General features: G+C 69.0%; 98 protein-coding genes and 1 other annotated feature (2 of these 99 only partly in view). Of the genes, 25 read left to right on the top strand and 73 right to left on the bottom strand.

The window, feature by feature from the left end:
• The 11 genes from Q9K23_RS23635 to Q9K23_RS23585 all read right to left on the bottom strand — a co-directional run.
• Positions 1 to 263, bottom strand: the 5' portion of a protein-coding gene (locus Q9K23_RS23635) for a hypothetical protein (protein ID WP_020794280.1). Its footprint begins 1 nt before the window's first position; the window shows 263 of its 264 coding nt (coding positions 1-263); it begins with the start codon at positions 261 to 263; only part of the stop codon is in view: it crosses the left edge, with 2 bases visible at positions 1 to 2.
• Positions 260 to 901 carry an imidazole glycerol phosphate synthase subunit HisH gene (hisH, locus tag Q9K23_RS23630; RefSeq protein WP_053777798.1) on the bottom strand — a complete coding sequence of 214 codons (642 nt, stop codon included), beginning with the start codon at positions 899 to 901 and terminating at the stop codon, positions 260 to 262. Before hisH ends, Q9K23_RS23635 begins: the two co-directional genes overlap by 4 nt.
• Positions 898 to 1,530, bottom strand: coding sequence for an imidazoleglycerol-phosphate dehydratase HisB (gene hisB, locus Q9K23_RS23625; RefSeq protein WP_020792190.1), 633 nt, complete (start codon positions 1,528 to 1,530; stop codon positions 898 to 900). Before hisB ends, hisH begins: the two co-directional genes overlap by 4 nt.
• On the bottom strand, positions 1,531 to 2,685 hold the full coding sequence (locus Q9K23_RS23620) for a histidinol-phosphate transaminase (protein ID WP_053777797.1): 1,155 nt from the start codon (positions 2,683 to 2,685) through the stop codon (positions 1,531 to 1,533).
• Positions 2,682 to 4,028: a histidinol dehydrogenase gene (gene hisD / locus Q9K23_RS23615; protein ID WP_020792192.1), complete on the bottom strand. Its 1,347-nt coding sequence runs from the start codon at positions 4,026 to 4,028 to the stop codon at positions 2,682 to 2,684. The genes Q9K23_RS23620 and hisD overlap by 4 nt, the downstream gene beginning before the upstream one ends.
• A 434-nt stretch (positions 4,029 to 4,462) precedes the next feature.
• Positions 4,463 to 5,848 carry an NtaA/DmoA family FMN-dependent monooxygenase gene (locus tag Q9K23_RS23610; protein WP_020792193.1) on the bottom strand — a complete coding sequence of 462 codons (1,386 nt, stop codon included), beginning with the start codon at positions 5,846 to 5,848 and terminating at the stop codon, positions 4,463 to 4,465.
• On the bottom strand, positions 5,845 to 6,984 hold the full coding sequence (locus Q9K23_RS23605; RefSeq protein WP_053777796.1) for an acyl-CoA dehydrogenase family protein: 1,140 nt from the start codon (positions 6,982 to 6,984) through the stop codon (positions 5,845 to 5,847). The genes Q9K23_RS23610 and Q9K23_RS23605 overlap by 4 nt, the downstream gene beginning before the upstream one ends.
• The gene (locus Q9K23_RS23600; RefSeq protein WP_053777795.1) at positions 6,981 to 8,000 is read right to left on the bottom strand and encodes an ABC transporter permease; all 1,020 of its coding nucleotides are present in this window, start codon (positions 7,998 to 8,000) and stop codon (positions 6,981 to 6,983) included. Before Q9K23_RS23600 ends, Q9K23_RS23605 begins: the two co-directional genes overlap by 4 nt.
• Positions 7,997 to 9,112, bottom strand: a complete 1,116-nt coding sequence (locus Q9K23_RS23595; RefSeq protein ID WP_082365963.1) for an ABC transporter permease — start codon at positions 9,110 to 9,112, stop codon at positions 7,997 to 7,999. Before Q9K23_RS23595 ends, Q9K23_RS23600 begins: the two co-directional genes overlap by 4 nt.
• A complete protein-coding gene (locus Q9K23_RS23590; RefSeq protein WP_053777793.1) occupies positions 9,109 to 10,599 on the bottom strand; it encodes an ATP-binding cassette domain-containing protein in 1,491 nt (496 codons plus the stop codon). The genes Q9K23_RS23595 and Q9K23_RS23590 overlap by 4 nt, the downstream gene beginning before the upstream one ends.
• Positions 10,596 to 11,603 (bottom strand): BMP family ABC transporter substrate-binding protein, encoded by a 1,008-nt coding sequence (locus Q9K23_RS23585; protein ID WP_152972807.1) that lies wholly within the window; start codon positions 11,601 to 11,603, stop codon positions 10,596 to 10,598. The genes Q9K23_RS23590 and Q9K23_RS23585 overlap by 4 nt, the downstream gene beginning before the upstream one ends.
• A 263-nt stretch (positions 11,604 to 11,866) precedes the next feature.
• On the opposite strand from Q9K23_RS23585, the gene add reads away from it, so the two are divergent.
• The 6 genes from add to Q9K23_RS23555 all read left to right on the top strand — a co-directional run bounded on the left by add (position 11,867) and on the right by Q9K23_RS23555 (position 18,920).
• Positions 11,867 to 12,943 (top strand): adenosine deaminase, encoded by a 1,077-nt coding sequence (add, locus tag Q9K23_RS23580; RefSeq protein WP_053777791.1) that lies wholly within the window; start codon positions 11,867 to 11,869, stop codon positions 12,941 to 12,943.
• Positions 12,936 to 13,700, top strand: coding sequence for a GntR family transcriptional regulator (locus Q9K23_RS23575; RefSeq protein ID WP_020792300.1), 765 nt, complete (start codon positions 12,936 to 12,938; stop codon positions 13,698 to 13,700). Before add ends, Q9K23_RS23575 begins: the two co-directional genes overlap by 8 nt.
• 117 nt (positions 13,701 to 13,817) lie before the next feature.
• On the top strand, positions 13,818 to 15,788 hold the full coding sequence (locus Q9K23_RS23570) for an ABC transporter ATP-binding protein (protein ID WP_082365961.1): 1,971 nt from the start codon (positions 13,818 to 13,820) through the stop codon (positions 15,786 to 15,788).
• Positions 15,785 to 17,551 carry an ABC transporter ATP-binding protein gene (locus Q9K23_RS23565; protein WP_053777790.1) on the top strand — a complete coding sequence of 589 codons (1,767 nt, stop codon included), beginning with the start codon at positions 15,785 to 15,787 and terminating at the stop codon, positions 17,549 to 17,551. Before Q9K23_RS23570 ends, Q9K23_RS23565 begins: the two co-directional genes overlap by 4 nt.
• 129 nt (positions 17,552 to 17,680) lie before the next feature.
• Positions 17,681 to 18,607 carry an alpha/beta hydrolase family protein gene (locus Q9K23_RS23560; RefSeq protein WP_261977991.1) on the top strand — a complete coding sequence of 309 codons (927 nt, stop codon included), beginning with the start codon at positions 17,681 to 17,683 and terminating at the stop codon, positions 18,605 to 18,607.
• Positions 18,608 to 18,764: 157 nt separating this feature from the next.
• Positions 18,765 to 18,920, top strand: coding sequence for a hypothetical protein (locus Q9K23_RS23555; RefSeq protein ID WP_020791864.1), 156 nt, complete (start codon positions 18,765 to 18,767; stop codon positions 18,918 to 18,920).
• A 95-nt stretch (positions 18,921 to 19,015) separates the two neighbouring features.
• On the opposite strand, the gene nadC is transcribed toward Q9K23_RS23555, so the two are convergent.
• Complete coding sequence (gene nadC, locus Q9K23_RS23550; protein WP_053777861.1) at positions 19,016 to 19,915, bottom strand: carboxylating nicotinate-nucleotide diphosphorylase; 900 nt, start codon at positions 19,913 to 19,915, stop codon at positions 19,016 to 19,018.
• Between the two features lie 8 nt (positions 19,916 to 19,923).
• Positions 19,924 to 20,988 (bottom strand): quinolinate synthase NadA, encoded by a 1,065-nt coding sequence (gene nadA, locus Q9K23_RS23545; protein WP_053777788.1) that lies wholly within the window; start codon positions 20,986 to 20,988, stop codon positions 19,924 to 19,926.
• A 245-nt stretch (positions 20,989 to 21,233) separates the two neighbouring features.
• On the opposite strand from nadA, the gene Q9K23_RS23540 reads away from it, so the two are divergent.
• Together Q9K23_RS23540 and Q9K23_RS23535 are read left to right on the top strand one after the other, a co-directional pair.
• Positions 21,234 to 21,683, top strand: a complete 450-nt coding sequence (locus Q9K23_RS23540; protein ID WP_053777787.1) for a LuxR C-terminal-related transcriptional regulator — start codon at positions 21,234 to 21,236, stop codon at positions 21,681 to 21,683.
• A 150-nt stretch (positions 21,684 to 21,833) separates the two neighbouring features.
• A complete protein-coding gene (locus Q9K23_RS23535; RefSeq protein WP_053777860.1) occupies positions 21,834 to 22,511 on the top strand; it encodes an NUDIX domain-containing protein in 678 nt (225 codons plus the stop codon).
• Here Q9K23_RS23535 and Q9K23_RS23530 read toward each other — a convergent pair.
• The 6 genes from Q9K23_RS23530 to Q9K23_RS23505 all read right to left on the bottom strand — a co-directional run bounded on the left by Q9K23_RS23530 (position 22,495) and on the right by Q9K23_RS23505 (position 27,912).
• Positions 22,495 to 23,262: a DUF2567 domain-containing protein gene (locus Q9K23_RS23530; protein ID WP_261977990.1), complete on the bottom strand. Its 768-nt coding sequence runs from the start codon at positions 23,260 to 23,262 to the stop codon at positions 22,495 to 22,497. The two genes, Q9K23_RS23535 and Q9K23_RS23530, sit on opposite strands and share 17 nt — an antisense overlap.
• A complete protein-coding gene (locus Q9K23_RS23525; RefSeq protein ID WP_174519027.1) occupies positions 23,259 to 23,522 on the bottom strand; it encodes a hypothetical protein in 264 nt (87 codons plus the stop codon). Before Q9K23_RS23525 ends, Q9K23_RS23530 begins: the two co-directional genes overlap by 4 nt.
• 46 nt (positions 23,523 to 23,568) lie before the next feature.
• On the bottom strand, positions 23,569 to 24,642 hold the full coding sequence (bioB, locus tag Q9K23_RS23520) for a biotin synthase BioB (RefSeq protein WP_261977989.1): 1,074 nt from the start codon (positions 24,640 to 24,642) through the stop codon (positions 23,569 to 23,571).
• The gene (bioD, locus tag Q9K23_RS23515) at positions 24,639 to 25,373 is read right to left on the bottom strand and encodes a dethiobiotin synthase (protein WP_053777785.1); all 735 of its coding nucleotides are present in this window, start codon (positions 25,371 to 25,373) and stop codon (positions 24,639 to 24,641) included. Before bioD ends, bioB begins: the two co-directional genes overlap by 4 nt.
• Complete coding sequence (locus Q9K23_RS23510) at positions 25,370 to 26,542, bottom strand: 8-amino-7-oxononanoate synthase (protein WP_053777857.1); 1,173 nt, start codon at positions 26,540 to 26,542, stop codon at positions 25,370 to 25,372. The genes bioD and Q9K23_RS23510 overlap by 4 nt, the downstream gene beginning before the upstream one ends.
• Before the next feature lie 74 nt (positions 26,543 to 26,616).
• Entirely contained in the window at positions 26,617 to 27,912 is a 1,296-nt protein-coding gene (locus Q9K23_RS23505) for an adenosylmethionine--8-amino-7-oxononanoate transaminase (RefSeq protein WP_053777784.1), read from the bottom strand.
• A 245-nt stretch (positions 27,913 to 28,157) separates the two neighbouring features.
• On the opposite strand from Q9K23_RS23505, the gene Q9K23_RS23500 reads away from it, so the two are divergent.
• The 4 genes from Q9K23_RS23500 (at position 28,158) to treY (ending at position 36,240) form a co-directional block, all read left to right on the top strand.
• A complete protein-coding gene (locus tag Q9K23_RS23500; protein WP_053777783.1) occupies positions 28,158 to 28,724 on the top strand; it encodes a TetR family transcriptional regulator in 567 nt (188 codons plus the stop codon).
• A 108-nt stretch (positions 28,725 to 28,832) separates the two neighbouring features.
• Complete coding sequence (locus Q9K23_RS23495) at positions 28,833 to 31,037, top strand: acyltransferase family protein (RefSeq protein ID WP_053777782.1); 2,205 nt, start codon at positions 28,833 to 28,835, stop codon at positions 31,035 to 31,037.
• Positions 31,038 to 31,157: 120 nt separating this feature from the next.
• Complete coding sequence (gene glgX, locus Q9K23_RS23490) at positions 31,158 to 33,917, top strand: glycogen debranching protein GlgX (RefSeq protein WP_053777781.1); 2,760 nt, start codon at positions 31,158 to 31,160, stop codon at positions 33,915 to 33,917.
• Position 33,918: 1 nt separating this feature from the next.
• Positions 33,919 to 36,240 carry a malto-oligosyltrehalose synthase gene (treY, locus tag Q9K23_RS23485; protein ID WP_053777780.1) on the top strand — a complete coding sequence of 774 codons (2,322 nt, stop codon included), beginning with the start codon at positions 33,919 to 33,921 and terminating at the stop codon, positions 36,238 to 36,240.
• A gap of 913 nt (positions 36,241 to 37,153) precedes the next feature.
• On the opposite strand, the gene Q9K23_RS23480 is transcribed toward treY, so the two are convergent.
• The 10 genes from Q9K23_RS23480 to Q9K23_RS23435 form a co-directional block, all read right to left on the bottom strand.
• Positions 37,154 to 38,421 (bottom strand): IS3 family transposase gene (locus Q9K23_RS23480; RefSeq protein ID WP_152972908.1). Its coding sequence is split into 2 segments (ribosomal slippage): positions 37,154 to 38,148 and positions 38,148 to 38,421, totalling 1,269 coding nucleotides; the frame shifts between segments, so codons are not numbered across the junction.
• Positions 38,018 to 38,152, bottom strand: a sequence feature (AL1L pseudoknot). (Overlaps the previous gene by 135 nt.)
• Before the next feature lie 296 nt (positions 38,422 to 38,717).
• A complete protein-coding gene (locus Q9K23_RS23475) occupies positions 38,718 to 39,563 on the bottom strand; it encodes a hypothetical protein (protein WP_152972744.1) in 846 nt (281 codons plus the stop codon).
• A 19-nt stretch (positions 39,564 to 39,582) separates the two neighbouring features.
• Positions 39,583 to 40,755, bottom strand: a complete 1,173-nt coding sequence (locus Q9K23_RS23470; RefSeq protein ID WP_053777391.1) for an MlaD family protein — start codon at positions 40,753 to 40,755, stop codon at positions 39,583 to 39,585.
• Complete coding sequence (locus Q9K23_RS23465) at positions 40,752 to 41,837, bottom strand: MlaD family protein (RefSeq protein WP_053777392.1); 1,086 nt, start codon at positions 41,835 to 41,837, stop codon at positions 40,752 to 40,754. Before Q9K23_RS23465 ends, Q9K23_RS23470 begins: the two co-directional genes overlap by 4 nt.
• 26 nt (positions 41,838 to 41,863) lie before the next feature.
• Positions 41,864 to 43,012 (bottom strand): MCE family protein, encoded by a 1,149-nt coding sequence (locus Q9K23_RS23460; RefSeq protein ID WP_020791732.1) that lies wholly within the window; start codon positions 43,010 to 43,012, stop codon positions 41,864 to 41,866.
• Positions 43,006 to 43,998 (bottom strand): MCE family protein, encoded by a 993-nt coding sequence (locus Q9K23_RS23455; protein ID WP_020791739.1) that lies wholly within the window; start codon positions 43,996 to 43,998, stop codon positions 43,006 to 43,008. The genes Q9K23_RS23460 and Q9K23_RS23455 overlap by 7 nt, the downstream gene beginning before the upstream one ends.
• Positions 43,995 to 45,026: an MCE family protein gene (locus Q9K23_RS23450; RefSeq protein WP_020791733.1), complete on the bottom strand. Its 1,032-nt coding sequence runs from the start codon at positions 45,024 to 45,026 to the stop codon at positions 43,995 to 43,997. The genes Q9K23_RS23455 and Q9K23_RS23450 overlap by 4 nt, the downstream gene beginning before the upstream one ends.
• Positions 45,023 to 46,399 (bottom strand): MCE family protein, encoded by a 1,377-nt coding sequence (locus Q9K23_RS23445; protein WP_059036493.1) that lies wholly within the window; start codon positions 46,397 to 46,399, stop codon positions 45,023 to 45,025. The genes Q9K23_RS23450 and Q9K23_RS23445 overlap by 4 nt, the downstream gene beginning before the upstream one ends.
• Positions 46,400 to 46,407: 8 nt before the next feature.
• The gene (locus tag Q9K23_RS23440) at positions 46,408 to 47,274 is read right to left on the bottom strand and encodes an ABC transporter permease (RefSeq protein WP_020790605.1); all 867 of its coding nucleotides are present in this window, start codon (positions 47,272 to 47,274) and stop codon (positions 46,408 to 46,410) included.
• Between the two features lies 1 nt (position 47,275).
• Positions 47,276 to 48,049: an ABC transporter permease gene (locus tag Q9K23_RS23435; RefSeq protein ID WP_020790610.1), complete on the bottom strand. Its 774-nt coding sequence runs from the start codon at positions 48,047 to 48,049 to the stop codon at positions 47,276 to 47,278.
• A 397-nt stretch (positions 48,050 to 48,446) separates the two neighbouring features.
• Between Q9K23_RS23435 and treZ the strand changes: the two genes are divergently transcribed.
• Positions 48,447 to 50,216, top strand: a complete 1,770-nt coding sequence (treZ, locus tag Q9K23_RS23430; protein WP_244882568.1) for a malto-oligosyltrehalose trehalohydrolase — start codon at positions 48,447 to 48,449, stop codon at positions 50,214 to 50,216.
• A gap of 505 nt (positions 50,217 to 50,721) precedes the next feature.
• Here treZ and ilvA read toward each other — a convergent pair.
• The gene (gene ilvA / locus Q9K23_RS23425) at positions 50,722 to 52,107 is read right to left on the bottom strand and encodes a threonine ammonia-lyase IlvA (protein WP_053777395.1); all 1,386 of its coding nucleotides are present in this window, start codon (positions 52,105 to 52,107) and stop codon (positions 50,722 to 50,724) included.
• Positions 52,108 to 52,271: 164 nt separating this feature from the next.
• Between ilvA and Q9K23_RS23420 the strand changes: the two genes are divergently transcribed.
• Positions 52,272 to 53,243: a hypothetical protein gene (locus Q9K23_RS23420; RefSeq protein WP_053777351.1), complete on the top strand. Its 972-nt coding sequence runs from the start codon at positions 52,272 to 52,274 to the stop codon at positions 53,241 to 53,243.
• On the opposite strand, the gene Q9K23_RS23415 is transcribed toward Q9K23_RS23420, so the two are convergent.
• The 4 genes from Q9K23_RS23415 to lspA form a co-directional block, all read right to left on the bottom strand.
• A complete protein-coding gene (locus tag Q9K23_RS23415) occupies positions 53,186 to 53,452 on the bottom strand; it encodes a hypothetical protein (RefSeq protein WP_053777352.1) in 267 nt (88 codons plus the stop codon). The two genes, Q9K23_RS23420 and Q9K23_RS23415, sit on opposite strands and share 58 nt — an antisense overlap.
• Positions 53,453 to 53,597: 145 nt before the next feature.
• The gene (gene dnaE, locus Q9K23_RS23410; protein ID WP_053777353.1) at positions 53,598 to 57,137 is read right to left on the bottom strand and encodes a DNA polymerase III subunit alpha; all 3,540 of its coding nucleotides are present in this window, start codon (positions 57,135 to 57,137) and stop codon (positions 53,598 to 53,600) included.
• 207 nt (positions 57,138 to 57,344) lie between these two features.
• Positions 57,345 to 58,271 carry an RluA family pseudouridine synthase gene (locus Q9K23_RS23405; protein ID WP_053777396.1) on the bottom strand — a complete coding sequence of 309 codons (927 nt, stop codon included), beginning with the start codon at positions 58,269 to 58,271 and terminating at the stop codon, positions 57,345 to 57,347.
• Entirely contained in the window at positions 58,264 to 58,869 is a 606-nt protein-coding gene (gene lspA, locus Q9K23_RS23400; protein ID WP_053777354.1) for a signal peptidase II, read from the bottom strand. The genes Q9K23_RS23405 and lspA overlap by 8 nt, the downstream gene beginning before the upstream one ends.
• Before the next feature lie 61 nt (positions 58,870 to 58,930).
• Here lspA and Q9K23_RS23395 point away from each other — a divergent pair, with 61 nt between their 5' ends.
• Positions 58,931 to 59,911 (top strand): hypothetical protein, encoded by a 981-nt coding sequence (locus Q9K23_RS23395; RefSeq protein WP_348533953.1) that lies wholly within the window; start codon positions 58,931 to 58,933, stop codon positions 59,909 to 59,911.
• A gap of 120 nt (positions 59,912 to 60,031) precedes the next feature.
• Here Q9K23_RS23395 and Q9K23_RS23390 read toward each other — a convergent pair whose 3' ends face one another.
• The gene (locus Q9K23_RS23390; protein ID WP_020793243.1) at positions 60,032 to 60,595 is read right to left on the bottom strand and encodes a hypothetical protein; all 564 of its coding nucleotides are present in this window, start codon (positions 60,593 to 60,595) and stop codon (positions 60,032 to 60,034) included.
• Between the two features lie 200 nt (positions 60,596 to 60,795).
• Here Q9K23_RS23390 and Q9K23_RS23385 point away from each other — a divergent pair, with 200 nt between their 5' ends.
• Entirely contained in the window at positions 60,796 to 61,758 is a 963-nt protein-coding gene (locus Q9K23_RS23385) for an asparaginase (protein WP_053777355.1), read from the top strand.
• A gap of 22 nt (positions 61,759 to 61,780) precedes the next feature.
• On the opposite strand, the gene Q9K23_RS23380 is transcribed toward Q9K23_RS23385, so the two are convergent.
• The gene (locus tag Q9K23_RS23380) at positions 61,781 to 63,223 is read right to left on the bottom strand and encodes a DNA polymerase IV (protein WP_261977936.1); all 1,443 of its coding nucleotides are present in this window, start codon (positions 63,221 to 63,223) and stop codon (positions 61,781 to 61,783) included.
• A gap of 109 nt (positions 63,224 to 63,332) precedes the next feature.
• Positions 63,333 to 63,776 (bottom strand): nitroreductase/quinone reductase family protein, encoded by a 444-nt coding sequence (locus Q9K23_RS23375; RefSeq protein ID WP_020793427.1) that lies wholly within the window; start codon positions 63,774 to 63,776, stop codon positions 63,333 to 63,335.
• A 112-nt stretch (positions 63,777 to 63,888) separates the two neighbouring features.
• Between Q9K23_RS23375 and Q9K23_RS23370 the strand changes: the two genes are divergently transcribed.
• The gene (locus Q9K23_RS23370; protein WP_053777398.1) at positions 63,889 to 64,578 is read left to right on the top strand and encodes a TetR/AcrR family transcriptional regulator; all 690 of its coding nucleotides are present in this window, start codon (positions 63,889 to 63,891) and stop codon (positions 64,576 to 64,578) included.
• Positions 64,579 to 64,777: 199 nt separating this feature from the next.
• Here the strand turns inward: Q9K23_RS23370 and Q9K23_RS23365 are convergent, their stop codons facing one another.
• The 24 genes from Q9K23_RS23365 to Q9K23_RS23250 all read right to left on the bottom strand — a co-directional run bounded on the left by Q9K23_RS23365 (position 64,778) and on the right by Q9K23_RS23250 (position 93,364).
• Positions 64,778 to 66,187 (bottom strand): cytochrome P450, encoded by a 1,410-nt coding sequence (locus Q9K23_RS23365; RefSeq protein WP_053777357.1) that lies wholly within the window; start codon positions 66,185 to 66,187, stop codon positions 64,778 to 64,780.
• Positions 66,188 to 66,243: 56 nt separating this feature from the next.
• Positions 66,244 to 69,474, bottom strand: coding sequence for an isoleucine--tRNA ligase (gene ileS / locus Q9K23_RS23360; protein ID WP_053777358.1), 3,231 nt, complete (start codon positions 69,472 to 69,474; stop codon positions 66,244 to 66,246).
• Positions 69,475 to 69,864: 390 nt separating this feature from the next.
• A complete protein-coding gene (locus tag Q9K23_RS23355; protein WP_053777359.1) occupies positions 69,865 to 70,623 on the bottom strand; it encodes a hypothetical protein in 759 nt (252 codons plus the stop codon).
• A gap of 21 nt (positions 70,624 to 70,644) precedes the next feature.
• On the bottom strand, positions 70,645 to 71,472 hold the full coding sequence (locus Q9K23_RS23350) for a DivIVA domain-containing protein (RefSeq protein ID WP_053777360.1): 828 nt from the start codon (positions 71,470 to 71,472) through the stop codon (positions 70,645 to 70,647).
• A 354-nt stretch (positions 71,473 to 71,826) separates the two neighbouring features.
• Positions 71,827 to 72,147: a YggT family protein gene (locus Q9K23_RS23345; RefSeq protein WP_053777361.1), complete on the bottom strand. Its 321-nt coding sequence runs from the start codon at positions 72,145 to 72,147 to the stop codon at positions 71,827 to 71,829.
• 112 nt (positions 72,148 to 72,259) lie between these two features.
• Positions 72,260 to 73,042, bottom strand: a complete 783-nt coding sequence (sepF, locus tag Q9K23_RS23340; protein WP_020790872.1) for a cell division protein SepF — start codon at positions 73,040 to 73,042, stop codon at positions 72,260 to 72,262.
• Between the two features lie 95 nt (positions 73,043 to 73,137).
• Complete coding sequence (locus Q9K23_RS23335) at positions 73,138 to 73,869, bottom strand: YggS family pyridoxal phosphate-dependent enzyme (protein WP_053777362.1); 732 nt, start codon at positions 73,867 to 73,869, stop codon at positions 73,138 to 73,140.
• Positions 73,866 to 74,711 (bottom strand): peptidoglycan editing factor PgeF, encoded by an 846-nt coding sequence (gene pgeF / locus Q9K23_RS23330; RefSeq protein WP_082365893.1) that lies wholly within the window; start codon positions 74,709 to 74,711, stop codon positions 73,866 to 73,868. Before pgeF ends, Q9K23_RS23335 begins: the two co-directional genes overlap by 4 nt.
• Position 74,712: 1 nt before the next feature.
• Positions 74,713 to 75,888 (bottom strand): cell division protein FtsZ, encoded by a 1,176-nt coding sequence (gene ftsZ, locus Q9K23_RS23325; RefSeq protein ID WP_053777363.1) that lies wholly within the window; start codon positions 75,886 to 75,888, stop codon positions 74,713 to 74,715.
• Between the two features lie 251 nt (positions 75,889 to 76,139).
• On the bottom strand, positions 76,140 to 76,838 hold the full coding sequence (locus Q9K23_RS23320) for an FtsQ-type POTRA domain-containing protein (RefSeq protein WP_053777364.1): 699 nt from the start codon (positions 76,836 to 76,838) through the stop codon (positions 76,140 to 76,142).
• On the bottom strand, positions 76,838 to 78,364 hold the full coding sequence (murC, locus tag Q9K23_RS23315; RefSeq protein WP_305950301.1) for a UDP-N-acetylmuramate--L-alanine ligase: 1,527 nt from the start codon (positions 78,362 to 78,364) through the stop codon (positions 76,838 to 76,840). Before murC ends, Q9K23_RS23320 begins: the two co-directional genes overlap by 1 nt.
• Positions 78,361 to 79,599, bottom strand: coding sequence for an undecaprenyldiphospho-muramoylpentapeptide beta-N-acetylglucosaminyltransferase (gene murG, locus Q9K23_RS23310; protein WP_305950300.1), 1,239 nt, complete (start codon positions 79,597 to 79,599; stop codon positions 78,361 to 78,363). The genes murC and murG overlap by 4 nt, the downstream gene beginning before the upstream one ends.
• A 38-nt stretch (positions 79,600 to 79,637) precedes the next feature.
• Positions 79,638 to 81,914, bottom strand: coding sequence for a putative lipid II flippase FtsW (ftsW, locus tag Q9K23_RS23305; RefSeq protein WP_348533952.1), 2,277 nt, complete (start codon positions 81,912 to 81,914; stop codon positions 79,638 to 79,640).
• A complete protein-coding gene (murD, locus tag Q9K23_RS23300; protein ID WP_053777365.1) occupies positions 81,911 to 83,491 on the bottom strand; it encodes a UDP-N-acetylmuramoyl-L-alanine--D-glutamate ligase in 1,581 nt (526 codons plus the stop codon). The genes ftsW and murD overlap by 4 nt, the downstream gene beginning before the upstream one ends.
• Positions 83,484 to 84,581 (bottom strand): phospho-N-acetylmuramoyl-pentapeptide-transferase, encoded by a 1,098-nt coding sequence (gene mraY, locus Q9K23_RS23295; protein WP_020791153.1) that lies wholly within the window; start codon positions 84,579 to 84,581, stop codon positions 83,484 to 83,486. The genes murD and mraY overlap by 8 nt, the downstream gene beginning before the upstream one ends.
• Positions 84,582 to 84,738: 157 nt before the next feature.
• On the bottom strand, positions 84,739 to 85,176 hold the full coding sequence (locus Q9K23_RS23290; RefSeq protein WP_261977943.1) for a UDP-N-acetylmuramoyl-tripeptide--D-alanyl-D-alanine ligase: 438 nt from the start codon (positions 85,174 to 85,176) through the stop codon (positions 84,739 to 84,741).
• Positions 85,177 to 85,238: 62 nt separating this feature from the next.
• A complete protein-coding gene (locus Q9K23_RS23285; RefSeq protein ID WP_053777400.1) occupies positions 85,239 to 86,879 on the bottom strand; it encodes a UDP-N-acetylmuramoyl-L-alanyl-D-glutamate--2,6-diaminopimelate ligase in 1,641 nt (546 codons plus the stop codon).
• Positions 86,880 to 86,899: 20 nt separating this feature from the next.
• Positions 86,900 to 87,025 carry a hypothetical protein gene (locus Q9K23_RS23280; RefSeq protein WP_020791902.1) on the bottom strand — a complete coding sequence of 42 codons (126 nt, stop codon included), beginning with the start codon at positions 87,023 to 87,025 and terminating at the stop codon, positions 86,900 to 86,902.
• A 23-nt stretch (positions 87,026 to 87,048) separates the two neighbouring features.
• Positions 87,049 to 88,845 carry a penicillin-binding protein 2 gene (locus Q9K23_RS23275; RefSeq protein WP_053777367.1) on the bottom strand — a complete coding sequence of 599 codons (1,797 nt, stop codon included), beginning with the start codon at positions 88,843 to 88,845 and terminating at the stop codon, positions 87,049 to 87,051.
• A gap of 129 nt (positions 88,846 to 88,974) precedes the next feature.
• Positions 88,975 to 89,883 (bottom strand): hypothetical protein, encoded by a 909-nt coding sequence (locus Q9K23_RS23270; protein ID WP_082365894.1) that lies wholly within the window; start codon positions 89,881 to 89,883, stop codon positions 88,975 to 88,977.
• Positions 89,880 to 90,896 carry a 16S rRNA (cytosine(1402)-N(4))-methyltransferase RsmH gene (gene rsmH, locus Q9K23_RS23265; RefSeq protein ID WP_261977937.1) on the bottom strand — a complete coding sequence of 339 codons (1,017 nt, stop codon included), beginning with the start codon at positions 90,894 to 90,896 and terminating at the stop codon, positions 89,880 to 89,882. Before rsmH ends, Q9K23_RS23270 begins: the two co-directional genes overlap by 4 nt.
• Before the next feature lie 210 nt (positions 90,897 to 91,106).
• A complete protein-coding gene (gene mraZ / locus Q9K23_RS23260; RefSeq protein ID WP_053777368.1) occupies positions 91,107 to 91,547 on the bottom strand; it encodes a division/cell wall cluster transcriptional repressor MraZ in 441 nt (146 codons plus the stop codon).
• Between the two features lie 722 nt (positions 91,548 to 92,269).
• Complete coding sequence (locus Q9K23_RS23255) at positions 92,270 to 92,674, bottom strand: DUF3040 domain-containing protein (protein ID WP_053777369.1); 405 nt, start codon at positions 92,672 to 92,674, stop codon at positions 92,270 to 92,272.
• 192 nt (positions 92,675 to 92,866) lie between these two features.
• Positions 92,867 to 93,364: an SAV_6107 family HEPN domain-containing protein gene (locus tag Q9K23_RS23250; RefSeq protein ID WP_020790141.1), complete on the bottom strand. Its 498-nt coding sequence runs from the start codon at positions 93,362 to 93,364 to the stop codon at positions 92,867 to 92,869.
• 256 nt (positions 93,365 to 93,620) lie between these two features.
• Here Q9K23_RS23250 and Q9K23_RS23245 point away from each other — a divergent pair, with 256 nt between their 5' ends.
• The 3 genes from Q9K23_RS23245 to Q9K23_RS23235 all read left to right on the top strand — a co-directional run bounded on the left by Q9K23_RS23245 (position 93,621) and on the right by Q9K23_RS23235 (position 96,837).
• Positions 93,621 to 94,286 carry a GNAT family N-acetyltransferase gene (locus tag Q9K23_RS23245; RefSeq protein ID WP_020790140.1) on the top strand — a complete coding sequence of 222 codons (666 nt, stop codon included), beginning with the start codon at positions 93,621 to 93,623 and terminating at the stop codon, positions 94,284 to 94,286.
• Between the two features lie 5 nt (positions 94,287 to 94,291).
• The gene (locus Q9K23_RS23240; RefSeq protein WP_053777402.1) at positions 94,292 to 95,920 is read left to right on the top strand and encodes an NAD(P)/FAD-dependent oxidoreductase; all 1,629 of its coding nucleotides are present in this window, start codon (positions 94,292 to 94,294) and stop codon (positions 95,918 to 95,920) included.
• Between the two features lie 95 nt (positions 95,921 to 96,015).
• Positions 96,016 to 96,837 (top strand): DUF3153 domain-containing protein, encoded by an 822-nt coding sequence (locus Q9K23_RS23235; RefSeq protein WP_020794048.1) that lies wholly within the window; start codon positions 96,016 to 96,018, stop codon positions 96,835 to 96,837.
• 418 nt (positions 96,838 to 97,255) lie between these two features.
• Here Q9K23_RS23235 and Q9K23_RS23230 read toward each other — a convergent pair whose 3' ends face one another.
• Entirely contained in the window at positions 97,256 to 98,215 is a 960-nt protein-coding gene (locus tag Q9K23_RS23230) for a methylenetetrahydrofolate reductase (protein WP_053777371.1), read from the bottom strand.
• A 106-nt stretch (positions 98,216 to 98,321) separates the two neighbouring features.
• On the opposite strand from Q9K23_RS23230, the gene Q9K23_RS23225 reads away from it, so the two are divergent.
• The gene (locus Q9K23_RS23225; RefSeq protein WP_059039223.1) at positions 98,322 to 99,476 is read left to right on the top strand and encodes a polyprenyl synthetase family protein; all 1,155 of its coding nucleotides are present in this window, start codon (positions 98,322 to 98,324) and stop codon (positions 99,474 to 99,476) included.
• A gap of 2 nt (positions 99,477 to 99,478) precedes the next feature.
• Positions 99,479 to 101,014 (top strand): alpha-(1->6)-mannopyranosyltransferase A, encoded by a 1,536-nt coding sequence (locus tag Q9K23_RS23220; protein WP_082365895.1) that lies wholly within the window; start codon positions 99,479 to 99,481, stop codon positions 101,012 to 101,014.
• Here Q9K23_RS23220 and Q9K23_RS23215 read toward each other — a convergent pair.
• Positions 101,011 to 101,376 carry an Rv2175c family DNA-binding protein gene (locus Q9K23_RS23215; RefSeq protein ID WP_020792745.1) on the bottom strand — a complete coding sequence of 122 codons (366 nt, stop codon included), beginning with the start codon at positions 101,374 to 101,376 and terminating at the stop codon, positions 101,011 to 101,013. The two genes, Q9K23_RS23220 and Q9K23_RS23215, sit on opposite strands and share 4 nt — an antisense overlap.
• A gap of 65 nt (positions 101,377 to 101,441) precedes the next feature.
• Between Q9K23_RS23215 and Q9K23_RS23210 the strand changes: the two genes are divergently transcribed.
• Complete coding sequence (locus Q9K23_RS23210; RefSeq protein ID WP_305950299.1) at positions 101,442 to 102,668, top strand: protein kinase; 1,227 nt, start codon at positions 101,442 to 101,444, stop codon at positions 102,666 to 102,668.
• 45 nt (positions 102,669 to 102,713) lie between these two features.
• On the opposite strand, the gene Q9K23_RS23205 is transcribed toward Q9K23_RS23210, so the two are convergent.
• Both Q9K23_RS23205 and Q9K23_RS23200 read right to left on the bottom strand, forming a co-directional pair.
• Entirely contained in the window at positions 102,714 to 104,105 is a 1,392-nt protein-coding gene (locus tag Q9K23_RS23205; protein ID WP_053777372.1) for a 3-deoxy-7-phosphoheptulonate synthase class II, read from the bottom strand.
• Positions 104,106 to 104,127: 22 nt separating this feature from the next.
• Entirely contained in the window at positions 104,128 to 104,619 is a 492-nt protein-coding gene (locus Q9K23_RS23200) for a polyadenylate-specific 3'-exoribonuclease AS (RefSeq protein WP_053777403.1), read from the bottom strand.
• A 126-nt stretch (positions 104,620 to 104,745) separates the two neighbouring features.
• On the opposite strand from Q9K23_RS23200, the gene Q9K23_RS23195 reads away from it, so the two are divergent.
• Positions 104,746 to 106,080, top strand: a complete 1,335-nt coding sequence (locus Q9K23_RS23195) for a glycosyltransferase 87 family protein (RefSeq protein WP_020791767.1) — start codon at positions 104,746 to 104,748, stop codon at positions 106,078 to 106,080.
• A 395-nt stretch (positions 106,081 to 106,475) separates the two neighbouring features.
• Here the strand turns inward: Q9K23_RS23195 and Q9K23_RS23190 are convergent, their stop codons facing one another.
• The 6 genes from Q9K23_RS23190 to Q9K23_RS23165 all read right to left on the bottom strand — a co-directional run bounded on the left by Q9K23_RS23190 (position 106,476) and on the right by Q9K23_RS23165 (position 110,843).
• Complete coding sequence (locus tag Q9K23_RS23190; protein ID WP_020791768.1) at positions 106,476 to 107,183, bottom strand: lysophospholipid acyltransferase family protein; 708 nt, start codon at positions 107,181 to 107,183, stop codon at positions 106,476 to 106,478.
• Positions 107,184 to 107,260: 77 nt separating this feature from the next.
• Entirely contained in the window at positions 107,261 to 108,262 is a 1,002-nt protein-coding gene (locus Q9K23_RS23185; protein ID WP_053777373.1) for an ROK family protein, read from the bottom strand.
• Positions 108,262 to 108,660, bottom strand: coding sequence for a hypothetical protein (locus tag Q9K23_RS23180; RefSeq protein WP_053777374.1), 399 nt, complete (start codon positions 108,658 to 108,660; stop codon positions 108,262 to 108,264). The genes Q9K23_RS23185 and Q9K23_RS23180 overlap by 1 nt, the downstream gene beginning before the upstream one ends.
• Before the next feature lie 109 nt (positions 108,661 to 108,769).
• Entirely contained in the window at positions 108,770 to 109,951 is a 1,182-nt protein-coding gene (locus Q9K23_RS23175; RefSeq protein WP_053777375.1) for an ArsA-related P-loop ATPase, read from the bottom strand.
• Between the two features lie 20 nt (positions 109,952 to 109,971).
• Positions 109,972 to 110,409: an SRPBCC family protein gene (locus Q9K23_RS23170; RefSeq protein ID WP_020794652.1), complete on the bottom strand. Its 438-nt coding sequence runs from the start codon at positions 110,407 to 110,409 to the stop codon at positions 109,972 to 109,974.
• Positions 110,409 to 110,843 (bottom strand): hypothetical protein, encoded by a 435-nt coding sequence (locus Q9K23_RS23165; protein WP_174519083.1) that lies wholly within the window; start codon positions 110,841 to 110,843, stop codon positions 110,409 to 110,411. The genes Q9K23_RS23170 and Q9K23_RS23165 overlap by 1 nt, the downstream gene beginning before the upstream one ends.
• 171 nt (positions 110,844 to 111,014) lie before the next feature.
• Between Q9K23_RS23165 and Q9K23_RS23160 the strand changes: the two genes are divergently transcribed.
• Positions 111,015 to 112,820, top strand: coding sequence for a long-chain fatty acid--CoA ligase (locus tag Q9K23_RS23160; RefSeq protein WP_020794238.1), 1,806 nt, complete (start codon positions 111,015 to 111,017; stop codon positions 112,818 to 112,820).
• 36 nt (positions 112,821 to 112,856) lie between these two features.
• On the opposite strand, the gene Q9K23_RS23155 is transcribed toward Q9K23_RS23160, so the two are convergent.
• A complete protein-coding gene (locus Q9K23_RS23155) occupies positions 112,857 to 113,981 on the bottom strand; it encodes a glycosyltransferase family 4 protein (protein WP_053777377.1) in 1,125 nt (374 codons plus the stop codon).
• Positions 113,981 to 115,343 carry the 3' portion of a hypothetical protein gene (locus Q9K23_RS23150; RefSeq protein ID WP_152972745.1) on the bottom strand. The gene runs 59 nt beyond the window's last position, so only the last 1,363 of its 1,422 coding nucleotides appear in the window; its start codon lies off the right edge, out of view; it ends in the stop codon at positions 113,981 to 113,983. Before Q9K23_RS23150 ends, Q9K23_RS23155 begins: the two co-directional genes overlap by 1 nt.

Raw genomic sequence — 115,343 nt, 5'->3', positions numbered from 1 at the left:
CAGGTGGCCGGTAGCTGACCGCGGGCGCGCATGGCGGCCTCGGCCTTGCCGATCTGTCGTTTCGAGACCGTGCCGATCGTGGCGATCATCAAGATCACGGTGACCAGTGCGGCGATGAGTCCGGCGACGGAATTCCAGTGCGCGAGCACCAGGATGATGGGCACGCACACCACCAGCACCAGCACTCCCGAGCCCAGCACATACAGGACGAACTTGCCGTAGGAGAACCGGTAGGGCGTGTTTCCGTCACCGGCGCCGGTCATGCCAGGCTCCCGATCCAGTTCCGCAGGAGTTGCGCTCCGGCATCGCCCGACTTCTCCGGATGGAACTGGGTCGCGCTCAGCGGCCCGTTCTCGATGGCGGCCAAGAACTTTCCGCCGTAGTCGGCCCAGGTCAGGGCGGGTGCCCGCAGCGCGGTGCCGTCGTTGTCCATGGTCCATTCCTGCGCCGCGTAGGAGTGCACGAAATAGAACCGCGTGTCGGCGTCGAGTCCGGCGAACAACACCGAATCCTCCGGCGCGGCAACGGTGTTCCAGCCCATGTGCGGCAGCACCGGGGCGTGCAGCCGGGTGACCGCACCGGGCCACTCGCCGCATCCGTCGGCCTCCACACCGAATTCGACGCCTTGCTCGAAGAGGATCTGCATGCCCACACAGATGCCGAGCACCGGCCGTCCACCGGCCAGCCGGCGGCCGATGATCCGGTCGCCCTTGACCGCCCGCAGACCCTCCATGCAGGCGGCGAAGGCACCCACACCGGGGACCACGAGGCCGTCGGCGTCGAGCGCGGTGTCGAAGTCGCTGGTCACGGTGACGTCGCCGCCGACCCGTTCGAGGGCGCGGTGCGCCGAGCGCAGGTTGCCGCTGCCGTAGTCGAGCAGCGCGATACTCGGGGCGCTCACAGTGCCCCCTTGGTGGACGGGATTCCGCTGGTGCGCGGGTCGTACTCGGTGGCCTCACGCAGCGCCCGGGCGAGGGCCTTGAACTCGGCCTCGGTGATGTGGTGCTGGTCGCGCCCGTAGAGCACGCGCACGTGCAATGCGATGCGGGCGTTCAGGGCGATCGACTCGAACACGTGCCGGTTGATCACCGTCGAGTACGGCACCCCCGGGTAGCCGCCGATCACCGCGGCCAGCATGTGTTCGGGCTCGCCGGTGTGCACGCAGTACGGCCGGCCGGAGACGTCGACGACGGCATGGGCGAGGGTCTCGTCCATCGGGATGAAGCAGTCGCCGAAGCGGCGGATGCCCTTCTTGTCGCCGAGGGCCTGGCCGAGCGCCTGGCCGAGGACGATGGCGGTGTCCTCGATGGTGTGGTGGCCCTCGACCTCGATGTCACCCTCGGCCTTGACGGTGAGGTCGAAGCTGCCGTGTGCACCGAACGCGGTGAGCATGTGGTCGTAGAACGGGATACCGGTGGAGATGTCGGTCTTGCCGGTGCCGTCGAGGTTCAACTCGACGGTGATCGACGATTCCTTGGTGGTGCGCTCGATCCGCGCGATACGCGGTGCGGGCTGCTGTCCTGAGGTCACTTACCCCTTCTCTCCCAGGTCGGTGGCGGCGAGCTGACGGCTGACGTCGAGGAACGCATCGTTCTCGGCGCGCAGGCCGATGGTGACGCGCAGATGGCCGGGGATTCCGACATCGCGGATGAGCACCCCGTTGTCGAGGTAGCGGCGCCAGGAGGCCGGGGCGTCGGTGAACCGGCCGAACAGCACGAAGTTGGCGTCGGACTCCGCCACGTCGAAGCCGGCGGCGGCCAGTTCGGCCACCACCCGCTTGCGTTCGGCGACGATGGTCGCGACCCCGGCGAGGGTCTCGGTGGAATGCCGCAGTGCCGCGCGCGCGGCGGCCTGGGTCAGCACCGACAGGTGGTAGGGCAGGCGCACCAGTTGCAGCGCCTCGACGATCGCCGGTGAGGCGGCCAGATATCCCAGGCGACCGCCGGCGAAGGCGAAGGCCTTGCTCATGGTGCGGCTGACGACGACCTTGGCCGGGTACTCGTCGATCAGTTCGACGGCGCTCGGCTGTTCGGAGAACTCGCCGTACGCCTCGTCGACGATCACGATGCCGGGTGCGGCCTCGACGATCGCCCGAAGTCCGGCGTTCGGGATGGAGGCGCCGGTCGGGTTGTTCGGCGAGGTCACGAAGACGACGTCGGGACGGGTCGCGACGATCTCGGTGACGGCGTACTCGATGTCGAGGCCGAAGTGGGCGTCGCGCTTGGCCTCGAGCCACCGGGTGTCGGTGCCGTCGGAGATGATCGGATGCATCGAGTACGACGGGACGAAGCCCAGTGCCGAGCGTCCGGGACCGCCGAAGGCCTGCAGCAGCTGTTGCAGGATCTCGTTGGAACCGTTTGCCGCCCAGACGTTCTCGACCGAGAGCGACACACCGGTCGCGCGGGTGAGGTACGCGGCGAGCTCGGTACGCAGGGCCACCGCGTCGCGGTCGGGGTAACGGTGCAGTTCCTGTGCCGCCGCCCGCGCAGACTCGGCGACGTCGGCGATCAGCTGCTCCGACGGCGGGTGCGGGTTCTCGTTGGTGTTGAGAATGACCGGAACCCGCAATTGCGGTGCACCGTAGGCACTCTTGCCGCGCAGGTTGTCGCGCAACGGCAGATCGTCGACGGTGATCGATGCGCCCGGGACGGCCGGGGTGGTCACTGCGTCGCTGGATGCGGTCACCGGCTCGTCACCTCACCGGCGAAGCGTCGGGTGATGGCATCGCCGTGCGCGGGCAGGTCCTCGGCCTGGGCGAGGGTGACGACCTTGGCGGCGACGTCGCGCAGTGCGGCCTCGTCGTAGTCGATGACGTGAACACCCTTGAGGAAGGTCTGCACCGACAGGCCGGACGCGAAGCGCGCCGAACCCGAGGTCGGCAGGACGTGATTGGACCCGGCACAGTAGTCGCCGAGGCTGACCGGCGCGTAGTTGCCGACGAAGATGGCGCCGGCATTGTGTACGCGGTCGGCGACCGCGGCGGCGTCGGCGGTCTGGATCTCGAGGTGTTCGGCGGCGTAGGCGTCGACCACGGCGAGTCCGGCCTCGAGATCGTCGACGAGGACGATGCCCGACTGGGCACCGGCCAGTGCAGTGGCCACGCGGTCGCGGTGCTTGGTCTGGGCGACCTGGTCGACGAGTGCGGCGTCGACAGCGTCGGCGAGCTCGATGCTGTCGGTGACGAGCACCGACGCGGCGAGCACGTCGTGCTCGGCCTGGCTGATCAGGTCGGCGGCGACGAGTTCGGGGACGGCGGTGGAGTCGGCGAGGATCGCGATCTCGGTGGGGCCGGCCTCGGAGTCGATGCCCACCACGCCACGGCACAGTCGCTTGGCGGCGGTGACGTAGATGTTGCCCGGTCCGGTGATCAGGTCGACCGGGTCGAGCACACCGCCGGCGGTGTCGGCGGCTGCGGTGTCGACGCCACCGTAGGTGAGCAGCGCGATGCCCTGGGCACCGCCGCAGGCCCACACCTCGTCGACGCCGAGCAGCGCACAGGCGGCGAGGATGGTCGGGTGCGGCCAGCCGCCGAAGTCCTTCTGCGGCGGCGAGGCGACGACGAGCGAACCGACGCCCGCCTCCTGGGCCGGGACGACGTTCATGATCACCGACGACGGGTACACCGCGTTGCCGCCGGGAACGTACAGACCGACGCGACGGACCGGAATCCACTTCTCGCTGACCACGCCACCATCGACCACCTGGGTGCGGCTGGTCTCGCGGCGCTGGTCGGCGTGCACGGCGCGGGCACGGATGATGGATTCGCGCAGCGCATCGGCGACGGCCGGGTCGAGGCCGGCCAGGGCATCGGCGATGACCTGCGCCGGAACCCGCACCGAGGCGGGTTTGACGCCGTCGAACTTCTCGCCGTACTCCAGGGCGGCATCGGCACCACGCTCGGCGACCGAATGGACCACCGGCGCCACCGTGTCGAGTACGGCGTTGACGTCGGTGCCCCCGCGGGGCAGCGCACGACGCAGCTCAGCGAGCGTCGGGGTGCTACCGCGCAGGTCGGTTCGGGCGAGCATGAGTCTCTCCTGGTCTGGGTGGGGTTTTACCCTCCTAGTTTACGGGTCGGGCACCACCGGGTTTCCCACACGGTGGCGACGGCGGTTCGCGGTCTACGACGGGACGACTTCACCGGGTTCGTGAAGCCGTCCACAATGTGGCGTCGGACGGCGTGCGGAGGGGAGGATCCGCACCGGTTCGGGACGCTGTGCAGGTTCTGGCGCGCAGATCGATCCCCGCGTCGACGGCAGGCAGTCCGACGGTCCGGATGCCGGACGCACCGTATGGCACCCGCCGGACGCCCATCCGCGCACGGTGGTCGACCATTGATTCGGCCGCGGTCCGACATGGCGATTGTCGGGTCCCCGACACTCCACGAAGTGGTCGAGAACCCGACACCACGTGGACTATCCACACCGCGCACGGCACGACGCCAGGTTCTGGCAGGTCTCGATCAGACGGTCACACCGAATGCCGCCCGACGGTGTCCACGCGCCGGATGCGCTTCGGGGAGGTACGGCCCGTTGCCGGGAAAGATCTTTTCCCGCAACGTTCCCGGCCGGTAGCGATCCTGCATGATCCCGCGGCGTTCGAGTTCGGGGGCGACATGGTCGACGAAGTCCTCGAAGGTGCCCGGCGACACCACGTACTGGACGTTCATCCCACCGACGCCGGCATCCTGCCAGGCCTCGATGTGGTCGGCGATCTGTTCCGGGGTGCCCACCACCCGCAGGTTGCCGTACCAGCGGACCAGCTCACCGATGGTGAAGCGATCGTTCGGCGACATCGCGATGAGTTGCCCGACGACGCCTTCCTTTCCTTCGGGCCGTTTGGCGATCTCACCGATCGGCTCGTTCGGGTCGAGTTGGCCGAAGTCGTATCCGAGGAAGACGCTCTGCTTGGCGAGGTGGGCGTCGATGCTCTGGAAGTCGGTGATCTCCTCCTGCAATCGCTTGGCCTCGGCCTCCGTGCTGCCGACGACGAAACCGAGGATGCCGAACAGCACCACGCTCGCCGGATCACGCCCGTGACGTGCCGCGGCGGCCCGGACGTCGGCGACGACGGGTGCGGCCTCCTGCGGACTCAACGCATTGATGAACAATGCCTCCGCGTTGCGGCCGGCGAAGTCACGTCCGCGCGCGGACACCCCGGCCTGCACGAGAAACGGTGTGCGCTGCGGCGACGGTTCACACAGATGCGGGCCGACGACGTCGTAATAGGGCCCGGTGTGATCGATGCGATGGATCTTGGCCGGGTCGTTGTATCGGCCGGTCGCGGCGTCGGCGATGACGGCGTCGTCCTCCCAGGACGCCTCCCACAACTTGTAGACGACGTCGACGAAGTCGTCTGCGCGCGCATACCGTTCGGCGTGGTCGGGCAATCCGGCGAACCCCAGGTTGCGGCCCGCACCGGGCAGGAACGTGGTGACGATGTTCCAGGCGATCCGTCCGCGGGTGAGGTGATCGAGCGACGACATCTTGCGCGCGAAGGCATACGGCGGTTCCTGCAGGATGTTCTGGGTCAGGACGAAACCCAGGTCGTCGGTGGCGTGGGCCAGGGCGGGGATCAGGGTGCCGGGATCGTTGACCGGGAACTGCATTCCACTCGAGATGGCCCGCTCGCTGCTGTCACCGAAGGTGTCGTACGGGGCGAGCACATCGGCGAAGAACAGCGTGTCGAAATGGCCACGCTCGAGCAGGCGTGCGACGTCCACCCAGTAGTCGACCGAGTTGTATTCGCGCTGACGGCTTCCCGGCCATGCCCACATCCCCTGGTCGTGATGGGAGACGGTGAACATGTTGAACGCGTTGAAGATCATCCGAGGACGTGCCACGGTCATCGCTCCTGCGCGCCGACGCCGAGGACGTCGCTGCCGATGATGGTCGCCAGCACCTCGGTGGAGTGTGCCATCAGCTGCCCGGCCTGCGCATCGCGGTGATGTCGCTGGATGGGTGAGGTCTTGAGGAAGCCGGTGCCGCCACCGATCCGCACGCCGAGACCGGCGACCTCCACGGCCACCTTGTTGGCGAGATACTTGGCCCGGTTCAGGTCCGGGAAGAACGCCGGGTCATGTGCATCGGCCTCACGCAATGCCTTGTCGTAGAGGGCATGTGCGGCAGTCAGTTTGATCTCGGCGTCGGCGACGGCGTGCTGGACCCACTGCTGGTGCGACAACGGCGCACCGGCGATCTCACGACCTCGAGCGTGTGCGATCAGGGCGGCGAGCGCGGCGTCGGCGATCCCCAGCGAGATGGCCGGCAGCGCCGCGGGGATCGCGGCGAAGTCGGTGGGGCCCGGAACCCGGCCGCGCTTGTCCGCGGCGAGCAGCGTGTCGTCGAAGGACACCAGCTGACTGCGGGTGGCGCGCAGGCCCAGCGTGTCCCAGATCGGCACGAACGTCACCGAGTCGTCGGGGATCACGGCGAAGTACGCGGGTGCGCCGTCCACACGTGCATTGACCAGCAGATAGTCGGCGATCTCACTGCCCGAGACGAATCGCTTGGCACCGCTGAGTGTCCAGCCGCCGTCGGCGGGCTGCGCATCCTGCTGCGGGTTGAGGAAGGCGTTGCCGGTGGCGGGCTCCGACAGCGCATTGGCGAATCGTCGACCGGCCAGGAACTGCTCGGCGAAGAACGAACCGAGGGTGTCGCGGGTCAGTTCGGCCAGCCCCACCCCGGCACCGGTGTGCATCGCCCAGATCGTGGCGGTGGCCGCATCGCCCTGCGCGATGGCCCGGACGATGGCGCCGAAGGCCCGGTAGGACAGTCCCTCTCCGCCGACCGCGGCCGGCAGCACCGCGGCGGTCAGCCCGGCATCGTGCAGGGCGTCGAGATTCGCGACATTGATCTCGGCGCGCTCGTCGTGGTCGGGGGCGAGCTTCGCGAACTGCTCGGCCAGCCCGATCACGGTGTCGATGTGGCCGCGTTCGCGGTCGTCGACGGAATCGCGTGCCTCGCCGATGAATCCGACGGTCATGAGAGTGCCTCCTGTGGTTGATCTGGATGAGAGTGCTTGTCGTTCCCGGTGACCGGGGGTTTCGTGTCACCGGTGTTGCCGGAGGGTCGGGTCGCAGCCGGGGGCGGCCGGCGCCGCAGCCGGCCGCCCACCCCACGCCCGGACGCCGCGACGCAGAGGACGGCGAGGGCCACCGCATAGGGCAGTCCCTGATAGAGCTCCACCGGAAGACCCAGGTCACGGGTCTGGGCCAGCAGCGCCAGGCTGTTGAAGAACGCGAATCCCAGGGCGCCGATCACCAGTCCCCCGGGACGTCCCCGGGCGACGATCACCACTGCCAGGGCGATGAATCCGACGCCGCCGGTCATACCCGGCGAGAAGGTGCCGATGCTGCCGAGCGAGACCACCGCACCGCCGAGCCCGGCGCAGCCGCCGGCGAACACCGCTGCCGTACACAGCGTCGCCGACGGTGAGATCCCGCGGTCCCGGGCGACCTCGGGTGCCGCGCCGACCGCGGTCAGCCGCAACCCCGCGCGGGTGTTGCGCAGGAACCAGCCGACGACCACCACCAGGACCAGTGATGCGTAGAAGAACAGTCCGGCATGCGCCAGTCCCCGACCGACCAGCGGAAGGTGTTCCAGCAGCGGGAGCGTCAGGACCGGCTGGGTGGGCACGGTGCGGTTGACCGCCCCGGCCGGCGAGAGCCACTGGTAGATGAACACCGACAGCCCGGTGGTGATGGTGCCCACCGCGACGCCCACCACCACGATGTCGGCGCGGACGATCGCATGGGCGAAGCCGAGGACGCCGCCGGCGAGCACGCCGGCCAGCAGGGCGAACAGCAGGCCCACCCAGACACCGCCGACGCGGGCGCCGACCACCCCGGTGGCCGCACCGAGCAGCATCATGCCCTCGATGCCGACGTTGAACCCGCCGGCCCGTTCGAAGACGATCTCGCCGACACCGGCGACGATGATCGGTGCCGACAGCCCGATCGCGCCGGCGATCACCACGGTCCAGAACTCGATCGCGCTCATCCGACCGGCTCCTCGATCGGGGTCGCCGTCGGCGTGGCCGCACCGCGCGGGGTCCGACGGGCGGTGTACATCACCGTGCCGACGAGTGCGGCGGTCAGCAGCAGGATGCCCTGCGAGACGGTGCCGATCGCGGCAGGTGTGGTTCCGGTGGCGAATTGCACTCCGGCCGAGCCGGTTCCGAGTGATGCGTAGAAGACCGCGGCGACCACGATGCCGATCGGGTGGAACCGGCCGAGCACGGCGACGGCGACTGCCGAGAATCCCAGCCCCGCAGTGATGTTCGGTTCGAGGCGGCCGGTCACCCCGGCCAGTTGCACCCATCCGGCGGCACCGGCCGCAGCACCGGACACCACGAACGCGACGAGGATCGCCCGGCCGTGCCCGAGACCGGCGCGCGAGGCCAGCGCCGGCCTCGTCCGGTGCACGTCGAGCAGGAAGGCAGCGCCGGTCCGGTGGAACCACAGCCCCGCCGCGACGGCGGCGACGACCAGGAGCACCCCGGCATGCAGATGTCCGGGGACCGGGAGCAACGGCAGCATCGACGATCCCGGGATCGGAGCGCTCTGCGGACTCGAGTTGGACTGCGGATCGCGTAACGACGTCCGCAGCAGATATGCCAGCACGGCGACGGCGACATAGTTCATGAGCAGGGTGAACAGGATCTCGTTGACGTTCCACCGCCACTTCGCGAACGCCGGCGGGAGCGCCCACAGCACGCCGCCGACGGCACCGGCGACGACGCCGAGCACCAACGCCACCGGGTGCGGTACGGCCTCGCCGAGTCCCGATGCGACGGCGGTGGCCGCGATCGCCCCGACGATCACCTGCCCTTCACCGCCGATGCTGATCACCCCGGTGCGCAATGCCACCGCGGCGCCCAGTGCGACGAGGGTCAGGGTGGTCGCGTTCTGGATGGTCTGGGTGGCCGCATAGCTGCTGCCGAATGCGCCGTCGAACCATCCGATCAGTGCGGTGTCCAGGTAGGCGCCGGACGACAGGATCAGCGCCACGACCACTCCGACGCCACCGGCGACATACAGTGCGGTCTGGACGTGGAGACGGGCCCGGGGCGCGGCGAACCGATCGACGAGGACCCCACCGAACACGCTCATGCGGCCCCCTCGGTCACGCCCGCCATCGCCCGGCCCACCCGGGTCGGCGAGTACTGCCCGATGCCGAACTCGTCGACGATGCGCCCGCGAGAGATGACCAGGATGTGGTCGGCGAGTTCGCGGACCTCGTCGATGTCGGCGGAGATCAGCAGGATGCCGGTGCCGCGATCGGCCGCGGCGCGGATCTCGGCGCGAATGGCCACCGCGGCACGCGGATCGAGTCCCTGGGTGGGACCGTGCAGGACGGCCACCACCGGGTTCGCATCGAGTTCGCGCCCGACCACCAGCTTCTGCCGATTGCCGCCCGAGAGTGCGCCGACCCGCACCGTCGACGATGCCGGCCGCACATCGTGTCGCCGCATCAGGGTGTCGGTGAACGTGCGGATCGCCGGCCAGTCGAGAGTGCTGACCCGGGTGCGGAATCCGCCGCGCCCCAGGGTCCGCAGGATCGCCGAGTGTGCCGCGTCGGCGTCGGGTAGCAGCGCCTCGTCCCGCTCCTCGGGCACATAGGACACCGTGTCGCGCCGGGCGGCGTCGCCGGTGAGCGGCCGGTCGGCCACGCGGACGCTCCCCGTCGTCGGCGTCACCAGTCCGGCGGCGACCTCGGCGAGGATGCGTTGACCGTTGCCGCCCACCCCGACGACGCCCACGATCTCCCCGCCGTGCACGGTGATGTCCACGCCGGCAAGACCTTTGGACCCGGCGGTCCCGACCTCTGTCAGCGACAGCACCGGCGCGGTCCGGGGTGCCACCGTCCGCACCGGTTCGGTACGGTCGTCCTGTTCACCGATCATCGCCGCGACCAGACGCTCGTCGGAGATGTCGGTCATCGCCCCCGACAGCGTCACCCGTCCGCGGGTGAGAACGGTGACGTCGTCGGCCACCGCACGCACCTCGTCGATCCGATGGGTGATCAGCAGCACCGCGGTGCCGGAGTCGGCCAGCGTGCGGATGGTGTCGAACAGGGCCTCGGTCTCGTGTGGCCCGAGCGCCGAGGTCGGCTCGTCGAGCAACAGGATCCGCGCACCGCGTGCCAGTGCCATCGCCAGCTCCCCCTGTTGCCGTTGCGCGAGTTCGAGTTCGGCGACGGGCGTGTCGACCGGGATCCGCAGACCGGCACGCTCGGCGACGCCGGTCAGTTCTCGGGCGGCCCGGCCACGGTCGGCACGGAACCGGTCACCGGCCAGGATGTGGTTCTCGGCGAGGGTGAGGTCACCGATCAGGCTCAGCTGTTGCATCACCGTGCCGATGCCGTGGTCGATACCGTCGCGCCGGTGACGCAGGCGAACCGGGCCGGCATCGATCAGCACGCTTCCGGCGTCGGGATGTTCGGCGCCCGAGAGGATCTTGAGGGCGGTGGACTTGCCCGCACCGTTCTCCCCGACCAGCGCGTGGACCCGGCCCGCCCGCACCGCGAGGTCGACGCCGCACAGTGCGACCTGGTGACCGAACCGTCTGGTCACCGCACGGAGTTCGATACCGGTCACGAGATCGGCGGGATGGTGACCTTGCCACTGGCCAGATCGGCGGCCAGCTGCCGGGTCTGGGCCTCGAGGTCGGCGGGCAGTCCGGGTGCGGCGGCGACGCGGTGGTAGCCGGTGAACACCAGGCCGTGGTTGGCGATGGTCGAGGTGTAGCCGTGGTTGCCGAAGGTACCGGCCTCGACGCGGCCGACCGCCTCGGTGAGGGTCGGCGTGAAGTCCAGTGCCACCGAACCGATGTTGACCTCGGCCGCATCGGACGAGGAGGTGGCCGATGCGCCGATGGTCGCCACGCCCGCCTCCTTGGCCGCGGCGATGACACCCGAGGTGTAGCCCTCGGCGCCGGTGACGATCAGCTTGGCGCCCGCCGCGATCTGGGCCTTGGTGGCCTGATTCGCCAGCGCCGGGTCCTCCCAGCTGCCGGTGAAAACCGGCTTGAGCTCGGTGGCACCGGGATTGGTGGTCTTCAGACCCACCGAGAAGGCCTTGTAGGTGACCTCGTTGAAGGGTGCGAGTTGCCCGTCGACGACGGCGGTCGGCGACAGACCGGCCTTGCCCGCGACCCAGCCGAGCAGGTAGCCCTGCTGATCGCTGGCATAGGTCCACGTCTCCACATTGGCCGTGGTCTTGGCGAGGATGTCGGCCGACCCGGTGGCCAGGAAGTGCGACTGCGGGAACTCCTCGGCCGCCGAGAACACCGAGTTCGCGAAGTCCAGGCCCCAGCCGATGATCAGGTCGTAGCCGTCGGCGGCGTACTGGCGCAATGCGGCCTGCGCGTCGGCGTCGGTGTGCACCGACTCACGGACCTGGGCGGTGACCTTGTCGTCCTTCTCGAGGTTGTGCACGGCGTCGGCACCGTACTGGTTGAACCCGCCGTCGTTGGCCAGGCCGCCCAGGATGATCGCCACCTTCGGCGCCGACGAGGTGTCGGCCCCGCTGTCCGGTGAACATGCGGTGGCCACCATCGCGACGGCGGCGAGCAGACTCGCCAGGATTGCTCTGATCCTCATGTGCACCACGTCCTCTGGGGTTCTCGTTGCCGGCCGACGGGATGCGGGACCCGATCGTCGGCGACTTGTTGACAAGTGGACATCCTGAGAGGTCGGGCCCGGAGGCGACAGGGGAAGAACCACAGTGAATCAAACGACCAGTTCGGTTTGACCTGCAGAACTCGGCGATGCTAGAGGCAGCCGGCCGATGCCTCCACCTCGGTTCGCAACACCGGTTCCCGGACTTGTTGATAAGTCCGGCGATCTCGGTAGAGTCTCTGCGCATGACCAAATCCGCCGTGGCACAACGCGTCGACGAAGCCTGGATCCGCGCCCTGCCCAAGGCCGAGGTGCACATCCACCTGGAGGGGTCGCTGGGACTGGCCGATCTCCTCGGCCTGGCCAAGGCCGCAGGTGCGCAACTCCCCTTCCCGGCCGACCGGCTGTTCGGCGGGGCGACCGCCGGTGCCGGCGACGGCGCCGAGACCGGGCTGAGTTCCTTTCTGCGCTTCCTGGATTGGGGATGCGGACTGGTCGCCACACCCGAGCAGGCGTCGTCGCTGGCCTACCGGTTCGCCGCGCGCCAGACCGCATCCGGGATCCGGTACACCGATGTGATCGTCAACCCCGGACATTGGGGACAGTGGACCGATCGGGTTCCGGCGCTCTTCGCCGCCTTCGCCGACGGCTTCGACGAAGCCCGTGCCGACGGCCTGGCCGAGGTCAACACGTGCGTGTCGTTGTCCCGGGGGCAGTCCGCGTCCTCGGCCCGCGAACTGGTCGAACAGATCACCGAATCCCGGCCGCCACGGGTGGTCGCCTTGTCCATCGACGGCGACGAGCATCGGTCGGGACCGGTGAGTCACCGCTTCGCGGAGGCATTCTCGCTGGCGCGAGACCGGGGCCTGCGGCGGACGGTCCATGCCGGAGAGTCGTCGGGACCCGAGGGCGTGCGCGATGCGCTCGACCATCTGCACGCCGAACGCATCGACCACGGAGTCCGGGCGGTCGAGGACCCGGAGCTCGTCGGCCGGCTGCGCGATCAGCAGATCCCGCTGGGGGTGTGTCCGCGATCGAATGTGGCACTCGGGCTGTATCCGTCATGGGAGGTGCACCCGTTCCGGCATTTGCGCCAGGCCGGGGTCGCGGTCACGCTGAACACCGACGACCCGGCCGTCCTCGGCACCTCGCTGGAAACCGATTGGTCTGTGTCATCCCAGATCTGGGGTCTCGACCGATCCGAGCTCCGCGATCTCGCGCGGACGTCGGTGACGGCGAGCTTCGCCGACGACGATCTCACGAACCGGCTGCTCGCCGAGATCGACGCGATCGACGTCAGCGAGGCGTCGGAGAATGGCTAGCCGCACCGGTTCGGTATCCGACGACGCAGCCTCCCACGGGCGGATCACCCGGGAACTGCTGCGCCTGGCCCGCGATGCCTCCGCCGACCGGGTACCGCTGGCGGGCGAGATGGACCTGGTGGACCGCCTCCACTGCACCCGCCAGCAGCTGCGCAAGGCGATGGCGGATCTGGAACGGCAGGGCCTGCTGCGACGCCGGCAGGGCGCGGCGACCGTGGTCGACCCGCTGGCGCTGCGGATGAGTGTGCGGCTCGAGGATCAGTTCGAGCACACCGAACTACTCGAGCGGCTCGGCTACGAGGCCCGCGTCGAGATCGTCGCCGAGACCTGGGGTTCACTCCCCGCCGACGTCGCCGCACTCCTCGACTGCGACCCGGGCGCCCCCTGTGTGCACACCACCAAACGATGGTTCGCCGACGACCTGCCGGTGATGATCGCCACGGGGTACCTGCTCGTCCCCGACGCCGAGCCGACGCGACTCGACGATTCGGTGTTCACCGCCGTCGCCCAGGCGTGGGGCGAATCGCTGGTCTGGGAGGTGGCCACCCCGGGGGCCGACGTGCTCGACGCGGAATCGGCGGCATTGCTGGACATGTCGGCCGGAGATCCGGTGATGACCCTGGAACTGATCGGGGTCGCCGCGAGCGGTCGCCGACTGTTCTACGCCTCGGAACTGCACCGCCCCGACATCGTCCGCTATTCGCTGGTGCGCACGGTCCGTCCGCCCTGGCAGGCGGGACCGTCGATGACCTCGTGACCCTTGCCAGGCGATCGGCGCACGACCTATGGTGAACGCGACCCGAACTTAAGTATGGCTACCCTAAGTCACCACGGGACGTGACGCCGCAGGTCGCCATGGATCGCGAGAGGTGCCATGACCGCCGCCAACGCCGTCACCGATCCCGCAGACTCCGACCCGCACAGCTCCGACGCCGCCCGCCCACCGTCTGGTGAGCACACCGACGGCGACGGAAACGCTCTGAGCGAGAAGGAGAAACAGAAGGCCGACGCCCTCGCGCTCAAGCGTCTGATGCGACCGGTCGCCGTGCCGCTGACCATCGGCCGGCTGCTCGCCGTGGTGTCCGGGGTTCTCGCCGTGGTCCCCTACATCGCCCTGGTCCAGATCGGCGGCACACTGCTCGCCGCCTCGTCCGCGGGTACCCCCGTCGACGGCGACGAGATCCGGCGCTGGTTGCGAATCCTGGTGATCACCTTCGTCTTACGGCTCGCGATCTACTTCGTCGCCCTGCTGGTCACCCACCTCGCCGACATCCGGCTGGGCCACCTCATCCAGCTCCGGCTGGTGCATCGCTTCGCCAAGGTACCGCTCGCGTGGTTCACCGCCACCAACTCCGGTCGCGTACGCAAGGGCATGCAGGACGACATCGGCACCGTCCACCAGTTGATCGCCCACCAGCCGGTCGACGGGACCGCGGCCGTCGTGATGCCGGCGGCGCTGATGATCTACGCCTTCGTCATCGACTGGCGCCTCGGGCTGCTCTCCATCGCCACACTGCCGCTCTACATCGGCGCGATGGCCATGTCGATGCGGGGCATGGGCGAGAAGACCGTGGAGATGGACCGTCGGCTGTCCACCGTCTCGGCGCGGATGGTCGAGTTCGTCGCGGGGATCTCCGTGGTCAAGGCGTTCGGGCGGGTCGGGCGCGCCCATCGCAACTACCAGGAGTCGGCCGACGAGTTCTACGACTTCTACCTCGACTGGGTGCGGCCGCTGGTCCGCGTCTCCGCACTGGGCACCTCGTTCCTCGCCATCCCGCTCGTGTTGCTGGTCAACATCGGCGTCGGTTCGGTTCTCGTACACCACGATCAGGTGAGCACCGCCGACGTGCTCGCCACCTCGCTGATCGCCTTGCTGATCCCGTATGCGCTCGAGACGTGGATGCATTCGACGTGGAGCCGACAACTCGCCGGTGCCGCGGCCTCGCGTCTCGCCGCGCTCATCGACACCCCGATCCTGACCGAACCCGATGCCGACCAGGCCCGGCGCCCGACGGCACACGATGTCACCTTCGAGGCGGTGCGCTACTCCTACGGCAGCGGCCCGGATGCGGTGCTCGCCGTCGACGACGTCGGCTTCACCCTGCCGCAGGGCACCGTCACCGCACTCATCGGCCCGTCGGGATCGGGGAAATCGACCATCGCGACCCTGCTCGCCCGCTTCGACGACCCCGCGTCGGGCACCATCCGGATCGGCGGCGTCGACATCAGCGAGATCGACGATCTGTACTCGCAGGTGGGTATGGTCCTGCAGGATCCGCAGTTGCTGACCATCAGCATCCGCGACAACATCGCGCTCGGCAGACCGGACGCCACCGACGGGCAGGTCCGCGAGGCCGCCTCCGCGGCAAGGATTCTCGACGAGATCGAAGCCCTGCCCAACGGTTTCGACACCGTCTACGGGTCGGATTCGGGACTGTCGGGCGGGCAGGCCCAACGGATCGCGATCGCCCGGGCGGTCCTGGTGGACGCCCCGATCCTGGTCCTCGACGAGGCCACCGCGCTGACCGACCCCGAGTCCGAACACCAGATCCAGCAAGCGCTCTCGACCCTGGTCCGCGGCCGGACGGTGCTGGTGATCGCCCACCGGCCGGAGGTGATCAAAGGGGTCGACCAGATCATCGTCGTCGAGTCGGGACGGGTCGTGGCCACCGGAACCCACGACGAGCTCGCCGGCCACCCGGCCTATGCCCGCATGTGGCAGCGGGCCGGCGCCGACGCCCGACTGGCCGGGACGCACCGCACCGGCTCGCCGGACACCGGGTCGCGTGAGCCCGGGTCGGGCACCACAGGCCCCACGGGCACCGCCGAAGGGACACACCGATGAACCTCCCCCTGATCGACATCGTCCCGCGGATGCAGCGCATGATCTCGCATCCCGAACGCATGCGTCCGGCCATCGCCGCCGCCGTCGGGGTGGGCCTGGTCGACGGTGCCGCGCTGGCCGCCCTGCTGCCGACCATCAGTACCCTCGCCCAGGGCACCCCGGTGTGGGGCTTCGGACTGGCCGGCTGGCTGTGGATTCTGGGCATCCTGTCGGCCGCCGCATTCGGCCTGAACTACATCACCCAGTACACCAATTACGCTGTTGCACTGGACTTCCTGCGCAGCCTGCATCGACTGGTCGGCGATCAGGTGGCCCGGCAGCCGCTCGGATGGTTCGCCCGTCCGCTCGCCGGTGCACTCTCGCGGATGGTGTCCACCGAGTTGATGTCGGCGGGCGAGATCTTTGCGCACATGTTCGGTCCGCTGGTGTCGCGACTGACCGCGACGGTGGTGATCGTCGTCGCCGCCTGGTTCTGGGATCCGTTGCTCGGCCTGGGGCTGACCATCGCGATCCCGGTCTTCGTGCTCATCACCCTCGCCTCGACCGCCCTGATGCGTCGGGGCCGCGAGATGCACGAACCCACGGAGAACGCGCTCGCCAACCAGGTGGTGGAGTACGTCCAGTGCCAGGGCGCGATCCGCTCGTGCGGCCGCAGCGACGACTTCGGACCGCTCGACGACGCACTCGCGGCGGCCCACACGGCCAAGACCCGAGCACTGTGGATCGAGACCGTCGGATTGCTGCTCAGCGGAATGGTCACCCAGGGTGTGATCGTCGTGCTCATCACGCTGACCGGATCGCTCGCCATCGACGGGTCGCTGCAACCGATCCCGGCGCTGGCCTTCATCGGTCTGGCATTGCGCTTCACCTCCACGCTGTCGGAGATCACCACCGAGGCGATGGCCCTGGAGTCTCGTCGGCCACTGCTCGATCAGCTCGACGGGGTCCTGACCGCGGTACCGCTGCCCGAACCCGAGGACGCCGCCGCGTTGCCCGCACCGGGGACGGTGGAATTCGTCGACGTGGGCTTCACCTACTCGCCGGCGAGCCCACCGGTGCTCCACGATGTGTCGTTCACGGTCGAGGCGGGCACGATGGTCGCCCTCGTCGGGCCGTCCGGAAGCGGGAAGTCCACCATCGCGCGGGCGATCTGCCGCTTCTACGACGTCGCCGGCGGCCAGGTCCTCGTCGGCGGCCGTCCGGTCACCGAGCAGACCACCGAACAGCTGATGGCCCAGTTGTCGATGGTGTTCCAGGACGTCTACCTCTTCGACGACACCCTCGAGGCCAATGTCGCCGTCGGCCGGGCCGATGCCACCCCCGGCGAGATCCGTGCCGCCGCGGACATCGCCGGTGTCACCGAGATCGCCGAGCGGCTTCCCGACGGATGGTCGGCCCGGGTCGGCGAGGGCGGACGCGGCCTCTCCGGTGGCGAGCGGCAACGCGTTGCGATCGCCCGGGCGCTGCTCAAGGACGCACCGATCGTCGTCCTCGACGAGGCGACATCGGCTCTCGACGTGGAGAACGAGGCGAACATCGTGGCCGCGGTGGAGAAACTGCGGGAGCGGGCGACGGTCGTGGTGATCGCCCACCGGCTCGCCACCATCGCGCGCGCGGACACGATCATCGCCCTCGACGCCACCGGAGGGATCGAGGCGCAGGGCACCCATGCCGAACTGCTCGAGGCCGACGGGACCTATGCGCGATTCTGGCATCGGCTGCAGAGCGCGCAGGGCTGGCAGCTGACCGAAGCCGGCCGGTAGCCCCGGACTCGAAACCATCACGAAGGCCTAACGTTCCGCCATACCCCGGTTCACAGCAACCCCACAGCCCGCCGATAATCGCCAACCATGGCGCGATTTCGGAGAGCGTGTACGCGAGCAGTGATCGCCGTGGCCGCGGCGGCAGCGACCATCCTGGCGGTACCGGCCACATCGGCGCGGGCCGATGTGGTGTCGGTCCAGGAGGTGTCACCCACCGAGACGGTGGTGCTGGTGCACTCCCCCTCGATGAACCGGGTGATCCGAAACCAGGTCCTGCATCTACCTGGTAAACCCGTCGCCCCGGTCTTCTACATGCTGCCCGGCGCAGGCGGCGCAGAGGACGGGGTGTCGTGGTATCACCACGGCGGTGTCCGGCCGTTCTTCGCCGGCAAACGTGTCAACGTCGTCCTGCCGATCGGTGGCAGGTTCTCCATGTTCACCGACTGGCAGCACGACGACCCCGTCCTGGGCCGCAACAAATGGCAGACCTACATCAACCACGAACTGCCCGCGGCGATCGCCAAGGTCTTCCGCACCACCGGTGCGAATGCGATCAGCGGCGTGTCGATGTCGGCGGGACCGGCCGTCGACCTGGCCACCCAGGCACCGCAGCGCTACCGGGCCGTCGCCGCCTACAGTGGTTGTCCCACAACCGGATTCCCGCTCGGTGTACTGACCAACACGATGGTGGTGGCCCGCGGTGGCGGCAACGTGCTCAACATGTGGGGGCCGCCCGGTGCACCGGCGTGGGCGGCACACGACCCGATCGTCAACGCGAACCGATTGCGCGGCAAGGCGATCTACCTCGGCTCGGCGACGGGTGTGCCGGGCCCGGTGGATCGTCTGGGTCCACTGGAGCTGCCCGGCGCGCTGATCGGCGGCCTGCCCGTGGAGTCGGTGGCCAGTGGGTGCAATGCAGCACTGTCGGCGCGTCTGGCGTCGCTGGGCATCGCCCACCACCTCGACATCCGGCCTCTCGGTTCCCATTCATGGGGCCTGTTCGCGGCGGAACTACGCGCATCGTGGCCGATGATCGCGCGGGCGATCGGGGCGTGAGAGAACGGCCGGCCCCACCTGCGACAGTCCGCCCGCCCCACCGAGGACACCCGACCGACCCACACGGCCTGCACCGTCCGACCTGCAGACATATGAAACGCGTCGTACCGCATCGGCATGTCACGCCCCGCAGTTCCGCGACCGACAGGTCGTCCGGGTGACACCGGCGTCGACGTCCTACTGGACACGGGTGAGCGACGCCGACATCACCTGGTTCCTCACGGTCCAGACCCTCGCGGCCGCCGTGTGCGTACTGCTACTGTCCCAGCTCGGTGACATGTACGGGCACCGGCCGATGCTGGGATCTCGATGATCGCGGTCACCGTCGGCGTGCTCGTCATCGGCTCAAGAACCGGCAGTGCAGGGCCCGGCCCGAACCCGACGACACGGTGGCCCGGCCGCGGCGCCCTACTCGACCGTGTCAAGCCCCAGGTCCAGGACGGTGACGCTGTGGGTGAGCGCACCCACAGCGAGGTAGTCGACGCCGGTGCGCGCATAGTCGGCGGCGACCTCGAGGGCGAGGCCACCCGAGCTCTCGAGTTTGGTCTCCGGCGACCGCGCGTTGCGGCGCTGGACGGCCATCTGGGTCTCCCACGGCTCGAAGTTGTCGAGCAACACCAGCTGCGGGGACAACGCCAGGACCTCGTCGAGCTGTTCCAGCGAGTCCACCTCGACCTCCACCGGCAGCCCCGGTGCCGCAGCGCGCACCGCCTGCAGTGCGGCACCGACCGAACCCGCGGCCGCGACGTGGTTGTCCTTGATCAGTGCCGCATCGCCGAGACCCATGCGGTGATTGACGCCACCGCCGGCCCGCACGGCGTACTTCTGCAGATACCGCGTGCCCGGCAAGGTCTTTCGCGAGTCACGAATCCTGGCGTCGGTGCCGTCGACCGCGGCGACCCACGCCGCGGTCGCGGTGGCGATACCCGACAGATGGCAGATCAGGTTCAGCGCGGTGCGCTCGGCGGTCAGCAGTGCGGCCGTCGGTGCACGCACGGCCAGCACCACATCACCCGGGGCGACGGGGGTTCCGTCGGCGATCGCCGCGGTCACCTGATACCGGTCGGTACCGATCACCTCGTCGAACACCGCACGCACCACCGGCACGCCGGCGATCACGCCATGTGCCCGGCTGACGATCGCGGCGTCCACCGTCGCGTCGGCGGGAACCGTTGCGGCCGTGGTCACGTCGGGCCCGTACCGCAGGTCCTCGTCGAGCGCGGTGCGGATCAGCGCCCGCACCTCGTCGGTGACGGCCAGATCGAGATCCCCGGTCGCCGCTTCCTGCCCCACGAAGGTCGCGTTCATCGGTGCGCTCACTCCCCCGAACCGGGGTTGCCGATGGAGATCATGCGCTCGACGCTCTGGCGGGCGCGGGCGGCGACGTCGTCGGCGACGAACACCTCGTCGCGTCCCTCGCGCAGGGCACGCAGCAGGGCGGCCGGGGTGATCATCTTCATGTAGGGGCACGACGCACGGTCGTTGACCGCCTGGAAGTCGATGCCGGGGGCGGCCTTGCGCAGCTGGTGCAGCATGCCGATCTCGGTGGCCACCAGGACCTGCTTGGCGCCGGTCTCGCGGGCGGCGTCGATCATGCCGCCGGTGGACAGGATCTTGACCCGGTCGTCGGGCACCGCACCCTCACCGGCGAGGTACAGCGCCGAGGTGGCGCAACCGCATTCGGGGTGGATGAACAGGTCGGCGTCGGGGTGGGCGGCGGCCTGCTCGGTGAGCTCGTCACCGTTGATACCGGCGTGGACGTGGCATTCACCGGCCCAGATGTGGATGTTGTCGCGTCCGGTCTCGCGCTTGACGTGCGCGCCGAGGAACTGATCCGGCAGGAACAGCACGTCGCGGTCGGGATCGATCGAGGCGACGACGTCGACGGCGTTCGACGAGGTGCAGCAGATGTCGGTGAGACCCTTGACCTCGGCGGTGGTGTTCACATACGAGACCACCATGGCGTCGGGGAACTCGTCCTTCCAGGCGCGCAGCTCGTCGGCGGTGATCGAATCGGCCAGCGAGCAGCCGGCGCGGGCGTCCGGGATCAGGACACGCTTGTCCGGGCTGAGGATCTTGGCGGTCTCGGCCATGAAGTGCACACCGCAGAACACGATCTCGTCGGAGTCGACCTCGGCGGCGATCCGCGACAGTGCCAGGGAGTCGCCGACGTGATCGGCCACGTCCTGGATGGCAGGGAGCTCGTAGTTGTGCGCGAGCAGGGTGGCATTGCGGGCCTTGGCGAGCCTGCGGACCTCCTCGGCCCACTCGAGGGTGGGTTCGACGCCGGTGAAACCGCCGGGGCCGTCGATCCACTGCATGTCCGCCGCAGCCGAAGCAGTCGATTCGGTCACCGCGGGTCGGTCGCTGGTGATGCTCATCTGGAGAACTCCTCTGTCCTGCCGCTCTGCGGCCTGCGCACGGCACGGGCTGTGTACCGGCGGCGGGTTTTCGACTACTGATCGAAAACCTGCAGTCATCGTAACACCGGTCACTCTGCGGGCATTCCAAGCCCATTCCAAGTAGTCCACTACTCGTTTGATCCACCGTTGTACTCCGTAGCGTTCTGATCAGCCGAAACACCAGCGTCATCCCCGTCAACCAACGACTTCAGGAGTCCGACATCATGACCGCAAGCCTCGGTACCGCCACCGGCAACTCCGCGCAGCCCATGCCGCCGATCGCGCCGCGGAGCCCCATCCCCGGCCGTCGGAGCTACTCCACGCCCCTGCAGGCGGTACGCCGCCGCCAGGAGGCCCTCGAACGTCTCGCCGCACGACCGGTGATGCCCCCGCGTCGGGTCGAGCCGATCGCCGTCATCACTTCCCCGCGACCCGAGCCCCGCACCCTTCCGGTGCCGCTGACCACCCGTGAGGTCGAGGTGCTGCGCACCTGGCTGCTGGTCGACTCCAAGGCCGATGTCGCCTCGAGGCTGAACATCTCGGTGGGCACGGTCAACACCCACCTCGCCCGCATCCGCACCAAGTACGCCGACGCCGGTCGCGCCGCCCGTACCAAGGCGTCGCTGGTCGCCCGCGCGATCCAGGACGGCCTGGTCACCCTCGAGGAGCTGTGAGCCGGCGACCCGCCGCGCGAACCGGCCGACACACCGTCGGAACGGCGGCGGGGTGCCCCTAGAATCGTCGGCATGCCGACGCCTCCCGAACCCTCCGACCCCGGGACGCCGGCCGTGCGTGTCGAGGCGCCGTTACGTGTCGAGGCGCCCATGCGCGTCGAGGTTCTCTGTGTGGTCTTCCAGGTCCGCGAGACCGAACCCGACGACGCGCCCGCACTCTCGGTGCTGCTCACCCACGGCGACCACACCGCACCGTGGACACTGCCCGGCGGCGACATCGGTGACGACGAGGACCTGTCGGTGACCGGACTCCGCCTGCTCGCCGAGAAGATGGACGTCCGCACCGTCGCGCACCTCGAACAGCTGGAGGTGTTCTCCGCCCCCGATCGCGTCCCGGGCGTGCGGACCATCGCCTCGACCTATCTGGGGCTGGTGCCCTCCGACGCCGCGACGGACCTGCCCAGCGGTGCGGCCTGGCATCGGGTGGACGATCTCGGGGGCGACGATCTGGCCTTCGACCATGCGGCGATCATCGAGGCCGGCCGACATCGGCTGGCCGCCAAACTCTCCTACACCAACATCGCCTTCGCGCTGGCCCCGTCGCGGTTCGCGATGTCGGAGCTGTCGGAGGTGTACGGCGCCGCCCTGGGCTACCGCGTCGACACCACCAACCTGCTGCGCATCCTCAGCCGCCGCGGCGTGGTGGTCGCGACCGGGTTGCTCGGTCGTACCGGCCGTTCGGGTGGCCGTCCCCCGTCGCTCTACGCCTTCGCCGACAAGGCGCTGCGCGTGACCGACGAGTTCGCGACGCTCAAACCCCCGATGTGACGGCCTGCGTGTCGCCGACCGCCGGCCACTGCGGCTGATCACCGACACCGAGGTCGCCGTCGCGCTGCGCCAGCGCACACACCAGATAGACCAGCGTCGCGAAGAGCGGCGCGCAGATCAGCAACACCCACGGCCCACTGGGACCCTGCCGCACCGACTGGTCGAGCCACAGGTCCGGGACCACCCGGAAGGTCTGTCCCACCGCGACGTCGGTGGGCCCGGCCAGATGCCAGTCGGCGATCTGGGTGCCGACCCAACCCGCGACACCGGTTCCGACGATCGTCGACGCCAGCGTGACCCCGTATCCGGGCAGTCCACGCCACCCGCGGGCCGCCGACCACGAGACGCCGGCGGCGATCGCCCCGAATGCACACATGATCAGGCAGAACGCGGCGACACCGGCGAACTCCTCACCGAGCTGGGCACCGGAGACCGACGCGCCGTCGGCCGCACGGACCCCCGACATCGCCGGGGTCACCACCGCCCACACCGCACCGGCGATCACCCCGAGCAGCAGCGTCACCGCCGCCACCGCGACCAGGGTCGACGGGGTGCGGTGAGCCGGCCGGACGGTCCGCGGCGGCGCCATCGGCACCGGGGTCATCGGGGCCATCGGGTTCTGCGCGGCCGGTGCCGCCGGGGATGCGGGGATCGGTGCCGAGGACCCCGGCTCGTGATGCCCCGGTTGCCCGGGTACCGGTTGCGGCCGGTCGGATCCGTGCGGTGCCGGAGGACCGGCGGGATCGGTCATCGTCGGCCCAGTTCGGTGGAGTCGACGGTGCCGTGCCGGGAACAGCGGGCATCCCAGCCGTCCGGGCGCACCTGCACCACCATCCGCCGACCGCACTGCCCACAGAACCGCGGCGGTTCCAGTCCGAGCCGCGCCGCGGTCGGCACCGCATCCGGCGACTGCAGCTCCAGCTCGATCCCGGTGTAGACCCCGTATCGGCACGGCTGATCCAGCGGACCGGGGACCATCAGGTCTCCCCCGGCGTCGGATCGGTTCGTCATCGCAACTCCCACCCCTGCGAGCCTAGCCACCTCTGTGCTCCGCTCGTCAGATGCTGTCGTTGAGTGCCTTGATCGGCATCGACAGATCGGAGAGCAGATCGAGGTCGTCCTCGGCGGGACGGCCGAGCGTGGTGAGGTAGTTGCCGACGATGACCGCGTTGATCCCACCGAGAATGCCCTGCTTGGCGCCCAGATCTCCGAGGGTGATCTCGCGGCCACCGGCGAAGCGCAGGATGGTTCGCGGCAGCGCGAGCCGGAACGCGGCCACCGACTTCAGTGCCTCCGACGCCGGCAGCACGTCGAGGTCGCCGAACGGGGTGCCCGGTCGCGGGTTGAGGAAGTTCAGCGGCACCTCGTCGGGATCGAGGCCGGCGAGGTCGGCGGCGAACTCGGCACGCTGCTCGAGCGACTCACCCATGCCGAGGATGCCGCCGCAGCAGACCTCCATACCCGCGTCGCGGACCATACGCAGGGTATCCCACCGCTCCTCCCAGGTGTGGGTGGTGACGACGTTGGGGAAGTGGCTGCGCGCGGTCTCCAGGTTGTGGTTGTAGCGGTGCACGCCCATGTCGCGCAGCTGGTCGACCTGTTCCTGGGTCAACATGCCCAGGCTGCAGGCGATCTGGATGTCGACCTCGTTGCGGATGGCCTCGATACCCGCGGCGACCTGGCTCAGCAGGCGCTTGTCGGGTCCGCGGACGGCGGCGACGATGCAGAACTCGGTGGCACCGGTCTTGGCGGTCTGCTTGGCCGCCTCCACCAGAGACGGGATGTCGATCCACGCGCTGCGCACCGGCGAGGCGAACAGGCCCGACTGTGAACAGAAGTGGCAATCCTCCGGGCAGCCACCGGTTTTGAGCGAGATGATGCCCTCCACCTCGACCTCCGGACCACACCAGCGCATCCGCACGTCGTGGGCGAGCTGCAGCAGTTCGGTGAGCCGCTCGTCGGGCAGGCGCAGCACGGTGAGCACCTGCTCCTGGCTGAGCCCCTCCCCACGCTCGAGGACCTGCTCGCGGGCGATCGCGAGGATGTCGGCCGCGCCGGTCTGGACAGCGCCGGTCGGGACAGCGGCGGTCGGGGTGGTCGCGGTGCGCGGGTCCACGGGTGCCTGGGTCATGCGAGAACTCCTTGGTGGGTGCTGTTCGATGTCTCGAAGTCGTTGGGGCGCAGTCTGATCAGCCAGTCCGGATCGAACCAGCTCGCGGCGTCGAGGCGGAACCGGCCGGCAGACAGACGGCCGGCACCGTCGGGGATCACGCCGACCACCGGGACCCCGGTGAGTCGGGGCAGGTCGTCGCGGTTGCAGCGGGTCGCGAGATCCGGCTGCTCCGGCCAGGCGCCGATCACCAGACCCGCGGGCCGCAGTCCGGCGGCACGGATCGCGGCGACGGTCAGTTCGGCGTGGTTGAGGGCCCCGAGCCCGGCCTGCACGACGACGAGGACCGCGGCACTCAGTGCGGCCGCCACGTCGAGGATGGTGTGGTCGGGAGCCAGCCGCACGAGCGCGCCACCGGCCCCCTCGACCAGGGTGAGATCATGGCGTCCGGCGAAAGCGGCGATACGCGAATGCATCTCGTCCGGGTCGGCCGGGGCGACACCGGCCACGCGGGCGGCGGTCTCGGGTGCGAGCGGATCGGGATAGCGGATGCATTCCAGGGTCGGGAGCGGACCGGTGAGCGCGGTGACCGTCGCGAGATCGCCCGGCTCGCCGTCGAGCACACCGGTCTGGGCCGGCTTGCACACCGCGACGTCCAGGCGCGGGGCGAGTGCGGCCGCCAGGGCCGCGGTGACGATGGTCTTGCCGATGTCGGTGGACGTACCGGTGACGACCAGGGATCGGGCGCTCATCGGGCACCCACCCGACGCAATGCCGCGAGGACCACGTCGGCGGCGCGATCGACGTCGTCGGCGGTCAGGTCGGCCCGCATGGTCAGACGCAACCGCGAGGTACCGGCGGGCACCGACGGCGGCCGGAAACAGCCGACCAGCACACCCTGCTCGCGACAGGCGGCCGCCGCAGCGACCGCCGGCTGCGGCTCGCCGACGACGATCGAGAGCACCGCCGACACCTCGGGTGTCCCGTCGACTCGACGCGGCAGTTCGATATCGCACCGCTCGGCCATGTGGATAACGTTGCGGCGCAGACGGTTCGGCATCTCCGGGTCGGTCCGCAGCAGGCCGAGGGCGGCGCGGGCACCGCCGACGGCGGCCGGGGCGAGCCCGGTGTCGAAGATGAACGGGCGGGCGCGGTCGACGAGGTGGCCGCGCAACACCTGCGGCCCGAGCACGATGCCACCCTGGGCGCCCAGGGACTTGGATGCGACGGTGGTGACCACCAGGTCGGGCGCCCCGGACAGGCCGGCCTCGGCGATCACGCCACGTCCTCCCGGCCCACGCACGCCGAGACCGTGGGCCTCGTCGACCAGCAGGGCCGCACCGTGGGCGCGGGCGGCGGCATAGAGTTCGGCGACCGGTGCCGCGGCGCCGTCGACACTGTAGATGGAGTCGGAGACGACCAGGGCGCGGTCCTCGGTGCGCTCGGCCAGGGCTGCGGCGACGGCCTCGTGATCGCCCCGGTCGACCACCACCACCCGGGCCCGCGACAACCGGCAGCCGTCGATCAGCGATGCGTGGGTGCCGGTGTCGCTGACGATGAGGTCACCCCGCCCGACCAGCGCGGTGATGGCACCGACGTTGCCGAGGTAACCCGACGAGAACATCAGGGCCGCAGGGAAACCCAGGAAGTCGGCGATCTCGCACTCGAAGTCGACGTGTTCGGCGGTGGTGCCGGCGACGAGCCGCGAGGCGGTGGCCCCCGCACCCCAGCGGTCGAGGGCCAGATGTGCCCCGGCGACGACGGCCGGATGGGTGGACAGGCCGAGATAGTCGTTGGAGGCCAGGTTCAGCAGTTCCTGCCCCTCGCGGCGGACCACCGGCTCGCGGTGCAGACCCGCGGCGAGGGTGGCCGCGGCGGCCTCGTGCAGCCAGTCGAGGGCGACGGGCCCGTCGCCGGTCATCGGGCCCGCGGCACCGGGATGCCCGATCTGGTCGTCACCGGTCGCGCGTGCGCGCCCGTCGGTCTGGGTGATGGTCACAGGGGTCCTCCCACCGGAATCGCGACACAGGCCTCGGCGGCGGCACGCATACCGCTTGTGAGGGTGTCGATCTCGTCGTCGGAACAGATGTAGGGCGGCATGGCGTAGACGAGGTTGCGGAACGGCCGCAACCACACGCCGGCGTCGACCGCCGCGGCCGTGGCCGCCCGCATGTCGACCGGGGAGTCGAGCTCGATCACACCGATCGCCCCGAACACGCGGACGTCGGCGACGCCGTCGACACCGCGCAACGGACCCAGTCCGCGTTCGAGGCCGGCCCCGATCCGCGCGACCCGGTGCGCCCACGGGCCGTCGAGCAGGAGCTCGGTGGAGGCCACGGCGATCGCACAGGCCAGCGGATTGGCCATGAACGTGGGGCCGTGCGCCAGTCCCCCGGCCTCGCCGGCGCTGATCACCGCGGCGACGTCGTCGGTGCACAGGGTGGCCGCGAGGCTCAGGTATCCGCCGGTCAGCGCCTTGCCCACGCACATGATGTCGGGGTCGACGCCGGCGTGCGCGGCGGCGAACAGGGTGCCGGTACGGCCGAAGCCGGTGGCGATCTCGTCGAAGATCAGCAGCACGTCCTGCTCGTCGCAGATCCGCCGGAGTTCGCGCAGGTACTGCGGATCGTGGAAGCGCATCCCCCCGGCGCCCTGCACGACGGGTTCGACGATGATCGCGGCGAGCTCGTCGCGGTGGGCGATCACCTCGGCCTCGAGGGCCGCCACGTAGTCGGGCCGGAAGTCGGCGGGCGGCGCGTCGACGAAGACCTGCCGGGTGAGCACGTCGGTCCACATGGCGTGCATGCCGCCGTCGGGGTCACACACGCTCATCGGGGCGAAGGTGTCGCCGTGGTAGCCACCGCGCCAGGTGAGCATCCGTGTGCGTCCGGGTCGGCCGCGGCCACGCCAGTACTGCACCGCCATCTTGATCGCGACCTCGACCGACACCGACCCGGAATCGCAGAAGAAGACCTTGTTCAGCGGTGCAGGGGTGATCTCGACAAGCAACCGGGCCAGCCGCGCCGCCGGTTCATGGGTGAGGCCACCGAACATGACGTGACTCATCGCGTCGAGCTGCCGGCGGGCGGCGGCGTCGAGCACCGGGTTGCCGTAGCCGTGGATCGCCGCCCACCAGGAACTCATCCCGTCGATCAGCTCGCGGCCGTCGGCGGTGCGCAGGCGCACACCGTGTGCGGAGGCGATCACGAGCGGTTCGGTGGGTGCCGGGAACGCCCCGTAGGGATGCCAGATGTGCGCGGCATCGACGGCACTGATGCTGGCGTGGTCCACGGCGGTGATCCTTCGGTCGAACCGGGCGGCCGGAGAACGGGCTCCGTACCGGGGGCTGATGCGGTGTGGGTGGCGTCACCATCCCGCTGCCTGAACACCGTACAGGAAAACTCCTGAACGGTGTACAGGTGGTGCTGTGGCGTCACTCCGGGCGCCGCGTTCCCGGACCCGATCGGCGCCGCGGCCACCGGTGACCGGCTCGGGTGCCCGCCGGGCGATGCCGCACGACCACTACCCTGGGCCCCGTGAGCAACAGCCGAGCCGACATCCTCGCGGCCGCCCGTGGAGTGCTCACCCAGCACTCCCTCGCCGACCTCACGATGCGTCGGCTCGCCGCGGAGGTCGGGGTCCGGCCCAACGCGCTGTACTGGCACTTCCCCAACAAACAGACCCTGCTGGCCGCCCTGGCCGACGACATCCTCGCCTCGGTTCCCGGCCCCGACCCGGCCCTGCCGTGGGACCGGCAACTCGCCGACCTCGCCACCGGAATACGCGCCGCCCTGCTCGCCGTGCCCGACAGCGCCGAGGTGGTCTCCTCCAGCTGGGCGTCGGGCCTGTCGGACAAGGCCGTCGCCGATGTCATCACCGCGGTCGCCGTCGCCGGTGGCCTGACCGACCGGGACGCGCAGGCGATCACCACCGCGATCTGTCAGCTGGTCATCGGCCTGACCATCGAGGAACAGACCCGCGCACAGATGGAACGGCTCGGCGTGATCGGTCCCTCGGGCCGCGACTTCGGCGCCGAGTTCGCCGACGGTCTCGACGTGATCCTCGACGGCGCGCGGCATCGTGCCGCCGCCATCGACGCGTGACCCGGTAGCCTCTGCGGCAGGGCTTTCGCGCGTCGGGTGGCGAGCCGTCGGTGACCCGATGCCGACCCACGGACCCGACGATCCCTCACGGAAGACGCTTCTCCCCCTGTGGCCACCACCCGAACCCCCACCTCCGACCGCACGGTCGTGACGCCTGCCGCCACGCCCGCGTATCGCACCGATCTCGACGGTCTGCGTGGTATCGCGATCACCCTGGTCGCCTGCTTCCACATCTGGTTCGGCCGGGTCTCCGGCGGCGTCGACGTCTTCCTCACCCTGTCCGGCTACTTCTTCATCGGTTCGTTGCTGCGCCACGCCGTGCACAGCCAGTCGGTCCGCGTCTCCTACTGGGACACGATCAACCCGTGGCCACGGCTGAAACGCCTGCTCAAACGCCTGCTCCCGGCCTTGTTCACGGTGCTCGTGGCGGTACTGGTGCTCACCGTGGTGGTGCTGCCGCAGACGCGGTGGGCCAACATCGGACACGAGCTGATCGCCAGCGGCCTCTACTACCAGAACTGGTATCTGGCGCTGAACTCCCAGGACTACCTGGCGGCGAGCTCGGCGAACAGTCCACTGCAACACATCTGGTCGATGTCGGTGCAGGGCCAGTTCTTCGTCGGCATGCTGCTGGCCGCGGTGATCGTCGCCGCCCTGATCAAGCTGATCGCCACCGTCTTCGCACCGATCGCCCGTCCCACCGTGATCCGGGTGATCGTGGGCGTCTCGCTGCTCGGGCTCGCCGCGCTCTCGTTCTACTGGGCGCACATGCGGATGGAGGTCAACCAGCAGTGGAACTACTACGACACCCTGTCCCGCCTGTGGGAACCGCTGGCCGGCGGCCTGCTGGCGGTGTGGATGCCGTCGTGGCGGGTGCCGCGCTGGATTCGTAACTCCGCGACCGTCGTCGCCCTCGCCCTGATCGTGACCTGCGGCTGGTGGATCGACGGCGTCGACGCCTACCCCGGCCCCTGGGCCCTGGTACCCGTCGGGGCGACGGTGCTGATCATCTGGTCCGGTGCGGTGGCCGCCGAACGCGCCGGGCGGGGCAGGCACGCGCAGCAGGACACCTCGCTGCCGGCGGTCAACCGGATGCTCGCCTCCACCGGTCCGGTGTGGCTGGGCACCATCGCCTACGCCCTCTACCTGTGGCACTGGCCGCTGCTGATCTTCTACCTGAGCTGGCGGGACAAGAACCACGCGAACTTCGTCGAGGGGGTGGTGCTGCTCGCCGCGTCCATCGGCCTCGCCTGGCTGACCAAACGCTACGTCGAGGACCCGCTCCGCAACGGCGAGGCCCCCACCCTGCCCAGACCCCTGGTCGGATGGTCACGGCGTCGATGGTTCGGCTACACCTCGCTGGTCACCACGATCCTGGTGGTCGCCAGCATCGTCGGCGTGGCCGGCATCCAGGTCTGGCAGCGGCATGTCACCACCCTCGCCGTCGACACCAAGAACCTCGATCCCCGCGAGTTCCCGGGCGCGCGGGCACTGCTGGACAACGCACCGGTGCCGGCGCTCGACCCGCAACCCACCCCGCTGGCGGTGATCAAGGATTTCCCCGAGACATCCACCGACGGGTACATGAGCGACTTCGAGGATCCACGTATCCACGTCGGTATCTACGGTGATCCGGCGGCCTCACGGACCATCGCGCTGGCCGGCGGATCGCACGCCGAGATGTGGATCAGCGCGCTCAACCTGCTGGGCCAGCGGTACCACTTCAAGGTCAAGACCTACCTGAAGATGGGTTGTCCGCTGTCCACCGATCCGGTGCCACGGCAGAACGGCGTGCCCTATCCGCAGTGCCACGACTGGGTCGAACGGGTGATCCCGATGATCATCTCCGACAAACCCGACGCGGTGTTCACCAACTCCACACGACCGCGCGACGACGGGCCCGGCGACTGGACGCCCACCGACTACACCCCGATCTTCGAACGGTTCACCGGTGCCGGTATCCCGGTGCTCGGAATCCGGGACACCCCGTGGCCGCACAACGCGCAGGGCCTGATCGACACCCCGACCTGTCTGGCCGAGGGGGGTACCGCCGAATCGTGCGGCACCCAGCGCTGGGCGGCGCTGTCGGCGACCGATCCGGCCGCCGCATACGCCGAGACCAATCCGCTGTTCCACGCACTGGACCTGTCCCACGGCGTGTGCACCCCCGACCTGTGTCCCGCGATCGTCGGCAACATCATCGTCTACAAGGACTGGCATCACCTCAGCGCCACCTACGTCCGCAGCCTCACCGACGGACTCGGCGCGCAGATGGGCCGGGCGATGCCGTGGACCGTCGGCGCCCAGCCCTGACCCGACCGGTCGCCGAACCGACTGCGACGCCGATCACGCCGGTGCGGCCGGGACGCCTGTCCGAGATGTAGACCTGCGGTTTCGCCGCTAGGGTCGACACATGAACACAGGACGGCGCGCATGACCGTACCGCCCACCGCAGACGACCGGTCCACGGGCGAGGCGCCACTCGATCCCGCCGGCCTCGCCGGCACCCCCGCAGCCGGTGGCGCCGCGCCGCGACCCGGTGTGCACGCACCGCATCCACTCCCGGTGTGGCCGGGCCAGGCCTACCCCCTCGGCGCGACGTATGACGGTGCGGGAACGAACTTCTCACTGTTCTCCGAGGTCGCCGAGAAGGTCGAGCTGTGCCTGATCGAGCCGGACGGCAGCGAACAGCGCATCCCGCTCGAGGAGGTCGACGGCTACTGCTGGCACTGCTACCTGCCGGGGATCGGACCGGGCCAGTTCTACGGGTACCGGGTCCACGGACCGTTCGATCCGTCGCAGGGGCTGCGATGTGATCCCAGCAAGCTGCTGCTCGACCCCTACGGCAAGGCCTTCTACGGGGATTTCGATCCCGACCCGTCGCTGTTCTCGTACCCGATGACCGCCGACGACGATCCTTCTGCACCCGAACCCTCTGCGCCCGATTCCTCTGCGCCCGAACCCTCTGCGCCCGAACCCTCTACACCCGATCCCGATGGCGCACCGGAGGATCCGCTCACGGCCGCCGATCCCGACACCGACGGGGCCGCCGACGACGTCGATGTGTCCGCCACCTCGGTCGACGCCACCGGCACGGAGGTCGACGCCGAGGTCGACGGCGAGATCGCGTCGATGTCCACCGTATCATTGGAGGCCGTCGACCCCTCCGTCCCCGAGAGCTCACCCGATTCCGTTGGCGCCGAGCCCATCTCATCCGACCCCGTCGCCCTGACCATCGCCGCGGCCGCATCCGACCCCGACGGCCTCGTCGTCGATGCCGAGAGCCGACCCGCCGACACGGCCGACGAGGCAGATGAGACCGGAACCTCCCTCGACCCCGATCCGGACGAGACCGGCGAAGAGATCTTCGAGGAGCCGGAATCGCCGTTCCCGGACGATCACCGGCAGGTCGACCCCGAACCGTCATCGGCCATGCCACAGCTCGATTCGCGCCACCACACGATGCTGTCGGTGGTGATCAACCCGTTCTTCGACTGGCAGAACGATCGTCCGCCGCGCCTGCCCTATCACCAGACGGTGATCTACGAGGCCCACGTCAAGGGCATGACCGCCACCCACCCCGACATCCCCGAGCACCTGCGCGGAACATATGCCGGACTGTGCCATCCGGTGATCATCGACCATCTGAAGTCGTTGGGTGTCACCGCCATCGAACTGATGCCGGTGCATCAGTTCATGAACGACTTCGTGCTGCGGGAGAAGGGCCTGCAGAACTACTGGGGCTACAACACCTTCGGGTTCTTCGCCCCGCATGCCGAGTACGCGGCCGCCTACAACCACCAGCCGGGCAGTGCCGTCACCGAGTTCAAGGCAATGGTACGGGCGTTCCACAAGGCCGGGATCGAGGTCATCCTCGACGTCGTCTACAACCACACCGCCGAGGGCAACCACATGGGCCCGACGATCAGCTTCCGCGGTATCGACAACAAGGCGTACTACCGCGTCGTCGACGGCGATCCCGCGATGTACATGGACTACACCGGAACCGGCAACAGTCTCAACGGCAGGCATCCGCACACCCTGCAGCTGATCATGGACTCGCTGCGCTACTGGGTGCTGGAGATGCACGTCGACGGATTCCGGTTCGATCTGGCCTCGACCCTGGCCCGCGAACTCCACGACGTCGACCGGTTGTCGGCGTTCTTCGATCTGGTGCAACAGGATCCGGTGGTCAGCCAGGTGAAGCTGATCGCCGAGCCGTGGGACGTCGGCGAGGGCGGCTACCAGGTGGGCAACTTCCCGCCGCTGTGGACCGAGTGGAACGGGAAGTACCGAGACACCGTCCGCGACTACTGGCGTGGTGAGCCGGCCACGCTGGGCGAGTTCGCCTCTCGACTCACCGGGTCGTCGGATCTGTACGAGGCCACCGGGCGTCGGCCGTCGGCGAGCATCAACTTCGTCATCGCCCACGACGGCTTCACCTTGCGGGATCTGGTGTCCTACAACGAGAAGCACAATCTGGCCAACGGTGAGGACAACCGCGACGGCGAGAGTCACAACCGGTCCTGGAACTGCGGCGTGGAAGGCCCCACCGACGATCCGGAGATCCTCACGCTGCGAGCCCGCCAGCAACGCAACATCCTGGCCACGCTGTTCCTGTCGCAGGGCACACCGATGCTCGCCCACGGCGACGAGATCGGCCGGACCCAGCTCGGCAACAACAACGTCTACTGCCAGGACTCCGAATTGGCCTGGATGGATTGGACACTGGCGGAGAAGAACGCCGACCTGCTGGCCTTCACCCGGCGTGCCATCGCCCTGCGTACCGAGCATCCGGTGTTCCGACGGCGCCGGTTCTTCGCCGGGAAGCCGATCCGGTGGGGACATCAGGCACTCGACATCGCCTGGCTCACCCCCTCCGGCGCGGAGATGACCACCGCCGACTGGGACAGCGGCTTCGGCAAGTCGCTGGCGGTGTTCCTCAACGGGGCCGGGATCGCCGAGAGCGACGACCGCGGCGAGAAGGTGATCGACGACAGCTTCCTGATCTGCTTCAACGCCCACTACGAGAGCATCGACTTCCGGCTACCCCCCACCGGATACGGCCTCGAATGGGAAGGCGTCCTCGACACCGCCGACGCCACCGGCCATTCCGCGGTCACCTCCGCGGTGTCGGGGTCGGTGTTGTCGGTGCGGGAACGGTCACTGCTGGTCCTGCGCAAGAGGGCCTGACATGACGATCCGACCGGAGCCGATCGCGACCTATCGGGTGCAGCTGACCCCGGACTTCGGGTTCGCCGACGTCATCGACACACTCGATCACATTGCCGCACTCGGGGTCTCGCATATCTATCTGTCTCCGATCGGAACGGCGATGCCCGGCTCCACACACGGGTACGACTGGGTCCCCCCACCCGGGGTGGCGTCGGCGCTCGGCGGACGTGACGGTCTGCGTGTCCTCCGGTCGGCGGCCCGCGAGCGCGGCCTCGGACTGGTGATCGACATCGTGCCCAACCACACCGGCGTCGCCGAGGTCCTGCGCAATCCGTGGTTTGCCGACCTGCTGCAACACGGTCCCGGTTCGCGGTACGCCGCATTCTTCGACGCCGACTTCTCCCTCGACAACGGATGCGACGGCGCCCTGGCGCTTCCGGTCCTCGCCTCCGACGGCGATCTGGGCCCGCTCACCGTCGACACCCGCGGTGTCCTGCGGTACCACGACCACGCCTTCCCCACCGCCCCCGGCACCCTCGGCGGCACACCACAGGAGGTCCACGCGCGCCAGCACTATCGGCTCGTCCCCTGGGATTCGGGGATGATCGGCTACCGCCGGTTCTTCACCATCGACCAGCTCGCCGGGCTACGGCAGGAGGACCCGACGGTCTACGACGCCACCCATGCGTGGTTGCGCGACCTCGTCGAGGCCGACCTGATCGACGGTGTGCGCGTGGATCATCCCGACGGACTGTGGGATCCGGTGGACTACCTCGGCCGGTTGCGCGGCGATCTCGGCACCGACCGCCTGCTGTGGATCGAGAAGATCCTCGCCGCCGACGAACCACTCGAACCCGCACTGCCGGTCGACGGCACCACCGGATACGACCAGATGCGGATCATCGACGCCCTGTTCACCGCGCCGTCGGGGATCGTCGAGTTGTCGGAGATCCATGAACACACCACCGGCATCCCCGGTGATGCCGGCTGGCTCCGCGACAGCGAGCACAACCGCAAACTGAGCACCCTCACCGAGATGTTCCCGGCCGAGCATCGTCGCCTGGTGCGCGCCGTCACCCACTCCGACCCGAGTGCCGACATCGCCGCCGTCACCGCGGCGACCGCCGAGCTGATCGCCGGCCTGGGCGTGTATCGCGCCGACTATCCGTCGCTGCGGCCACGCCTGGAGGCCACCGCCGCACGCATCGCCGAACGGCGACCCGACCTGGCCGACGCACTCGCGACGATCGTGACCGCGACCACCAACCCGGGGTCGGCGGCCACCGCTCGGCTCGCCCAGACTTGTGGGGCGGTCACCGCCAAGAGCGTCGAGGACAGCCTGTTCTACCGCACGGCGCGACTGGTGTCGGCGCAGGAGGTGGGCTCCGACCCGGCCGACCCGACCTTGCCGTTGCGAGATTTCCACGCCCACAATGTGGTCCGCGCCGCCGACTGGCCCCGTGCGATGACTGCGGCGTCGACCCACGACACCAAGCGCGGTGAGGACGTACGCGCCCGGATCGCCCTGCTCGCCCAGGTACCCGAACGCTGGTCACAGCTGGTGCGCCAGGTGTGGGCGGCCGCACCGCCGCCCGACCACCTGACCGGATACTTCCTGCTACAGAATGTCATCGGCGTGTGGCCCGTCGACTCCGGCCGTCCGGTGGCCGTCGACGACGCGCTGCGCGAGCGGCTGTGCGCGTACGCACGCAAGGCAGCACGTGAATCCGGCCTGCGGACGTCGTGGACCGATGTGGACACCGAGTTCGAAGCCGCGCTCGACGCCTGGGTTCACACCCTCACCACCGCGCCGGTCTCGACACCGATCGACGCCTTCGTCGCCCGGATCGCGAGCGCCTGGGAGCAGGAGGCGTTGGCCCGCAAGGCGATCGGCCTACTCGGACCCGGGGTTCCCGACATCTATCAGGGCACCGAATGGTTCGAGGACTCGCTGGTCGACCCGGACAACCGTCGGCCGGTGGACTACGACCGTTCCGTCGATCACCCGAAGACACGACTCGTCGCCGCCGCGCTCGGGGTACGCGCCACCCACCCGGAGGCCTTCGGCCCAGGAGGCGACTACCGGCCCATCCATGCCGACGGTAGCGCCGCCGACCACATCATCGCGTTCGCCCGCGGCGTCGACGGCGAGCCCCCGTCGGTGGTGATGATCACCGCACGATTCACCCACAGCCTGCTCGAGGCCGATGCGGCCGCCACCACCGTCACCCTGCCGCCCGGTTCGTGGGTCGACCTCCTCGACGACAACACCCACAGTGGCACGGTGGATGTGGCGACCCTACGGGCCCACCACCCGGTGGCGGTCTTGCGTCGCGCGTGATCGGTGCCGCCGGAGGTCGTTGCGGACACACTCGTCTCACCGGGTTTCGACACGGGTCCTCGCCTAACGGCTCGGTCCCGGCTCAACCATCCATAGATGTTGCGACAGTTAGGGGTTGCTCCGGACTCCAAACCCCAACCATCCACAGATGCTGCGACAGTTGGAGGTTGAGCCGAATGCCCAGACCAGCCCATCCAAACTCGCTGCACCCTTTGATGGTTGAGCTGACGAGGAGCGAAGCGACGAGACGTGTCGAAACCTCCGCCGGCCGACGTCGGAAAGCAACCACCCACACCGGGTCACCCAGGTTTCGACACGGGTCCTCGCCTAACGGCTCGGTCCCGGCTCAACCATCCACAGATGTTGCGCCAGTCGGTGGTTGAGTCGGGTGCCCAAACCAACCCATCCACACTTGCTGCACCCGTTGATGGTTGAGCCGACGAGGAGCGAAGCGACAAGGCGTGTCGAAACCTCCGCCGGCCGACGTCGGAAAGCAACCACCCACACCGGGTCACCGACACACTCACCTCACCGGGTTTCGACACGGGTCCTCGCCTAACGGCTCGGTCCCGGCTCAACCATCCATAGATGCTGCGCCAGTTGGAGGTTGAGCCGAATGCCCAGACCAGCCCATCCACACTTGCTGCACCCGTTGATGGTTGAGCCGACGAGGAGCGAAGCGACGAGACGTGTCGAAACCTCCGCCGGCCGACGTCGGAAAGCAACCACCCACACCGGGTCACCGACACACTCACCCCACCAGGTTTCGACACGGGTCCTCGCCTAACGGCTCGGTCCCGGCTCAACCATCCACAGATGCTGCGCCAGTCGGTGGTTGAGTCGGGTGCCCAAACCAACCCATCCACACTTGCTGCATGAAGCACCCCAGGTTTCGTGCCACCTCGTTGGTGGGCTACCTGCTGGTAGTGACCCCAGCATAGTAGGCAGCCTCGTACTCGTTGGGCGGGACCAAGCCGATCGACCCGTGCAGCCGAGTCGAGTTGAACCAGTCGACGTAACCCAGGGTCGCGTATTCGACGTCCGAGAGGTCCTTGTAGGGCCCAGCGTGGAACACCGTGGTCTGGATGCACTCGGTCTTGTACAGGCCGTTCGTCGACTCGATCAGCGCATTGTCGTAGGCGTCGCCCACCGATCCGATCGACGCGGTGATCGATTCCAGATCAAGCGTGCCCGTCAGGGCCGACGACGTATATTGCGAACCCGCATCACTGTGATGGATCAACTCGCCCGCCACCACCGGCCGACCTTCCCGCTCCCGCTCCGAGAGCGCCATCCGAAGCGGAATCATCACCAGCTCAACCGTTTTCGACGTAGACGCATGCCACGCCACGATCTTGCGGGAATACACATCGAGGATCAACGCGACATACACCCAACCCCGCCAGGTCCGCACATAGGTGAAATCGGTGACCCACACCCGGTTCGGGGCCGGCGCGGTGAACTCCCGGTTCAACAAGTCACCAGCCCGTTTCCCACCCGCTGCAGGGATCGTCGTCCGAATCTTCGTACAACGACGAATACCGTTGAGTTCCAACACCTTCATCGCCCGATCAACCGATCCGACAGACACCCCCGGCAGGCACGTCCGGTGCAGCAGAGCACGCATCTTCTCACGCCCGTACAGCCCTTCGGGCGTCAGCCGACGCCGCCCACGATCATCGGTCCGCCAAGCGATATCACGAATCCTGTCCACCGTCACCGCATCGGAATGGGTGCGTCCGGCAGGCCGACGCGACCGCCAGGCCCGATAGGTGCGTGCGGCGATCTGACAGCCCTGCTCAGACAGGACTCGGCAGATCGACTCGACCGCAACACCTTTGGTACGCATCTCATCAATGAAGCTGATGATCATCGATTGCGGGGGTCGAGTTCCCCCACGAAGAAAGACGTCGCCGCTTTCAACACCTCGACGTCCTCACGCAACCGCTTGTTCTCGGCCTTCAAACGCTTCAGCTCGGCGAGCTCGGTACTGCTGGCCCCGGGCCTCCGGCCCCCATCGACCTCGGCCTGCACCGCCCACCGGCGCACCGTCTCTTTACTCACTCCGAGTTTCTTCGCGATCGCTGCAGCTGCTGCCGTCGTCGACGAGTACTCCCCGCCATGCTCGGCCAACATCCGTAACGCACGAGCCTTGACCTCGGGATCAATGTTCTTCGGCATGTGCTCATCCTTCCTGACTCAAAAGGAAGCGGCACGAAACCCCGGGGGATTCAGCACCCGTTGATGGTTGAGCCGACGAGGAGCGAAGCGACAAGGCGTGTCGAAACCTCCGCCGGCCGACGTCGGAAAGCAACCACCCACACCGGGTCACCGACACACTCACCCCACCAGGTTTCGACACGGGTCCTCGCCTAACGGCTCGGTCCCGGCTCAACCATCCAAGAATAGTGCGCCAGTTGATGGTTGAGCCGCACTCCAAACCCCAACCATCCACAGATGGTGCGACAGCGGCTCTCTCAGCCGGCCGGCGTAGGCCCCGGTGCCGGGGTCGTCGTGGGGGCAGCGGACTGTCCTTGACCGGGCAGCGATTGCGACGGATCGACGATGCCGCTCTTGGTGGATCCGGGCGGGCCGCTGAACTCCGACACCAACCACTGACCGTCGACCTTGCTCAGGTCGAGCATGAAGATCATCAGTCGGGTCTCGCCGTTGGGCACATTGGCACTCTTGGCGGTGACCTCGGCCATCACCGTCGTCTTGGCGGTGTCGTCGTCGACGGACTCCACCGACGACGAGACGATCTTGGACGTCGCCTCGATCGCGAGGGCCTGGCTGTTCTGTTCGGTGTCCGCGCGGTCCTGCTCGAGCCGTTTGCGCAGATCACCCGTCGACAACGGCCCCAGGATCTCCTTGTACTTGTCGGTGTTTCCCGGATTGATGGTGGTGACCAGCCGGGTCACGAAGTCCTCCGACACCTGCTTCGAATCGTCGAACGCCGACTGCCTCTGATCTCCTTGGTAGACCAGCCAGCCGAGCACGGCGACGGCGACGACGAGGGCGATCACCACGATGGCACCGAGCGCGCGCCGCAGCGAGCGACCCGACAGCGTGATGGAGAACTCCCGACCCTCCTTCTTCGTCACCGGTGCGGGTTCGGGCTCGTCTGCCTGCGTCCCGGCCCGTGCCCGGGCACGACCGCTCTTGGACAGCGGCACGGCCTTCTCGGCCTTCTTCTCGGGCATGTCACCGGTGGCCGCGTCACCGCTGTCCAGGACGTCGACGGTGTTCTCCGTCCCGTTGTCGACGTTCTCGATGTCGGCGTTGTCGGTGCTGTCGGTGTCTTTGTCGTCCACAGTTGTCATCTCAGAGAATTCCTCGCCGCTACTTGTCGAGTGGGACCGTGCGCGCATTCGGGTCGTAGTTCGGCGGTGGTCCGGCAGTGTCGTCCCCCGCCGGTCTCGGCGCATTGGCCGACCCCCGGACCTGCTGGTTGGGGTCTTCGGTCACACAGTACAGATTGGTCGGGATGGTGAGCTCCAGGATCTTGGTCGGTCGGGTCGGAGTGATCGGATAGTCGCAGTACGGGCGCGGATAGATCGCGCCGAACGCCCACCACGCACCGTCGTGGAACATGGTGAGGCTCTTGATGGATGCGTCCCGGATCGACGGCAGCAGATTCACGATCGCGGGGGCCCGCAATGCACCCTGGCGGGCGATGTCGACGAACTGTCCGAGCACATCGGTCACCGGATCGCGGATCTCGTTGAGCGAACCGGTCAGACTGGTCAGCTGCGCGGGTCCCTTGCCGAGCAACGTGCGCAGTTCCCGGTCGGCGGCGACCGCGGCATTGACCACATTGCTCATGGCGGTGACGGTGCCACCGAAATCCGGTTGGATGTCGGCGGTGGTCTTCAGGATGGTGCCGGTCTCCTGGATCAGCTTGGTGGTCTGCGGCAACACCCGGTACAGGTCGGCGAAGATCGTCCCGCCGGCGTCGAAGAGCGCCTTGAGGTCGTTGGTCTCGCTGTCGGGGTTGAGCGCGATGTCGAGGTTGTCGACGATCACCGTCAGCTTCTCCGGTGGGATCTGGTCCACCACACCGAGAGTCGTCTCCAGCAGCTCCGGGAACGGTGTGGTCACCGACGTCTGGTTGACGTTGATGGTGTCGCCGTCGGCGAGATAGGGGCCGTCGGCGGTCGGCGGCTGGAAGTCGACGTACTGCTCACCGGCCGCCGACAACCCGAGGGCCGCGACGATGGTGTTGCGGTTGATCTTCACGTGGTCGTCGATGGAGACCTTCACCTCCACCGACTGCGGACGCACCTGGATCGAGTCGACGTCGCCGACCCGTGCACCCCGCAACGTGACCGGCGAGGTGTCCTGCAGTCCTCCCGAGATCGGGAACTGGATCGTCAGCTGGTAATGCCCCTGGAACGGCTGCCACCGCAACGCCCCGAACGTCAGATAGGACAGCCCCAGCAGCATCACCAGGACGAGCGCGAGATTACCCAATCCCACCGAGTGCTTGCGCATCCATCCGAACACCCCACTCATCCGCAGCACCCCCGTGTCCCGGTGAGCCGTGCGAGCAGCCGGGTGAGCGTCTGCTGCAACGACTGACCACCTGCATCCAGATCCTGGAGTTCGGGAAGCCTGCTGGCCGAATCGAAACCGGCGCCCGGATTCAGGTAGTAGACCTTCGCCGACAACGATGCCGCGCTCGAGTTGGTGGACTTGACCCACTTCGGGGTGAGCTCGACGAGATTGTCCGAGAGCGCCCCCAGCGTGTTGACCCCGGAGTCGAGCTCGTCGAGCAGCGACGCCAGATGTCCGATCATCTCGATCAGGTTCTGCTTGTCGTTGCGCAGGAAGTCGTTGGTGGCCGCGGTGACCCGGTTGGTCTTGTCCAGAGTGGTCAGGATCAGCTGGATCTGGCCGTTGATGGTGTTGAACGCCGGCGCCAGCTTGTTGATCGCCGCCATGATCTGCGCCCGCCCGTCGGCGAACTGCCCGGTGAGCACCCGGGTGTTACGCATCGCGGTGTCGACCTCGGCCGAGTTCTGGTTGAGCTTGGTGATCGCCGTGGTCAGCCCGTCGATCGCGCCACCGAGCTGGGTGCCACTGTCCGGTCCCGCCGACACCGCGGCACTGAGTTCGGTGATGATCTGCTGGGTGGAGCCGAGCGATCCGCTGTCGACGAACCCGCTCATGCTGACCAGCAGGTCCTCCACGGTGGCCGCCGCCGAGGTCGGTCCGGTCAGCGTGTCGCCGTCGGCCAGGTAGCCGTCGGTCGGTCGGTTCGGTGGCAGCAGTGCGACGAACACGTCACCCAGCGGCGTCGCCTGCCGCAGTTCGGCCCCGGTGCCCGCCGGTACCCGCGACGAGGTGGAGACCCGCATCGTCACGATCGCCTTGTAGTTCTCCGCCCGGATCTCGGTGACCTCGCCGACGTCGGAGCCGAACAGTTTCACCTTGGCCCGCGACGGCAGGTTCAGGGCGTTCTCGAACGACGCGGTCAGCTTGATGGTCTCCCCCAGGTTGCCCGGTGCCGGCAACGGGATCTGCTCGACGGTCAGTCCGGGCACCACACCACACCCCGACACCGCGAGCATCGACCCGACGATCAGTGTCAGCAGCGCCTTGCGCATCCGCATGCCCCCGATCATTTACTCAGCTCCAACAGTGCGGAGAACACACCCAGGTCCGGCCCGAGATCGGCGAGTTGCCCGGTCTCACAACCGTTCTTCTGCAGGTTGATCGTCCGGCAGAACTGCGACAGCAGCTGGTTGTCGAGCAGCGACTTGTCCAGCAGCACCTGCGCCCGCCACGCGCCCTGCTCCGCCGACACCGAGTTCGACAGGTTCTGGAACAGCAACGGTCCGACGTCGATGGTCTCGACCACCTGCCTCGAGTAGTCGCTCAGGTTCTCGGCGAGCGCGGCGAGCCGTCCGGTGGACGACCCGATGGCAGAACTGTTGTTGTGCAGGAACTCCGAGGTGTTCAGCAGCGTCTGGTTGAGGTCGGCGAGGGTGGCGACCAGACCGGGTGACTGCCTGCCCAGCATCTCGCTGACCTGGTTCAGCGACGACGAGAACGCCTTCATCTTGGGGTAGTTGGCGGTCAGTGCCGCGGTCAGCGACTGCACCGACTTCACGATCTCGACGATCCCGTCGCCGTTGCCTGCCACCACCTGTGAGGCGCTGCCGAGCTGGTTGATGGCCTCCTGCAACCGTTCCCCGTTGCCGCCGGTGATCCCGGCGGTGATGTCGATCATGTCGGCGACCGGGCCCTCCCCCGGCGCATCCCCCGACAACGACACCATGAGGTTGTCGACGGCGTCGAACAGGTCGCCCACCGACACCGGGCTCATTCCCTCGTTCTGCATCACCGCGCCGTCCTCGAGCCGTGCCCCACCGGAGTAGGCGGGGGTGAGCTCGATGTGCCGGGTGGTGACGATCGAGGTGTTGACGATCGCGGCCGTGGCGTCGGCGGGTACCGGGACGTCCTTGTCGAGGGTGAAGGTGACCTTGACGCGGTTGCCCTGCGGCTCGATCTTGGTGATCTGCCCCACCGGCATACCCAGCACCGCAACGTCGTTGGTGGTGTGCAGGCCTGCCACGTTCGGGAAGAACACCGACACCTCGATGGCCTGTCCGGCCGCGGCTTTCCATCCGGCCGGGATCAGCGAGCATCCCGACAGCAGACCGACGGCCAGCAGCACCAGGACCGCGGGGGCCCAGATGCGGCGGCGTCGGAGCACGGCGGCGTCGGTGCCCGCAGTGGTCGCCGATTCGGTCGTCGAGGTCAGCATCCGTCCACCACCCGGGCCAGGCACAGCCAGTTGTCGGGGAAGATCCCCCACGGCAGATATCCGTTGGCGTACGGTCCGTCGCCGAGGATGTTGTTGGTCAGACGTGCGGTCACCGGCAGGATCTCCAGCAGCTTGCGCAGGTTCGCACGGTTCTTCTCCAGGCCCTGACTGATCGTGTTGAGGTTGGCCATGATCGGCGCGAACTGATTGCCGTTCTCGGCCGCGAGGGCCTTCGCCTGCTCGGTGAGCGCGGCGATCCCGTCGAGCAGCTTGGTCACCAGCGACTCACGGGCGACGATCTTCTGGGTGAGCTGTGCCCCCTGTCCGACGATCACCGCGAGCTGGGTCTGCGAGTCGTTGACGATCGAGGTGACGGTACGGGTGTCGATCACCAGCTGGTTGATCTGGTCGCGACGGCTGGTGATGATGTCCGACATCCGGGTCAGCGCGTCGAGGGTGGGTTTGGTCACCGCCGGGGCCCCGGCGAGCTGGCGGTTCAGTGCTCGCACACTCTGCGACAGCTCGGCGTCGTCGATGCCCTCGAGGATCGGGGTGCCCTTCTCGATGGTCTTCTGCAGGTCGTAGGGCACCCGGGTCTCGGAGATCACGTCGCCGGGTGCCGGATCGGGTGAGTTCCCCAGGGACACATCGACATACCGCTGCCCGAGCAGGGTGGACAGCTTGATCTCGGCGGAGCCGTTGGAGGTGACGTCGACGTCGCGGTCGACCTTCATGGTCATGTGGACGTGGTTGCCCTGCAGCTCGGTCGCGGCGACCTTCCCGACGTCGATACCGGCCACACGCACCTTGTCGCCGGGACGGATGCCGCCGGCCTGCGCGAAATCGGCGGTGTAGGTCTTCTTGCCGAGGTCGGCCTCGGCGAGCGCGGTGACGCCGAGCACCAGCGCGACGATCACGACAGCACCCACCAGGCCGTACCAGAGTCGGCGGTTGCCGTCGAAGCTGCGACGCAGACGTGACCTCATCGGCACACCACCGAATGCTTGGTGCCGCCGATCTTGTTGATGATCCCCGGCGGGAACAACACGTCACCGATCGCGATGTCGAGATCGCACGCGTAGATGTTCAGGTAGGCCCCCTCGCCGAGCACCATCGGGAAATGTCCGAGGAAGATCGGCAGGTCGATGGCCATCCGGTCGAGCTTGGCGCCGTTGCCGATCAGTTTGGCGGTGGCCTGGTCGGCCGAGGTCGCCGCCTGGGCCAGGTCACCGCGGGTCTGGCTGAGCACGTCGGCGAACCCGGCTGCGGTGTCGCCGATCTGGCTGACGGCCTGACCGAACTGCGCCGAATGTGCGTTGAGACTCTCGACGACCTGCTTGACCGAGTCGATGAGCGTGCCGACCTGGTCGCCCTGCCGGGACAGGTCACGCATCACGCTGCTCAGGTTGTCGATGATCGCCCCGATCACCACATCGCGATCGGCCATGTCCGAGGCCATCTTTCCCACCTGGGCCACGGTGTTGCTCAACGACACGGTGTCACCCTGGAAGGCCTGCAGCAATCCGTTGGACAAGTCGTTGACCTGCTCGGGGGTGAGCGTGTCGAACACCGGCTGGAACCCGGCGAGCAGTTTGGTGACGTCGAAGGAATCCTCCGACGGCTGTTGCAGACTCGATCCGGCCGACAACGGCTGCGCATCACCGTCGGCGAGGCTCAACGCGAGGTAGCGCTGGCCGATCAGGTTCTGGTAGCGGATCGCGGCCTGCGTGGTGGTGTACATGGGCTGGTTGTCCTGCACCTCGAACGACACCTTGGCCTTGCCGCCGTCGAGTTCGATGGCCTGGACGCGACCCACCCGCACCCCGGCCATGCGGACGTCGTCGCCGACGGCGAGGCCGGATGCGTCGGAGAAGGTGGTGCTGAACCCCGTGGTCTCGCCCGACACCGACCGTTCCAGCGTCGAGTAGATGACGTAGGTCAACAGCAGCGCCACGACGGCGAACAGGGAGAACCCGATCAGCGGTTTGCGGATCGTGGCGTGACCGGCGCTCATCGTCCCCCTCCGTTCGGCCCGGCGGGTGCGGTCTGGGTGGGTGCGGTCTGGGTGGGCGCGGTCTGGGTGGGCGCGGTCTGGGTGGGTGTCACCGACTGGACCAGCGGGCCGAGCATCAGGGTGTCGGCGGCCGACGGCTTGCGGTTGAGCGCGGTCTGCAGGGTCTGGTTGTCGGTGCCGGTGGTGACCGATCCGGCCGGGCGGGCGGCGTTGCGCCGCATCCCGTCCTGCGGGTACACCAGCAGCGGTCCGGAGCTGGTGGGTCCGGTTCCGGTGCCCGGTCCGACGCAGCCGGGGCCGCGCAGCTGACCGTAGGGGCCGCCGTTGTAGACCGGGCAGTTCTGCCGGGTGTAGCGCTGGAAGGCGCTGAAGCTGACGCCGATGTTGAGCTGGGCGTGCCCGTTGACACCGGTGAACACGGTGAGCACCTTGGCCGCGAGGTTGTTCAGCGCGGTCAGCGCCTGTGGCAGCGCACCCTCGTGGTAGACGGCCGCACCGAGCATCGTGTTGGCGTCGGCGACGACGCGTTTGCCCGCGTCACCGTTGGCGGCGAACAGTGCCTGCACCTCGTCGGTGACGCTCTGCGCCGCCGACAGCAGTGCGGTCAGCGAGTCCCGGTTCTCGGCGATCGTCATGGCCGGGATGACGCTGCGGCCGAGCGTGTCGAGCAGTTGCGGCGACGACTGGGCCAGTCCGCGTACCGAGTTGTTGAAGTTGTCGAAACCCGACGGCGCACCGGGCGGGAACTGGTCGTTGATCGTCTTGAAGTACTGGTCGAGGACCCCGACGAACATGCCGAACACCTGACCGCCACCGTTGAGGGCGTCGGCGATGGTGCCCAGGACCGCGGCGAGCTGTTCCGGGGGCACCGCGTTGAGCAGGGTGCGGAGCTGATTCTGGGCGTCCTGCAGTTTGACCGTCTCCAGAGTGCGGTCGGCGGGGATGGTGGCCCCCGATTCCAGGTGCTGCTGCGCCGGATCGCCCGGCTGGACCAGCTCGACGGAGTTGACGCCGAACAGGTTCGACGGGACGGTGCGGGCGGTGACATTGGCCGGGATACCGTCTGCCTGGCCGGGCAGGATGTCCATGTCGACCTGCCGCAACGCCTGCCCACCGGTGCCGGATTGACCGTCGGCCAGTCGCACGCCGGTGACCTGCCCGACGATCAGACCGTTGTAGCGGACGTCGGCGCCGTCGTTGAGGCCGTCGCCGACGTCGGTGAGCTGCGAGTCCACCGAGACGGTCTGGGTGAACACGCCCTGATAGCGCATGAACAGCAACACGAACAGGATCGCCAGGGCGATCACGAAGGCCAGGCCGCGCAGCACATAGGCCAGCAGCGACGGGTTGGCGCCATCGGTGGAGATCTGCATGCCGCCCCCTAACCCGAGATCTTGATGCCGGGTGATGTTCCCCAGAACACCAGCGTCATGATCAGATTCGCGAAGACGATCACGATGATCGCCAGCCGGATCGCGTGGCCGGCCGCCACTCCCACTCCTTCGGGACCGCCGGAGGCGAAGTACCCGTAGTAGCACTGGATGAAGGTGGTCAGCAGGACGAACACGATCACCTTGAGGAAGGAGAACAGCATGTCCGGCGAGACCAGGAAGGAATGGAAGTAGTTCAGGTAGTTGCCGTTGCCCTGCCCGCTCTGCAGCTGGAACATGATCTGGCAGGCGAGGTAGTTCGCGGCCAGCGACACCGAGTACAGCGGCACGATCGCGAGGACGGCCGCCGACATCCGGGTGGTCACCAGGTACGGCAGCGGGCGGATGGCGATGGACTCGAGCGCGTCGATCTCCTCGCTGATCCGCATGGACCCGAGCTGGGCGGTGAACCGGCATCCGGACTGGGCGGTGAACGCCGTCGCCGCCAGCAGCGGAGCGATCTCGCGGGTGGTGGCGAACGCCGACAGCGCTCCGGTCACCGGGTCCATACCGAGCAGGTGCAGGGCGGTGAACCCCTCGATGCCGACGGTCGCGCCGCCCATGACCCCGAGGATCACCATGACACCGACGGTGCCGCCACCCACGACGATCGCGCCGTTACCCCAGGCCACGTCGGCGAGCAGACGCCAGACTTCCTTGCGGTAGTGGGTGAATGCGATGGGCACCGCGCCGATCGACCGCACCAGGAAGGTGATCAGGTGACCCATCTGGGCAAGGCCGTCACGTGGGGCGCGGTAGACGCCCTTGGCCGCCTCGACCGGGCGCAGCAGCGGCGGTACGTAGCGTGATGCGGTCATCTCACACCACCTTCGTCGGGACGAGGATCGCGAACAGCTGGGTCAGGACCACGTTGACGGTGAACAGCAGGAGCACCGAGTTGACGACGGCGGCGTTCACCGAGTTCGCCACACCCGCGGGCCCACCACGGGTGTTGAGGCCGCGGTCGCAGGCGACGATGGCCACGATCGCACCGAATATCACCGATTTGATCAGGGCGAACAACAGATCCGACACCGAGGCGAACGCCGCGAAGGTGCCGGTGTAACTGCCTGGTGTGCCGCCCTGGAAGTAGACGTTGAAGACGTAGCCGGTGATGAATCCGACGAAGCAGACGAAGCCGCAGAGCAGGAAGCTGACGACCATGGTGGCCAGCAGGCGCGGTGAGATGAGGCGCTGCACCGGGTTGACGCCCATCACCTTCATCGCGTCGATCTCGTCGCGGATCGTGCGGGAGCCGAGGTCGGCGGCGATCGCCGAGCCCACCGCGCCGGCCAGCAGCAGTGAGGTGACCAGCGGGGCGCCCTGGCGGATCACACCGAGCCCGGTGGCCGCGCCGGAGAACGACGTCGCGCCGATCTGGCCGGCGATGTTGCTGACCTGGATCGAGACGATCACCCCGATCGGGATGGCGACCAGCAGGGTCGGGAACACCGAGGTGCTCGACATGAAGGCACATTGACGGATGAACTCGCCGAACGGGAATCGTCGTTTGACGATGTCCTCGATCAGGACCTTGAAGACCTCGACGAACATCGCCAGCTGACGACCGAATGTCTCGAAGCTGGCGACCACGTGCTCACGGAACCAGGTGGTCGCCGCGTTCGGCTTCCCCCGGCCCTTTGCCGCGGCCCCATCCCCCGGAGCCTCCACGTCAGTACTCAATCCCCAACCCTGCGTCTCTCAACCATCGCGTCGCCCCCCCTGGCAGGCCTGGTCGCCAGTAATATACCGCACCGCCTTAGTCTCTTATGGCATGGGTCACACCCGGTGTGGCCTGCAGTTCTCCCATCGCGAACCTAAGGTGAGGACGATGAGCGAACCACAGGATGGTCGCCTCCCGGCGAGGGACCACACCCGATCAGGTGACGCCACGATAACCATCGCGGAGAAGCAATCGGGGCAGAAACGCCCGAATCGTTGCGACACCGCGCCGACACGTCCGTTCCGTCCGCCTCGCACGCTCGACGAGGTGCGTGTCTGGGCGCCGAGCGCGCAGCGCTTGCACCTCGTCGTCGACACCCCGAACCTGACCGGACGATCCACTGTGGCGATGCTCCCCGACGACGAACCCGGTTGGTATCGACCCGATCCCGGCGCACTCGCCGCGCTCGGCGTCGTCGACGGCCCGGGACTGCGGTACGGATTCGTGATGGCGGGTGTCGACGATCCGGTACCCGACCCGCGGTCGGCGCGACTGCCCGAAGGGATTCACGGACTGTCGGCGCTGTTCACCGTCGACGACGCGGTGTGGCACGACGCGCACTGGGCCGGCCGTGACGTGCGGGGTGCGGTGATCTACGAGCTGCACATCGGAACCTTCACTCCCGACGGCACATTCGACGCCGCGATCGCACACCTCGACGACCTGGTGGATCTGGGCGTCGACCTGGTCGAACCGCTTCCGGTCAACGCGTTCAACGGAACCCACAACTGGGGCTATGACGGGGTCGGCTGGTATGCCGTGCAGGAGACCTATGGCGGCCCGGAGGCATTCGCCCGTTTCGTCGACGCATGCCATGTCCGCGGGCTGGGTGTGGTGCTCGACGTGGTGTACAACCATCTCGGACCGTCGGGCAATCACCTGTCGAAGTTCGGTCCGTATCTCGGGGGTTCGACCGGGTGGGGGGCATCGCTCAATCTCGACGGACCCGATTCCGACGAAGTGCGACGGTTCATCGTCGAGAACGCGCTACGGTGGTTCGACGAATTCCACGTCGACGCACTGCGTCTGGACGCGGTACATGCGCTGGTCGACCATCGAGCGGTGCATCTGCTCGAGGCCCTGGCCGAGGCGACGGATGCGCTGTCGGCGGAGGTGGGCCGTCCGCTGTCGCTGATCGCCGAGAGCGATCTGAACGATCCACGCCTGTTCACCCCGCGCGAGGCCGGCGGTTACGGACTCACCGCGCAATGGGACGACGACATCCATCACGTGATCCACACCGCGGTGTCGGGGGAACGACAGGGCTACTACGCCGACTTCGGAAGCCTGGAATCGTTGTCGAAGGTGTTGCGCGGAGGGTTCTTCCACGACGGGACGTATTCGTCGTTCCGCGGTCGCCACCACGGCCGCCCGATCCCGCCGACCCTACCCACCACCGCCCTGCTCGCCTACACCTGCGATCACGATCAGATCGGCAACCGCGCGATCGGCGACCGGCCGACCGCCTACCTCGATGCCGGGCAGATCGCGATCAAGGCCGCCCTGGTGCTGCTCTCCCCCTTCACCCCGATGCTGTTCATGGGTGAGGAGTGGGCGGCGCGAACCCCGTTCCAGTACTTCACGTCCCACCCTGAGCCCGAGCTCGGGCAGGCCACTGCCCGAGGACGCAAGGCCGAGTTCGCCGCCCACGGCTGGGACGCCGACGACATCCCCGACCCCCAGGATCCGCAGACCTTCCTGCGATCGAAGCTGGACTGGTCGGAACGGGAACTCCCCGAGCACGCCGCGATGCTCGCGTTCTACCGCGATCTGATCTCCCTGCGCAAGACCGAACCGGCGTTCGCCGGAGTGGACTTCGGTTCCACCACGACGCAGTTCGACGAGGATGCCCGGTGGTTCGCGATGTTCCGTGGCCGATGGGCGGTGGTGTGCAACCTCGGAGAGGACGCTGTCGACGTCGGCGGGGTGTCGGTGTCGGCGGTACGGCTCGGCTGGGGCGAGTACGACGTGACACCGGGAGGACTCCGGCTGGGCGGACATTCGGTGGCGATCGGTCCCCGACGTCCGACTGCGTGAGCGTTGGCCCGTTCCCGGTGGTTGCCGACATCGTCGTCTCACCGGGTTTCGACACGGGTCCTCGCCTATCGGCTCGGTCCCGGCTCAACCACCAAAAAGGTTACCGCCGTTCGCATCTCACCTGATTCAACAGACGATCAGGCTACTCACCCACCAAAACGATCACCGCCGTTCACATCTCGCCTGATCCAACACACGATCAGCCGGCTCAACCACCAAAGCAATCACCGCCGTACACATCTCACCAAACCGACGACGGCTGAGCCGACGCGGAGCGCAGCGACAAGTCGAGTCGAAACCCCCGCAACCCGACCCACCGGGTTTCGACACGGGTCCTCGCCTATCGGCTCGGTCCCGGCTCAACCACCAAAAAGGTTACCGCCGTTCGCATCTCACCTGATTCAACAGACGATCAGCCGGCTCAACCACCAAAGTGGTCACCGCCGTTCGGATCTCGTCTTTTCCTACAGACCACCAATGATTGCCGACATCCCGGTGGGTCGGATCAGGTCAGGTAGCGGTACTCCGGCGAATCCGACTTCAGCTGAACGCAATCGAGGCGTGAGTGGTCCATCCGGTCGAGCAGGCCGGGCAGACCGTCACGACTGCCGAGCTGGATGCCGACCAGGGCGGCACCGGTCTCGCGGTTGTTGCGCTTGACGTACTCGAACAGGGTGATGTCGTCGTCGGGGCCGAGGACCTCGTTGAGGAAACGTCGCAGGGCGCCGGGCTCCTGCGGGAAGTCGACCAGGAAATAGTGCTTGAGCCCCTGATGCACCAGCGACCGTTCGATGATCTCGCCGTAACGGGAGACGTCGTTGTTGCCACCGGAGACCAGGCACACCACGGTCGCGTCGTCGGGCAGCTTGAGCTGCGACAGGCCGGTGACGGCGAGTGCACCCGCGGGCTCGGCGATGATGCCCTCGTTCTGGTACAGCTCGAGCATCGTGGTGCAGATGGCGCCCTCGTCGACGTGGGTGATGTGTGCGGCGCCGGCGGGCAGGGCCACCGGCTCGTCCGGAAGGACCCGGGTGTCCGCAGTCGCCGACAGTGTCTCCAGGATCGGATGGGCGGTGACCGACGAGCCCAGTCCTGCCATCACGCCGTGACCGAGGCCACCGATGCGCTTGACGGCTGCGCCGTCGACGAAGGGATCGATGTCGTCGAGGGTGATCGGACCGCCGGAGACCAGGGCCGCGGCGAGTGAGATGGCACCGGTCGGCTCCACGCCGACGATGGTGACCTCGGGGCTCAGGGCCCGCAGGTAGGTGGCCATGCCGGCCAGGCAACCGCCACCGCCGACAGGGGCGATCACCACGTCGGGTACCCGACCGAGCTGATCGACGATCTCGCGGGCGATGGTGCCCTGTCCGGCCGCCGTGCGCGGGTCGTCGAAGGCGTGGATCCAGGTGGCACCGGTGCGCAGGACATCGGCCTGGGCCGCGGCCGCGGCCGCGTCATAGGTGTCGCCGACAGCGATCAGTTCGACGAATTCACCGCCGTGCCAGCGGATACGGTCCCGCTTCTGCTTCGGGGTGGTGGTCGGCACATAGATCCGGCCGTGCACCTCCATCACCCGGCAGGCGAAGGCCACACCCTGTGCGTGGTTGCCGGCGCTGGCGGCGACCACGCCACGTGCGCATTCTTCCTCCGACAACTGCGCCATCACGTTGTACGCGCCGCGGATCTTGTAGGACCGGACCGACTGCAGATCCTCCCGCTTGAGGTAGACCTGGGCGCCCACGTCCCGGCTGATTCGCGGCGCCGCCTCGAGGGGGGTGCATGCCACCGCCGGGGCAATCCGCTCGGCGGCCGCGTCGATGGCGGCGGCGTTCAGTGCGGAACCCGGGACGGAAGTAGTGGTGGCATGCTGCGTATTCACGACATCCATGGTCTCACCGTCGCCGCAGACGGCCACTTCCGGGGCGAGCCCGGAAGGAGACCTTCCCGCAGGCCACGCACGCGCCTACACTCCCCAGTGTCGGATATCACAGTCTCGGTCATCACAGTGCCAGCCGTCCGGGTCCACCCCCGGATGACGGTTCGGAGCCTCGCATGACATCTCACCGTCGTACCGCAGCCCTACGCATCGCCGTGCTCACCGGCATCGGGGCACTGGCCGTCACCCTGATCGGGGCGGTCGGGGGCGCCCCGGCCTCGGCCGCATCGTGCGGTGCCGCACCGCCTCCGCGCCTGGTCGGCACGGTGCCCGGAGCGGCCCTGGAAGGCCTCACCGTCGACGCGGCCGGGGCGGCCTACACCACCGATCTGCTCAGTGGTCGGGTGTTCCGGCTGGCCGCGCCCGGTGCGCCGGCGGTCCCGATCGCCCGGGTCCCCTCCGGCGGGGCCGGCGCATTGGCGTGGGCTCCGGACGGCACCCTGCTCGTCGGCTACGGTGCCGATGCCCGTGTCGCGGCCGGTGACGTGATCCGCGGCGGGGCGATCGCCCGCCTGAACGTGCGGACCGGGAACCTGCGGCCGTGGGTGGGCGGCCTGTCGGCCGCCGACGGCATGGATGTGGCCAGAAACGGAGACGTCTATGCCACCAACGACTTCGGCACACTGATCGGACGGGTGTCACCCGGCGGACAGGTCGATGCGGCGTGGGGGACGCTGCCCAGCGCCAATGGCGCGGTACTCGGTCGTGGTGACCGGTTCCTGTACGTGTCGCGGACGTTCGTCAACCCCGGAGTCAGCCGGATCTCGACCGCGAATCCGCGGGTGGTGCAGAGTCTGCTCACCCTCGGCGGTGCCGATGTGACGGCGGCGCCGGACGGGCTGACACTCGATTCGCGGGACCGCCCGGTGGTGCCGTTCAACGCCGACGGCCGGATCGTGCGGATCACCGGACCGGGCCGCTACTGCGTGCTCGCACAGGGTCTGGCCTTGTCGAGCGTGCTGAGCTATGGACGCGGTGGCTCCGGCTTCTCGGCGGGACGGTTGTTCCGCGCCGGATTCGACGGACGGATCTATGAGATCCCGGCCGGGTGGGACCGCGATGCAGTGGCGGCCTTCCCGGCGCGGTAACGCTCACCCCACCAGACCAGCAGCAGGGTCAGTCCCGACAGCCAGGCGGTGGCCTCGATCGAGGTGAACACCGCCAGCGACACCACGGCGACCACGAGCGCAGCGACCACCGCGTGCAGCTTGTAGACCGGCCACGCGACACCGCCGATCTCGCGGGTCGGCAGCACCGATCGACGGACGACGGTGGTCGGCTCGATCATCGCGGTCATCACGCACCCCCAGGGCATCGGTGGTTTCGTCTGGCGTGCCGACCACTTTACCGCACTGCGAAGAGAAATGTTCGGGGTACCGAAACCTTGTCCGACGGGGTGGTGAAACCCCAGTTCAGGTGATGCGACCTCCGGGGCGGCCGGCTCAGGTCAGACAGCTCGGCCCGAGCAGCGCCTTGAGGTCGCCCATCAGTGCCGAACTCGGTGTGACCCGCAACGACTCGGTCAGCCGCAGCAGCGTCGACCGCTCGTCGCTGACCAGGTTGACGTGGACGTCGGCGGTCCCGGGATGACGGGTGAGGACCTGTTTGAGGGCCTGCACCCGGTCGGGGGTACACATCCGTGCCGGGAGCGTCAGCGACACCGGTTTGGACGCTCCGGCGGCCGCGAGATCGGGCACCGCGAGATCGTTGGCACTGATCATCATCGAGTCGTCACGCATGTTCACGCGCGCCTTGACCAGGACGATGTTGTCGGGGGCGATGTCCATGCCGTAGGCGGTGAACGCCCGCGGGAAGAAGTACACCTCCACCCCACCGACCATGTCCTCGAGGGTGACCGCGGCCCACGGCTCGCCCTTCTTGTTCACCCGCCGGGTGACCGAGGAGATGATGCCGCCGATGGTGATCTGCGCGCCGTCGGAGATGTTGCCTTCCAGCAACTGGGTGATCGAGGTGTCGGTCAGCGCGGCGATCGCATGCTCCACACCGGCCAGCGGATGCCCGGACACGTAGAGGCCGAGCATCTCCCGTTCCAGGGTCAGCTTGTGCTTGGTGTCCCATTCCTGATCGGGCACCTTGACCGCGAACACCTCGGCCAGCCCGGGATCGGCGGCGTCGTCCCCGCCGCCGAACAGGTCGAACTGCCCGACGGCCTCGGCCTTCTTGGTGCCGATCACCGATTCGATGGCCTCGGTGTGGATCAGGAACAGGCCCTTGCGCGGGTGGTCGAGCGAGTCGAAGGCACCGGCCTTGATCAGCGACTCGGTGACCTTCTTGTTGCAGGCGGTGACGTCGATCTTGTTCAGGTAGTCGGAGAAACTGGTGAATTTCCCCTTCTCCGAGCGCGCCTCGATGATCGAACCGACCACACCGGAACCGACGTTGCGGATCGCCGCCAGACCGAAGCGGATGTCGGGGCCGACGGCGGCGAAGTTGCGCTGCGACTCGTTGACGTCGGGCGGCAGCACCGTGATCCCGAGCTTGCGGCAGTCGGCGAGGTAGATCGCCGCCTTGTCCTTGTCGTCGCCGACCGAGGTGAGCAGACCGGCCATGTACTCGGCCGGGAAGTTGGCCTTGAGGTAGGCGGTCCAGAAGGAGACCAGACCGTAGCCGGCCGCGTGCGACTTGTTGAACGCGTATCCGGCGAACGGGAGGACGGTGTCCCACAGTGCGGTGATCGCGGCCTGCGAGAACCCGTTGTCGCGCATGCCGTCGGCGAAGCCGTCATAGGCCTCGTCGAGGATCTCCTTCTTCTTCTTGCCCATCGCGCGGCGCAGCAGGTCGGCCTGTCCGAGCGAGTACCCGGCCACCTTCTGCGCGATCTGCATGATCTGCTCTTGGTAGACGATCAGACCGTAGGTCTCGGCCAGGATCTCCTTGAGCGGCTCTTCGAGCTCGGGGTGGATCGGCCGGATGTCCTGCAGACCGTTCTTGCGCTTGGCGTAGTCGGTGTGCGCGTTCACACCCATCGGACCCGGCCGGTACAGCGCGAGCACGGCGACGATGTCCTCGAACCCGGTGGGCTGCATCATCTTCAGCAGGTCACGCATGGCCGCGCCGTCGAGCTGGAACACACCGAGGGTGTCGCCGCGGGCGAGCAGTTCGTAGGTCTTGGGGTCCTCGAGCGGCAGCGTGTCGAGGTCGAGGTCGATGCCCCGGTTGATCTTGATGTTCTCCAGCGCGTCACCGATGACGGTGAGGTTGCGCAGACCCAGGAAGTCCATCTTCAGCAGGCCGATGGCCTCACACGACGGATAGTCCCAGCCGGTGATGATCGCGCCGTCCTGGGCACGTTTCCACACCGGGATGGCGTCGGTCAGCGGCTCCGACGACATGATCACCGCACATGCGTGGACACCCGCGTTGCGGATCAGTCCCTCGAGCCCGAGCGCGGTGTCGTAGATCTTCTTGACGTCCGGATCGGTCTCGATCAGCGTGCGGACCTCGGCGGCCTCGCCGAACCGCTCGTGCTCGGGATCGGTGATCCCCCAGACCGGGATGTCCTTGGCCATGATGGGCGGCGGCAGCGCCTTGGTGATGCGGTCGGCGATGGCGAAGCCGGGCTGGCCGAACTGGACTCGGGCGGAGTCCTTGATCGCGGCCTTGGTCTTGATGGTGCCGAAGGTGATGACCTGGGCGACCTTCTCGGTGCCCCACCGCTCGGTGGCATAGCGCACCATCTCACCGCGGCGGCGATCGTCGAAGTCGATGTCGATATCGGGCATCGACACACGCTCGGGGTTGAGGAACCGCTCGAACAGCAGACCGTGCGGGATCGGGTCGATGTTGGTGATGCCCAACGCCCAGGCGACCAGCGAACCGGCCGCCGAACCACGACCCGGACCGACCCGGATGCCCACCTCGAGGGCGTGCCGGATGAGGTCACCGACGACGAGGAAGTATGCCGGGAAACCCATCTGGATGATGACGTCGAGCTCGTAGTTGGCGCGCTGGAGGTAGTTCTCCGGCGGGCCGCCGGGGAATCGCCGGTTCAGTCCTGCGGCGACCTCCTTGCGCAACCACGTCTGCTGGGTCTCGCCGTCGGGGACCGGGAAGATCGGCATCCGGTCGCGGTGGGTGAACACATCGGCGTAGGACTCGATACGCTCGGCGATCTCCAGCGTGGAATCGCAGGCACCGGGGATCTCGTTGTCCCACAGCTCGCGCATCTCGGCGGCGGACTTCAGGAAGTAGCCGTCACCGTCGAACTTGAACCGGGTGGGATCGGAGAGGGTCTTGCCGGTCTGCACACACAGCAGCGCCTCGTGGGCGGCGGCGTGCTCCCGGGTGACGTAGTGGCAGTCGTTGGTGGCCAGCGGCTTGATGCCGAGCTGTCGGCCGATGTCGAGCAGGCCGTCACGCACCCGGCGTTCGATCTCCAGGCCGTGTTCCATCACCTCGAGGTAGAAGTTCTCCGGGCCGAAGATCTCCTGCCACTTGGCGGCGGCCTCGAGGGCCTCGCGCTCGTGGCCCAGCCGCAGCCGGGTCTGCACCTCCCCCGACGGGCAGCCCGTGGTGGCGATGATGCCCTCGGAGTGGTGGGCGATCAGATCGGCGTCCATCCGGGCCCACTTGCCCAGCTGGCCCTCGATGGAGGCGAGCGAGGACAGCTTGAACAGGTTGCGCAGGCCGGTCGCGTCGGCGGCGACCATCGTCATGTGGGTGTAGGCACCCGAACCGGAGACGTCGTCGCCCTTCTGGTCGCGGGTACCCCACTGCACACGCTTGGTGTTGAACCGCGACTCCGGGGCGATGTAGGCCTCGATACCGATGATCGGGGTGATGTCGTTCTTGACCGCGGTGTTGTAGAACTCGCTCGCACCGAACATGTTGCCGTGGTCGGTCATGCCGATGGCGGTCATGCCCAATCGTTTGGCCTCGGCGAACAGCGGCGACACCTTGGCGGCGCCGTCGAGCATCGAGTACTCGGTGTGATTGTGCAGGTGAACAAACGAATCGGCCACGGACGCCTCTCACCTCGAACGGTGTGGAACGGATAGAACAAGTCGAACGGAGATCTCGGACGGCCCCGGGCGCGACCACGGATGCGGCCGGTCGGGGACGAACTGCATCAACTCTAGGCGCTCGGTACGACAGGATCGGGCGGGCGCGCCCGGGTGTGCCCGGAGTGACGGATGGTATGCCGGACGCACCGACCGGCAGACCTGCGCCTACCCCTCCCGCAGCACGTCGAGCGCGTGCTGCAGATCACGCGGGTAGCGGCTGACGAACTCCACGCGACGGCCGTCGGCGGGATGGGCGAAGCCCAGCGAATGCGCGTGCAGCCACTGCCGTTCCAGACCCAGTCGCTTCGCCAGGTTCGGGTCGGCACCGTAGGTCATGTCGCCGCAGCAGGGATGGTGCAGCGCCGAGAAGTGCACGCGGATCTGGTGGGTGCGGCCGGTCTCGAGGTGGATGTCGAGCAACGAGGCCGCCGCGAACATCTCCAGGGTGTCGTAGTGGGTGATGCTCGGCTTGCCGTTGGCGGTCACCGCGAACTTCCAGTCGTTGCCGCGGTGCCGTCCGATCGGCGCGTCGATCGTGCCCTCCGGCGGATCGAGATGACCCTGCACCAGGGCGTGGTAGCCCTTGTCCACCTCGCGGTATTTGAAAGCACGCTTGAGCAGCGAATACGCACGCTCGGACACCGCGAGCACCATCACCCCGGAGGTGCCGACGTCGAGCCGCGAGACGATGCCCTGCCGTTCGGCGGCACCCGAGGTGGAGATCCGGTAGCCGGCCGCCTCGAGCGCCCCGACCACGGTGGGACCCGACCAGCCCAGGGACGGGTGGGCGGCCACACCGACCGGCTTGTCGACGACGATGATGTCGGAGTCGTGGTAGATCACCTCGAGGTCCTCGACCGGGGTCGGTTCCACCCGCAGCGGCTCGGCCGGCGCGGGCAGTAGCACGTCCAGCCAGCTCCCGGCGGCGAGTTTGTGCGACTTGTCCACCGACACGCCGTCGACGGTGATGTCGCCGTCGTCGGCCAGGCGCGCGGCCACCGTGCGGGACAGGCCCAGGATGCGGGCGACGCCGGCGTCCAGGCGCATGCCGTCGACGCCGTCGGGCACCGGCAGTGACCGTGACTCACGCATCGCGGTCACTCTCCTTCGAGGTCGGGTTCGGGGCTTCGGTCGCGGTGGCCGGTTCGGGCTCACGGTCGTGGCGCGCGGCCCACCCGGAGCGGCTGCCGTCGTAGTCGAAACCGAGCAGCGACAACACCACCAGCAGGATCGCGCCGCACACCACCGCGGAGTCGGCGATGTTGAACACCGGCCACCAGCCCACCGAGATGAAGTCGACGACGTGGCCGCGCAGCACCCCGGGGGAACGGAAGATGCGGTCGACCAGATTACCCAGGGCACCGCCGAGGACCAGACCCAGGCCCAGCATCCACCACCCCGAGCGGAGTCGGCTGCTGTACCGGATGATCACCGCGATCACCGCGAGCGCGATCAGGGTGAGCACCCAGGTGTAGCCCTCCGCCATCGAGAACGCCGCTCCGGAGTTGCGCACCATCCGCAAGGTGACCACATCACCGATGATGTGGATCGGGTCCCCCGGGACGATGGTCTCGACCGCCCAGGTCTTGGTCAGTATGTCCAGCACCACGACGGTCCCGGCGATCGCCGCCAGCACCAGCAGGACCGGCCTCCGCTTCCGGGCGCCCGCCGGCTGCGGTGTCTCACTCATCGCTGCATCATCCACGTGACCATCATCCCTGACGCGTGCAATACGCTTGATCGCTGTGCCCGTGACCGCCGATCTCCCCGGTTCTGTCCCCCCTCCGACGCCGCACCGTCCGACGCGTCACCGCCACCTGTCCACCGCGATCGGGGCCGGCCTGACGGCCACCGCGCTGCTGCTCGCCGGCTGCGGGTCCGGCGGCGAGAGCACCCCGACGGCGTCGTCGGTGGCCGCTCCGACGACGGGATGTGCGGCGCAGCCCGCCGCCGCGAACGCGACCGCGATCGGTCTGCCCTCGGCGTCGGTGACCCTCACCGGCGCCGGTGCCGAACCGCGCCGGGTGGCCGCGGCCGTCCCGGACCGGACCGCCCCGCAACAGGTGACCCTCACCACCTCCTCCACCGAGGAGTCGGTGTCGGCGGCCACCACGCGGACCGTCGACATGCCGCTCACCGCGCGATTCGACTGCACCTCCGACACCGAGCTCGACCTGACCCTGGGCACCCCCACCTCACCCGACCCGACGCTGCGCCGGCAGCTGGCCGCCGCGGCGGGCAGCACCGGCGCACTCTCGTTCGGTCCCGGGCTGGCGCCGCTGTCGTTGCGACTCGCCCCCACCGACGCGTCGTCGTCGGAGGCCCGTAGTGCGATCGAGCAGTCCCTCGTCCAGGCCCTGCACGATGCGATCACCGTGCCGGTCGACGCGATCGGGGTGGGCGCCACCTGGCGCACCGAACGGACCATCGCGTCGGCGGCGACGGTCGTACAGACCGTCGAGGCACGCCTGACCGCGTGGGACGGCAACCGGCTGACCATCGCGTTCACCGCCGAGGAGTCCCCGGTGAACTCGATCTTCACCATCCCCGGCGGCGATGCCACGCTGACCATCGCCCGCTACTCCTACACCGGCTCCGGCGAGGTCACCCTGGACCTCACGCGCGGGCTGCCGGTCGGCGGGCAGGCCACCTACACCGGCGCGCGGGAACTCGTCGGTGCCGGCGACCAGTCGCTGCTGCAGAAACTCGGCTTCACCCTCGCCTGGCGGTGACCGGTGCCCGGCTCCCGTCACGCGGGCCGGGCATCTCCCGAAGACGACGAAACCGGTGGTCACCGGCCCGGTGAGGGCCGATGACCACCGGTCGTGGTCTTCGATGCCGGAGTACGGCGGTCAGTTCGTCGCCGAGGTCGACTTCTTGGTCGTCGTCGACGAGGTCGGGCACATCGCGCTCTCGATGCCGTTACCGGTGACCAGCGGGCACACGGTGCTGCTCGCCAGCTTCCAGCGGCCGCCGTCGTAGACGATCTGTGCGTCGAACGGGGTCGGCGGGTTGTCGGGCAGCTTGATCTGCACCTTGACGGTGGCCTTGTTGGGACCGTCCGCGATCACCGGGCCGAGGATCTTGTAGGTGACGCCCGGGTTGTCCTCACGCGCCTTGACCAGCTTGTCGAAGATGTCGGGGTCCTTCTGGGAGCCCTGCACCAGCTGGGTCTTCTGCGCGTTCGGCACGTCCGGATCCAGGGCGGTGTCGAGCATGGTGTTCAGCTGCGCGACGGTCGGCAGGACCTTGGGGTCGGTGACGTCGGCAGCTCCGGCGGCACCCGACGTGGAGGCTGCGCTGGAGGTCTGCGGGACGGTCGGGACGTCGTCGGAACTGTCACCACCACAGGCTGCGACACCCATCATCACCGCTGCGGCCAACGTGACCGCGCCTACGATCTTCGGAAACTTCAACGATCTCCCTCACTGTCTTCACACAACTAACTACACACCCGGAGGTGCTGCGACCGGGGCCGGTCGGAACTCTCACCACTATGCCAAACGGCACCGGGGACGACCGCGGGACACATGGACGTCGCGGGCACCCTCGGGCAGCGGTTGACGGGACGGAAACGGTTGACGAGACCCCCGGGTTCCCGGAAATCTTGTCAGGCATGTCACCCACGGCCCCGAAACGCATCGTCGTCATCACGACCGGCGGGACGATCGCCTCGCGGACCACCGCCGACGGCGCGGTGCCCGTGCTGTCGGCGTCGGAACTGCTCTCCGACGGGACCGAGGCACCCGATTCGCCCGACGTGGAGTCGGTGGACCTGATGTCGGTGGACTCGTCGTCGCTGACCCCGTCGGATCAGTTCCGGATCGTGACGGCGATCGCCGACGCCCTCACCGACCCGGGGGTCGACGGTGTGGTGGTCACCCACGGCACCGACACCATGGAGGAGACCGCCTTTCTCGCGGATCTGTTCGCGGGCGATCGGCGTCCGGTGATCTTCACCGGTGCGGCCTATCCCTCGGATTCGCCGCATTCCGACGGACCGGCCAATCTCGACGATGCGATCCGGCTGGCCGCCGATCCGGCATCGCGGGGTCGCGGGGTGCAGATCATGATGGCCGGCACCGCCCTCGCCGCCCGGGGTGCGTTCAAGGCGCAGACCGCCGGCGCCGAGGCCTTCGACACCGTCCACGACGGGCTGCCGCGACCGTTGCTGACCGGGCCGGTTCCGGTGGGGCATCCGGCCCGGGTGGATGCCTACACGCTCTATCCCGGGGTGTCGCCGGGTCTGATCGCCGCGTCGGTGGCGCAGAACGCGGCCGGGATCGTCCTGGCCGGGACCGGGTCGGGCAATGCCCATCCCGACATCACCGCCGAGGTCAGCCTGGCCCGGCAACGCGGGGTGGTCGTGGTGCTCACCACCCGTGTCCCCTTGGGCCCGGTGGCCGCAACCTATGGCGGCGGGGGCGGTGCGGTCGATCTGGAGCGTGCCGGGGCGGTGGTGTCGCGCTGGCTGCGCGCACCGCAGGCCCGGATCGCGTTGCTGGCATTGCTGTCCACCGGATGCGACGCCGCCGAGGTCGCGGACTTCTTCTCCGCATCCGATCCCCGCGAACGCTGATCCGCGCGGGCACCGAACCGTCCTAGTCGTCCGGCGCCGACACCCAATCCAGCGAATCGAGCGGGTCACCGGCCCGCAGATCCGGGTCGTCCTCGGCGAAGGTCCGCGCGAAACCCGGCCCGGTCGAACGGGTCTCGAAGCGAACGGTGACCCTGCCGTGGCCGCTCCCCTGCACCCAGCCGTGTCCGTGGTCGGGATGGCGCACGTCCGCGCCGGTGGCCCACCGGTTCTCCGGCGATCCACCCACCTGCTGCGCGCCGATCAGGCGGCCGTCGGGACGGGTGGCGTCGGGTGCAGCGGTGTCGGGTGCAGTACCGTCGGGTGCGGTCGGTGAGGACGTGACCGCCGATGCCGCATCGGCGTCCGGGTCCTCGTCGAACAGGGCATACTGCTCGACCGCGCTGAGCCCCGAGTAGCCGACGCCGACCAGCCGCACCGGACCGATCTCGAGCGGATCGAGGGCCATCCGGAGTGCCAGCGCCGCAAGCACATCGAGATCGGCGGTCGCCGTGGGCAGGGTGGAACTCCGGGTCAGGACCGACATGTCGGATCGCTTGAGTTTGAGCACCACGGTGCGGGCCGCGCGACCGTCGGCGACGAGTCTGCGGTGCGCGTCGGCGGCGGCCTTCTCGATGGCCGGACGCAAGCCGGCCAGGTCGACGATGTCACGCTGAAAGGTCGACTCTGCCGAGATCTGTTTGGCCGCAGCACGTTCGGTGACCGGACGGTCATCGACCCCCTGTGCCAGCCGGTGCAACGCCGGACCGACCGTGGCACCGAGCAGGGAGGCCACCTCGACATCGCTGAGGGCGGCGAACTCGCCGATCGTGTTCACGCCGATGCGCGCGAGCCGATCCCCCGACACCGGCCCGATCCCCCACAGCTTGCGGACCGGCAGCCCATGCAGGAAGGCGAGCTCCCGGCTCGGCGGGATGACCATCACCCCATCGGGTTTGGCCATCCCGGAGGCGATCTTGGCGATCTGCTTACCGGAACCGAAACCCACCGACGCGGCGAGGCCCACTTCGTCGCGGATGTGTCCGCGCAGGTCCTCGGCGAACGCCTCGGCGTCGGCGGCGGTCGCGCCGACGAGTTCGGCCGGTTCGGCGAATGCCTCGTCGAAGGACAGCATCTCGATCACGCCGACCACCGATCGCACCCGGGCGAAGATCCGCTCACTCACCGCGCGATACACCGCACCGCGCGGCGGGAGCACCACCGCCTGCGCGCCGACGAGTCGACGGGCCTGATGCATCGGCATCGCCGACCGGGCACCGAAGACCCGGGCCTCGTAGCTGGCGCCGGCCACCACCCCACGGCCACCGAGACCGCCGACGAGGACCGGCCGTCCGGTCAGGGTCGGCCGGGTCAGCTGTTCCACCGACGCGAAGAAGGCGTCCATGTCCAGGTGCATCACCCAGCGGGCACTCGACTCGGTCGGTGCGGAGGGGACTTCGGGTGACACGACGACATCCTAGGTGGGCCGTCCGCGGGGTGGACGTGGCGGGCGGACTCGCGCGGGCCGGCAGGGGCGCCGGCGGCACGGTTCGCCGGTTCGTCGCAGATCGTGGGGGTCACTCGATACGGAACACCGGGATCTGGGGTGCGTAGCGGGCGAGATCGTCGGGGCCCGCGTCGACGCCCATCCCCTCCGGCAGGAACCGCTTGACCTCCCATCCCCATGCCTTCAGGTAGGCAGCGATCACGGCCGGGCGGTCGGCGACGTCCACCTCGACCAGGCGCACCGACCGGCCACGTCGTCCACGTCGGAGTTCGGCGGTGGGTTCGACGCGCACATTGCGCACCCAGTGGCTGTTGCCGCGCGGTGACACGAGGTACTCGGTGCCGTCGACGACCAGCGGGTTGACCGGGACCCGTTGCGCTTGACCGGACTTTCGTCCCGTGACGGTCAGGGTCTGGGCGCCGGCCAGGTTGACGCCGTGGTCGACCAGCCATCGGGCGAGGCGATTGAAGGTGGTGTCGAATCCCTGGGGCGGTCGGTACTGGGTGGTGTTCACGGGATCTCCTCGTCGGTTCCAGGTATTAGAGAGCACTGCTCTCGTTTCGATCATGCACCGATCGTCCAAGGATTTCAAGAGCACCGCTCTCCGATGTGGCAGGATGCGTGTGATGACCCGCCGAGCCCCCACCCGCGCCGAGAACCGCGAGGCCATGGAGACCGAGATCCGTCGTCTCGCCCGTGAGCACCTGCGCAGCCACGGTGCCGCCGGATTGTCCCTACGGGCGATCGCGCGCGATCTGGGCGTGGTGTCGTCGGCGGTCTATCGATACGTCCCCAGTCGCGACGAACTGCTCACCACGCTGCTGGTGGAGGGTTACACCGACCTCGCCGATGCGGTCGAGGCCCGGATCGACGAGGTCGACCCCGCCGACCACCGGGCCCGCATCGTGGCCGGGGCGACCGCCGTCCGCGCCTGGGGTGTCGGCGACACCGCACGATGGACGCTCCTGTACGGCAGCCCGGTACCCGGCTACGCCGCCCCACCCGAGCGCACCGTCGGACCGGGCACCCGCGTGCAGGCACGACTGCTCCACGAGATCGCCGACGCCGAGGCCGCCGGGGCGCTCCGTCCCGCCGCGCCCGTCACCGCACCGCCGGCGGGCTTCATGAGGGGCGCACGGTCGGAGTTCGGACTGTCCATCTCCGACGAGGCACTGACCGCCGCGGTCACCTTGTGGTCGACGATCGTCGGCATGGTGAGTCTGGAGATCTTCGGCCAGTACGGACCGGACCTCGACGATGCGGACGCCCTGTTCGCCGCTCAACTGGGGACGGTGCTCACCACGCTGTTCGGATGAGATGTGTGTACCCACGACGTCGTCGACGCCCGGTCAATGAGAACAGGCGCCCAGTCAACGAGAACGGGTGCCCGGTCAACGGAAATCGGCATGCGAGGACGGAGTCGGCATCGCTCGTCGTCGTGATCCGGCGAGACGGCTGCCGCATCGCCTCCGAGATGGTCACCACCCGACCCGGACAGCTCACTGCACCGGCTGATCAGCGGCGCCGGTCGTGGGCGGTGACCGGCGTCCGGGCGGTGCAGGTGAGCCGGTACGGGGCCGGACGCAGTGTTCCGCGTTCGCGCATCTCCGGGGCCGAACGCGCATCGTCGGCAGGATCGGCGAAGGCCAGGTCGAAGGCGTCGGCGAGCCGCGAGATCATCAGCGCCGACTCCTGCATCGCGAAGGCCCGACCGATGCACGATCGCGGTCCGGTGCCGAACGGTGTGAAGAAGCGATCGGGGAACTCCCGCAAGGCCTTCGCCTCCCAGCGGTCCGGCCGGAAGGTGGCGGCGTCGTCCCCCCAGACGTCGGTGTCGCGCTGCGACGACAACGCATGCACCAGCACGGTGTGACCGGCCGGGATGTCGTAGCCACCCAGTTGCTGGTCGACACGTGAGGTGCGGAAGTAGGCGGGCACCGCCGGCCACAGCCGCAGCGCCTCGTTGAGCACCGACCGCGTGAACTTCATACCCGCCACCCCGGCGTAGTCGAATCCACGCATCCCGGCCTCGGCCCGCACCCGGGCGGCGAGGTCGGGATGACGGGCCAGGTACCACACCACCGTCTCCAGCAGCGCCGCCGTCGTCTCGTGACCGGCGACCAGGAAGGTCAGCACCTGATCGCGAATGTTGTCGTGCGGCAACATCTCTCCGGTCTCCGGGTCGGCCGAGTTCAGCATCAGCCGGAGCAGGTCGTCTCGCTCGGGTTCGCGTCCGGCGACCCGGTCGGCGACGATCCCGTCGACGTAGTCGCGCACCCGGTCGAGGCCACCGGCGAACGAACGTCGTTGCCATGCACCACGGATCGGGCCGATGACGGGGAGGTCGTTGGACGACTCCGACGCCCACGACAGCACCGTGGCCAGGGTCTGGAGCAGGTCGGCCACCTCCGGCTGCGGGCCCGCCTCGGAGAACAGCCCGAGATCGCGCGAGAACCCGGCGCGAGCGATCACCTCCAGCGTCGCATCGGTCATCGCCCGGTGGACGTCGACCACCCCAGCCGCCGTCCACGACGCGACGAGATCGTCGGCCACCGACGTCATCGCCTCGTGGTAGACGCGCAGTGCACCCTGCGCGAAACCCGGGTCGAGGATGTGACGGGCCTGCGCCCACAACGGATCCCGGGTTCGCGCGGTGAACAGTCCGGAACCGGTGATCTCGCGGAACTTCAACGTCGGACCGGCCAGGGCCCGCGCCCACCGCTGCTCGTCGTTGCATTCGGCGGCCAGCCGGCCACCCGCGACGATCGTCAGGTGGATGTCGAGCAGTTTGCGCTCGTAGATCGGTCCGAGGGTCTTGGCCAGCTCCATCTCGTGGAGGGTGGGCCGGCGGCGATCGGCGCCGAAGATGTCACCGAGCACGGGCACGCGGGGACCGGGATGGGGAAACCGGGTGTCGAGCTGCACCCGGTCATCCTGCCATCTCGGTCCCGCGTCGGTGAATCAGCGCGTGAACCGGCAGATCACCGCCGGTCGGTGCGGGCGATGTCGACGGTGACGCCGTCACCGAGTTCGATCGCGCCGACGGCCGCGGCGTCGGCGGAGATCACCTCGAAGTCGACGGCCAGCACCTCACCGGCGATCAGCCCGGCGTGGGTCCGCGCCCACTCGACCCGCTCGGCCGGGACGACCATCCGGACCTCGATGCGGTCGGACACGTCCAAGCCCAGATTGCGACGGGCATCCTGCAGTTCGCGGACACGGTCCTTGGCCCAGCCCTCGGCCTCGAGCTCCGGGGTCACGGTGATGTCGAGGACCACCAGACCGCCACCGCCGGGCAGCTCCGCGGTGGACTCGGGTGACTCGGCGACCAGCTTGCGGGTGTACTCCCCCTCCTGCAGGTCGATGCCGTCGGCACTGACCACCTCGGTACCGTCGGCAGCGGTGCGCATCTCCCAGTTGCCGGCCTTGACCGCCTTGATCACCCGCTGGACGTCCTTGCCCAGACGCGGACCGGCCGCACGTGCGTTGACGACCAGATCGTTGCGACCGTAGGCGGCGGTGTCGGTCGACAGGGTCACCGACTTCACGTTCATCTCGTCGGCGACGAGGTCGGTGTAGGGACGCAGCAGTTCGGCCCGCGGGGACGCCACGGTCAGCCCCGGCAGGGGCAGCCGCACGCGCAGCTGGTTGGCCTTGCGCACACTCGACGCGGTGGAGCACACCGCCTGCACCTGGTCCATCGCCGCCACCAGATCCGGGTCGGCCGGCAGGTCCGACGCCGCCGGCCAGTCGGTGATGTGCACCGACCGACCGCCGGTCAGGCCACGCCAGATCGCCTCGGTGGCCAGCGGCAGCAGCGGGGCGGCCAGCCGTGCCGACACCTCGAGCACCGTGTAGAGGGTGTCGAAGGCATCCGGGTCGTCGTTCTGACCGGACCAGAACCGGGCGCGCGAACGGCGCACATACCAGTTGGTCAGCGACTCGACGAACTCCCGGAACGACTCGCACGCACCGGCGATGTCGTAGACGTCGAGCGCCTCGGTCATCTCGTCGCGCGTGACGGCCAGCTTGGCCAGGATGTAGCGGTCGAGCACATTGGTCGAGTCGGTCCGCCAGGTGGCCGGCTTGTCCGCGTACAGCTGCAAGAAGCTGTAGGCGTTCCACAGTGGCAGCAGCGCCTGCCGCACGCCTTCACGGATGCCACGCTCGGTGACCACCAGGTTGCCGCCGCGCAGGATCGGTGAAGCCATCAGGAACCACCGCATGGCATCGCTGCCGTCGCGGTCGAAGACCTCGTTGACGTCCGGGTAGTTGCGCTTGGACTTGCTCATCTTCTGGCCGTCGTTGCCCAGCACGATGCCGTGTGCGGCAACGGTCTTGAACGCGGGCCGGTCGAACAGCGCGGTCGCCAGGACGTGCAGGTTGTAGAACCAGCCGCGGGTCTGCCCGTTGTACTCGACGATGAAGTCGCCCGGATTGTGCGGCAGCACAGCGCTGTTCGGGTCACCGTCGAACCAGTCGGCGTTCTCGAACGGGTAGTGCACCTGGGCATACGGCATCGAGCCGGACTCGAACCAGCAGTCGAGCACCTCGGGTACCCGACGCATCGTCGAGCGTCCGGTCGGGTCGTCGGGGTTCGGCCGGGTCAGCTCGTCGATGTAGGGACGGTGCAGGTTGTCCGGGCGCACCCCGAAGTCCCGCTCGAGGTCGTCGAGCGAGCCGTACACGTCGGTGCGCGGGTACTCCGGGTCGTCGGAGACCCACACCGGGATGGGCGCACCCCAGTACCGGTTGCGGCTGATGTTCCAGTCGCGGGCACCCTCGAGCCACTTGCCGAACTGGCCGTCGCGGATGTGCGACGGCGCCCAGGTGATCTGCTTGTTGAGCTCGATCATCCGGTCCTTGATCGGATCGACCGCCACGAACCACGACGGCACCGCCATGTAGATCAGCGGCTGCCCCGACCGCCACGAGTGCGGGTAGGAGTGCTCGATGGTCTCGTGGCGCAGGATGCGGCCCGCGGCCTTGAGGTCCTTGATGATCACCGGGTTGGCGTCGAAGACCATCAGGCCCTCGTACGGCGGCACCAGCGAGGTGAACCGGCCACCCGGGTCGAGCGGCTGCACCACCTCGATGCCGTTGGCGGTCGCGACATCCATGTCCTCTTCACCGAAAGCCGGTGCGAGGTGGACGATTCCGGTGCCGCTGTCGGTGGTGACGTAGTCGGCGGTCAGGATCCGGTGGGCGTTGGGGTGCCCGACGAAGAAGTCGAACGGCGGGGTGTAGGTCAGCCCCGCGAGGTCGGCACCGACGTAGGTGGCCACCTCGGTGACCTCACCGAGTTCCTTGGCGTAGGCGCCGACGAGTGCCTGCGCCAGCAGGTATCCGACACCTTCTTCGGTGCGGACGTGGGCGTAGGTCACCCCGGGATGGACCGCGATCGCGAGGTTCGACGGCAGGGTCCACGGCGTGGTGGTCCAGATCAGGGCGTTGACCCCGTCGAGACCGGCCAGCGGGCCGTCGGCCGGCGCACTCAGCGGCATGGTGACGGTGACCGCCGGGTCCTGACGCATCCGGTAGGCGTCGTCGAGCTTGGACTCCTGGTTGCTCAGCGGGGTCTGCTCGTACCAGGAGTACGGCAGCACACGGTAGCCCTGGTAGATCAGTCCCTTGTCCCAGAGCCGCCGGAACGCCCACATGACCGACTCCATGAAGTCGAGGTCGAGCGTCTTGTAGTCGTTGTCGAAGTCGACCCACCGGGCCTGGCGGGTGACGTAGTCACGCCACTCGCCGGTGTAGCGCAGCACCGAGTCGCGGCAGAAGTCGTTGAACTTCTCCACGCCCATCTTCTCGATCTCACCCTTGTCGGTGATACCGAGCTGCCGCTCCGCCTCGAGCTCGGCAGGCAATCCGTGGGTGTCCCAACCGAATCGGCGCTCGACGCGCTTGCCACGCATGGTCTGGTACCGCGGTACCACATCCTTGACGTAACCGGTCAGGAGGTGGCCGTAGTGCGGCAGTCCGTTTGCGAACGGCGGGCCGTCGTAGAAGACGAATTCCTCGGCATCGGCACGGTTGGTGATGGACGCGGTGAAGGTCTGGTCGGCGTCCCAGTACGCGAGCACCTTCTGCTCGACATCGGGGAACGACGGTGCACCGTGGCCGTCGCCGCCGGTCATGTCGATCACCGGGTACGCGCGGGACGCGCCGCTGCCGGCGTCGGGGTGGGAGCGGGTGGACTCGTCGCTCATCGTGGGGACTCCTCGTGCCATGTGACCACTGTGCTGGGTTTGCCAGATGTCGGGTCACCACTGTGTTCGGCACGGGGACGCGACGATCGCTCGGCGCGCGGTACCACCCCGTTTGCATCGGCAGGCCGATGCCTCTCGGGATCTCCGCCGATCAACGGGTGATCGACGGGATCGTCGGCTGTGACGGGCCGACCCGCCCGGTTCTAGTGAGCATCCACGGTGGTGGACGCCGTTCTTCCGGGTGCTCCCCGGTGATGGCCGGATCAACGCGTTGTCCAGTGTAACGATGCCGGACCCGCCGACACCACTTCGCCCCCGGAGCAGACCGTCGCCCCGATACCCTCCGAGGCTCTGGCCGAGCCCCGATGACCACCGGGATCGGACCACTCCCTACTGGGTGGGCGGTCGCCACTCCGGATCGAGCGGGTCGATCTTGCGCTGCGGCTGCTGCGGCCCCGGTGGACGCTGGGGCGCACGAGGCGGCTGACCGCCCGGACCGTTCTGACCCGGACCCGCCTGACCCCGACTGTTCTGGGCCGGACCGTTCTGGGGCCGGGGCGGCGATCCGGGCGCAGGCCCGGGCCGGTACACCGGCTGCTGTCCCGTGCGCGGGACGTCGCCGGCACCCACCGAACGGAGGTAGTCGGCGTACCCACCGCCGGTGTTCGGCGTCTGGGCCGGTCGCGTACCCCCCGGATTCTGCGCAGCCGGCGCCCCCGGTGGGGCGGTCGGCTGCACCGGACGGGACACCGGGGCGGACTGTGTCGCCCCGGTCGATTCCGGCGCGACCTGAGGGTTGGGTCCCGATTGTGGTTCGACGACGCCCTGCCACAGCGCTTGCCGTTCCTGCTCCGGTGAGACCCGGACGTCTTCCCCGGCGTCCGGTTCGATCGCGCCGTCGTCGGCACCATCGTTCGTCTCGTCGACATCGCCGTCATGGTCGGCAGGGCCGAAGCCGAAGCCGCCACCGGAGTCGGCAGGAGCGTCACCGCCGCGTCGCGAGGAGCGCACGATGTCGGCGACCAGGAAGATCAGACCGACCAGGCACACCACGATGCAGGCGACCGCCAGCCACACGGTTCCCGTGACCAGGCCGACCACGAGCAGGACAAACCCGATGAGGGTGGCCGCAAGGGCCAGAATCAGCACGTCATCCGCTTACTCGACGGCTCAGCTCTGCGAGTAGCTGCTGAAACCGCCGTTGCCCGGATCCGTGGAGAAGGACTGGTCCGCAGGACGTCCGTTCTCCACCGGCGCGGCACTACCCCGCTGCTGCAGCTCCTCGAGCTGCGACTCGAGGTAGGTCTTGAGCCGGGTGCGGTATTCACGCTCGTAGATCTTGAGCTGCTCGATGCGACCTTCGAGAACACCACGCTGCTGGTTGATGGTGCCCATGATCTCGGCATGCTTGCGCTCGGCGTCGCTCTGCAGGGCGTCGGCGCGTTCCTGCGCCTGACGGACCTGGGCCTCCGAACGGGTCTGCGCGTCGGCGAGGATCGCCTCCGACCGCTGACGGGCGTCGGTCAGCATCGCCTCGGACTTGCTCTGCGCCTCGGCGACCATCGAGTCCGCACGCTGGCGGGCATCGGTGAGCAGGGTGTCGGCCTCCTGGCGCGACGACGAGGTCAGCCGGTCGGCGGTCTCCTGGGCCAGGCCGAGCACCTTGGCGGCACGGACATGGGCATCCTCGTCGGGAACGGCCGGTGCCACGGGAGCAGCCGGCGGGGCGACGGGCTCGGTGGGCTGCGCGATCGGGAAGACCTGGGTGTGGTCCTCGGAAGGCGCCGGACCGGCCTGCGCACCCGACTTGGCGGCGGCGAGTTCCCCTTCGAGCTCCTCGATCCGCTGCTTCAGATCCGAGTTCTCATCGATCAAACGGGCGAGCTCCGCTTCGACGAAGTCGAGGAACTGGTCGACCTCGTCCTCGTTGTAGCCGCGCTTACCGATAGGCGGTTTGCTGAACGCGACGTTGTGCACATCAGCTGGTGTCAGCCGCATGTCGGTTCCCCTCAATGTCGTTCGAGCTTCTCTACTTGTTGGCAGTCGATCTCAGGTGACGAGAACGCCATCCAGTACAGACTGTCACTGATCATTCATACCAGTCAAAATCCGTAACTGGAGTTCCATCCTGTCACATCCGAACCGTTTGCGGCAGTCCGTCGATGTCGTCCTGCAATCAAACGGTCACTCAACTATGACATCCCGACGGCACTGTGCGGGTCAATCGGTGCGCGGATTCCGACCCACCTTCCTTTGACTCCCGGTGATCGGAGTTCCGGCTCGCAGTGATCGGGTTTCTCTTCACCCGCGCCCCGACCCGCCGGAGGACTCCTCACATCAGACCGAGGGCTCTCACATCAGGCCGAGCGCCGAGACCGCCGCACCGGCGCGGAAGGAATTGACCACCTGCATCGCGATGATCACGACGATCATCACGATCATCAGCGAGAGATCCAGACGAACCGGGCCCAGCGGGATGGGCGGGAGGATCCGGCGCAACAGCTTGATCGGCGGATCGGACAGCGTGAACACGATCTCGATGATCACCACCACGATGCCGGTGGGACGCCAGTCCCGCGCGAAGGTCCGCACCAACTCCACCACGAGCCGCGCCAGCAGCAGGAGCCAATACACGAACAGGACGTAGTAGATGATTTCGAAGAGCATTGCCACATCTCAAGAGTGCCTGACAGCCGACACCCGCGGCGGCACCGGTACCCACTACCGGCGCCGACCGCGGGTGCGCTGTGTTCGGACTGACGAACGAACCCGGATCGGGGTGCGTTCAGGACTGGTTGTAGAAGCCGGTCTCGGCGATCTTGCGCCGGTCCTCGGCCGAGACGTCGATGTCGGCCGGTGACAGCAGGAAGACCTTGGTGGCGACCTTGTCGAACGAGCCGCGCAGGGCGAAGGCCAGCCCTGCGGCGAAGTCGACAAGGCGCTTGGCGTCGTCGTTGCTCATGTTGACCAGGTCCATGATCACCGGGTTGCCGTCACGGAAACGCTCGCCGATGGTGCGGGCCTCGCTGTAGTCGGACGGACGCAAGGTGGTGATCTTGTGCAGCGGACCGTCGGCGAACACTCGTTCCAGCTCCCCATGCTCTGCATTGATCGATCGCGGTGCCGAGGCGGCCCGCAGGGTGGCACTGCTCGAACGCTGCAACGGCTCGAGGCGTGCGACCGGCCGCACCCGCTCGGGGCCCGCATCTGCACCGTGACGACCACCGGCGTAGGTGTACTCGGGAGCACCGGCGTACTCGTGTCCGTAGGAGCCGCCGCCGTAGCGACGCTCGTCGGCATAGCCCTGATCGGCGTCGCGGTAACCGGCCTCCGCGTAGCCCTCGGGCGCATATCCCTCCGATGCGTACCCCTCGCGGTACCCGCCGTCGCGGTACGAGGCATCCCCGTCCCGGTACGAGCCGTCGCCGTAGTACTCGTCGCGGTAGGCGCGCTCGCGGGCGGCCGCACCGCGCACCGGGCCCGGACCCGGCTCGTCGAGGTAGTCGTCCTCGTACTCGCTCGGAGGCACCATGCCGAAATACGCCTTGAATTTCTGCATCGTGGTCATGTGCGGGCCTCTCTGTCGTCCGACGCTCTAGAGCGGTGTTGCAGCTGTTGCCGGTGTGTGAGTTGTTCTCGGTGGTTCTGCTGTGACCAATGTGATTACTGAGAGAGTATCGGCCGCGATCCCATGATCGCGGTACCGACACGCACACATGTCGACCCGTACTCGACGGCGAGTTCCATGTCGCCGGACATGCCCGCCGACAGCCCGTCCGCCTCCGGATACCGCTCGAGGAACCCCGCACGGATACGCGCGAGCTCGGCCATCCAGTGCTGCGGCTCGCCGGACAAGGGCGTGATGGCCATCAGGCCGCGCAGCCGCAACCCCGCGGAGCCGGCGACCTGCTCGGCCAGCACCGGCAGCGCCTCCTCCACCACACCGCCCCGCTCCGGATCGCCGTCCAGGCTGACCTGCACGAACACGCCGAGCGGGTCGGACCGCTCACCGGCTTCGAGGGCCGCCGACGCCGAGCGGGCGAGGGCATCGACCAGTCGGTCACGATCCACCGAGTGCACCGAACGGGCCCAGCGCGCGACCGTGCGGGCCTTCTTGGTCTGCACCGTCCCGATCATGTCGAAGGCGGCACCGGAGGCGGTGACCTCGTCGGCGATCTCGGCGATCTTGCGACTGGCCTCCGGTTCCCGCGATTCGCCGAACTCCCGCTCCCCCAGCCCGATGAGGCGGGAAACGTCACCGGCCGGGAAGAACTTCGTCACCACCAGCAGTTCCACGTCACCGGGGGCACGGCCCGCGGCGTCGACCGCAGCGGCCAATCGGTCCCGCACGGCGCCGAGCCGTTGCGCGAGCTCGGTGGTCCGGGCATCGGTCACGGTTGCGGCGTCCCCTCCGGATCGGTTCCGGCCCGGCCGGTCTCCGGGTCGATCCAGATGACCGACGCGAGCCGGCCGGTGGGGGCCTGCCTGCGGTGGCTGAACAGCGCGCCGTCGGTGATGGTGCAGCGCGGATCCACCGCGACCGCACCCACACCGGCGGCCAGCAGTTGCCGCCGGAGTCCGGCACGCAGATCCAGGCCCGCGGTCCCCTGGCGGGTACGGCAGGCACTGCCCGGCAGATGTTCCTCGACGTCACGCTGCATGGCGTCGGGCACCTCGTAGCGTTCGCCGCTCGCGGCCGGTCCCAGGAAGGCACCGATCCGTTCGGGTCGGGCACCAAGTCCGATCATGACGCGCAGGACCGCAGGCACGATGCCGATCCGGGCACCCACCCGGCCGGCGTGCACCCCGGCGATCACACCCGCCTCGTCGTCGCTGAGCAGCACCGGCACACAGTCCGCCGACAGCACCGCCAGCGCCAGTCCCGGGGTGGTGGTGACCAGGGCATCGGTGGCCGGCAGCGTGATCCACCCGTCCTTGCGGGGTGCGGTCTGCGCCGTGGTGTCGTCGACGACGGTCACGTTACGGCTGTGGATCTGTTCCATCCAGATGACCGAGTCGTCGGGCAGACCGATCTGACTCGCCAGCCGGGACCGGTTGGCCCCCACCGCGGCCGGATCGTCGCCGACATGATCACCGAGGTTGAACGAGTCGTACGGCGCACGGGACACACCACCGGCCCGGGTGGTGATCACCCGGCGCGTGCGGGCGGCGGGTTCCGCCCCGTCCGCACCGGTGGTCGATCCCGTGCCGCCCGGGGTGCGTTCGGAGCGGGTCATCTCAGCGCTTCATGAACGACGGGACGTCGACGTCGTCGTCGTCGATGGTCACGCTGTTGCGGCGCGGCCGCTCCGGCGCGGCCTCGGCGGCGAACGGATCGCCCTTGCCGGCCGGCATGTCACCGAACAGCGGATCGTTCTTCGGCGCGGCCGCGACCGAGCCGGCCTGCCCGGCACCGACCTTGCCCGGACCGGCGGCGGCCGCCGGGGCGTCGGCACGCTTGCGCGGGCTGCCGCCGTCGAAGCCGGCCGCGATGACGGTGACACGGACCTCGTCGCCGAGGTTGTCGTCGATCACGGTGCCGAAGATGATGTTGGCGTCCTCGTGGGCCGCCTCCTGGACCTGCGTCGCCGCATTGTGGATCTCGAACAGACCCAGGTCGCTGCCGCCGGCGATGGAGATGAGCACGCCGCGCGCACCCTCCATGGACGCCTCGAGCAGTGGCGAGTTGATGGCCGACTCGGCGGCCTTGCGGGCGCGCTCCTCGCCGCGGGCCGAACCGATACCCATCAGGGCACTGCCGGCGTCGCTCATCACTCCCTTGACGTCGGCGAAGTCGACGTTGATCAGACCGGGGGTGGTGATCAGGTCGGTGATGCCCTGGACACCGTTGAGGAGCACCTCGTCGGCGCTGCGGAAGGCGTCCATCAGGCTCACCTGGGCGTCGCCGAGCTGCAGCAGCCGGTCGTTGGGGATGACGATCAGGGTGTCGCAGGACTCGCGCAGTGCGGTGATGCCGGCCTCGGCCTGGTTGCCGCGCCGCTTGCCCTCGAAGGCGAACGGACGGGTGACCACACCGACGGTCAGCGCGCCGAGCTTGCGGGCGATGGACGCGACGACCGGTGCACCACCGGTGCCGGTGCCGCCACCCTCACCGGCGGTCACGAAGACCATGTCGGCGCCCTTGAGGAGCTCCTCGATCTCGTCGCGGGCGTCCTCGGCGGCCCGGCGACCCACCTCGGGGTCGGCGCCGGCACCGAGACCGCGGGTCGAGTCACGACCGACGTCGAGCTTGACGTCGGCATCGCTCATCAGCAACGCCTGGGCGTCGGTGTTGATCGCGATGAACTCGACACCCTTGAGTCCCTGCTCGATCATGCGGTTCACGGCATTGACGCCGCCGCCGCCGATGCCGACGACCTTGATCACGGCCAGGTAGTTGTGCGGTGGCGTCATGACGCTCGCCTTCCTTGTCGTTCGAAAAAACCCTAAACCTCAACCATAGATATAGAGTTATGTCAAGTACTTGATGTTGGGTTTCAAGCTATGCACCCATACCCCGCTGGGCCAGCAACGCCCTCGGCGTGTCGCCAAGTCGTGTCCACGCTGTTGCCGAAAATGCCCGTCGCGACCCGAAAAACGCGCGCGACGGCACAGGAAAGCGTGGGAAGACGCCGCCGAAAGCACTTCCGGAAAAGTGCACACCGTCATTTGTACGCCGGGAAATTGGGGCTCGACACGTTGTACTCGGTTGCCTTGCGCGTCAACAGGTATTCCAGGGTGCGCGCTTTCTCCGCCCCCTGCGAGTCGTCACCCCACACCACGGTGCGATTCCCGGTGAGCCCGAACTCGATTCCCACCGGCGACGACGCGTTCACCGTCTTCACCAGAACCTTGATGTCGACCGGCAGCCCGGCGACCACCCCGAGCGCGGCCTTGGTGGTGGGGTCGGCGGGACCCGGTGTGGCCGTGTGGAACACCGGCAGCTTCTTGATCTCCGGTGGCGCCGACTGCGCGTTGTAGGTGAGGTAGCCGACGCCGAACCGGTCGAGTACGTGCAGCTTGTCGCCCTCGGTCACCACCGCCACCGGGGTGCGCTCGACGATGCCGATCTCCAGTGTCGACGGATAACCCCGTTGCACGCGAGCCGATTCCACCGACGGGATGTCGGCGACCCGCCGCGCCACCGCCTCGGTGTCGACCTGTAGCAGCGGGGTCCCCTGCGCGACGTCGGCCGCACCGAGGATGGTCATCCCGGGAATCGTGTGGTTGCCCGTGATCTCGGTGTTGCGCACCGACATCAGCGGGGTGAGATAGGCGACCAGCACCAGCGCCACCACGATGACCACCGTGGTGACGGTGCCCACCAGGATGCGCGTCCGGCGGCGCTGCGGCACCAGCCTCATCAGATGTCCCCGACGATGCTTTCGTCCGACGCGCGATCGGCCAACGCAGCAAGGATTTCCGGGCCCTGCATGGTGATGTCACCGGCACCGAGGGTGAGCACGATGTCCCCCGGCCGGGCCACCGCGGCCAGCAGCGCGGCGAGTGCGGACAGATCCGCCGCGAAATGCCCCGGCGTCGTGAGATGATCGACGATCAGTGCGCCGCTGACGCCCGGGATCGGTTCTTCCCGTGCGCCGTAGACGTCGGCCACCACCACCTCGTCGGCCAGGCTCAGCGATGCCGCGAACTCCTCGGCGAATTCCTTTGTCCGCGAGTACAGATGCGGCTGGAACACCGCGATGACCCGAGGTCCGGTATCGGCCCCGTCCGGGTCCCGGGCGTCGACCATCGCCCGTGCGGCGGTCAGCACCGCGGCGACCTCGGTGGGATGGTGGGCGTAGTCGTCGTACACCTCCACGCCGTCGGCGCGGCCCTTGAACTCGAACCGGCGGCGCACCCCGCCGAAGGCCTCGATCCCGGCGACCACCTCGGCCAGTTCGCCGCCGGCCCGGACCGCACCGATCGTCGCACCGATGGCATTGCGCGCCATGTGGATTCCGGGGATGGTCAGTTTCAGGGTGATCGTGGAGTCCGGATCGGCCGGATCGGCGAGCGGGTCACCGAACCGCACCACCACGTGCGAACCACCGGCCACCGGAGACCAGTCGACGAGCGTCGCGGCCATCCGGACGCCCGCGGGCACCTCGGCCTCGGGCGCGCCGTAACCGAGGACCGCCACCCCGCGCTCGGCGAGCGGTCCGGCGCTGCGTGCGGCAAGCGCCGCTGCCCCGGGGTCGTCGAGGCACACCACCAGGGTGCCGCCGGGCCGGATCCGGTCGACGAAGTCGTCGAAGACGGCCACGTACTTCTCGACGGTGCCGAAGAAATCGAGGTGATCGGCCTCCACATTTGTCACCACCACCACGTCCGGCCGGTATTCGAGCAGCGAACCGTCGCTCTCGTCGGCCTCGGCGACGAAGACCTCACCGCTGCCGTGGTGGGCATTGGTGCCGGACTCGTTGAGTTCACCGCCGATCGCGAACGACGGGTCGAGGCCGCCGTGCTGCAGCGCCACCACCGCCATCGACGTGGTGGAGGTCTTTCCGTGTGTGCCGGCGACCAGCAGCGTGCGGTATCCGGCCATCAGCTCGGCGAGCACCCGGGGCCGCAGCAGCACCGGGATCCCACGGGAGCGGGCCGCGACGAGTTCGGGGTTGGTCTTCGGGATCGCGGCGTGGGTGGTGACCACCACCGACGGCCCGCCCGGGATCTGGTCGAGCGCCGACGGCGAGTGCCCGATCTGGATGTGGGCCCCGCGGGTACGCAGCGCGAGGATGCCACGGCCGGACTTGGCGTCCGAGCCCGACACCTGGCCGCCGCGCGAGAGCAGGATGCGCGCCAGACCCGACATGCCGGCGCCACCGATGCCCACCATGTGGACCCGGCGCAGGTGTTCGGGCAGGTCCCCGACGTGCTCCTGGGTCATCGTCGACTCCCCCGCTTGCGCCGGTGACCGGCGTGGAACTTCTCGGCGAGCTCCAATGCGGTCTGGGCGACCTCGGTCGCCGCGTCGCGGTGGCCGGTACCCGAGGCGGCCACCGACATCGCGGCGAGCCGCTCGGTGTCGGCGAGCATCGCCGGCACCTCCCGGGCCACCCAGTCGCTGGTGATGTCGTCGTTGTCGACGAGGACGCCGCCACCGGCCTCCACCACCGGCAGGGCGTTGAGCCGCTGTTCGCCGTTGCCGTGCGGCAGCGGGACGTACACCGCGGGCAGGCCGGTCGCCGACACCTCGGCGACGGTCATCGCACCCGAACGGCACATCACCAGATCGGCGGCCGCATACGCCAGGTCCATCCGCTTGAGGTAGCCGACACCGCAGTACGGGGGCGCATCCGGCGGGGACACCGGTGCGATCGAGTTCTTGGGGCCGTAGGCGTGCAGCACCCCGATCCCGGCACGGCCGAGGGCGTCGGCGGCACCGGCGACGGCGTCGTTGAGCTGCTGGGCGCCCTGCGATCCGCCGAACACCAGCAGTGTCGGGGCCTGTTCGTCGAGGCCGAAGTAGTGCCGGGCCTTGGCGCGCAGCGCGGGCCGGTCGAGTTCGGTGATCTGGCCACGCACCGGGATGCCCACGACCCGGGCGTTCTCCAGGCCCGAGCCGTCGACGGCGGCGAGGACGGCGTCGGCGAAGCGGGCACCGACCTTGTTGGCGATGCCGGCACTCGCATTGGCCTCGTGGATCACGATCGGCAGCCGGCGGCGGGCGCGCAGATGACTCTGCGCGGCGAGGTAGGCGGGAATGGACACGTAGCCGCCGAAGCCGATCACCACGTCGGCGTCGACCGCGGCGAGGACCCGCCGGGTCGCCATCACCGAGCGGGCCAGCCGCATCGGGGTGCGGGCCAGTTCGAGTCCGGGTTTGCGGGGCAGCGGCACCGGCGGGATCAGCGACAACTCGTAGCCGCGTTCGGGGACCAGCGTGGTCTCCAGACCGCGGGTGGTGCCCAATGCGGTGATCCGCGCATGCGGGGCCAGTCGGCGCACGGCGTCGGCGACGGCCAGTGCGGGTTCGATGTGTCCGGCGGTTCCGCCGCCTGCGACCACCACCGACAGCGGCCGGCCGTCGGGGTCGTCGCCCGGTGCCGAGTTCACGGTTTCTGCCTTCCCTGCTGCCGAGTTCACCGGCACTCCACTTTCTCCGCCACCCGTGGGCGGCATTGTCGATCACTCACCTGTGCGGGCGGCCTGCCGGCCGTTCACCAACCGCCATGGGAGCGGCCGGGGTCGGTACCCCGGCCCCGTCCGGAGCGGCCCGGGTCGGACCGCCGTTGGCCCTGGCCGCCGGGGTCCCGGACGGCCCGGGAACCGGGCCGGTAGCCGCGCGACGGCGACCGGGACGGAATCCACGCGTGCGTGGCGCCGGCGGCGCCGGACCGGGGTGTTCCGGTGGTGCTCCGGCTGTTGGTCCGCGCGCCTGGAGAATACCCGCCGCGCGGGGTCGGGCGCCCGGCGGAGCCGCCGCGCGGACGATCGTGACGCACCGGCTCGGGGGTACTGCGACGACCGCCGGGCCACATCCCGGCCAGCCGTGACGGTGCTGCGGCCGGGGCGGCCCCGCGGGATCGGCCCGACCGTCCCGGAGCCGGGCCGGCGGGCACGGTCCGACGACGGTCGGCCAGCCGGTCGCGCAGCGTCTCGGCGCGGGTCTGCTGGTAGGCCACCGGGGCGGGCAGCCGGAACAGCCGGCCGAAGCGGCGGGGTGCGTTTGTCGACAGCGCGGCGACCGCCTCCGGCTCGTGCCGGGCGGCGTTGGCGAGCAGACCGAGCATGGCGAGCACGGTCAGCGTCGAGGTGCCACCCGCGGAGAGCAAGGGCAACTGGATACCGGTGACCGGCAGCAGACCGATGACGTAGCCGATGTTGATGAACGCCTGCGCGGTGATCAGCACCGTGATGGTCACCGTCATCAGACGGAGGAACGGATCGGCCGAGCGGGTGGCCACCCGGAACCCGACGTAGGCGAAGAACACGAACAGTGCCACCACCATCAGCCCGCCGATCAGGCCGAGTTCCTCGCCGATGATCGCGAAGATGAAGTCGTTGTGCGCGTTGGGCAGATAGTTCCACTTGGCGCGGCTCTGGCCGAGCCCGACGCCGAAGACCCCGCCGTTGGCCAGCGCATAGGTGGCCTGCCGGGCCTGATAGCCCGCGCCCTGCGGGTCGTCGATGCCGCCGAGGAAGCTCATCACACGTTCGGAGCGGTATCCCTCGACCAGTGCCAGGACCACCGCGATCGCGACACCGGACACGGCGAACGCGGAGAACACCTTGATCGGCAGACCGGCGAACCACAGCAGGGTGCCGATGATGATCGCGATGGTGATGGTGGTGGACAGGTTGGGCTCGAGGATGATCAGCAGACAGACGAGCAACCCGACCGGCAGCAGCGGGATCAGTAGTTCCTTGAGCGGCGCGTTCTCCCGGCGGCGCGAGGCGAGCAGGTGCGCACCCCACACACAGAGCGCCACCTTGACCAGCTCCGACGGCTGCACCGACAACCCGCCGAGGGTGAACCAGCGACGCGCACCACCGCTGAGCGTGCCGATTCCCGGCACCAGCACCAGCGCGAGCAGGAGTGTGGTGACCACCATCAGCGGCGCGGCGAGCCGCCGCAGCATACGGACCGGCAGCCGCAGGGTGAGGTAGAAGACGCCCATACCGAGGATCGCGAAGATCACCTGCGTGGCGAACAGACCGTAGGCCGAGCCCTGCTTGGAGTAGCCCTCCACCGACGACGCCGAGAGCACCATGACCAGTCCGAAGACCGTCAGCAGCAGTGCCAGGGTGAGGATCAGGTGATACGACGCCAGCGGACGGGCGAGCAGCGTACGCACACCTTCGATCAGCGTCGCGATCACCGAGCCGGTGGCCCGGACCGCGTCACGCGGCGACGGGGCGGTGACGCCTGCGGTCTTCTTGTCAGCGGTCTTCTTGTCAGCGGTCTTCTTGTCAGCGGTCTTCTGGTCAGCGGTCTTCGTGCCGACGGTTTTCGAGCCGGCCGTCTTCGTGCCGGTCTTCTTGTCGGCGGTCGTGCCGTCGCCGGTCGTCGAGCCGGTCGACTTCCCGGCCGCCACGTCCTCATCGGTGGTGTCCCGGTCGACCGACGCGGCGTCACCCGGTGTCGGGTCCTCGCCGGAGACGCCGACAACGCTCGCGCGTCGGGTACCGGTGCGTGCGGCGCCCGTGGCGTCGGTGGCCTTCGCTCCGGTGTCGCCCGTGTTCCCGCCCGGTGTCCCCCCGGCTCGGTTCGTCGCACCACCGGCGCGTGCGGCACGCTTGGCGGCCGCCGCCCGGCCGGCCGCGGTCTTCGGGCCGCGCGGCCGCGGGGCGGCCGCAGTCGCGTCGTCGGGGCCCGTGTCGTCGGGGTTCGTGTCGTCGGTGCCGGTGTCGTACGGGCCCGCGTGACCGGCGGGCCTGGTGTCGCCGAGTGTGCTGTCGGTGATCCGGTCCGGATCCGCCGTACCGGCGCTCACTGCCGACGCCCCTGCTCGGCACGCGACGCGTCGTGGACGTCGGCCAGCGCGCGGGCGGCCGTGGCGAAGGCATCGCCACGACGGCCGTAGCCGGCGAACATGTCCAGTGACGCTGCCGCGGGCGCGAGCAGGATGGCGTCGGGTCGGGCCGGATCGGCCTCGGCCAGGTCCCAGGCGATTCCGACGGCCCGGTCCATCACCGCGACCGCGGGATCGGACCCGGCCGGGATCGGGGTGACGGAGGAGGCCGATCGCAGATCGGTCCCGGGATCACGGGGAAGCTCGCGCGCAACGGTCACGCAGCCATCGTCCCCTGTGAACACTGTGACTGTTGGGACTTCTGGGGCGTGTCGCGCGATCGCATCGACAACCAGACCCCGATCACGTCCGATCGCCACCACGCCGCCGAGTCGATCCCCCACCGCGTCGAGCATCGCGTCCAGCGACGCCCCCTTGAGCAGTCCGCCGGCGATCAGCACCACCCGGCGGTGCGCGGCGACGGCGGCCTGCGCGGCATGCGGATTGGTGGCCTTGGAGTCGTCGACGAAGGCGATCTCCCCGATCCGGGCGACCACCTCACCGCGGTGACCGGCCGGCCGGAACGCGGTCAGCGCGGCACGCACGGCCTCGGGCTCGACGCCGATCGCCCGGGCCAGGGCGGCCGCACCGAGTGCATCGGCCAGTCCGGAGGGTCCGGCCGGATGGATCACGTCGGCCTGGACGAGTGCCACACCCGACGGGTCGTCGGCGAAGGCACGGTCGACCAGGACCCCGTCACGGACCCCGAGCTCACCCGGTTGCGGATCGCCGAGGGTGAAGCCGACCCGCCGGCCGGCGGCCGACAGCCCGGAGGCCACCGGATCGTCGAGACCGACCACACCGATCGCCCCGTGCAGCGCGACCTGCTTGGCGGTGGCATAGGCGTCGAACGAGCCGTGCCAGTCCAGGTGGTCGTCGGCGATGTTGAGCACCAGCCCGGCGGCCGGGGCGATCGACGGCGCCCAGTGCAGCTGGAACGACGACAGCTCGGCGCACAGCACCTCGACGCGCTCGGGGGCGGCCATCGCGTCCAGGACCGGCAGCCCGATGTTGCCGCAGGCCTGCGCCGACCGGCCCGAGGCGGTGACGATGTCGGTCAGCATCGACGTGGTGGTGGTCTTGCCGTTGGTGCCGGTCACGACCAGCCAGGTGCGGGGAGCACCGAACACGCCCGCGGCATCCAGACGCCACGCCAGTTCGACCTCACCCCACACCGGGATTCCGGCCACGGCCGCCGCGGTCGGCAGCCCGTGGGTGGGGGCGAACCCTGGTGACGCGATCACCAGGTCGGTGCGGGTGGTCCAGTCGTCGTCGGCGAGCAGCGCGGCGACCGTGGTGAACCGGGCGCCGCGCCCGGCGATCTCGGTCCCGCCCGCGATCGCCGACGGGTCCTCGGCGCGGTCGTCGGCGATGGTGACCCGGGCGGCGAGGTCGAGCAGATGCCGGGCGGCCGACATCCCGGCGGTGCCGCCACCGGCGACCACCACCTCCCGGCCGGCCGGCCAGGACGCGACATCGGCGGGAATGTGATCAGCCATTGGTGGTCAGGAACTCCCCGTAGAACAGCGACAGGCCCAGCGCACATGCGATCGCGGTCAGCAGCCAGAACCGGATGATCACCGTGGTCTCCGCCCAGCCGCCGAGTTCGAAGTGGTGGTGGAACGGCGCCATCCGGAACACGCGGCGTCCGGTGGTGCGGAAGAAGGCGATCTGGATGACCACCGAGACGATCTCGGCGACGAACAGGGCGCCGATCACCACGGCGAGCAGTTCGGTGCGGGTGGTGATGGACAGACCGGCCAGCATGCCGCCGAGCGCCAGCGAACCGGTGTCCCCCATGAAGATCTTGGCCGGTGCGGCATTCCACCACAGGAAGCCCAGGCAGGCGCCGCCACCGGCGACCGCGACGATCGCCAGGTCGAGCGGGTCGCGGACGTTGTAGCACCCGGTCGGGATCTCGGTGGCCGGCTTGGCACCGCCGGAGCAGGCGTTGACGAACTGGAAGAACGCGACGAACACATAGCTGCCGAGCACCATCGCCATCGAACCGGCGGCCAGGCCGTCGAGTCCGTCGGTGAAGTTGACCGCGTTGGACCAGGCGGCGACGACGAGCCAGACGAAGATGACGAAGACCACCGACACCATCGAGATGGCCGCGATGTCGCGCACATAGGAGAGGTTGGTACTCGCCGGGGTGAGTCCGGCGTCGTTGCGGAACTGCAGGACGAGGATGCCGAACAGGATGGCCGCGCCGAACTGTCCGACCGACTTCGCGGTCTTGTTGAGGCCGAGGTTGCGGTGTTTGCGGATCTTGATGATGTCGTCGAGGAAGCCGACGCCGCCGAGGACGGTCGCCAGGCCGAGGACGAGCAGACCCGAGGCGCTCGGACCGGCGTCGGAGGACATGAACAGTCCGGCTGCGTGGGCGCCGAGGTATCCGGCCCACAATCCGATGAGGATCGCCACGCCACCCATCGACGGGGTCCCCCGCTTGGTCTGGTGGCTCTGCGGCCCCTCGACGCGGATCTCCTGGCCGAAGCCCTGCCGCGAGAACACGCGGATGAGCACCGGGGTGAGCATGATCGACACCGCTATCGCGATCGCACCCGCGATGAGGATCTGGGTCACCTGACAGTCCTGCCCTTCACTTGTCGTCTTCCTGCCATTCCACCGGTCACCGGCGGAATGCCCCGCCGAACCCTACGTCTCTCCCGATCCCCGCCGACAGCCGGTCCCCCGCCGCCGGCCGGTCGCCCGCCGACACCGGGGCGCTCACCGCCCGCGGTCAGGATCCGGTCGCGGCGTCGACCTCGACCACCGCGCGCCCGAGGCGCTCACGCCACACCGCCACGATCTCGGCGAGCGGTACGTCCGGTCCCGCGACCAGCACCACGTCCCCGGGTTGCGGGGTCCAGTCCGGATTGGCGTGCAGCACCGGCGCGGCGTCGGCCGGGTCCTCGGCCAGTCGGGCCTCGTCACCCCACGATCCCTCCATCACCGCACCCTGGTGCAGCGCGCGGACCGCGCGGGTCGGCCCCACGCACAGCACCTTGTCGACGGCCAGCCGCACGGCCTGCCTGCCGATCCGGTCGTGCTCGACGACGTGCTCGTTCTCGCTGAGCCCGTCGTCGGTGCGCACCTCGCCGAGCACCGCCCACGTCCGGATCGGCGTCTGCGACTGCGCCCGCCGGTCATCGGCGGTGGACACCAGCGTCCGCAGGATTCGACCGAGGTCACGGGCGGTGGGGTCGGTGGCGACCAGCACGGTCACCGTCGCGTCGGCGGTCACCGGTCGTTTCCCGACTGCCGGTCTCCGGGGTGTGGGGCGAGGACGTCGTCGAGCGCCTCGGCGAGCACCACCCTGTCATCGAAGGGATGCTTCACTCCGTCGATCTCCTGCCCGCTCTCGTGTCCCTTGCCGGCCACCAGGACGATGTCGCCGTCCCGTGCCCATGCCACCGCGGCCTCGATCGCCGCCTGACGGTCGCCGATCTCGCGGTGTTCGGCCCCGGCCGGTCGCTCGTCGTCGGGCACCTCGTCGATCCCGGCGAGCATCGCCGCACGGATGGTGGCGGGTTCCTCGGTCCGGGGGTTGTCGTCGGTGATGATCACCAGGTCGGCACCGCGCGCGGCGACCGCACCCATGATCGACCGTTTGCCGTGGTCACGGTCACCGCCGGCGCCGACGACCACACCGATCCGTCCGGTGGCCTGCCCGCGCAGGGTGGTCAGCACCGCCTCCAGCGCGCCCGGCTTGTGTGCGTAGTCGACGATCGCGAGGAACCGCTGTCCGCGGTCGACCCGTTCGAGGCGGCCGGGCACGGAGACCGACGCGATCGCGGCGGCCGCCTGGGTCACGGTGAGCCCCGCGGTGACCGCGATGGCCAGGGCCAGGGTCGCGTTGGCGATGTTGTAGCGCCCGGGCAGCGGGACGGTCAGCGTCGTCGCGGCACGCCCGGGGCCGGTGATCGCCGCATCCTGCGACCCGTCGGCATGCGGCGTGGAGGCCCCGGCGTGCCAGGTGGCCGGAACCTCGGTGGTCGACACGGTGACCGGTGCGACAGACGATCCGCCACGCGCGATCTCGGCCATCCGCCGGCCCCAGTCGTCGTCGACGCAGACCACCGACCGCACCGCGCGGGTGGCGGCACCGGCAGCGAACAGCCGGGCCTTGGCCTCGAAGTACTCACGCATCGTCGGATGGAAGTCGAGGTGGTCCTGGGAGAGGTTGGTGAACCCGCCGATCGCGAAGTGCGCGCCGTCCACGCGGCCGAGCGACAGCGCGTGGCTGGAGACCTCCATCACCACGGTGTCGACCCCGCGCTCGACCATCGCCGCGAGCAGGGCCTGCAGGGTGGGCGCTTCCGGGGTGGTCAGCGAGCTCGGCTGGGCGACGCCGTCGACGCGGGTCTCGACGGTCCCGATCAGGCCGACGGACTGGCCGGCGGCGAGCAGCGCCGCCTCCACCATGTAGCTGGTCGTCGTCTTGCCGGAGGTACCGGTGATGCCGATCAGTTTGAGTCGCTGCGACGGGTTGCCGTAGACGCGGGCGCTGACGCCGCCGAGGACGCTGCGCGGGTCCGGGTGCACCAGCACCGCGCACGCGGTGTCCGGGGGCAGGGTGCGGGCCAGTTCGCTGCGCCCGGCGGGGTCGGTGAGCACCGCGGTGGCGCCACGCTCGACGGCATCGGCGGCGAACCGGGCACCGTGGGTGCGGGCGCCGGGCAGCGCGGCGAACAGATCACCGGCCACGATGTCCTGGGCCCGCAGGGCCACCCCGGTCACCGCGGTGTGCGCCGTCGCGCCACCGACCAGGTCGAGACGGGCACCGGTGGCGGTGGACAGCACCGACACCTCGGTCGGGTCGACGCTGGTGGGTCTGGTCAGGGCGGCCGGTGTGCGCTGGCCGCGACGAGTCGACGCCATGGGGGTCTGCTCGCCTCCTCTCACCCGCGGCTGCGGGTGTCGGTCGGGGTGTCGGTCGGAGGTGCCGGTGACACCTCTGCGCCGAGCTGGCGGCGCCGGGTCACCGCACCCACGTTGGAACGCACCCCACGATTGAACTCACTCACGATACCGTCAGCCCGCGCCTTGGCTAGCGCGACGCCTGCAGGGTCAGTCGCGGGGTCTGCGTGGCCGACTGCGGGATGCGATCGTGCTGCAGAATCCACGACGTGATGGTGGCGAACAGCGGTGCCGCCGACTGTCCGCCGGAGCCGTCGCTGCTGCGCTTGGGATTGTCGAGCATGATGCCGACGACGAAGCGCGGGTTGTCGGCGGGGGCGATGCCGGCGAAGGTGATGTTGTAGCTCGACGTCGAGTAACAGCCACACGCCGGATCCACCTGCTGGGCGGTGCCGGTCTTGCCGGACAACTGGTAACCGGCGACGGCACCCTTGGCGCCGGTACCCATCTGCACACCCATCGGGTCATCCTGCAGCACCGCCCGGAACATGTTGCGGACGGTCTGCGCGGTCTGCGGGCTGACCACCTGCACGCCGTCCGGACGCTGCTCGTCCTCGGCGCCCTGCCCGTCACGCTGCTCCGACATCAGGATGCGCGGCGGGATGCGCAAGCCGTTGTTGGCGATGGCCTGATACATCCCGGTCATCTGCAGCAGCGACATCGAAAGGCCCTGTCCGATCGGCAGGTTCGCGAACGAACCACCCGACCACTGACTCAGCGCGGGCACCTCGCCGGCGCTCTCGGCCGGTAGGCCGACGCCGGTGGAACGCCCCAACCCGAACCGGGTGACCATGTCTGCGAAACGTTCCTCGCCGACCTGCTGGGCCAGCATCAGTGTGCCGACGTTCGACGACTTCCCGAAGATCCCGGTGGTCGTGTACGGCTCCACCCCGTGGGTCCAGGCGTCGTTGACGGTCACGCCGGCCATCCGGATGCTGCCGGGCACCTGATGCACCTGGTCGGGGGTGGTCAGTCCGTACTCGATGGCCGCGGCGGCGGTGATGATCTTGTTGACCGACCCGGGTTCGAACGGCGAGGTCACCGACGGATTGCCGAGCTGGGCGTCGGGCTGCTCGTCGAGCGGCCGGGAGGCGTTGAAGGTTCCGTCGTTGGCCATCGCGAGCACCTCGCCGGTGCGTGAGTCGAGGACCACCGCCGACGCCGATTTGGCGCCGGAGGCCTTCTTGGCCTTGGCGACCTCGGCCTGGACGAACCACTGGATGTCGGAGTCGAGGGTCAGGCGGACGGTGGCACCGTTGATCGCCGGGTGCACGTTGCGGGTCGAACCCGGGATGACCGCACCGTCGGAACCGCGGTCGTAGGTGCGGGAACCGTTGGTACCGGCCAGGATCGAGTCGAGCGAGGCCTCCAGGCCGATCAGGCCGTTGCCGTCGTAGTTGACGTCGCCCACCACGTTGGCGGCCAGCGACCCGCCCGGGTACAGCCGGATGCTCTGCGGGTCGGCGCCCACCTCCGGGAACTCCGAGGTGATGCGGGCGGCGACGTCGGGACTGACCGAGCGGGCCAGGTACACGAAGGTGTCGTCGCTCTTGAGCTTGGCCAGCAGGTCGTCGGCGCTGATCGAACCACCGAGCGCCGAGCTGACGCCCGCCGAGATCTCCTTCAGCCGGGTGTCGACGTCGGGCAGTTCCGGGTTGTCGTGGTGTGCGGCGCCGATCGTCTTGCGCACCACCTGCGGCAGGAAGGTCAGCGACCGCGCCTCGTCGGTGTAGGCCAGCGGCCGGCCGTTGCGGTCGAGGATGGAGCCGCGTTTGGCGGTGAGCACCTGTGTGTACTCGCGCTGCTCGGCTGCCTGCGCCGACAGCGACGACGACTCGATGGTGTGCACGATGACCATCCGTACGGCGACCGCGAGAACGGCGAGCACGATCACCACCCACGCGATCCGGCTGCGCAGGGTGAACATGCCCGGACGCTTGGGGTCCGATCCCGACGGACCGCCGGTCTTACGGGGACGGCGTGGGACTCGCGGTGGCGGGACGTCGGCGGATCGCGGACTCCTCGCTCGTGTCATGGTTGTCAATTGTCCACTGCGCTATCGCGAAGCCGGGGAATCTGTGCTCGGCGGGTTGCCGGTTGTGGTCGGCGTCGCCTGGGTCTGATCCCGGTTGGTCGGATTTGTCGGTGTCGCGTTCTGCGGGAGCACATTCGGTGCCGGTACCGTCGCCTCGGGATCGGGGGCGGGCGCCGAGGGGGTGGCCGGGGCGGATCCCGAAGGTGTCGACCCCGCCGGGGTCGAGGGCGCCGGTGTGGCCGTGGGTGTCCCGGTGGCCGCCGAGCCGGTCAGGCCGATCGAGTCGTCGACCTTCTTGGGATCGATCTGGGCGGTGGGGTCGGGCGTGTTCTCCGGGTTGATCGTGCCCATCCGGGTGCCGGCGGCCGGGCTCGGATCGCCGACGATGCGCGGACGACCGTTGGGGCCGACCACCATTCGCGCCGGGTTCTTGGCCGGGATCATGCCGAGTGCGGCGGCCTTGTCGGACAGCTCGGGTGCCGAGCTCCCCGACTCGTAGGCACGTTTGAGCGCATCGCGCTGATCGGTGAGCGACTGGTTCTCCTTGCGGGCGACGCCGAGATCGTAGGAGTCCTGTGCGGCCTTGGTCGACAACCACAGGCTCAGTCCGAGTCCGAGGGCCAGCAGCGCGAGCACCGGCACGACGATCGGAACGCGGATCAGCCGCTCGCGCAGCGTGATCGGGGCACTGGTCCGTGACCTGAGGCGACCTGCACCGGTGTCGGTCTTCGTCGACGAGCGCCGCGAGCGACGGTCGTCGGTGTCGAGGCGTTTGCTGTGCCGGTCGATGGCCCGTTGTGCGGCCTTCGACCGGGTGGCCCGGGAGCCGGTGACCCGTCCGTCGCGGCCCCGTCGTTCGGCGGTACCTGCCTCGTCGGCGACCTTGGTGCGCTTGCCTTTCGTTGCGCGGGTGTCGTCGAGCACCGTCATGACACGACCTCCTCGGCGACTCGTTCGATGGTCCGTACCCGTACCGGGGCCGAACGCGGGTTGATCTCCAGTTCGTGCTCGTCGGGTCGTTCGGCCCCACGGGTGATCAGGCGGAAACGCGGTGCGGTACCGGGCAATTCGATCGGCAGTCCGGCGGGCGAGGTCGATGTGGTGCGAAGTGCGAACTCGCGCTTGACGATCTTGTCCTCGAGGGACTGGTAGCTCATCATCGCGATCCGTCCACCCACGCGCAGGGCGGCCAGCGCGGCGGGCAGGGCGTGCCGCAGTGCGTCGAGTTCGTGGTTCACCTCGATCCGCAGCGCCTGGAAGGTTCGTTTGGCCGGGTGTCCCCCGGTCCGGCGGGTGGCCGCCGGGATGGTCGCGTACAGCAACTCGACGAGACGGCCACTGGTGGTGAAGGGTTCGCGTTCGCGTTCACGCAACACCGCCGAGGCGATCTTGCCCGCGAAGCGCTCGTCGCCGTAGTCGTGCAGGACCCGGGCGAGGTCGCCATGCGAGTAGGTGTTGAGCACATCCGCCGCGGTGAGTCCCTCCCGGTTGTCCATGCGCATGTCCAGCGGGGCGTCGACGGAGTAGGCGAAACCGCGGTCGGCGCGGTCGAGCTGCATCGACGAGACACCGAGGTCGAACAGTGCGGCGTCGATCCGGTCGGCACCGGCGTCGGAGAGGACGGTGGACAGTTCGTCGAATCGGGCTCGGTGCAGCGAGATCCGGTCGCCGTAGGAGGCGAGCCGGGCGGAGGCGATCTCCAGTGCGGAGTCATCCCGGTCGATGCCGATCACCCGGACCCGCGGGAACTCCCGCAGGATCAGTTCGCTGTGCCCACCGGCGCCGAGGGTGGCGTCGACGTAGATCGGGGTGTCCACGGCGTCGGTGTCGAGGGCCGGACGGAGCAGTTCGACGATGCGGGCGGCCATGACGGGTACGTGCCCGAACTCGCCGGATCGACGTCCACCTGCGGTGGTGTCGTCGTCATCGTGCTGCGGTGTCACCGATCTGCCCCTCGAGTGGACCGATCCGCACGTCGTCCGATACCGGACGCGAGGATCGGGAGTACGTCGTTCGTTGCGATGGCCTGTGATGGCGCGGGGTCCCGGCCCGATCGTGAACCTGGCGTTGGGGAAGTACGCCAGGGTCTGACCGGGCCGAGGCCTCGGGCCACCCGGGGCCGAGTGCATTGGCCGGCACTCGTCTCTTCTCGGCTACAGGACCGCGTCCAGCGCAGCCGAGTCGGCGGTCGAGAAGTTCTCCTCGTGTTGGCTCTGGTAGTCGCGCCATGCCTGCGCGTCCCAGATCTCCAGGTGATCGAAACTGCCGAACACCACACATTCCTTGGACAGTCCCGCGTACGCACGATGGTCGGCCGAGAGCGTGATCCGCCCCTGACCGTCGGGGCGCTGCTCGTCGGTGCTCGCGAAGAAGTACCGCTGATAGGCACGCGCCTCGGGATCGTTGCGTGATGCCTCCACGATCTTCGCCGCGATGACGTCGAACTCTTCGGCCCGGAACACCGACAGGCTGTGGTCTTGGCCTTTTGTGACCATCACCCCTCCTGCCAGCGCATCGCGAAACTTGGCGGGCAACGTCAGTCGCCCTTTGTCGTCCAGCTTGGGCGTGAATGTGCCGACAAATCGCACGGACACGTCGACACCTCCCGCCCCTGGGTTCCGCGTCGCCGTGCCGGTGCCGCCTCATCCAGTGCTGCCCACAGTACCCCACTTTCCTCCACTTTCCACCCCAAACGCCCCACCCGTCCCCCACTCGATCGCATAGTGCCAGTTCAGCGCAGCAAAATTCCGTGGGGGAACGTGATCGGTCGCGTGTCGTCAGCACACCTTCTGGCGTTACGCACGTGACGTATGAACGCCAAAGTGCCAGGTGAGAGCCTCTGAATGCCTCCGGTGGGGCGCAGTGGGGATTCAGGTGGGGCACAGTGGGGATTCGAGTGGGGCCCGGTGGGGATTCGGGTGGGGCCTCGTGGGGAGACCGCGTGGGACACCGGTGGGGAATGCCGGCGGGCCCGACGCAGAGACCAGGCGGGGCCCGGTGGGGAGATCGGGTGGGGCCCGGTGGGGAGATCGGGTGGGGCCCGGTGGGTCACCGCGCGGCCATGCGGCCGGCGATCACGTCAGGCGACGAGCACATGGTGAATAACTGTCGATCGAACGAATATCGGTCGAACGGTGTACCGGCAGCGCGGCACCCACCCCGTCTCGGGCACGGCCACAGCCCGGACAGCGACTCGAGAACGGACCCGACAACGCCGGCGGCGCACCCCTGCAGGGGTGCGCCGCCGGCGTTGTTATCGAGTTCTGTGTCGTCGAGACGTGGAGGTGACGCCGGCCGGCTCAGGCCGACCGGAGGATCATTCCTGCTCGAAGCGTCGGTTGAAGCGCTCTTCCATCCGTTCGGTGAACTTGCGCTTGGGTGCTGCGGCGCGAGCGGTCTTGCCACCCGAGGAGTAGCCGGCGGAGTCGTGTGACCCCTTTCCCGGAGTTCCACCCCACAGGGCCAGGAGCGCGGCGGCGAACATCACGAGGAAGCCGACGAGACTGACGATCGGGAAGCCACCGACGGTGAGTCCGATGATCGGCCCCACCACCAACAGCACCAACCCGACGACGAATACGACCGCCGCCTGAACACGACGACGACCAGGCGACCGCCCGAGGCGGCGACGGGTCACGCTGGACGCGAACTTTGGGTCCTCCGCGTACAGAGCGCTTTCGATCTCTTCGAGCATCCGCTGCTCGTGCTCTGAGAGTGGCACCGACCCTCCTAACTGTTACCGACGAGTCACCGACGAGATGTGCGCCGCGACGCCCGTCGACAACTGTTGTTCGCGGCTAGATTCCATGATACGAGGTGAATCGGACGTCGACCACCATTACCCTCCATGGTTGTCGAATTCATCGATCACCGCGTTACCCGCGACGGCCCGTCCGGCAGCCCACCAGGCACATCAGGCGGGGTACGCCATGGTGACCGACCCCGGACCGCGATCGCCTCGCTCGCAAGCGATCACGAGGGCCTCGACCGCGTCGAGGAAGGTCAGCAGCCGAGCATGGAACTCGGCGATCAGCCCCGCCGGGACGGTCCGGTCCAGGCCGCTCTCGATGTCCATCCGGCGACGCGAGTGCGCCGCAAAATACTCCGCATGGCCGACGAGGTCGGGCACCCGGGCACCGATCCGGCTCCATGCGTCACCCGCATTGCGCCGGCCGGCACGAGGGCTCCGGGGCTCGTGGAGGGCCAGCGCGGCACCGGCACCGCGCAGCGCCGCCAGATAGAGCTGACGGAACCGTTCGGCGTCGTCGTCGATGATCCCGACGGCGTTGTCGACGAGGAGGTCGGCCCGCTCGAGCAGATCGCGAGCACGTGAGATGGCCGTGGGGTCGACCTCGGCGGCGCCACGACGTGACGACCGGGCACTGCCCGACGATGCGGTATGCGATGGCATGGAACCCTCCCCTTCCCGGTGGATACGCGATCATCATCGGTGCGGCCACCGACATTTCGTTGAACGCGGCCCGGTGGTGAGCGCTTCCCTCGCTCACTGCCGGGCCGCGTCGTCGTGCGGGCGTAGGGTGAACAGCTTGCGGAGGCACATTCATCGAACACCCGTTCGACATATTCAATATAGCCAGATCCGTGCAAGGGTTCAAGGCGGACGGCAACATCGGTGAGATCTGCGTACAGAACAGAGAGGACGGCGCGTGACCATCCGGCTCGCCCGACTGACCGGCCAGGATTCCCCGGCCTGGCTCGAGCCCGCGCTCGACGTCTACGTGACCGCGATGAACTACCCCCGCGGTACCGAACGTCACCGGGCAGGACTGTGGCGTGAACACATCGCGCGCCCCGGATGGAGTGCGTTCGCCGCGATCGCACCCGCCCCGGTCACCCCGCGCACCCCGGACATCGATCGCCGGCGGTTGCATCACCCGCTGTCCCCCGGCGGGGACGAGATCATGGTGGGCATCGCCTACGGCTACCGGGGCGCGCCGGATCAGTGGTGGAACCAGCAACTGCGTACCGGGTTGCGGTTGACCGGCACCTCCCCCGCCGACATCGACGAGATCTCCGCGGACTACTTCGAACTCACCGAACTGCACGTACACCCCACCGCACAGGGGCACGGGATCGGCGAGGAGTTGCTCACCCTGCTGCTCACCGGACGACCAGAACGGCATGTGCTGCTGTCCACTCCGGAGATCCCCGCCGAACGCAACCGTGCCTGGGCGCTCTACCGCCGGATGGGATTCGTCGACGTCCTACGGCACTTCACCTTCGCCGGTGACCCACGACCCTTCGCCTTCCTCGGCCGCCGGCTACCGCTGGCCGACCCGGGCCTCGAGCCCGGCCGACCGGTCCCGAGGTGACCCCGATGCGCACCGGTGCACACCCGCGATGGGATGCCGTCGTCGTCGGCGGCGGTCACAACGGACTGGTCGCCGCCGCCTACCTGGCGCGGGCCGGCCGGTCGGTGTGCGTCGTCGAGCGCGACGAGGTGCCCGGCGGCGCGGTGTCGACCGTCGAACGGTTCCCCGGCTACCGGGTGGACCGCGGGTCGTCGGCGCATCTGATGATCCGGCATTCGCCGGTGATCGACGACCTCGGTCTCACCGAGATGGGCCTGACCTACCTCGACTGCGACCCGTGGGCGTTCTGCCCGGCCACCGACACCGCGCCGCCACTGGTGTTCCGGACCGACCTCGACGCCACCTGCGCCTCGATCGAGGCCTCGTGCGGAGGCCGCGACGCCGATGCCTACCGACGGTTCGTCGAGGTCTGGACCCCGCGCTCGCAGGCCCTGATGAAGGCGTTCTACCAGCCCCCCGACCCGGGTCGCTTCGCAGTGGCCTTCGGCGGGCTCGGGGCGACGGCGACGAGCGCCCGCACCGGGGTCGTCGGCAACCGCACCGGCCGCATGCTGTCGGCGACCCAGGAACTGATGGCGTCGGGCGACTCGCTGCTCGACCGGTGGTTCACCTCCGAACACCTCAAGGCGGCACTTGCGTGGTTCGGCGCGCAGTCGGGTCCGCCGATGAACGCCCCCGCCACCGCCCCGATGATCGGCTTCGCCGCACTGATGCACCAGCTCCCGCCCGGTCGCGCGGTGGGCGGCAGCGGCGCCCTGACCACCGCACTGCTGCGCCGGCTCGACGCCGAGGGTGCGCAGGTGCACACCGGTGCGGCCGCGTCGACGATCGGTCGGTGCGGCGACCACTGGCGGGTCACCGGCACCGACGGGCAGTCACGCTGCGCGACCACGGTGATCGCCGCCTGCCACATCCTGACCACCCTCGACCTGCTCGGTGCGGGTGGATTCGCCCCCGACCTGCTCGACCGGTGGCGCACCCAGATCTCGGTCGGCTCCGGGATGGGCATGGCGGTGCGCGTCGGCGCACGTGACCTGCCCGTCTATCGCGACCTGCCGTCGGATCTGCCGGCCCACGGGGTGCACTCGTCGCTGGCCCTGCTGGTCACCGATCGCGCACATCTCCGGCGGGCGGAGGCCGCGGCGGCGGTCGGCGAACTCCCCGACCGGCCGGCCTGTGTGGCGATGTCGTTCTCGGCGATCGACCCGGGGCTGAGTCCCCCGGACCGGCATCTGATCAACATCTGGGCCCAGTGGCATCCGCGCCACCTGTCCGGTGGCCGGGACTGGGCGGACCTGCGCGAGACCGCCGCCGATGCGGTGATCGCCGAGCTCGACCGGTATGCGCCCGGGTTCTCCGACGGCGTCGAGCATCGCCATGTGCAGACCCCTGATCTCCTCGAATCCGAACTCGGTCTGCGGGGCGGCAACATCATGCACGTCGAGATGACGATCGACCAGATGTTCATGTTCCGGCCCCATCCGGACCTGAGCGGTCATCGGGTCCCGGGGGCCGACGGACTGCTGCTGGCCGGGGCATCCACCCATCCCGGGGGTGGCGTGACCGGCGCGAGCGGACGAATCGCCGCAATGGCGGCGCTCGCGGGTTCCCGACGGCGTGGTCTGGCACGATGAGCACCGTGCGCCCGTCCTCCATGCTCCCGTCAGGCTCGTCGCCCGCATCCCGCACGTCGTGCTCGCGGCGGCCGCCCCCCCGGAGCCGCCCGCGTGTGACCGCCGTGGTGCTGGCCGCGATCCTGCTGCTCGCCACGCCCCTGCTGTCGGGGTGCCTGGAGCGGTCGACGACGGTCGGTGACCGGATGTCGGGCAGCGTGATCGTCGCCACCACACCCGACAACCCGTCGGGACCGCCACGCCTGGACGTCCCGGAGTCGATGGCCGGTCAGGTGTCGGTGAGCGAGTACAAAGAGGCGCCGTCGGCCGACAGCCCGCAGGAGCAGCAGCAGACCGACGCCACCGCCGGTGACGCCGGCGCCATCCGGGTGGGTTCACGGGTGACGTTCAGCAATCTCACCGCAGGCCAGTTCAGCCAGTTCGGCGACATCGTGGCCAATGCCTTCGGCGACAACGCGATGACGATGGACCTCTCCGCCAAGCGCAGCGGTGACGTGGTGCGCTTCCGCGGGTCGTCGGATCTCACCGGTCTGGTCGCCGGGCGTGACTACCTGAAGTTGTCGGTGTCGTTCGCCGGACCGATCACGGCCACCAACGGCGACCAGAACAGCGACACGTCGGTGTCGTGGACACCGGAACCCGGTGGGGTCGCGGACTTCACCGCCGACGCCACCTACCCCGATCCGGCGACCGCCGCATTCGGCGGCTGGTCGTGGCTGATGGGTCTGCTGTGCCTCGCGGTGGTGCTGGTGGTCGCCCGTCTGGCCTATGTCACCCGCGACCGCAGTCCGCGACCGGGACGCCCGGCCGCCCCGAAGAACCCCACGGCACCGAGCGATGGGGGTGGTCCGGAGAAAGGATCGTCACCGGTCTCGAGCGGCCCCGCAAGCGGATCGACGGGTTCCGACGCCCGCTGAACCAGGATCGTCGGGTCTCGACACGGGTCCTCGCCCTTCCGGCTCGGTCCCGGCTCGACAATCAGATACGGCCGGCCGACGTCGAAAGGTGACCCACTCCGAGCCTGGTCACCGACAACGTCGACCCACCGGGCCTCGACACGGGTCCTCGCCCATGGGGCTCGGTCCCGGCTCGACCATCCAAGATGGTTGCGGGTTGTTGTGGCTGGTTGAGCCGACGAGGAGCGTAGCGACAAGTCGAGTCGAAACCTCCGCCGCCCGACGTCGAAAGGCGACCCACTCCGAGCCTGGTCACCGACATCGTCAACCCACCGGGCCTCGACACGGGTCCTCGCCCATGGGGCTCGGTCCCGGCTCGACCACTACTAGGGCTGACCGCGAAAAGCGGCCACCGGCATACGGCCGGCCCGCGCGGGGATCAGCCGACGGCCGGTGCGACCATCGCGGCGCGGACATCGACGCCGACACGGCCCAGCACCTCGCATGTCGCCTTGGTGAAATTGAGGCTGCAGAAGTGCAGACACGGCACGCCCTCGGAGATCAGGCGCTCGGCCGTCTCGGTGGCGAAGTCGATACCGGTGGCGCGGACCGCCGCACGGTCCTCCTCCGGGCCGTTGCCGGCCGCGGCAGCGAATCGTGCCTCGACGGCGGGCGGGATCACCGACCCCGACAGCTCGGCCATGCGTCGGACGCTGGCCAGCGACGTGATCGGCATGATGCCCGGGATGATCGGCTTGGCGCCCTGCTCGGGGTCGGCGGCCACCACCCGATCACGCAGCCGCAGGTAGTCCTCGACGTCGAAGAACATCTGGGTCACCGAGTACTCGGCACCCGCGCGCAGCTTGTTCACCAGTACCGCGGTGTCCTCGTCGAGGTCCCGGGCACGATGATGCCCCTCCGGGAAGGACGCGACACCCACGTGGAAGTCGCCCAGGCCGTCGATCAGCTCGACCAGTTCCTGGGCGTAGCGCACACCCTGCGGATGCGCGACCCACTCGCCCAGCGGATCGCCGGGCGGGTCACCGCGCAAAGCCAGCAGATTGGTGATGCCCTTGTCGGCGTAGGCACCGACCAGCGACCGCAGTTCGGCGATGCTGTGGTCGACCGCGGTCAGATGTGCGACGGTGACCAGCGTGGTCTCGGTGGCCATCTCACCGGCGATGCGGACGGTACGGTCGCGGGTCGATCCGCCGGCACCGTAGGTCAGCGACACGAACGCCGGGTCGAGACGCTCGAACACCCGGACGGCCCGCCACAATCGCGCCTCTGCCTCGGCGTCCCGAGGCGGGAAGAACTCGACGGAGAAGTGCACCGGCCCGTTGACGGGCGGTGCGCTGAGGCGCTCGACGACGGACGAGGCCGCGGAGGTGGTGGTCACCGCAACAGTGTACGTAGGTGGTGCTCCGGGAGTCTGTCCGGTCGACCGCCACACGCACCCGGTGCCGGTCGGGAGCGTGGATCGGGGCGGTGTCTAGCCTGACAGGGTGACCTCGACCGAACACGTCCCGGCCTCGCTGTCCGAGGTGCCCACCGCAGCCGGTCGGGTGCTCGACGACTTCTTCGCCCGCACCGTCCCCGTCGCCACGGCCATCGCGCCGGTGGTCGGCGACGCCGCCGGCCTCGTCGCCGACTTCGTCCGGACCGGCGGCAAACGGGTCCGACCGACCTTCGCCTACGCCGGATGGCTGTGCGGCCTGAGCAGCCCGCATCGTCGGCCGACGGTTCCCGACCAGTCCCCGGCCGACGCCCTGCGGGTGTGCGCCGCGCTCGAGCTCGTCCAGGCGTGTGCGCTGATCCACGACGACATCATCGACCACTCCGACACCCGACGCGGACGCCCGACGGTGCACCGGGCGATCGAACGTCACCATCGGCGCGAGGGATGGTCCGGCGACGCCGCCGACCACGGGATCGCCGGGGCCGTCCTGTGTGGCGACCTGGCCCTCGCCTGGGCCGACGACCTGGTCCACGGGCACACCCCGGCCGGGGCCGATCCCGCGGCCCCGACCCCCACCACCCCGCCCAGTCCCCTGCCCGCCGAGGTCGGCGCGGTGTGGGCGGCGATGCGCACCGAGGTGCTCGGCGGCCAGTTCCTCGACATCGTCAACGAGGTCAGTGGTGACGAGACCGTCGAATCCGCTTATCGCGTCATGGAATTCAAGACCGCCGCCTACACCGTCGCCCGGCCGCTCGAACTGGGCGCCCGGATGGCCGGCGCACCCGACACCCTGATCGCCGAATTGCGTTCGGTGGGTCACGATCTCGGTATCGCCTTCCAGCTGCGCGACGATCTGCTGGGGGTGTTCGGGGATCCGGAACGCACCGGCAAGCCGTCCGGGGACGACCTCGTCGAGGGCAAACGCACCGCACTGATCGCGCTCGGCCTGCAGCGTGCGACCGACCGTGATCCCACCCTGGCCACGGCCCTCCGTGGGCTGCTCGGCCGGGCGCTCGACGACGACGAGGTCGCCCGCGCCCGAGCACTTCTCACCGATGTGGGTGCCGTCGACGAGATCGAGCACCGCATCACCGGTCTGCACGCCTCGGCGGTGGCCACCCTGACGGCGGCGCAGATCGGCGCCGGCATCCGCGCCGACCTGATCGCGATGGCCGACCGGATCACCCACCGGGAGTCCTGACCATGACCGAGATCCGGGCCGGGTTCCTCGGCGCGGTACTGGTGGCGCTCGGCGGTTTCGCCGTCGCCGACATCCCCCGCAATCATCCGGGCCTGCAACGGATCGGACTCGACGCGATCACCTACGGCCACGGGAAGACGTTGGGCGCGATCGTGTTCTGGGTCGGTGTCGCACTGATGGTGATCGCCTGGGTGCGGATCGGACGGCTGGTGCGGCCCGGCGCCGACACCGCGCCTGCTGTCGGTGTGCTGCAGCGCGCGACGATCCTGTGGAGCATCCCGCTGATCCTCACCGTCCCGCTCTACAGCCGCGACGTCTACGCCTATCTGGGCCAGGCCGCGGTCTTCGGCGCCGGATTCGACCCGTACGCCGACGGTCCGGCACACCATCCGGGCCCGATCCTCGACAGCATGGCCCAGGTGTGGGCGTCCACCACCGCCCCGTACGGCCCGATGTTCTTGGCCATCGCCCGCGGGGTGACCGCCGTGACCGGCGACCACGTCCTGACCGGGGTGCTGGCCATGCGACTGGTGCTGCTGCCCGGACTGTTGTTGTCGCTGTGGGCGATCCCCCGGCTCGCCCGTCACTTCGGGGCGTCGGCGTCGGCCGGGGTGTGGCTGGCACTGCTCAACCCGATGGTGCTGATCCACCTCGTCGGCGGCCCGCATGTCGAGCTGCTGATGATGGGTCTGCTGGTCACCGGTGTCACCCTGGTCGTGCAGGGCCGCCATGTCGGCGGTCTGGCCGTCCTCGGCCTGGCGGTCTCGATCAAGGTGACCGCGGGGATCGCGATCCCGTTCATGTTGTGGATCTGGCTGGCCCACATCCGATCCCGGCGCGCGGTCACCACCCGGGACGTGGCCGGGGTACTGGCCGCGGTGGTGGTGATCCCGGTGGCGGTGTTCGCGGCCTGGACCGCCGCGCTGGGTCTCGGACTGGGCTGGCTGACCGGACTGGGGTGGGCCGACCGGATCATCAACTGGTTCACCCTGCCGACCGCGGTGGCGCATGTGGTCACGCTGGTCGCGGCACCGTTCACCAGCCTCAACCTGTGGCCCGTGCTGACCGTGACCCGGCTGATCGGCATGGTGGTGCTGGCCGTCCTGCTGGTGGCGGCGTGGTGGCGGTTCCGGCACGACGAGCGCGCCGCGATCACCGGACTCGCGTGGGCGATGCTGGCGGTGCTGGTCCTCGAACCGTCCACGCTGCCCTGGTATTACACGTGGGTGCTGTGCGTGGCGGTGGCGTTCACCCTGCCCGAATGGGTACGGGCGATGGTGGTCGCGGTGTCGACCTTCATGCTGATCGTCTTCCAGCCCGACGACTCGATCGTCTTCTACAGACTGCCCGAGGTGGTGCTGGCCTTCGCGCTCTCGGGGCTCGCGGCGTGGTCACTGCTGCGACCGGACCCGCTTCGTCTGCGTCCGTTGGCACGCACGGTGTGGGGGTCGGGCCCGGAGCCGTCCGCCGACACCGCAGGCACGCTCCCGGGCACTCCCGGAGAGAGCGCCGCGAGCGGTTCGGGGACGCCCGGCTAGAACGCCTCGGCCTGCGCCCGGCGGATCATCTCACGCGCCGAATGGGTGTGCAGTGCCGCCGCCGGGTACATGTCGATGTCGTCCTGCACGGTGAACAGCCACGTCATCGCCTCGTCGCGGGTGAACCCGCCGTCGAGCAGCACCTCCACCAGACCGGTGAAGTGTTTGGCGATCCCGAGGTCGTCGAAGAACAGGCTGGGCACCAGCGGCCGGCCGCCGCGAGAGATCGCGAGCAGCTTGTGTTCACGGATCAGGGTGCGCACCCGGCTCTCCGACACCCGGAGTCGGGTGGAGACCTCGTCGAGTGTGAACGTCTCGGCGTCGGCGGGAATGATGTCCGGCGAGAGCGGAAGTGAACTCACGGCCACGACACTACCGCCAACCGGTATCGGAGTAGTACCCGAGGCGGGCAGGTAGATTTCTTGGCGTGCACAGTCAGGTCGACGAGCTGATCGGGGCGGTTCTGGAGAACCGCTACCGGATCGAGGCCCCGATCGCCCGGGGCGGGATGTCGGCGGTGTACGTCGGCACCGATCTCCGGCTCGGCCGCGACGTGGCGATCAAGGTTATGGACACCCGATATGCCGCCGATCCACAGTTCTTGCGGCGCTTCGAGTTCGAGGCCCGCGCGGTGGCCGGGCTGCGACATCCGGGGCTGGTCGCGGTGTACGACCAGGGCATCGACGACGACGTCGCCTTCCTGGTGATGGAACTCGTCGAGGGCGGCAGTCTGCGCGAGCTGCTGCGGGAGCGCGGCCCCATGCCGCCGCATGCGGTGGTGGCCGTGGCCGACCCGGTGCTCGGTGGACTCGGCACCGCGCATGCCGCCGGACTGGTGCACCGGGACGTCAAACCCGAGAACGTGCTGATCTCCGATGCCGGTGAGATCAAGGTCGCCGACTTCGGTCTGGTGCGGGCCGTCGCCGAGTCCGGGGTCACCTCGGCCAGCGTGATCCTCGGCACCGCCGCCTATCTGTCCCCCGAACAGGTGAACTCCACGCAGGCCGACGCCCGTAGCGATGTGTACTCGATGGGTGTGATGCTGTTCGAATTGCTCACCGGCCGAACGCCGTTCCGCGGCGACACCCCTCTGGCACTGGCGTACCAGCGACTGACCTACGACGTCCCCGCGCCCGGCGACGTGATCCGCGGGGTGCCCGCCGAACTCGACGAGGTGGTGTTGCGCGCCACCGAACGCCGCCCGGCCGACCGCTATGCCGACGGGTTCGAGATGCGTGAGGCGTTGCTCGACGTGGCCGACGTGCTCGACCTGCCGCCGTTCACGGTCCCGGCGCCACGCCGGTCGGCCGAACGCGAGACCATGGCGCGCCGTCGGGCCGCGCTCGACGTCGGGGCGCGCCCGGACGGCGAGCCGGACGGGACTCCAGCGCAGCGGGGCGCGATGCCGCGGGGCGGGACGCGGGTGCAGACCGATCCCGGTGCCCCCGAACCCGCCGACGGCGCCCCGTCACCGGATCGGATCGACGACCGGACGGATCTGCCGGTCGCCGAGGTGTCCGGCCTCGACGGCCTCGTCGAGGAACTCGACGGTGGACGCCTGCGGGCCCTGATCTGGATTCTGGTGGTGCTGCTGGTCGCCGCGGCGGCCGCGGGGGCCGGCTGGTGGGTCGGCGCCCGCCTGCTGGGCGGCTGAGCAGTCACCCGGCCGGGACGGTGCCCGGGCCGGGTGCCACAAAGATCAGCCGCGCAGCATCTCCGCGACCAGGAACGCCAGTTCCAGCGACTGCTGGGTGTTCAGGCGCGGATCGCAGGCGGTCTCGTAGCGGCCGGCGAGGTCGACGTCGGAGATCTCCTGGGCGCCACCGAGACACTCGGTGACGTCCTCACCGGTCAGCTCGATGTGGATGCCGCCGGGATGGGTGCCCAATGCGTGGTGCACCTCGAAGAAGCCCTGCACCTCGTCGACGACGCGGTCGAAGTGGCGCGTCTTGTAGCCGGTGGACGACTCGTGGGTGTTGCCGTGCATCGGATCGCTCTGCCAGATCACCTTGTGACCGGTCGCCTCGACCGCGGTGACGATCGCGGGCAGCACATCGCGCACCTTGCCGTTGCCCATCCGGGCGACCAGGGTCAGCCGGCCCGGCTGGTTGTGCGGGTCGAGCCGTTCGACGTACTCGACGGCCTGCTCCGGAGTGGTCGACGGCCCGATCTTGACGCCGATCGGGTTCTGGATCAGTTCGGCGAAGGCGATGTGCGCACCCTCGAGCTGGCGGGTCCGCTCGCCGATCCACAGGAAATGCGCCGACAGATCGTAGAGCACCTTCTCGTCGTGCTCGGGATGGTCGGCCATGCGCAGCAGCGCCCGCTCGTAGTCGAGGACCAGCGCCTCGTGCGAGGCGAAGATGTCGGCGGTCGCCAGGCTGGAGTCGGTGACCCCGCAGGCATCCATGAAGCGCAGGCCCCGGTCGATCTCGGCGGCCAGCGCCTCGTACCGGGCACCGGCGGGCGAGGTCCGGACGAACTCGCGGTTCCAGTCGTGCACCCGGCTCAGATCGGCCTCGGAGTGGGTCAGCGCGCGAACGAGATTCATCGCCGCCGACGCGTTCGCGTACGCCCGCACCAGTCGTGACGGGTCGTGCTCACGGACCGACGCCTCGGCCGGGAAGCCGTTCACCATGTCGCCGCGGTAGGACGGCAGGCCCAGCGCATCGGTGTTCGACGACCGGGGCTTGGCGTACTGGCCGGCGATCCGCGCGACCTTGACCACCGGCAGACTCGCACCGTAGGTCAGCACCACCGCCATCTGCAGCAGGGTGCGGATGTTGCCCTTGATGTGCGGTTCGGTGTTGTCGGCGAAGGTCTCCGCGCAGTCACCGCCCTGGAGCAGGAACGCACGCCCCTCGGCGACGTCGGCGAGCTGCGCCTGCAGGGTGCGCACCTCGGCGGGCATGCAGATCGGCGGCACGCTCTCGAGCACTGTGCGCATCCGGCGGGCCTCGTCGGCGGGCCAGCTCGGCTGCTGCAGCGCCGGGCGGTTGATCGCATCGGTGAACCGCGCCTGCAGGTCGCCGGGCAACGGCGGCAGTTCGGGCAGTTCGTCGATCGGAACGTCTACGGTCCAGTTCACCACCCGTTCAGGGTAGTCGAGGGCGTCAACCGCGGTGGCCGCGGGACCGTTCGATCGTCTGCCACCGACGGTGGTTGTGCCGGGCGTCGGAGAGCGCATCGTGTGCATCGCGGGGTGCGGCCGGCAGCGCGGGACGGCCCGCGGCCTCCCAATGCTGTTTGAGTTCGCGGGTGAATCGCGGTATCTGCCGTGGTAGAGCGGTCATCGGGCCCCACAGTTGGCAGAGGACCACATGGTCGTAGGCGCCCACCCAGGCCCACAATTCGATCTCGTCGCCGTCGGCGGTGAGAAACTCGAGCAGGTCCTCGCGGATCCGGCGACGCGACCGCCACGCCTTGGACGCCGGGGAGGGCAACTTGGGCAGGACGTTCGCGCGAACCCACTCACCGGCGCGCGTCGGATCGAAGTCCGTGGACACCGCGTAGAATTCCCGACCGTCTTCTGCGACGACACCGATCGACACCAGTTCGATCGTCGTACCGTCCTCGATAAACTCCGAGTCGTAGAAGAACCGCATACTGGTCAAGTATTCACGGTCGCCTCCGGGCACCGTCGAGCACATCGACCGGTGGCGGCCGACCGACACCGACCGAACCGCCACGACCGCACGAACCGACCGAGCGAAAGGACCACGGGGCCCGCCATGTTGACACCCCTGACCGAGGCCGACCACCGGCTGCATCGGTGGTTGCCGTCGCGTCGGGCCAAGTGGGTCATCGCGGTCCTGTTCACGTTGTCGGCGGCGATGCAGATGGTCGGGGTGCCGTTCACCTCCAGTTTCGGCACCCGCACCCGGATCGATCTGGACGTGTACCGGATCGGTGCGCAGATCTGGCAGGAGGGGCAGAGCCTCTACGCCGACGGCTCGATGCCGTTCACCTCCGACGGCATCTGGTTGCCGTTCACCTATCCCCCGTTCGCCGCGCTGGGCTTCGTCCCGCTCGGCGCGATGCCGTTGGCGGTCGCCGGGATCCTGATGTCGGTGATCACCACCGCGCTGGTCGTGGTGATCCTGCGGGTGGTGCTGTCGTTGCTGTCGGTGGGCGCCGCCGGCAACCGGTGGTGGCTGGCGCTGCTGATCGGCACCGGCGCCCTGTGGCTCAACCCGGTGTGGATGACCCTCGGGTTCGGTCAGGTCAACGTGATCCTGATGGCGATGATCATCCTCGACATCTTCGTGGTGGCCAGGATGCGCCGGTCCGGCGCCAAGGTGCAGGGTGTGCTCGTCGGGTTGGCCTCGGCGATCAAGCTGACCCCGCTGGTGTTCATCGCGGTGTTCATGGTGGCGCGTCGCTGGCGTGCAGTCGCGGTGTCGGCGATCACCTTCGTCCTGGCCGGGGCCCTGGCGTGGGTGTGGTTGCCCGCCGATTCACTGGGGTACTGGACCCACACCCTGTTCCACACCACCCGGATCGGCGATCCGGCCGGCCGGATCAACCAGAACCTCAACGCGATGTGGGTGCGCATCCTGCCCGGCTTCGCAGGCCAGATCGCGTGGGTGGTGAGCGCGCTGCTGGTGACCGCCCTGGCCGCGGCCGCGGTGTACGCCTGCCGTCCGGCACGGTCGTTCCGGCAGGACGCCGACACCGGTGACCGCCTCAACGCCCTGCTGGCCACCTGCGCCATCGCCGTGTGGGGCCTGCTGGTCTCCCCCACGTCGTGGGCGCATCACTGGGTCTGGTCGATCCCGCTGATCCTGACCAGTCTCGTCATCGTCGCCCGGGCCACCTCGCGGGCCACCCGGATCGCACATCTGCTGCTCGCCGCGGTCGGGGTGATCCTGTTCGCGCTCGGCCCGTTCCAGTTCCTGCCCAAGGCCACCGACACGTGGTCGATCGGTGAGCACATCGTCGGCAGCTCGTATTCGATCTGGGGACTCGCGGCGCTCCTGGTGATCTGGCGTCTGCCGTTTCACCCGGCACCGGAATCGTCGGCGGAATCCGACGACGCCCGACCGCTGGCCGGTTCTGCCGCCTGACGTCGCACCGCGATCGGCGGAGTGGTCGCCTGACGACGTCGGCATGCCGATGGTCGAGCCGGGACCGAGCCGCTAGGCGAGGACCCGTGTCGAGACCCGGTGAGACAACAATGTCGGTGACCACCTCAGAGCGGGTCACCCGACGACGTCAGCCGGCGGAGGTTTCGACACGCCTCGTCGCTCCGCTCCTCATCGGCTCAACCAGCCACAATGGATGGTCGAGCGAGGGCCGGATGGCACACAATTCTCGGTGACCAACCCCAGAGCGGGTCGCCTGGCGAAGTCAGCCGACGGAGGTTTCGACACGCCTCGTCGCTCCGCTCCTCATCGGCTCAACCAGCCACAATGGATGGTCGAGCAGGGGCCCAGTGTGACGAGAGTGTCGGTGACCGACCTCAGGCAGCCGGGTTGACCGGGCGGTCGTCGCCGGGCTTGGAATCCTTCAGCGACTGGGCGTAGACGTCGACGTACTGCTGGCCCGACAGCTGCATCAGTTCGTACATGATCTCGTCGGTCACGGCACGCTCGATGAAGCGGTTGCCCTGCATGCCCTCGTAACGATCGAAGTTCAGCGGCTTGCCGACGCGCACGGTGATCTTGGCGGGGCGGAACAGCACGGTGCCGGGCGGGTTGAACTTGTTGGTGTTGATCATCGCCACCGGGATCACCGGCACGCCGGTCTCGAGTGCGATGCGGGCCAGGCCGGTCTTGCCCTTGTAGAGCCGCCCGTCGGGCGAGCGGGTGCCCTCCGGGTACATGCCCATCAGTTCACCCTTGTCGAGCTGACGGCTCGCCGCGGTCAGTGCGCCGGCGGCCGCCTCGGCACCGGACCGGTCGATCGGGATCTGACCGACGGCGGTGTAGAACCACCGCTGGAAGGCGCCCTTGAGTCCGGGGCCGGTGAAGTACTCGTTCTTCGCGAGGAAGTAGATGCGGCGCGGGCACATCAGCGGGAGGAAGAAGCTGTCCATCACCGCGAGATGATTGCTCGCGAGGATCGCCGGTCCACGCTCCGGGATGTTCTCGATTCCCTCGATCGTCGGGCGGCCGAGCACCCGGAGAAGCGGGCCCAGCAACACGTATTTGAACAGCGAATACCACATGTCAGAACCCTTCAATGCAGAAATGACCGGCGCAGAGACGCCCGGCCGAGACCACGACCATCACCAAGACCAGAACTCTACTCACCCGCCGCAGCCGACGTCATCGCATCCGGGGTGCGCCCGGACGCCGCCGCCAGTCCGCGGCGCGCGACCTCGGCGGCCCCGAGCACACCGGCGTTCTCGCCGAGTTGCGTACCGCGGATGCGGGCCAGCTGACGATGCCCGGCACCGGTGACCAACCGCGAGTAGTGCTCGCGCGCCTCGTCGAGGTAGTGACCCGACGCCGCCCCGACACCACCGGCGATCACGATCAGGTCGGGATCGAAGATGTCGGCGATCATCGCCAGACCCTGCCCCAGCGATGCGGCGAAGGCGGCGAAGGCGGCCACGGCCACGGCGTCCCCGTCGGCGGCGGCACCGGCCACCCGGCGGCCGGTCAGCGACCCGGGGTCGGCGGCGACGTCGGCGGCGAGTTGACTACGGCCCCAGTCTTTGTCGGCGAGCAACTCCACGACGGTGTCGACCAGGGCGGTACCGCTGCAGTACCGCTCCCAACATCCCCGCTTCCCGCACGAACACGGCCGGCCGTCGGGGACGACGGTGAGGTGGCCGAGTTCCGGTGCGACACCGAAACTCCCACGGTAGATCTCGCCGTCGATCAGCAGGCCCGCACCGATGCCGGTACCGATCGCGAGGACGAGCACGTTGTGTCCGCGGGCGGCGGCACCGAAGCGCTGCTCGGCGATGGCCGCGGCGTTGGCGTCGTGTTCGGTGAACACCGGGATGCCGATCCGGTGCGTCATCTCCTCGGCGACACGGGCCTCCCGCCACGCCAGGTGCGGGGCGAACCGCACCACCTCGCGGTCCGGGGTGAGGAATCCGGCGATGGCCACGCCGACCGCCTTGGCCGACCAGCGCGAGACGAGTTCGCCGACGAGCCGGTCGAGACAGTGTTCGAGGGCGGTCGCCGTCGCCGGGGTGGCCGCGCGCAGCGTGTCGAGCATGGTGCCACGGTCGTCGACCACCGCGGCACGCACGCTGGTGCCGCCGATGTCGATCCCGATCGTCAACTCGCCCATCACTTCTCGTCTCCTGTTTCGGGCGGGGTCCGCGGGGCGGCGACGTCGATGCGGACCTCGATCGGCTGATAGCGGCGCGGGGTTGCCGCGGTGGTGGTCGGGGCACTGCGGAGGGCTGCGGCGATCGCCTCCAGCACCGCGATCAGCGCCGCGATGAGCCGGGCCAGCAGATCGCCGATCTCGCGCATCAGCGTGGTGATCTCGCCTGCGACCTCGGCACCGAGGCTCTCGCGCAACAGCATTCCGCCGGCGGCCACCGCGGCACCGGGATCGGCCGACGCCCCGCCCACCCATGCGGCGAGATGGTCGATCTGGGTGGCCAGACCGAGCAGCAGGTCCCGCAACGGGTCGCCGGACTCCGACGCTCCCCCGGTACGGTCGTTCTGATCGGTGCTCATGTGGGCATGCGCTCCTGTCCGGTGCTCGTGCAAGAGCACCGTACCCGGTGGACCGGGCCGCCTGCAGCAGAGGTCGGCGACGTCGTCGGCGGCGCGGACCGATCGTCGGTCAGGTCCGTCCGCCGCGTGGCCACACCGCCGGATCGGGCCGGAACCCCACCGACAGCCGAGTGCCGTCCCACTGGGCGTCGGACACCTGGCAGCGGCGCAGCACCGACGGCAGACGCACCGCGTGCCGGAAGCCGTCGACGGTCACCAGCAGGTCGTCGCCGGACCGCCCGAGGCCGAACCGCTGCGGGTCGGGCAAGCGTTGCCGCCAGGACAGTTCGAATGTGGAGTCCAGACCGTCGGCGGAGGTCTGCACCACGTGTGCGGCGCCCGAACCGCGCGGACGGCCGTCCGGTTCGGCCAGCGACACACCGAGTTTGCGGAGCCGTGCCGGACGATCCAGCGGCAAGGGCGACGCCGCGACACCCACCATGGTCACATCGGAATCGTCGACTGCGGGCAGCTCTGCTCCGCCTCCGGACCGCACCCCCTCGTTGACGATCACCGACCGGACCGGCAGCCCCATCAGGTCCGCCAGCGCCAGGTGCCGATGCATCAGCCGGGCCCCGCGGGCATCGGGGGTGGCCAGCAGGTGCACGGCGATCACACTGGGGTCGCCGAGCAGCTCGGTGATGTCGTCGCAGTCGCGGGCGATGGTCTCCAACGCCGCACCGACCTGTGCCGACGCCGACTTCTCCGACGCCGCGGCCAGCCGCCGATGCCGCGGCCACAGCCGCTCGAGTGCCTGACCGAACACGGTGGGCGCCCGGAGCAGCGCGTACGGGTCGGCAACGCCCGACAGATCGACGACGATCCGCTCCCAGCTGCCCCCGGTCGCCTCGTCGCGGATGCGGCGCAACAGCAGGAAGTCCTCGACGCCGGGAAGTGCGGTGAGTTCGGCGGCGTCGATCCCGATCAGCGCGGTGACCGCGGCCGTCGCGGACTTCGACGTGCGGACGCCGAGGCCGAGGACGGCGGTGAACGCCGACCACGCCGACTCGACGGCGGTCAGCCGGTCCAGGGTGAGCAGGTGCAGACCCGACGACACCACCACCGGCTCGTCGGGGACGCTGAACACGCCGAGCATCTCCGCTGTCGGCGACCAGCGGTCGGCGGTGATCAGCAGGGTGTGCCGGTCGGGTCGGCCCAGCGGCGGTACGGCGCGATGGGCGGTGCGGGCACGTCCGAGTGCGCCGGCGGCCGCGACCGCCGACACCCCGGAACCCCCCGGCCCCAGCACCACATGGATCGGAGTCAGATCGATCAGCCTTCGACCCTCTTCTTCAGGTCGTTGAGGGCGGCGTCGGTGATGGCCTTCTCGGCGCGGCGCTTGAGCTGCCCGATCATCGGGACGAGCAGGTCCACCATGAGCGAGTAGGTCACCTTGCTCGACCCCGGAACCTGCTGGACCACGTCGTACCGGCCTCGCTGATCCCGTTGCAGGTCACTCGATTCCAATCGCCACGACACACCGGTGCCGTCGGCGTCCCAGGTGTAGCGCAGGACGTAGGTGTCCTGCAGGACGCCCGCGTCGAGGACGAAGCGCACCCGGTCGGCGCGGCCCTCGGTGTCGCGACCGAGGACCTCCACCTCGTGCGCGGCCCCCACCCATTCCGGGTAGTGCGCGAAGTCGGCGATCACGCCCATCACGTCGTCGGCGTCGGCGTTGACCACGATCGACCGCTCGGTGTGGTCGGCCATCAGACACCTGCCTGTCCGCCGGCGGCCACCGCGGCGGGTTCGCCGGGTGCACGTCCGTCCTCCAGGAGGTCCTTGACCTCGAACGCCATCACCTTGCCGGCCACGCGGCGTCGCCGGTTGCGCTCGGCGAGGTCCTCGGCACGGGCGCGGGCGTCGGCGGGCAGCGATCCCGTCGGCTCGGCGTGGAGGAAGTAGTGCAGGACGAATCCGTCCATCACGGCCTCACACCAGATCTCCATGGTTCCGGTCAGCGGTCCGTCGACGCGCCACCGCACCCCCTGCGCCCCGCGGTCCTCGACCACCTCGAGCCGCAGATCCGGCCACCAGCGGCGCCATCGTGCCCGATCACCGACCACCTCGGCCGCCACTGCCGGAGCCGCGGCCACGAACGTGTCGTCGGCCACCTGAATGCTCGTCACGCCTCCTAGCTTCACATACTCGCCCCGACCACAGGTAGGCACTCCCCTCTCCGGGGTACCCCGCGGGGAGATCGTGAACTGCACAAACATCGTTGTCCGATCCGGTCTGCGAGGCTTGCGCCGAACAGGCGGGTCTCCCGGTTACCATGGAGTAACCCAAAGACGAGGTCGAAAGGTTCGCCCCCTATGAGTGAGTTCAGTGCGCCCGCGAAGTTCACCATCGGCGAGGATGAGAATGCCGCCTCGCTCATCTTCGGCATCGCCGAACGCACCCCGGCCCACACGGTCTTCCGGCTCAAACAGGGCGCCGACTGGGCACCGGTGCGCGCCGACGAGGCCACCGCCCAGATCACCGCGCTCGCGAAGGGACTGGCCGCATCGGGTGTGGGCCAGGGCGACCGCGTCGCGCTGCTCTCGCGCACCCGCATCGAGTGGATCCTGCTGGACTTCGCGATCTGGTCGGCCGGGGCCATCACCGTGCCGATCTACGATTCGTCGTCGGCCGCCCAGATCGAGTGGATCCTCCGTGATTCCGGTGCCACCACGATCATCCTCGAGGACGACGCGCATCGAAAGCTGTTCGAGTCGATCGAGGGCCTCGAACAGGAGGTCCGCGTGATCCAGATCGACACCGCCGACGGCCCGGGGGCGGTCGAGGCCCTCACCGCGGCCGGTGTCGAGATCTCCGACGAGGAGATCACCAAGCGCCGTACCTCGGTGCGCGCCACCGATCCGGCCACCCTGATCTACACCTCGGGCACCACCGGCCGCCCGAAGGGTTGTGAGCTCAGCCACTCCAACATGCTGTCGGAGGTGCGCGGTGTGCTCGAGAGCAGCCTCAACACCCTGCTCGTCGACGGCAAGCGGATGCTGATGTTCCTCCCGCTGGCGCACGTGCTGGCCCACGCCATCACCCTCGTCGCCATCGAGGCGCACGTGGAAGTCGGCTTCACCAACGACATCCCGAACCTCGTGCCCGAGTTCGCGGTGTTCAAGCCGTCGCTCATCCTGTCGGTACCACGCGTGTTCGAGAAGGTCTACAACACCGCCCGGCAGAAGGCACACGACGACGGCAAGGGCAAGATCTTCGACCTGGCCGCCGAGACCGCCATCGAGTACGCGGCCGCACGTCAGGACGGCAACGTCGGCCTGGTGCTCAAGGTCAAGCACGCCATCTTCGACAAGCTGGTCTACGCCAAGCTGCGGGCAGCCCTCGGTGGCGTGTGTGAGCTGGCCATCTCCGGCGGCGCCCCGCTCGGAGCTCGCCTGGGCTTCTTCTTCAGCGGTATCGGCATCCCGGTCTACGAGGGCTACGGCCTGACCGAGACCACCGCCGCGTTCGCGGTGAACACCCCCGATCACGTGAAGGTCGGCACCGTGGGCCGACCGCTGGCGGGCAACACGGTCCGGATCGCCGAGGACGGCGAGATCATGCTGCGCGGACGGGTCGTGTTCGGTGAGTACTGGCGCAACCCGCAGGCCACCGCCACCGCGATCGAGGACGGCTGGTTCCACACCGGCGACCTCGGCTCGGTGGATTCGGAGGGCTACATCACCATCACCGGCCGCAAGAAGGAACTCATCGTCACCGCCGGCGGCAAGAACGTCTCCCCGGCCGGACTCGAGGACGTCATCCGGGCCGATTCCCTGGTCTCCCAGGCGGTTGTGGTGGGCGACGCGAAACCCTTTGTGGCAGCACTCATCACGATCGATCCGGAAGCCTTCCCGGGCTGGAAGGAACGCAACGGAAAGCCGGCCGACGCGTCGGTCTCCGATCTCGCGAACGACCCCGATCTCCGCGGTCAGGTGCAGGCCGCGGTCGACGAGGCCAACAAGACCGTCTCACATGCCGAGGCGATCAAGAAGTTCCGCATCCTGCCCGCCGACTTCAGCGAGGAGACCGGCGAGATGACGCCAACGCTGAAGGTCAAGCGAAACGTGGTGGTGGACAAGTTCTCCGGCGACATCGAAGAGATCTACACCAAGAAGTAGCAGGCGCTTCCCACCGGGCGGCGCGTCGGTGACAGCTCAGAGCAGCTGTCGCAGGCGCGCCGCCTGTTGCGTCCACTGCCACTGCTGCTCGACGAAAAGCCTGCCCTGCCTACCCATCTCGGCGGCGGCCTGACGGTCGGACAGGATCGAGATCACCGCGAGGGCCAGCGCCGGCACATCGGTACCGTCCACGACGGTCCCTGTGATCCCCTCACGTACGGTCTCCGGCGCTCCCCCGGAGTCACCGGCCACCACCGGCACACCACTCGCCGACGCCTCGAGGTAGACGATCCCCAGTCCTTCGACGTCGAGTCCGCCGGCCCGGGTCCGGGACGGCATCGCGAACACGTCGGCGCTCGCATGGAAGGCCGGCAGGTCGTCGGCGGGCACCGACCCGGTGAACACGACGTGCTCGGCGATCCCCTCGTCGTCGGCGATGCGGTGCAGGGTCTCGGCATACGGGCCACCGCCGACGATCACCAGGACCGCGTCGGCGATCTCGGTTCGGATCAGCGGGAGTGCCCGGATCAGCATGTCCTGACCCTTACGGGGTACGAGCCGCGACAGGCACAGGACGACAGGGCGCTCACCGATCCCCAACTGCTCCCGAATCCGGTCACGCGCCGCCGGATTCGGCGCGAATCGGGTGACATCCACACCGGGCGGCAGATATTCGAGTGCGGCCTGCGCGCCGAACGCCGATGCGAACCGGCCACGGGTGTAGCGGCTGACGAAGGTGACGAGGTCGGTGTGATCGCCGATGTGGCGCAAGACCTGCCGGGCGCCGGGCAGCATCGACCAGCCGACCTCGTGGCCGTGGGTGCTGGCGATCACGCGCCGGGCACCGGCGCGGCGCATCTGCGGGGCGAGTACGGCCAGCGGGGCGGCGGCCCCGAACCAGACCGTCGAGATCTCCTCCTCGGCGATGATGCGGGCGGCGCGCCGCGCGACGGCCGGGGTGGGCAGCATCAGCGTGGTGGGGTGCCGGTGCACCCGGTAGGGCACGCTCGCATCGAACTCGGTGTGCGAGTCCCCGCGCCAGCGCGGGGCGTAGACGACGATGTCGGCGGGGTCGAGCAGATCGACCAGATTCTGCAGGTACGACTGGATACCGCCGGGGCGCGGCGGAAAGTCGTTGGTCACCAACAGGGTTCGCGACATCAGCGCATCTCTGCTTCCAGCCATGCCCGCCAGCGGGCCACCAATTGGGTTCGATCGATCCCGAGCGCCGCACGGATCGCGACATCCTGCCGGGCGGTGTCTCCGGAGGCCGCGACCCCGGTGTAGAGGGTCTTGAGCCGGTCCTCACCGAACCGGTCGGCGACGAAGGCCGCCACCGACCACGCCGACTGGTAGGCCAGCCGTGCGCTCTCCGAGTTCACCGCGAACGCGTCGTCGGCAGGCAATGCCGTCGGGGTGTGGCCGTCGCGGACCGCCGCCGCCAGATCGGGTGCGGCATCGGCCGCACGGGTGTGGGTTCCCTTGCGGCCCACGTACTCCGGGACACCTTCGGTGAGCCACATCGGTGCCGCCGCGGCGGTCACCGATCGGGTGGCCACATGGGTGAGCTCGTGGCGGAGCACCACCCCGAGGGTCGGTGCGGCGAGGTCGGCCGCCTGCGGGGTGAGGATCACGCGCTGGCCGGTGGCGACGTGCTGGGAGACGTCGACCCGGGCGTAGACGGTGGCCGCGGCGGCACCGTCCACACCGTGACCGGCCCCGGCGAGTCCGGCGAACTGCTCGTCGGTGGCGGTGGTCACCACGATTGCCCGGCGTGCCCAGTCGTCGCCCCAGAAGGCACTCACCGCGTCGACCGCACCGGGCAGCAGTCCCGCGACCCGGCGATCCAGCGCCGCGGTGTCCGGGTAGGAGGCGATCACCGAGGTACCGCCGGCGGTCGGCACATCCTGCACCGCAAGCCCGGGGAACGACCAGATCTGTTGTGGCGGAGATGGTTCGCCGACGAGGGAGGCATCACCGACGAGTCGCCAGGAGTCGCCGGTACCGGTGGTGTCGGGGTAGCGGGCGACGACCACCTGGGAGGCGATCACCACCTCCTCCTCGTCGATCCCGGGCGTCCGCGCGCCACCGAGGGCGAAGTGCATCTCGACCGGGGCGACCCAGGAGTCGGTGCTGCCCTGCGCGTCGAGACGTTCCTGGACCGCTGCGGGTACCAGGGTCTCGGCCTCCTCGGTGGGAGCGAGCTGATAGCGCAGGGTGCGCATCCGCAGGCGGGCTGCCCGCTCGGGCGCCGGGGCCGCCGACGACAGGTCGGCCCAGGCGGTCTGCACCGATGTCCGGAACGCCGGGCTCGCAGCCTCGTCGATCAGGACGTCGAGGGCACCCTCGCGGCCCTCGACGAGGACGTGCGACAGCCGGTCCAGCAGCGCCTGCACCCCTTGGGCGCGCTGCTGGAGGTAGACGTTCGTCGCGGTCGGGGCGGCCGAACCGGATCCGGACCGGGCCGAACCGGATGGCGCACCACCGGAACCCGTGGTGTCACCGCATGCCGTCAGCCCGACG

The organism is Gordonia sp. NB41Y (assembly GCF_030718915.1).
In the GTDB taxonomy this organism is placed as follows: domain Bacteria; phylum Actinomycetota; class Actinomycetes; order Mycobacteriales; family Mycobacteriaceae; genus Gordonia; species Gordonia desulfuricans.
Note: the sequence above shows the minus strand (reverse complement) of the source record. Positions and strands in the feature narration are given on the sequence as shown.

Bases quoted from the DNA above. Each gene is read 5' to 3' on its own strand.
- hisD (WP_020792192.1), bottom strand. From the start codon at position 4,028: ATGCTCGCCCGAACCGACCTGCGCGGTAGCACCCCGACGCTCGCTGAG.
- Q9K23_RS23610 (WP_020792193.1), bottom strand. From the start codon at position 5,848: ATGACCGTGGCACGTCCTCGGATGATCTTCAACGCGTTCAACATGTTC.
- Q9K23_RS23605 (WP_053777796.1), bottom strand. From the start codon at position 6,984: ATGACCGTCGGATTCATCGGCGAGGCACGCGATTCCGTCGACGACCGC.
- Q9K23_RS23600 (WP_053777795.1), bottom strand. From the start codon at position 8,000: ATGAGCGCGATCGAGTTCTGGACCGTGGTGATCGCCGGCGCGATCGGG.
- Q9K23_RS23595 (WP_082365963.1), bottom strand. From the start codon at position 9,112: ATGAGCGTGTTCGGTGGGGTCCTCGTCGATCGGTTCGCCGCGCCCCGG.
- Q9K23_RS23585 (WP_152972807.1), bottom strand. From the start codon at position 11,603: ATGAGGATCAGAGCAATCCTGGCGAGTCTGCTCGCCGCCGTCGCGATG.
- add (WP_053777791.1), top strand. From the start codon at position 11,867: ATGACCAAATCCGCCGTGGCACAACGCGTCGACGAAGCCTGGATCCGC.
- Q9K23_RS23575 (WP_020792300.1), top strand. From the start codon at position 12,936: ATGGCTAGCCGCACCGGTTCGGTATCCGACGACGCAGCCTCCCACGGG.
- Q9K23_RS23570 (WP_082365961.1), top strand. From the start codon at position 13,818: ATGACCGCCGCCAACGCCGTCACCGATCCCGCAGACTCCGACCCGCAC.
- Q9K23_RS23565 (WP_053777790.1), top strand. From the start codon at position 15,785: ATGAACCTCCCCCTGATCGACATCGTCCCGCGGATGCAGCGCATGATC.
- nadC (WP_053777861.1), bottom strand. From the start codon at position 19,915: ATGAACGCGACCTTCGTGGGGCAGGAAGCGGCGACCGGGGATCTCGAT.
- nadA (WP_053777788.1), bottom strand. From the start codon at position 20,988: ATGAGCATCACCAGCGACCGACCCGCGGTGACCGAATCGACTGCTTCG.
- Q9K23_RS23540 (WP_053777787.1), top strand. From the start codon at position 21,234: ATGACCGCAAGCCTCGGTACCGCCACCGGCAACTCCGCGCAGCCCATG.
- Q9K23_RS23535 (WP_053777860.1), top strand. From the start codon at position 21,834: ATGCGCGTCGAGGTTCTCTGTGTGGTCTTCCAGGTCCGCGAGACCGAA.
- Q9K23_RS23530 (WP_261977990.1), bottom strand. From the start codon at position 23,262: ATGACCGATCCCGCCGGTCCTCCGGCACCGCACGGATCCGACCGGCCG.
- Q9K23_RS23525 (WP_174519027.1), bottom strand. From the start codon at position 23,522: ATGACGAACCGATCCGACGCCGGGGGAGACCTGATGGTCCCCGGTCCG.
- bioB (WP_261977989.1), bottom strand. From the start codon at position 24,642: ATGACCCAGGCACCCGTGGACCCGCGCACCGCGACCACCCCGACCGCC.
- bioD (WP_053777785.1), bottom strand. From the start codon at position 25,373: ATGAGCGCCCGATCCCTGGTCGTCACCGGTACGTCCACCGACATCGGC.
- Q9K23_RS23510 (WP_053777857.1), bottom strand. From the start codon at position 26,542: ATGACCGGCGACGGGCCCGTCGCCCTCGACTGGCTGCACGAGGCCGCC.
- glgX (WP_053777781.1), top strand. From the start codon at position 31,158: ATGACCGTACCGCCCACCGCAGACGACCGGTCCACGGGCGAGGCGCCA.
- treY (WP_053777780.1), top strand. From the start codon at position 33,919: ATGACGATCCGACCGGAGCCGATCGCGACCTATCGGGTGCAGCTGACC.
- Q9K23_RS23475 (WP_152972744.1), bottom strand. From the start codon at position 39,563: ATGACAACTGTGGACGACAAAGACACCGACAGCACCGACAACGCCGAC.
- Q9K23_RS23470 (WP_053777391.1), bottom strand. From the start codon at position 40,755: ATGAGTGGGGTGTTCGGATGGATGCGCAAGCACTCGGTGGGATTGGGT.
- Q9K23_RS23460 (WP_020791732.1), bottom strand. From the start codon at position 43,012: ATGCTGACCTCGACGACCGAATCGGCGACCACTGCGGGCACCGACGCC.
- Q9K23_RS23455 (WP_020791739.1), bottom strand. From the start codon at position 43,998: ATGAGGTCACGTCTGCGTCGCAGCTTCGACGGCAACCGCCGACTCTGG.
- Q9K23_RS23450 (WP_020791733.1), bottom strand. From the start codon at position 45,026: ATGAGCGCCGGTCACGCCACGATCCGCAAACCGCTGATCGGGTTCTCC.
- Q9K23_RS23445 (WP_059036493.1), bottom strand. From the start codon at position 46,399: ATGCAGATCTCCACCGATGGCGCCAACCCGTCGCTGCTGGCCTATGTG.
- Q9K23_RS23440 (WP_020790605.1), bottom strand. From the start codon at position 47,274: ATGACCGCATCACGCTACGTACCGCCGCTGCTGCGCCCGGTCGAGGCG.
- ilvA (WP_053777395.1), bottom strand. From the start codon at position 52,107: ATGGATGTCGTGAATACGCAGCATGCCACCACTACTTCCGTCCCGGGT.
- Q9K23_RS23420 (WP_053777351.1), top strand. From the start codon at position 52,272: ATGACATCTCACCGTCGTACCGCAGCCCTACGCATCGCCGTGCTCACC.
- Q9K23_RS23415 (WP_053777352.1), bottom strand. From the start codon at position 53,452: ATGACCGCGATGATCGAGCCGACCACCGTCGTCCGTCGATCGGTGCTG.
- Q9K23_RS23405 (WP_053777396.1), bottom strand. From the start codon at position 58,271: ATGCGTGAGTCACGGTCACTGCCGGTGCCCGACGGCGTCGACGGCATG.
- lspA (WP_053777354.1), bottom strand. From the start codon at position 58,869: ATGAGTGAGACACCGCAGCCGGCGGGCGCCCGGAAGCGGAGGCCGGTC.
- Q9K23_RS23385 (WP_053777355.1), top strand. From the start codon at position 60,796: ATGTCACCCACGGCCCCGAAACGCATCGTCGTCATCACGACCGGCGGG.
- Q9K23_RS23370 (WP_053777398.1), top strand. From the start codon at position 63,889: ATGACCCGCCGAGCCCCCACCCGCGCCGAGAACCGCGAGGCCATGGAG.
- ileS (WP_053777358.1), bottom strand. From the start codon at position 69,474: ATGAGCGACGAGTCCACCCGCTCCCACCCCGACGCCGGCAGCGGCGCG.
- Q9K23_RS23350 (WP_053777360.1), bottom strand. From the start codon at position 71,472: ATGCGGCTGACACCAGCTGATGTGCACAACGTCGCGTTCAGCAAACCG.
- sepF (WP_020790872.1), bottom strand. From the start codon at position 73,042: ATGACCACGATGCAGAAATTCAAGGCGTATTTCGGCATGGTGCCTCCG.
- pgeF (WP_082365893.1), bottom strand. From the start codon at position 74,711: ATGACCCGCTCCGAACGCACCCCGGGCGGCACGGGATCGACCACCGGT.
- ftsZ (WP_053777363.1), bottom strand. From the start codon at position 75,888: ATGACGCCACCGCACAACTACCTGGCCGTGATCAAGGTCGTCGGCATC.
- Q9K23_RS23320 (WP_053777364.1), bottom strand. From the start codon at position 76,838: ATGAGGCTGGTGCCGCAGCGCCGCCGGACGCGCATCCTGGTGGGCACC.
- murC (WP_305950301.1), bottom strand. From the start codon at position 78,364: ATGACCCAGGAGCACGTCGGGGACCTGCCCGAACACCTGCGCCGGGTC.
- murG (WP_305950300.1), bottom strand. From the start codon at position 79,599: ATGCCGCCCACGGGTGGCGGAGAAAGTGGAGTGCCGGTGAACTCGGCA.
- murD (WP_053777365.1), bottom strand. From the start codon at position 83,491: ATGGCTGATCACATTCCCGCCGATGTCGCGTCCTGGCCGGCCGGCCGG.
- Q9K23_RS23285 (WP_053777400.1), bottom strand. From the start codon at position 86,879: ATGGCGTCGACTCGTCGCGGCCAGCGCACACCGGCCGCCCTGACCAGA.
- Q9K23_RS23275 (WP_053777367.1), bottom strand. From the start codon at position 88,845: ATGTTCACCCTGCGCAGCCGGATCGCGTGGGTGGTGATCGTGCTCGCC.
- Q9K23_RS23270 (WP_082365894.1), bottom strand. From the start codon at position 89,883: ATGACGGTGCTCGACGACACCCGCGCAACGAAAGGCAAGCGCACCAAG.
- Q9K23_RS23250 (WP_020790141.1), bottom strand. From the start codon at position 93,364: ATGCCATCGCATACCGCATCGTCGGGCAGTGCCCGGTCGTCACGTCGT.
- Q9K23_RS23240 (WP_053777402.1), top strand. From the start codon at position 94,292: ATGCGCACCGGTGCACACCCGCGATGGGATGCCGTCGTCGTCGGCGGC.
- Q9K23_RS23220 (WP_082365895.1), top strand. From the start codon at position 99,479: ATGACCGAGATCCGGGCCGGGTTCCTCGGCGCGGTACTGGTGGCGCTC.
- Q9K23_RS23200 (WP_053777403.1), bottom strand. From the start codon at position 104,619: ATGCGGTTCTTCTACGACTCGGAGTTTATCGAGGACGGTACGACGATC.
- Q9K23_RS23195 (WP_020791767.1), top strand. From the start codon at position 104,746: ATGTTGACACCCCTGACCGAGGCCGACCACCGGCTGCATCGGTGGTTG.
- Q9K23_RS23190 (WP_020791768.1), bottom strand. From the start codon at position 107,183: ATGTGGTATTCGCTGTTCAAATACGTGTTGCTGGGCCCGCTTCTCCGG.
- Q9K23_RS23185 (WP_053777373.1), bottom strand. From the start codon at position 108,262: ATGGGCGAGTTGACGATCGGGATCGACATCGGCGGCACCAGCGTGCGT.
- Q9K23_RS23180 (WP_053777374.1), bottom strand. From the start codon at position 108,660: ATGAGCACCGATCAGAACGACCGTACCGGGGGAGCGTCGGAGTCCGGC.
- Q9K23_RS23170 (WP_020794652.1), bottom strand. From the start codon at position 110,409: ATGGCCGACCACACCGAGCGGTCGATCGTGGTCAACGCCGACGCCGAC.
- Q9K23_RS23160 (WP_020794238.1), top strand. From the start codon at position 111,015: ATGAGTGAGTTCAGTGCGCCCGCGAAGTTCACCATCGGCGAGGATGAG.
- Q9K23_RS23155 (WP_053777377.1), bottom strand. From the start codon at position 113,981: ATGTCGCGAACCCTGTTGGTGACCAACGACTTTCCGCCGCGCCCCGGC.